The following is a 115,343-nucleotide window of genomic DNA, read 5'->3' on the forward strand; positions in this document are numbered from 1 at the left end:
GCTGGGCGCTACCTCTGAATACCGCTCGGTGATCCAGAATGATTTCACCCAGCTGCATGGCAATAGTCGCGATGGCCTCAAGCTGCGCCAGATAGCCGCTCAGTTCAGCCTGGTGAAGCCCGAACGCCGCATCCGCCACATGGAGAAGCTGATCTCGGCGGTGCATGCCAAAGAGGGCAAGATGGATACCCTCAAGACCATGCTGGCCGCGATCTTCGAAGAGGATGGCGTCGAGCTGCCGGTCACCCGGATTCGCAATACCAAGGCCCGCGACTGGATCGCGCAGATGCGTCAGTCGATGCGCCTGGAGCCCATGCAGCAGTTAGTGGCGCGGCTTGGGGAGGTGGATCGCGACATCGCTGACCTGGAGGCGACGTTATGGCAGCTCAAACCCCAACTGGAGGCTGATCGTCATCGCGCCGAGCGCGGCCTGGCCGATAGCGATGAGCAGCTTGCCGCGCACCAGCGTGACTTCCAGGCCCGTGAGCGTGACTACGGACAGACCCGCGACGCGCTTAACGATCGCCTCAGCGAGCTGAACAGCGAGCTTGAACGTACCCAGCATGAGCTCACCGATCTGCAGCAGCAGTACGAGCGCTACGCCGAGGCGGACATGCCGGCCCTGGAGCGTGATCTGGAAGCCTTGCCCCAGTGGCGTGAGCAGTGCCAACAGCTTCGAGAGCACCTGACCCACATGCAGGAAGCCGTGCAGGCCAGTCAGGCGCAGCTCGATGGACGGCTGCGCGAGCTGGCCGATGTGCTGGCGCGGCAAACAGAGGAAATTCAGGGCCTCGTCGATGCCCTGGGCGATGAGAAAACCGCCAGTCGCGAGCAGCAGTGGGAGGCCGAGCGCAGTATCGAGTCGCGGTATCAGGACGAGCGTGCAGCCCTCGAGGGCAGCTATCAGGCCCGGCTCGAGCAGGGCGTCGAGCGATTGGCCGCACTCAAGGCGCAGCTCGCGTCTACCACCCAGACTGGCGAAGAGGCCCAGGAGGCCGAACTGGCCCAGGCGCGGCTGGACCAGGCGCAGAGCGATCGCAATGCCGCATCTGAGAGCCTGGAAGGCGTGCGCCACGAGCACGAGACCCTAAAGCGCGAACGTGACGCCGCTGAACGTGAGCGCGAAGCGGCCAGGCAGCGGTTGTCTGAGGTTCAGGATCATGGCTATGCGCTGCATCAGCAGCGTGATCCTGCCCAGGGCAGTCTGCGACATTTTCTGCGCTACCACCGGCCCGGCTGGGAGCAGCAGTTGGGCAAGGTGATCGCGCCCGAATTGCTCGAGCGTCGGGATTTGTCGCCGCAGCTTTCTGAGGTGGCACCAGAAGGGGGACAGGGTGACCTGTTCGGTGTGGCCCTCGATCTGGCGGCGATTGACCTGCCTGATTACGCACAGGATGAAGCCAGCCTGATGGCGGCTATCGAGGCGGCCGAGGACGCGCGTCAGCGGTCAGAGGCCGAGCTGCAAGCGGCCGAGAAGCAGCTCAAGTCAGGCCACGACCGCGTGCGGGAGGCCGACGAACGCCTGGGGCAGGCGCGGATTGCGCTCAAGCGAGCCGACGAGGAAGTGAAGTACGCGCTCGAGGCGCGAAGCCAGCAGCAGGAACGCCATGCCCGGCAGCAGAAAGAGCGTCGTCTGGCTGGCGAAGAGGCGCTGGCGGCTCAGGAGGCGACTCAGCAGGCACTGCGTGACGAAAAGCGTGAGCAGCTGAAGGCGATGGCAGAATCTCACCAGGCGCAGCTTTTGGAGCTGAAGGCCGATGGGCAGAGCCGACTGGATAGTCTGGATGAACAGATTCGCCAGCATAAACAGCGGCTCGATGACTTGAAGGATGAACACCGGCGTCAGCGCGAGGAGCTGGAAGCCGCCTATGATCGAGAGCTGCAGGAGCAGGGCGTTGACCCCGTTACGCTGCGAGATACCCGCTCGCGTTTGACAGCGCTCGATGAGCGTATTCGGACCACGGCTCGGCGCCGCGAAGAACTCGACGCCTATACCCGTTTCATGCGCGTTGAATGGGGCGAGCGCAAGCCACAGCTGGTCGACAAGGAAGCGGTGCTGTCGCGTGACCTGCAGGCGGTCAAGCGCGAACTCGAGCAATGCAGGCAGGATTTCCAAGCGGCCAAGTCGGCGCATCAGGATGCGGTCAAGGCACTCAAGACCCAGCGCGACGCGCAGCAGCAGGTGATCGACGCCCTCAAGCCGCTGCTGAGCCAGTTGGCCGGCCTGGGGCTCGGCGCGTCGACTCAGCCGATCAGCGAGGCGCCCGGCGATGTGCATGAACGCATGGAGCGGGCGCGGCAAGCCCTGGCCAGTCGCAGTCATGAACTGGATACCCTGCGCAAGGGCTGCGAGCAGGTGGAAAGCGAGTTGATCAAGGGCGCCACGTCGGGCTTCGTCGAGACCCTCGACGCCGAGCGGGCCAAGCTTGTGGAAGATGACCCCGAGCAGGCTGGCAACCCTCGGCGTCACCTACCGCTATTGCGCGGCATGCTTCAGCTGCTGGAGGATCAGCAGCAGCAGCTGATCCAGGAGGGGCGCAACCTTGGCGATGACCTGGACAAGTTCTTCACCGTCTTTCGCGACCTCAACCGCCGCATCAGTGCCCAGAGTCGTCGCCTCTCCGAAGAGGTCGCCGACGACCTGCGCCTCGAGGGCATCAGCAAGGCCGAAGTGCGTATCCAGTCGACCATCGATGAGCTGGGCTTCTGGGAGCCTCTTAAGCTGTTTGCCGAGCATTTCAGGGCGTGGCGCGGCGACGGCCTGCCCAGCGATGACTATCTCAATGCCCTGGCCGATGTGGTGGACCTGCTGCGCAGCGATCAGCAATACAGCTTCGAGAGCCTGCTGCGCCTCGAGCTTTACTTGAACGAAGGCGGCAACGATCTGGTGATCAAGAACGATCGCCAGCTTCTGGAATCGTCTAGCCACGGTATGGCCTACCTGATCCTGTGCAAGTTCCTGCTTGCTTTCACTCGCTTGCTGCGCGGCCAGGCGGAGATCGCCATCCACTGGCCCATCGACGAGATCGGCACGCTGGCCTATCACAACGTCGAAAAACTTTTCGATGCCTGCGACAGCAACCGCATCCATATCGTCGGCGCCTTTCCCAACCCCGAGTCGGACGTGCTGATGCTGTTCCACAATCGCTATCTGATCGATCGCGACGACAGCCGCCCCAACCGTCGTTGTCTGAAACGCATCGAACCGCGGCTGAGTCGCCTGGCCGAGCGGCTGCAGGCCCGCGCCACCGAGGAGGTCGTAGAATGACTGAACATGGCCCATTGATCGAGCGCTTGCTGGCCGGCGATTTCATCTGTGCGGTGAGCGACGAGAGCGCCTTTCGGCGCCTGCAGGACGAGCAGATCCGCGAGCAGCTCGACACCTACCTGCGCCCGCTCAATCGGCGACTGGCCGCCAACCCGGAGAGCAGCGTCTATTTTCTTGCCTGGCGGCACGTGAACGACGAAGCCCGGGAGCAGCTCTCCCAACAGTTGGGCGAGACGCTTCACAGCCTGTTGCCCCTGCTCGAGTGGCTACGGCTGGTGCAGGAGGCGCTGGGGCGCGATGCCCTGATTGCCCCGGGCGACGTGCTCAAACCGGCCGAATTCAGCGCCAAGTGTGAGGATAACCAGAGCCTTCGCGAGCGGCTGGAACGACTGGCTACCGATAGCTTCTTCGGCTCCCAGAGCGAGCAGCTCGACGCGCAGTTGAAGCAGGTCTTCAAGCGTCTCAAGGAGCATGGCTATCTACTCCAGCCGCATGCCGACCGACAGGTCTACCTGGTAACCGGCAAGGTCGATTACCTGATCGACCTGGTGCGTTTCATTCGCGACGAGGAGAACCTGCCCATCGACGAGGAGGCGCCGGCGACTCAGGAGGCCCTGCTGTGAGTGAGGTTCACGCCCTGGAAAGCCGACTGCTGACCACCGGTACCGAACGGCTGGCGCTGCTTGGCAAGCACGCCGATGCACTGATGCAGGGCTATACCCGCGACGAGGTGCCGCTTGAGGCACTGACCGATGCAGCCTTACGCAAGCTGCTCGCGGCTCGGATTCTGTGGCGGCCCGATGAGCAGAGCGGTGTAAAACTGTCCCCCAAGGTCCGGGATCTGATCGCCGAGATGCTTGCCGACGAGACCCGGCGACACGTCAATGCCGGTGTCGCCGAGACGCTGGAGCTTATCCGCAGCCTGGTGCAGAGCTATCGTGAGGCGCGTAGTCGCGGTGAATACTGGCAGCAGGAGCAGCAGCTCTTGCGCCTGCGTCAGGAGGTGGACGACCTCAACGGTCGCTTCGCCGATGCCATCGACAGCCTCTGGCAGCGCCTCAACAGCGACTTTGGGTTTGTCAGTCGCCTGAACGACAAGATTCGCGAGAACCATCGCGCCCAGAAGCAGATCGAGCGCCTGCTGGACGGCCTGGCGCTGATCGACTTCGACGAGCTGATCGAACTGGTCGGCAGCGATGGCACCCTGCGCAAGTTATTGATCAGCCAATTGCAGCAGCAACTCAGCCAGCACTACACCAGCCTGCGAGAAGTGCAGCGACGCCTGATCGAGCTGATGGCGCGCTTTCGTCAGCAGCAGTCGCGTAGCCGCCTGGTGGCCGGCATGGCAGCTTTCCTGCGCGAGCACCCGGGGTTCGTGCCCGGCAACTATGCCCGTCGTAGCGAGGTCCCGGCCCTGGTTAACCGTGCCACCTCGCTTACTGCGGCGGCGGCGCCCGCGCTGGACCGTCACCGGGATACCGCTGTGCTCAGCGAGCTGGTTCGCCAACTGCCGGCACCGGTGCAACCGCCACAGGCCGTGGAGGCCGCTCAACCCGCCGAGCAGCAGCAGGAATCTCGCGTCGCCGCTCGTCAGCAGGCCCTGAAGCAGGATGTCGAGCGTTTCTACCTGGCGGTGGTCGATGAGGCTGACGCCTCCGGCGTCAGTGCCTTGGGCTATCTACACGCCAGGGATCTGGATTGGCAGGACGAGATTTGGCTGTTCCAGGTGATCGCCGAGTATCAAAGCCTGCCGCGCAGCGAGCAGCGCGCCTTTCGTCTTCATCAGGAAGAGAGCCAGGCCAGCAGCTTCAATCACGTGCGGCTGATCCACGACGTCACGCTGCAGCTGGCGCTTCCCGCATGACGCTCTCTAGCGCCGCCCGTCGTGCCCTCAACGAAGTCGAGCGGCGGCTGCGCGGTCAGCCAACGCTGGAAAAGGCGCGCAGTGCCAAATGGGTCAAGGAAGTTGAGGCGTGGTGTGCTCAGCAGGATATCGATCTGCGCGCACGACAGAACGTGAAAACGCTGCGATTTGATCGTGATCTGCTCTCCAAGATCAATCGCGTGCTGGAGAGTCTTGGGCAGGCGCCACTGGGCGTTAGCCTCAGTGGGCTCACCACGTCTGAACAGGCCTACCTGGGAAGTGAGGAAGCGAAAGGCGTGGGACAACGCCCGCGATTCCGGCGGGTGCTTGTCAACCTGCCGCTCGAGTCCTCTCTGTCTTGGCTTTCCGCCGAGTCTCGCCAATATCGCGACCTGGACTGGCCGTCGATTGACCTGGGGGCCTTCGATGCGCTCATTCAGATAGAGAATCTCGACAGTTTCTATGCCTTTAGCGGCGACACAGAGGCCAACGTCATTCGCTCGACAACTGCTCGTCGCATTTGTCGGCCGCTGGTGGTCTATCGCGGCGACAAGCACTACGGCGGCGGCTTTGCTGCCCTGGCCAGGGCGTGGATGGACACCGGCAAGCCGCATGGCTATCTGGGTGACTTCGATGCCTCCGGCGTGTCGTTTGCGCTGGCGAGCCAGTCAACGCATCTGATCTTGCCACCATTGGAATGGCTTGCCGCCAAAGTGACCGGCGAGCATCTGCCGCCAGAGCAAACGAAGACACAGGCCGTGCTTCGTCAACACCTGAAAAGCCTCCGTCGAGATCATCCGTTGCAGCCTTATCTAGCGCTCATGTTCGGCCAGCAGCGCGGGCTCCGGCAGCAGTGGTTTGGGGCCGATCTCGAGTGGGTGCCGCTGGGCCTTGGGTCGGACTAGACTTTCTGCGTCTGAGCGCTCTGTGTCTCCTATAGCGAGGCCGCTGAGCGAGCCGCCTGGTCATAGAGCCCCGACATGGCACGCAGCAGCCCTGCCATCTGGTGCATGTCTTCGCGGCCGATGCCCAGCGAGGACAGCGACTCGACCAGACAGTCCTCGCGGATCTCGGCATAGCGCTGGCAGGCCGCACGACCCTCATCGGTGGTGCGGAAAAGGGTTTCTTTCCCCTGTTTCTCGCCGGCCACCAGGCCGTGCTTGCCGAGTTTCTTCAGCGCATAGGTGACGGTGTGGGTGTCCTCGACGTTGAGCACCAGGCAGATATCCGCCTGGCGCTTGGCTCGTTCGCGATGGTTGACGCTGTGCAGCACCAGTACATCCAACACCCCGAGTTCCGGGTATCCCGCCGCTGTCATGCAACGCACCATCCAGCGGTTGAAGGCATGCCCCGAAATGATCATGCCAAACTCGAACTCCGACAGCTCCTGTGCGCTGTGGGAGAGGTGTTCCGACGACACGATCGGGCCGCGGCGGGTCGCGGCGGGTGCGACGACGCTGTCCTTGCTCATCAACTGTTCCCCATGGCCTCGGGCAGGTAGGTAACTATCTGTGGAAAGAGAGTGATCAGGATAACACCCAGCAGCATCAGGCCGAAGAAAGGCAGCGCGGCCCTGGCGATATGCAGAATGTTGCGCCCGGTCATGCCCTGCAGCACGAAGAGGTTAAAGCCAACCGGCGGTGTGATCTGTGACATCTCCACCACGATCACCAGGAAGATACCGAACCAGATCAGATCGATGCCGGCGGCCTCGACCATCGGCAGCATGATCGAGGTTGTCAGCACCACCACCGAAATGCCATCGAGGAAGCAGCCCAGCAGGATGAAAAAGACCGTCAGCACGGCCAGCAGCATCAGTGGCGACAGCCCCAGGGTGCCGATCCAGGCGGCCAGGTCGCTTGGCAGGCCGGTGAAGCCCATGGCAGCGGTCAGGAAGGAGGCGCCGGCGAGGATGAAGGCGATCATGGTCGAGGTCTTGACCGCGCCGAGTATCGCCTCGGTGAAGATGCGCCGGCTCATGGCGCCCTGCAGCTTCGCTAGCAACAGCGACAGCACCACGCCGACGGCAGCCGCCTCGGTGGGCGAGGCAATACCGGCATAGATTGAGCCGATCACGCCCACGATCAGCGCGAACAGTGGAATCAGGCGGCGGGATGCCCGCAGCTTGTCCTTGAAGCTCATTCGCGCCTCGGCCGGTGGCACCTTGTCCGGATAGCGCCAGGACCACAGCATCAGGTAGCCGGCGAATAGCGTGATCAGCATCACACCCGGCAGCACACCGGCCATGAACAATCGCGCGATGGACTGGTCGGTGGCTACCGCATAGACGATCAGGATGATCGATGGTGGAATCAGCAGGCCAAGGGTCGCCGAGCCGGCCAGGGTGCCCAGCACCAGGCGCTCATCGTAGCCACGCTTGGTAAGTTCGGGAATCGACATCTTGCCCATGGTGGCGCAGGTGGCAGCCGATGAGCCGGAGACCGCCGCGAACAGGCCGCAGCCGACCACATTGGTATGCAATAGGCGCCCAGGAATGCGTTGGAGCCAGGGCGAGAGGCCGCTGAACATGTCCTCGGCGAGGCGCGAGCGAAACAGGATCTCGCCCATCCAGATGAACATCGGCAGGGCGGTCAGCTCCCAGCTGTAGCTTGCGCTCCAGATATCCGAGGCCATCACGTCGCCGGTGGGAATCGAGCTGAACTGACTGATGGCGATCCAGGCGAGCCCCATCAGGGAAAAGGCCACCCAGACGCCGCTGCCGAGCAGCAGCAGCAGGGCGACCAGCAATACGGTCATCATGACGAGCATGGGAGAACTCCGTGCTTATTCTTGGCCGCTATCGTCGACCTGGAAGGTCGCCGGGCGAGTCAGGGCTATGACCAGGGTATTGACCCAGGCCTCGAGCAGCGCCAGGCAGAACAGCAGCGTGCCGATCAGCATGGCGCTCTGCGGAATCCACAGCGGAATGCGTAAAAGCCCGTAGGAGGTCTCATTGAAGGCGATGCTGTCGGCCAGCAGGCGGTATTCATAGAAGGCCAGATAGCTTGCCAGCAGGAGTGCCAGGCTCAGGCACCATAGCTCGATGAACACCCGGATTTTGGGCGGCAGGTTGCCGATCAGCAGGGTCACGCGGATATGGCCGCCATTGACGAAGGTGTAGGCCAGCCCCAGGAAACTGGCGCCCACCAGCAGGAAGCCGGAGATTTCGGAGAGGCCGGGGATAGTCAGCCCCAGGCTGTCCAGGCCCAACTGTTCTGCGGCCATGTCAGCCAACCGGCCAAGGATCTGGGCGGTGATCAGCGTACAGATCAAACACAGGCAGAGGGCCGCGCCATAGGCACCGAGGTCATACAGCGGGCGGAGTCGGAATTGCATGAGACGTACCTATTGAAGTACCTGTTTGAAGCACTTGCTAGAAGTACTTGTTAGAAGTACCTGTTAAGAAGTACCTCGGCGAGGGAAGGGCAAGGCCCCGGCGACATGGCCGGGACCCTAGCTAATCGCGTGTTGTGCTGGATTTATTCCTTCGCGTCGCGGTAGTTCTGGAGAATCTGCATGCCCTGCGGGCCGGCGCGATCGACCCACTCTTCGGTCATCATGCTGCCGATGTCTTGTAGCGCCTTGGCCAGTTCGGGGCTTGGCTCGCTGACGGTGATGCCGTTCTCCTTGAGGGTTGCCAGGGCATCCTGGGTCTCCTGGCGGCTCATGTCCCAGCCGCGCTGCTCGGCTGTCTTCGCTGCCTCCAGCACGGTCTGCTGAGTCGCCTCATCCAGGCGCGAGAAGGCACGTTCACTGACGATCACCATGTTCTTGGGTAGCCACAGCTGGGCGTGGTTGAAGTGGCTCAGATAGTCCCAGGCCTTGGTGTCGGCGCCGGTGGCCGGCGAGGTCACCATGGCATCGACGCGGCCGGTGCTGAAGGCGGTGGGGATGTCCGGCACCTCGATTTGGGTCGGCACGGCATTGGCCAGGCTCGCCAGGCGCTCGCTTGACGTGTTGTAGGCGCGCATCTTGAGGTTGCGCAGATCCTCGATCTTCTCGATCTTATCCTGGGTGTAGATACCCTGGGGTGGCCAGGGTACGGCGAACAGCAGGCGCAGCCCCTGTTTCTCTAGCTCCTCGCCAATGATCTCGCGAGAGGCCTCCCACAGTGTCCAGGCGTCTTCGTAGTTGGCTGCCAGATAGGGCACCGAGTCGACCTCGAAGACCGGATTCTCGTTGGCCAGACGCGACATGATCAGCTCGCCCGCCGGCACGATGCCGCGACGGACCGAGTTCTTGATCTCGGCATGATCGATCAGCGAGCCGTTGGAGTGCACGGTGATATCGAGCTCGCCGTCGGTGGCTTCGCGTACGTCATCGGCAAATTCGCGAATGTTCACGGTATGGAAAGTGCGATCACCGTAAGGGGTTGGCATGTCCCATTCGGTGGCGGCCTGGGCGCTGGTGGCAAGCGTCAGGCTAGCGGCGGCAACACCGAGGCTGGCGAGACTTGCGCTGGCAAAGGTCTTGGCGGTCATCGAAAAATCCTCATTGTTATTGGCGAGGTTATTGTCGGGGGCATCGGTACATGGCCAAGCATCGCATGGATACGGCGAAACCAATGTACGAGAGGAAGCCTAGGTCGAGATAGTTGCCCGCGTCAACGATGTTTCGACTCTTTGGCAGCGTTTTAACAATAAAATATAGATAAATTATTTTTCTGAATGCGGCGAGAGCGAGAGCGAGAGAGAGGGCGAGGATGTTGCTAAAGGGGGGAAGGCCCCGCCACGCCAGCTTGTGTATCGCGAGAGGCGGGGGGAGCAGAGGTGCATTGGGCGCTGACGCTGGCCCGGTAAGCTGGAGGCAGGGAGTCAGACCAGTCCGCGGGCCTTCATCAGGTCGGTAATGATCGGCACTGGCGTCATGATGTGATCGCGAGTCAGGTCGCCGGCCCGCTTGGCATCGCGGGCGAGTATCGCATCGACGAGGTCGGCATGTTCCTGGCGTTTGGCAGCCAGAGCTCGGTCGGAAAATACCGTCTGGCAGAGCCATAGGTGGCGATAGCGAGCGGCCTGGTCGAATAGGCTTTCTCGGGCCATCAGCAGCTGGCGCGAGCCACAGCCGGCGACCAGGGCGCTGTGGAATGCCTGGTGTCGCCTGTCCCAGACATCGAGCATTTCATCCGGACCATGTACCTCGGCCACCTTGGCCAGCGTGTGGGCCTTGGCCAGTATCTCTGCCTCCCAGGTGTCGTCGCCGCGTTCGATTGAAAGTTGCACCAGCATGGCTTCGAGCTGGGCCCGGGCATCATAGATATCTTCAAGTTCCTCGATCGACATTGGGGCCACGCGATAGCCGCGCTGGCTGATGGCCACCACCATGTGCTCGGATACCAGCTGTGACAGGGCTTCACGCAGGGGGCTGATGCCAAGCGCATATCGCTCCTTCAGGCGGCTCATCAAGAGCTTCTCACCCGGCTGGTAGATCCCACAAATAATGTCCTGCTTGAGCCAGGCATAGGCGCTGATGCCCATGTTCTGACGAGGCCCTTCTTGCCGGGCGCTGCTCTGGCGTGGGGCGTTGTCCTTGGGTGGGGAGTGATCCATTGGCGCTATCCATCGCGAGGTGATGACAATATCTACATGATACCCAATCCGACGGTAACGAGCATATCGTCCCGGGCGCTGTTATTTTTGACGAAATATAAAAACGTCGACATTTTTGTATATTGTGGCTATTATTTGGTTTGTCCATGCATCAAAAGCTCAGGTTAAAAGGCTCGTGCATGCCCTGAGTGGCTTGTGGACCGCTTTTATTATGATGATTTGCTCTGGAGGTTCCGATGACTGTCTTGACCCAGTTCGACGCGACTGCCGTGCCGGCCCCTCAGGCGCTAGAAGGCTTCACCCTCACGCCTTCTGACCAGTCGCCGCGCCTGCTTGAGCTGACGCTGTCTCGCGAGGTGGTCGATGCCTTTGTCAGTGCCGTGGCCGAGTGGCCGGTGCAGGCACTGGAATACAAGTCTTTTCTGCGTTTTCGCATTGCGCGCATTCTCGATGATCTGTGCAGCAACACCCTGCAGCCGTTGCTGATCAACACATTGGCTGATCGCCGAACGGGCGGCCTTTTGGTCACTCCGGAGGGCCTTAACCAGGTCGAGCAGGCCGAGGACATGGTCAAGGTATCCACTGCGGTAGCGCATCTGATGGGGCGTTCCAACTTCGATGCCATGAGCGGTCAGTATTACGCTCGCTTCGTAGTCAAGAACGTGGATGAGTCGGACAGCTACCTGCGGCAGCCGCATCGGGTCATGGAACTGCACAATGACGGTACCTTCGTCGAGCAGGACACGGATTATGTGCTGATGATGAAGCTCGACGAGCAGCACATGGAGGGAGGGAATTCGCTGCTGCTGCATCTCGACGACTGGGAGCACCTGGCGCATTTCTATCATCATCCGCTGGCGCGTCGTGAGATGCGCTGGACGGCGCCACCCAGCAAGCGAGTCGACAAGGACATCTACCATGCGGTATTCGATGTCGACCGCGACGGTCTGCCGGTCATGTCCTACATCGATCAGTTCGTGCAGCCCAAGGACTTCGAGGAAGGCAACTGGCTGGCCGACCTCTCCGATTCGCTTGAGAACAGTGCGCATCGGTTGTCGGTACCCGTGCCGGTTGGTAGCTTTCTGTTAATCAACAACCATTATTGGCTGCATGGCCGTGACCGTTTTACGCCGCATCCTCAACTGCGTCGTGAACTGATGCGCCAGCGGGGGTACTTCACCCATGCCAATACGTTGCGCCAGTCGCGTCAGCGCTAGACTTTGTCTGAACACTATTCGGCGGGCGTCAAAAGCACGACATTCCCAACAGCGAGGAAATGCCGGTGTACGATTTCATCATTCTGGGCGGCGGCATTCTGGGCATGTCCACCGCCATGCAGTTGGCCAAGGCCTATCCTGATTGCCGTCTGTTACTGGTCGAGAAGGAAGCCGGCGCGGCCCAACACCAGACTGGCCACAACAGTGGCGTTATCCATGCCGGTGTCTATTACACGCCGGGCAGCCTGAAGGCGCGCTTCTGTCTCGAAGGCAATCGCGCTACCAAGGATTTTTGCGATGCCCAGGGCATCCGCTATGACGAATGCGGCAAGCTGCTGGTCGCCACCAATGCGCTGGAAATGGAGCGCATGCAGGCGCTGTGGGAGCGCACCGCCGCCAATGGTCTCGAGCGAGAGTGGCTGGATGGCGATGCGCTGCATGAGCGGGAACCCAACATTACCGGTATTGGCGGTATTTTTGTGCCGTCGAGCGGCATCGTCGACTATGGCGCAGTGACGCGGGCAATGGCTGCCGAGTTCGAGCGGTTGGGCGGCGAGATTCGTTATTCCACCGAGGTGAGAGGCATTCAGGAGCGTTCCCGGGAGGTGGTCGTGCAAACCTCCCAGGGAGATATCGCCGGCAAGTTTCTGGTGACCTGCTCGGGGTTGATGGCTGACAGGGTGGTGCGCATGTTGGGCGAGACCCCAGGGTTTACCATCTGCCCCTTCCGTGGCGAATACTATCGTCTGCCCGAGAAGCATAACCACATCGTCAATCACCTGATCTACCCAATCCCCAACCCGGCCATGCCGTTTCTGGGGGTGCACCTGACCCGAATGATCGATGGCAGCGTCACGGTGGGGCCCAACGCGGTGCTGGCGCTCAAGCGCGAGGGGTATCGCAAGAGCGATGTCTCGTTGACTGACATGGCACGGATGTTCACTCACCCCGGCATCCTCAAGGTGCTAAAGGCCAACCTGCGCCCGGGGCTGATCGAAATGAAGAACTCCCTCTATAAGCAGGGCTATCTGGAAGAGGTTCGCAAGTACTGCCCGAGCCTCACGGCGGATGATCTCGAGCCTCACCCGGCCGGTGTGCGGGCGCAGGCGGTATCCCGTGAGGGCAAGCTGATCGACGACTTCCTGTTCGTCGACACGCGGCGCACGGTCAACGTCTGCAACGCGCCTTCGCCGGCGGCCACCTCAGCGCTGCCGATCGGCGAATACATCGTCGATCGGGTCAAGGAACGCCTGGCTGACGTGTGCTGAGCCGAGGTGTGGAGCGGGGCGTTGGCGCTCAGTCCGCGCGCTGACGTAGCTCGCACCAGGCCGCATAGGTACTGAGGAAGACTCGGCCGCTAAGGCTTTCCAGCAGGTCGCTCTGCTTGAGCTTGTCCATCACCGGCCCTTTGACCTCAGCGAGGTGCAGGGTGACCTCGGAATCCTTGAGGCGCTCATTGATGGCATCGAGGCTCTCGAGGGCCGAGGCGTCGATCAGGTTGACCGCCGAGCAAATCAGGACGACATGCTCGACCTCAGGCCGGTTGGCGATCAGGGCGTAGACGGTGTCTTCCAGATAGCGGGCATTGGCGAAGTAGAGGCTCTCATCGATGCGCAGCAGGGCCACATGGCTGTCGCTCTCGACGTCATGACGGGTGATATTGCGGAAATGTTCGGTTCCCGGCACGCGCCCGACCAAGGCACTGTGGGGGCGGCTGGTGCGATACAGGAAAAGGCCGATCGACAGCGCTACCCCGGCGATGATGCCCGCTTCGACGCCTTCGACCAGGGTCAACAGTATGGTGGCTGCCATGGCGGTGAAGTCGCTACGCGAATAGCGCCAGGTCTGGCGGATCATCTTCACGTCGACGAGAGTCAGGATCGATACCGTGATGGTGGCGGCCAGGGTGGCCACCGGCAGGTGGTAGAGCAGCGGCGTCAACGCCACGGTCACCAGGGCAATGCCGATAGCCGCGATGGTGCCGGCAGCAGGGGTCTGAGCGCCGGCATCGAAGTTGATCACGGTGCGAGAGAGCCCACCGGTGACCGGCATGCCCGCTGACACGGCGGCGGCGATATTGGCCGTGCCCAGCCCGATCAGCTCCTGATTGGGCGAAATACGCTGGCGGCGCTTGGCGGCCAGCATCTGGCCCATGGACACCGACTCGACGAATCCGACTACGCTCAGCAGCAGGGCGGGTACCAGCAGTTCGTGCCACAGGGACAGATCGAGGACCGGCAGCGTCAGGGGCGGTAAACCGCGGGGAATGTCGCCGACCACGGCGACGCCCTGGTTGGCGAGATCGAAGCGCCAGGTCACTAGCGTGGTCAATATCACGGCAAACACCGGCCCAGCCTTGGCCAGCAGATCGGCGGCGCCGGCGGGCAGGCCGATCGCGCGCAGGCCCTGGCGGCCGCGGCGGCGCATCAGCACCAGAAAAGCGAGGCTCCCGGATCCGATGGCAAGCGTCGCGGCATGCGTATCGGTCACGCTCGTGATCAGGTTCGGTAACAGCTCGGCGACGGTAAAGCCCGGCGCGGAGATGCCTAGGAGGTTGGCGACCTGGCTGGTTGCGATCAATAACCCCGATGCCGTAAGAAAGCCGGAAATCACCGGGTGGCTGAGGAAATTGGCGAAGAAGCCAAGCTTGAGGGCCCCCATCAGCGTCAGCATCAGACCCGAAAGCAGGGCCAGCACCATGGCCGCCTGCAGATATTCCGCGCTGCCGACTACCGCTACGGGCGCCAGGGCAGCGCCGGTCATCAGGGCAAGAATCGCGACCGGACCCACCGCCAGGGTGCGGCTGGTCCCGAACAGCGTATAGGCCAGTAGCGGCAGTATGCTGGCATAGAGCCCGACCACCGGCGGCAGCCCGGCGATGATGGCATAGGCCAGCGACTGCGGGATGACCATGATGCTCACGATGATGCCGGCCACCAGATCGGCCGCAAACAGGCGGCTCGTGTAATGAGGAAGCCAGGTCAGGATGGGCAGGTAGCGCTTCAGCATGGGGCTCTACTTTTGGCTGGCAGCGGCGGGAGCAGTGCGGGCGCGAGACGACCAGGCCGACCATGAGTATAGCGCAAGGCCCACCCAGATCAGCAGAAAGCTCGCCAGTTGCAGCGGTGCCAGAGGTTCATGGAACACCAGCAGGGCGATGCCAAACTGGATGCTCGGGTTGATGTACATCAGAAAGCCGAGGGTAGCCAGGCGTAGCCGCCGGGCTGCACCGGCAAATGCCAGCAGAGGCAGGGCGGTAATCACCCCGCTGGTGATCAAGAGTGCCGTCTTGGTCGGGGTTTCCAGGAAGTGTCCGCTGCCCTGGACGCCTAGCCAGGCGACGGCGGCCAGGGCCACTGGGAATAGCAACAGCGTCTCGACGAATAGCCCCGACAGGCCATCCAGCGGCACCTGTTTGCGCAGCAGGCCATAGGTGCCAAAGGAAAAGGCCAGCGCCAGGGTGATCCAGGGCAGCTCGCCCAGGCCCACCAGCTGAATAACGATGGCAATGCCGGCGAGGATGACCGCCACACCCTGCAGGCGGTGCATTCGCTCGCGCAGCACCAGCATGCCCAGCGCCACATTGACCAGTGGTGTCAAAAAATAGCCGAGACTTGCCTGCAGTACCTGACGGCTTTCCACGGCATAGATGTAGATGCCCCAGTTTATGGCGATCAACACTGCGCAAGCCAGCACTCGACCGAGGCGTCGGGGCTCTTTTAGAGCGCCGATGACGGGAGACCAGCGCCCCAGCACGCTGACCAGTATCACCAGAAACAGGCATGACCAGAGCACGCGATGGGGCAGAATCTCGAGAGCCGGCACGCCATCGAGGAGTGCAAAGAACAGCGGGAAACAGCCCCACATCACATAGGCGCCCAGGCCCAGCGTGACCCCCTTGGCAGCCTCTGGGTCCCGGGGTGAGGAAGTCGTCGTTTGTCCCATTGCTGCGTCCCTGCCTCGCCTTGGAAAAGCCCTAAGCTAGCATAACGCCTTCATCAGCCCCAGCCGATGTTGATGGAACCGGCCCATTCCGGCCCTGTAATCGGCAGGCGCACGACGACACGAGGCGGCCGAGACCGTTACGATAGGGAGACACAGGCTTGATCAACGGAGGGCATGGCATGAGCGACTTGAGAACCACTCTGGTGCAGTGCGACCTGCGCTGGGAAGATCCCGAGGCCAATTGTGAGATGCTCGAGGAACTGCTCGGCGAGCTGGGCTCGGCCGAGACGGATCTGATCGTGCTACCCGAGATGTTCGCGACCGGCTTCACCATGAACTCCAGGGAAATGGCCGAACCCATGGCCCAGAGCAGAACCGTTGCCTGGCTCAGGCAGCAGGCAAGGTCGCGTGGCTGTGTGGTGACAGGTAGCGTTGCCATCGAAGATGACGGCAGCTGTTACAATCGGCTGATATGGGCGCGGCCTGACGGCAGTATCACCCACTATGACAAGCGTCACCTGTTCCGGATGGCCGGGGAGCATGAACGCTATGGTGCCGGTGATGAGCGAGTGATCGTCGAGCTCAAGGGCTTCCGTCTGCTGCTGTCAGTCTGTTACGACCTGCGCTTCCCGGTGTGGATGCGTCAGCATCCGGACCAAGGCGAGCATTTCGAGTACGACGTGCTGTTGTGCATCGCCAACTGGCCGGCCCCGCGCCGCCAGCCGTGGCGGACCCTGCTGGCAGCCCGAGCGATCGAGAATCTCGCGTTCGTGATCGGCGTCAATCGTGTTGGCGAAGATGCCAAGGGCCTTGCCTATGCTGGCGACTCCATGCTGCTGGACTTCAAGGGCGAGCCGATCGTCGATCGTCCCCGTGATCAGGCCTTCCTCCACACCGTGACTCTCGAGCGACAGCCGCTCGAGGATTTTCGCGACAAGTTTCCCGCCTGGCGGGATGCCGATGATTTTGAGGTTTCTTTTTAATGCGTTTGGACAAGTTTCTCAGCGACACCACCGACCTGACCCGCAGCCTGGCCAAGAAGGCCATGCATCGGGAAGAAGTCATGGTCGATGGTGTTGTCGTCAAGAACCCGGCTACCCAGGTCGGTTCGCACAACAAGGTAAGCTGGCTGGGCCAGACACTGGCGCTGGTTGGGGTGCGCTATGTGATGCTGCACAAGCCCGCCGGCGTCGAGTGCAGTGCCCGTCGCGGCCTTTACCCACTGGCACATGAGCTCATCGAGCTGCCCAAGGCAGAGCGCATGAATACGGTGGGACGCCTGGACGTCGACACCACCGGCCTGGTGCTGATGACTGACGATGGGCAATGGTCGCATCGGATTACTTCGCCTAAGCGGCGCTGCGAGAAGGTCTATGAGGTGACCCTCGCCGAGTCGCTGGAAGGTGAGGAGGCCCAGCGCGCGATCGAGGCATTCCAGGAAGGCGTGCTGCTTAACGGTGAGGAGCAGCCGACCAAGCCGGCTGAGCTGGAGATGCTTGGCTCCCATCAGGCCAGGCTGGTGCTGATCGAAGGCAAGTATCACCAGGTCAAGCGCATGTTCGCCGCCATTGGTCATCATGTGACGGAACTGAACCGTTCTTCGATCGGCCCGATCGAGCTGGATGCAGCGCTGGCTCCCGGTGAGTGGCGCCATCTCAGCGAGGAAGAAATCGCCGCTTTTTAAGGGAATCTACACCGAGCAAGTATACCGTTATCTTACTCGGTATGAAGTCGGTGTAAGAAGCCTTGAGTGAGTAGTCGTGGTTGAGTGGTTCTGGAAAGGTTGTGATTGAGAGCCTGTGCTAGAGAGGCCCCTGGTGGAGAGTTCCTTGATAGAGAGTTCCTTAATAGAGAGGTCCTTAATAGAGAGGTCCATGCAAGGAGGGTGAGCAGAGGATATTGGGAGCAAGACCTGCACATAAAAACCAGGGAGAAGGGGCGCTCTCCGAGAGCGTGGATATCGTTTGGCCCGTCAACTTAGATCAAAACCGGAAAATCAGCGAGGCGGTGGCCATGGTCAGGTGGTCGAGGTCATTGGAGTCGATGACCTCGTATTCCAGTTGGCCTACCAAGGAGCGGTATAACCGCATGTTGGCTCCCATCCCGTAGATAGGAGCAGTACCGCCCATGGACCCTGACGACTCGGGGGAATCGATGCTGCCGCGCCATTCTGCGAGCCCCGATTTGGCAAAGACGCCGACACGCCCCATCTTCACACCGGCCAGCAGGCTGCCGTTCATGCTGATGGTATCGAGAAGGGTGGGAGAGCCATCGAGTGACACCGAGACATTGTTGCTCTCGAGGTAAGCAAGCTCTGCGCCAAATTCCAGGTGCGGAAGGCGAGAAAAGAAATAGCCGGCCATAACACGAAAGCCGGTGGTATCGCCGTTGGCGGTATTCACCTTGCTTCCGCCAATTGTCAGGCCATTGTCCAGAGCAATGCCGCCATCGTCGGTGTCCGCGTAGATCGAGCTGTTGTCAGATCTGGCAGCCAATGCCGTGGAGCTAATGCCCAGTAGACAGAGCAGCGTCAAATGGATCAGACAGCGGCTCAATGCGGGGGGCGTCATGTGATGTTCGCCTTTGCTTGGACTCCGGTGGAGTCAGCCATTCATCGGCTTAAAGCTTAGTGCTCGGCACGAGGTTTATCTACTTTTTGTCATTCAAGGGCTTGGCGCCGTTGCCAGTTTTCCCCCTGAATTTGCTGCGCAGGGTGAACAGCAGCGACTTGAAGGCCTGCGTCAACACGAAGACAACCCAGCCGGCCGTCGCCAGGATATTGACCATCAGCATCTTCTGACTGCCGCTTAGCGGCGTGGTCAGAAGTCCCTCGACCACCACCGCAAAGAACAGCGCCATCAGCAAGGGCAGGGCGAAAAGGTGCATCTGCATTTCAGTGCGCCGACGGCGGACCCGGAAACGGCGCAGGGTGATGCGCATCGGGCGGTGGCCCCAACTGACCACCAGAATGGTCGCGACCAGGGTTAAAGCCGCCACCGTTGGCATCGTCGAGCCATCCCATATCGAGAAACTGACCGACCAGGCCAGGGCCAGCCACATGGCGCCCTCCAGGGCGGCAATGATATCGGCTGACTGGCGAACCCTTGGCATGATGTCTCTCCCTGAATAAAGGCCACCATAATACGTAACCCGACGGGACTTGTCGCAAGCCCTTATCGCAAGCCTTGCTTTCCTGAAGACCAGTCTATCTCGCCAACACCCTGATTCGACGGATCGCTCAGGGGCCACGCAGTGAGGTCGAGACGTTATACTATGCCCCCGCCATCTACCACACAGGATCCGCCGTGAATCAGCTGACCATCACCACTCCCGACGATTGGCACCTTCACCTGCGCGATGGCGAGCCGCTTGAGGCGGTCTTGCCCTACAGTGCCCGCCAGTTTGCTCGGGCGATCATCATGCCCAACCTGACCCCACCGGTCACTACCACCGAGCAGGCCCTGGCCTACCGGGAGCGCATCCTTGCGGCGCTGCCCGACGGGGCGAACTTCGAGCCGCTGATGGTGCTCTACCTCACCGACAACACCCCGGCCGAGGAAATCGAGCGGGCCGCGGCCAGCGGTGTGATCAAGGCAGTCAAGCTGTATCCCGCCGGGGCCACCACCAACTCATCCTCTGGCGTCACCGACATTCGCCACTGTGATGCGGCCATCGGCGCCATGGCGCGCCTGGGCTTGCCGCTGCTGGTGCATGGCGAGGTAACCTCGCCGGAGATCGACATCTTCGATCGCGAGGCGATCTTCATCGAGCGGGTCATGGCGCCGCTGCTCGAGCGTCACCCGACCCTCAAGGTGGTGTTTGAGCACATCACCACGGCGGATGCGGTGAACTTCGTGCGTCAGGCGTCGGATAACGTCGCCGCTACCATCACCGCCCATCACCTGCTGTTCAACCGCAACCATATGCTGGTCGGCGGTATCCGTCCGCACTATTTCTGCCTGCCGGTGCTGAAGCGCGAGACCCATCGCGCAGCGCTGATCGAGGCGGCGACCTCCGGTTCGCCCAAGTTCTTCCTGGGCACGGATAGTGCCCCCCACGCCCGCGGGGCCAAGGAGTCGGCCTGCGGCTGTGCTGGCGCCTTCACCGCGCCCGCCGCTCTTGAACTCTACGCGACGGCTTTTGAGCAGGCAGGGGCATTGGATAAGCTCGAGGGCTTTGCCAGCCACTTCGGCGCGGACTTCTATGGGCTGGCGCGCAATCAGGGCACGGTAACCCTGAATCGCGAGGACTGGCAGCTGCCTGGCGAGCTTGCCTATGTCGGTGATGACGTGATCGTACCGCTGATGGCAGGCGAATCGCTGTCCTGGAAACTGGCTGACGCCTGAAACACGCATGCCCCATGAACGACTGCTCTATGGCGACCGACGTATGATGGCTTTCTCATGACTGACGCGCTCACTCTGCCCATCGAGGCCCGCCTGCCGGCTATCCGTGAAGCACTGGCCGGACACTCCCGAGCCCTGCTGGTCGCCGAGCCCGGCGCCGGCAAGACCACCCGGGTGCCGCTTGCCTTGCTCGACGAGTCCTGGTGCCGTCAAGGCAAGCTGTTGCTGCTCGAACCGCGTCGCGTGGCGGCTAGGCTCGCCGCGCGCTACATGGCCGAGCAGCTCGGTGAGTCGCTTGGTGAGACGGTGGGCTATCGCATGCGCGGCGAGAGCCGTGTGGGACCAAACACCCGGCTAGAGGTCATCACTCAGGGGGTGCTAACACGCCTCTTGCAGGACGACCCACTGCTCGAGGGCGTGTCCGGGATTATCTTCGATGAATTCCACGAGCGCAGCCTGGAGGCGGATCTGGGGCTGGCGCTGACCCTGGATGCACAGCAGGGACTGCGCGATGACCTGCGACTGCTGGTGATGTCGGCGACCCTGGACGTGGACGCGCTCAAGCAAGTGCTGGGCGATGCTGCCCCGCTGATCGACTGTCCCGGCCGTTCCTATCCGGTGACGACTCATCACCGACCGGTGAATGCGCGTGACGATGCTGCCCGTCAGCAGGCGGTGGTCGTGCGCGAGGCGCTGGCTGAGAATGAGGGCGATCTACTGGTGTTCCTGCCCGGTGTCGGCGAGATTCGCCGCCTGGCCCGGGCGCTGTCCAGCCTCCCGGACGATGTCGCGGTGCTCGAGCTGCACGGCCGTTTGCCGCTCACTGAGCAGCAGCGTGCACTTAGCCGGGATGACCAGGGCCGGCGCCGGGTGGTGCTGGCCACCGCCATCGCCGAGTCCAGCGTGACCGTCGATGGCGTGCGAGTGGTGATCGATGGCGGTTTCGAGCGGGTTCCGGTCTTTCAGGCGCGACTGGGGCTGACGCGTCTGGCCACCCAGCGACTCAACCGGGCCAGCGCCGACCAGCGGCGCGGCCGTGCCGCTCGCCAGGGTCCGGGGGTATGTTATCGACTCTGGGCCGATGAACAGCCGTTGCCGGCTCACGGTGATCCCGAGATATTACAGGCCGACCTGGCGCCGCTGGCCTTCGAGCTGGCGCGCTGGGGCATTCAGGATGCCGCGGCGCTCGAATGGGTCACGCCACCGCCCGTGGGCCCATTGGCCGCGGGTCGTGCCTTGCTTGAGCGTCTTGACGTGCTCGATGACGATCACCGGCTGACCTCGCTGGGGCGTGGCTGCATTCGCTGGCCCTGTCATCCGCGCCTGGCGGTGATGCTCGAACGGGCGAGTGAACTCTATGCCATGCCGCTGGCCTGCTGGCTGGCGGCGCTGCTCGAGTCACGCGCTGGCGGCGACGCGCGCGACCTTTCGGTGACGCTCTCGCAGTTGCCCGGTCGCGATGCCCAGGGCGCCGAGGCACAGTGGTTTCGCGATGCCAAGCGTCTGTCCGGCATCGCCCAGTGCGGCCTCAAGGTGGCGTCGCTAGCGCCGTTGGGAGAACTGCTGGCGCTGGCCTATCCCGAGCGGGTGGCGCTCTATCAGTCGCCAGGGCGTTTCAAGCTGGCCGCCGGCAACCTGGCGCTGCTCGAGGCGAACCATCCGCTGGCCCATGCCGAGGCGCTGGTGGCAGCGGAATTGGACGGCCAGGCTCAGGGCGCGAAGATCTATCGCGGCGCGGCATTATCCTTGTCACGACTTGAAGCGCTTTTTCCTCAGACGCGCGAATTTCATCCGCGTCTTGAGTGGAGCGATGAAGAAGGACGACTGATCGGAGAGGAGGTACGCTCGCTGGGTGAACTGGTACTCGAGCGACGGCCCTTGAAGGCCCTGCCCGCCGAGGCGGTCCGCGAGGCGTTGTTGGCGGCAGTTCGCCGACGTGGTCACCTGGCCGTCGATGCGGCGGCCGAGCAGCTGATGGCGCGCGTGGCCTTGCTCCGCCAGACCCTGGGCGACCCTTGGCCTGATTGGTCGCAGAAGGCGTTGCTTGCCGATCTTGAGGTCTGGTTGGCGCCCTATCTGGATGGCGTGCGGCGGCTCGACAAGCTCGACCGCCTGCCACTGGCGTCAATCCTGCTGGATCGGCTCGATTGGCCTCAGCGCCAGACCCTTGATGACCAGGCGCCGACCCATTTGGCGGTGCCCAGTGGCTCCAGGGTCCGGCTCGACTATACCGGCGCCGAGCCGGTGCTGGCGGTCAAACTGCAGGAGCTGTTTGGCCTCGCGGAGACGCCGCGTATCGCCGGCGGGCGAGTGCCGGTGCTTTTACACCTGCTGTCGCCCGCGGGTCGTCCCCTGCAGGTCACTCGAGATCTAGCGAGCTTCTGGGCCAACGGCTACTTTGAGGTGCGCAAGGACATGCGCGGGCGCTATCCGAAGCATCCCTGGCCTGAAGATCCATGGAATGCCCGAGCCACCGCCCGCACCAAGCAACGCTAGCCGTCATTAGGTGTCTAGTCTGTTTGACCCGCTTGCGAGCGTCTTTACGAATGCCGTGATGGCGTGAATGCCGTCGCGGACCTTCTCGAGGCCTGGATGCGCGATCACGGAGCCCGAAGTGGTCAGCAGGGCGGCACCATCGAAATCGACGTAGGCCAGGCGGACCGTTAGCCGTTCGGCGGGGGCGCCGAAGGCGGAGCCGGGCAGCAGGGCCACGCCGCACTCATCCAGCAGGGCTTCGGTCAACTCGCTGCCGGTGGTGATGCCGCGCTGGGCCAGGGCCTCGCGATGGGCTTCGAAATCCGGGTAGAGATAGAAACCACCGTCGGGCGCATGAGTGCGAATGACCGCGTCATCAAGTTCAGCGGCGGCCCACTGGCCGATCTCTGCAAGGATCTCTCGCTGGCGCGTGATGTAGGCGTCCAGTGCCGGTGTGCGCTGGTAGGCCACGCAGGCAGCTTCCTGTATTGGGCTTGCGACGCTCGACCAGGTCTCGGACGCGATGCCAAGCAGCCGTGAGAATAGCGCCTCGCCAAGCGAGGCTGGCACATGCATGGCGCCCAAGCGCCAACCGCCCGCGCCACACCATTTCGACAGACCGGTGGTGGTCACTGTGCCTTCCGGGTAATCCCGTGCGAAGGCGCGATGGCTGCCGTCATGGTCGAGCACTCCGTATATCTCGTCGGATAGCACCAGCAGATCATGCCGCCTGGCGACGTCAGCGAGTTTGGCCTGTTCGGCATGATCAAGCGACAGGCCGGTGGGGTTGCCTGGCTGGTTGAGGATCAGCAGGCGGACTCGGTTGTCCGACTCTGTCTTTTCTCCCCTCATTACTCCTTTTTCGGTTGGGGCGCGATCGGCCAGGGCTGCTTCGAGTGCGGCGGCGTTGACCTGCCAGCGGCTCTCGAAACTGCACGTCAGGCGCCGGGTGGCGAGCTGGCACATCCGCGCCTGGGGCGCATAGGAGACCCAGGCCGGGTCTGGGATCAGCACTTCGGCGTCGGCAGGCAGCGCCTTCATCAGGGCGAACAGCAGAAGCTTCGAGCCCGGGGCCAGCAGCATTTCTCCGGCCTGCCAGTCGACGCCATCTACCTCGCGATGAAAGGCTGCCACCGCTTCACGGGCTGAGGCTAGGCCCTGTACTGGCAGGTAGGCCTTGTCGGCGGCATGGGCGGCCAGGGCCTCGACGGCTGGTGTGAAGACCGGGAAGGGCGACTGCCCGAAACCGAACTTGATCACCCGCTGACCGCCGGCCTCGCGCAATCGTGACTGCTCGTTGATCAGCAGGGTGTCTGAAGCGCGGGGAGCCTCGCCGGCATTGAGCCGTTGAGTCAAAGTCGACGTTCTGGCGGATGCCGAGTCATGGTGGGCGGATGAAGAAGAGGGCATGTCAGCCTCCTGAGGCTTGGGCTCTTGTCGGGTGGTGTCTGTTGGGGGCGGGTGACGTTGGTCGCGGGTCTGAGTTATTCGACGCCAAGGCGTGCAATCAGCGCCTCTCGGCGACGAATCCTCTTGATGGCGTCCGGTCCCAGGCGAGCGGCCAGTCGGGAGAGCAGCATTTCGACTAGCAGGAACAGTGAACTCATCGGATTGAAGAAAAAGGGCCCGCTCGCTGGGGCGACCAGCGTGTAGTCGCTCAACCCCGGGACTTCACCACGAGGATGGTTGGTCAGGCCGAGAATCGGCGTGCCCTGGTCGGCCGCCGCCCGGGCATAGGCCAGGGTGCTACGGCTCTCTGGGCGAAAGGCGATAGCGACGACGCAGTCCCGCTCGTCGAGATCCAGCACGCGTTCGACATCGACACCGGCGGTGGAGGCAATCAGTTGGACGCCATCGCGAAGATAATCGAGGTAGTAGGCCAGGTAGTGAGCGGCGGCAAAGCTCGCGCGTAATCCCACGACGTGCACTCGCCGGGCGCTAATCAGCTGAGAACAGGCAGCTTCCAGGGTGGCGTTATCGAGTGCCTCCAGGCAGGCGGCAACATTGTCGTGCTCGGCCTGACAGAGCAGCTGCTCCGGTGCCATGGCGCTTGAGGAGGTACTCTGTTTGGCATCACCGATCAGGCGCTGGGCACGGCTCGAATAGAAGCTGCTGTCGGCAAGATCCTCGCGGAAAAGCGCCTGAAAGGTCTTGAAGCCCTCGAAGTGCAGGGTCTTGCACAGGCGAGTCAGGGTCGAGGCATTGACGCCATGATCCTGAGCCAGCGTCGAGATGTTGTTCAGACCGACCTGCTGAGGCTGGGCCAGGAAACTTTCCAGCAGCGTCAGCGCCCGGGCCGAAAGCTTGGGGAGCGGCGCGTTTCGCCAGTGCTTATCGCCCCGCCGCGCAGCCTCTACCAGGCGTGCCAGTGTCGCAAGGTCGTGAGGGGGAAGTGCATCTTCAGAGGGCGAGTCTTCGGGCGATGCTTGGGGTAATGGGGGCATCGGGTATCCTCTAGCCAGCACTTGGGTATGACGGTAATGGTAATCTTTGTTTGCATAAACGCAAATATATTTGCGAAATATCGGTTGTGAGGCCTGCCCCGTACGATGAGACATCCCCGGGGCCTTTGGTCGGCGTCGGCGGATGAGAAGACTCTGGCTGCAAGAGCGGGACGCGTTAATTCCGGTTGAATAACATCTTGTGTTCAACTCTGCCGGGGTCGCGTCCACCGTCAAGATGGATCGCCGATGCCAATCCTTTCGCTGTATGAAGATCTAGGAGACATGTTCGCCTCATGCCAGATATCAGCAGTTTATCTCCCTTGATGCTCGGCACGCTTGGCAGCCTGGTGGCCGGCCTGATGACAGCCGTCGGGGCTTTGCCCGTTCTATTCGGCAGGATTCCATCGCCCGCCATGCGTGACCTGTCGCTGGGGTTTGCTGCTGGCGTCATGCTCTCTGCGTCTTTTTTCTCCTTGATCATTCCCGCCCTCGATGCTGCCGGTGGGCGATATGGGGAAGGAATGATCCCGGCGGCCATCGTGTCTGTGGCGATTCTTCTGGGTATTGGAGCGGTGGCACTGCTCAATGAGCTCTTGCCGCATGAACACTTCGAGAGCGGGCCAGAAGGGCCTGCGAGTGTGTCGCTGCGGCGGGTCTGGCTATTCGTCATGGCGATCACGATCCATAACTTTCCGGAAGGCCTGGCCGTGGGCGTCGGTTTCGGATCGGATGGGCTAAGCGGCGGGATGCCGCTTGCCATCGGTATCGGACTACAGAACATGCCGGAAGGCTTGGCAGTTGCCGTGGCACTGATGGGGGAGGGCTATCGGCGCCATCAGGCATGGGGCATTGCGGCTATCACCGGCCTGGTTGAATGCTTCGGCGGTCTATTGGGGGCGGGCATCACCACGCTGTCGTCATTGCTGTTGCCCTGGGGGCTTGCCTTTGCGGCGGGCGCCATGCTCTATGTCATCAGTCATGAAATCATTCCCGAAACGCATCGTAACGGTCACCAGAAAAAGGCGACCGCGGGCCTCTCGATCGGCTTGGTGATGATGCTCTTCCTTGACGTCTGGCTAGGTTGAGCCGGATAGGCGTACACGATGGTTGACCTCGGCGCTCAAAAGCTTCAAGGTGCACACAGTTGGTTAGCAAGCAGTAGAACGTCAGATGTAAGCGATCCCTTTGGTCGTGCTGGTGTATTTCTTTCTTGTTTACCCACTGCTCTATCGGGTAACACCCGGCAATTGTATCAACGCGCTAACAGCGCAAGGATCGTAAAAATGGCAACTGGCACAGTTAAGTGGTTCAACGACGCTAAAGGCTTCGGCTTCATCGCACCGTCCGACGGCGGCGACGATGTCTTTGCTCACTTCTCCGAAGTTAAAATGGAAGGCTTCAAGTCCCTCCAAGACGGTCAGGAAGTGACCTTCGAAGTGACCCAAGGTCAGAAAGGCCTGCAGGCTTCGAACATCCAGCCGGCGTAACGCCGCTGATCCTGGCATCGCCAGGCATTAGAGGCTTCTAGTCTCTGCAAACAAGGCCCGCGCAATGCGGGCCTTGTTGCGTCCAGGCCTTGGAATTGAAGAAGACCAAGGTCTATTACTCTGACAGCGGCTCGGACGCGCTGAGCGAGCTCCTCGGCCTAGACTCGCTTGATCTTGTAAGCCATGGCCGGAGGCACTCCTGTGGCTCACAGGCCTTGTCGATTTTACGACCGGGCCTACTAGGCTTTGATCACCGCCAGCCTGAACCAAGTCATTGATAAATAATTATTTATCTACTTGATCCTGTCATTGGTATCCAAGTAGACCCCCGCCTGCGCGAGCACCGCGATTAGATATCTCACACTCATTCGATGATGAAAATGATGATGTGAAATCCCAATAGTTTTGTAACCTAGTGAAAGCGATCTTCATTTATTGTAACTAAATTCCCTGGATGAAGGTGGCTACCCGACAGGTGGCTTGTGATCCGTTTGGCTGGCCGGGGTGATACAAAAAGATAAGAATATATGGCATTTCGCCAATACTGGAAACTGGTTTCAGTGGCGGTAGCGTGGTTTTATTTCGCAAGGGAGTACGTAATGGAAGAAATATTCCATGCTGGGGAAGTTCATAAAAGGGCCGTTGGAAAGTCTTATATTTCCATCAGTCTTTCTCTGTTGCTGTCAGTTATTATCTTGGCTTCCCAAGGCTGTGCCTTTGCGCCAGGAGGACATATAAGCTATGAGACTGACTCCCCTCCTATAGATGACTTAGTCGATATTAAGGCCATTACGCCTGAGCTCGTGGCGGCCTATCGGAAAGATATCAATGGCGACATTGCTAGCTTGGTTCCACCTGAGATTCAGCAAGAGCTCGATGACTATCAATACCTCGTCGGGCCAGGGGATATTCTGAGTATCATTGTTTATGATCATCCGGAACTTACCATTCCGGCCGGCGCCGAGCGCAGCGCTGCGGAAACCGGGAATACCGTACATCCGAACGGGACAATTTTCTATCCTTATATCGGTAGCGTTCGTGTTGCAGGTAAGTCGTTGGATGAGATTAGGCGGCTTATTACTACCAACCTGTCTAATTACATCAATGATCCACAAGTTGAAGTCAATATCGCCGCCTACCGTTCCAAGAAGGTCTATGTGAGTGGTGCAGTCACTTCGCCAGGAACGTTGCCGATTACCAGCGTGCCCTTGACGGTGCTTGACGCGATGAGTCAAGTCGGTGGCGCCACCGAGAATGCCAACTGGCACAGTGTGATACTCAATCGGAAGGGCGGTAAGCAGGAAATCTCCCTGTATGCCTTGTTGCGGCAGGGCGATCAGGCGCAGAACCTGTTATTGAAGGATGGAGATGTTCTCCATGTGTCGACTCTTGAGAATCAGAATGTCGCCGTGCTCGGTCAGGTACGCACCCCCGGTAATCTAGCCCTCGGCAATGAGCGGATTACATTGACAACGGCCTTGGCAAGAGCTGGCGGTGTCATTGAAACAACCGCAAAGCCCTCCGGAATATTCGTGATACGGGTGCAGCCTCCAGAGAGTGATAAGCTGGCTACCGTTTATCAGTTAGACATCAGCAATGCCGCTGCATTGACTATGGGAACTCACTTCCCGCTACAACCAAAAGATGTAGTTTATGTGACGGCTGCGCCACTGGCTCGCTGGAACAATGTTATCAGTCTGCTGTTGCCCACGGCTGTGCTTCCTATCACTATATCTGATGCCAACAATGGACTCGAAGGCCTGTAGTCATCAGTTAGCCAGTCTGTCTGGATCGTGCTAGTGAACAATCTGTTATTTATTGCTATGGGTTGATGTCTAAACAACATGTTTTATACCGTCGATCGGTTTTCTTTGCAGGTATCTATAAGCGAAGATTAACCAGGCACAAAGGCACCGTTATGACTAAGATGCAGCAGATTCCCAATGTGCCTCATGAAAATACAGATATAGACATTTCCCGCTTGTTAGCCATTATGCTGGATAATAAGTGGTTGATATTGTCTGTTGCATTCTTGTTTTTCCTAGGTGGGGCCGTTTATGCTTTCATGTCGACACCCGTGTATAGGGGAGATGCGCTGGTTCAGATAGAAAAGCGTTCTTCCGTTAACCCTCTCGGGGACCTAAAAACGGTGATGGGAGAAGAAAAGAAAAGTTCATCTGTAGAAGTTGAAATTCTACGCTCCAGGATGGTGTTAGGAAGAGTTGTTGATCAGATGAACCTTGATACTATTGTCGTTCCACATACGCTTCCTCTCGTTGGAAAGTATGTCCAAAGGAAAAATATATCTCGCCCTAGCACTTCCTCAATACCAGCCCTGAACAAGTTTTTAGAGCGCTATAGTGATTATCTCCCTTTTTCCAATGAGATTGAGGCCTCTGTATGGGGTGGTGAGAGCATTAACGTTGGGCTTTTCTCGGTTGAAGATGCGCTACGAGGTCGATCTCTGACATTGAAATCCTTGGGGCAAGATGGCTATCAACTTCTGCTTGGCGATGAACTGCTGGGTAAGGGCGTAGCGGGAGAGAAAGCCAGCTTTATGGAGGGGGCTATAGAACTGCGAGTGGCAGAGATGGTGGCACCAGAGGGAGCTGAATTTACGCTGACCAAAGCACTGCGGTCGGTTGCAATACAGTCTCTGGCTTCCAGGCTCTCCGTCGCTGAAACAGGAAGTGGTTTCGTTGGCAATGCTGGTATGCTCCGCTTGACATTGACGGGTACGGATCGTGAGGAAATACGCCGCTTGCTGGACGCCATCAGTGAAAATTTCTTGATGCAGAATGTTGAGCGGCAGTCGGCACAAGTAGATCAGAGTCTGGCATTTATTGACGAACAGGCACCGGAGCTCCGTACCCAGTTATCCAGTGCCGAAGACAAGTTGAATGAATATCGTGTCAAGATGGATAGCGTAGATCTTGACTCGGAGTCTCAGTCAGTCATTGCTCAATTGATTGATGTGGAGAAAAAGTTGAGCGAAGTGGAGTTTCAAGAAGCAGAGATGGCGCAGCGTTTCACTCGGAATCATCCTGCTTACCAAGCGTTGATTCGGCAAAAAAGCTTCCTGAGGAATGAGCGAGATCGGCTTAATGCGCGTGTTGAGAAGATGCCCGCCGCTCAGCAGGAAGTTGTCAGGCTGACCAGGGATGTGGAAGTCACGCAAGCGATATATGTAAACCTTATAAATCGATACCAGGAGTTGCGTTTGGCAAAGGCCGGTACAATTGGCAATGTCCGTATTATCGATTCTGCTCAGGTTAGCCCAAGCCCGATTACGCCGAAGAAAATGTTAATTATAATGTCCGCCACTTTACTCGGTGCGACCTTGTCCATCGGTGTGGTATTGCTGCGTGCCTTTGTCAATAGAGGGGTAGAGGTTCCCGAGCAGCTAGAAAGTATCGGCCTGCCAGTTTATGCTACCGTGCCCTTATCGGATGATCAGTTGAAGTTGGTGAGAAAAAGCAGAAGCCATTCTCGAAATGGAAATGTGATCAAAGGTATTCTTTCAGCCGAAAGCCCAACGGATATTGCAATCGAGGCGCTCAGAGGACTTCGAACTAGCTTGCACTTTGCCATGATGGAGTCAAAAAATAAATGCATTATGATATGCGGACCAAGCCCTGAAGTTGGCAAGAGTTTTGTGGCGATGAATCTGGCAGCTGTTTGTGCTCAAGCAGGTAATAGGGTCTTGCTTATCGACGCCGACATGCGGAAAGGGAATATTCACAAAGCATTCGGCGGGCATTCGGCAGAGGGGCTTTCAGATTTCCTGTCAGGGAAGGTTGAATGGAAGAAGTTGGTTCGTGATACGAGTATTGAAGGACTTTCTTATGTTTCTCGGGGCTTAGTGCCGCCCAATCCTTCAGAGCTTTTAATGCAGGACAGGTTTGGTAGTTTTCTGGAGGATGCTGGCAAAGATTACGATCTGATTGTCATTGACACGCCACCCGTTCTAGCTGTTACAGATAGTGTGATAGTGGGCAAGAAGACAGGGACTTCCCTCATGGTTGCGCGTTATAGGCATAACTCACCAAAGGAGATAAAGCTGGCGTTGCGTCGATTCGAGACCTCTGGCGTAGAAGTGCGAGGGTTTATTCTTAATGCGCTGGAGGGAAAGGCTAGGATTAACTACGGCTATTATAATTACGCCTATAAATAAAGTGTTTTTAAGGAATCTAATTTCTTGCCGGCTCCAAATGATAGTGTCCTGCATGATCACGTTGGAAAGTTTGGGTGGGGTGTGACGTTTTTTGTATAAGTGTCATACGGTGAATTCCTGGAAGATAGTGATAATTAAAATGAATCTAAAAGGAAAGAAAGTTCTCGTCACAGGTGCGGATGGCTTTATCGGCTCTCATCTTGTAGAAGCTTTGGTAAGTCAGGGATGTTCCGTTCGAGCCTTTGTGATGTATAACTCCTTCAGCTCCTGGGGATGGCTTGACCATTGTGAGCCCGGTGTTCGCAATGACCTGGATATATTTGCTGGAGATATACGAGACCCGAATGGTGTTCGCCAGGCCATGAAAGGGTGTGACGTCGTCTTCCATCTTGCTGCCCTCATCGCCATTCCCTACTCCTACCACTCGCCCGATACTTACATCGATACCAATATAAAGGGCACATTGAACGTTGTGCAGGCAGCGCGGGATTTGGACGTGGCGAAGGTCGTGCATACGTCTACCAGCGAAGTGTATGGAACGGCACGTTACGTACCCATTGACGAAGAGCACCCTCTGCAAGGGCAGTCACCTTATTCCGCGTCGAAGATCGGGGCTGACCAACTTGCGTTGTCGTTCCAGCGTTCGTTCTCTACGCCAGTGGCGCTGATTCGTCCGTTCAATACCTATGGACCACGCCAATCGGCCAGGGCTGTGATTCCCACCATTATCACTCAGCTCGCATCCGGCGCGCGCCGACTGAGCCTCGGTGCATTGCACCCGACCCGAGATTTCAGTTTTGTCTCCGACACTGTGGCCGGCTTCATGCGCGTGGCGGAGTGCGATGCTGCCGTGGGTGAAGTGATTAATGTCGGCAGCGGCTTTGAAATCAGCATCGGGGATACCGCCGGCCTGATTGCCGAGCTGATGGGCTGTGAGATTGACATCGGCATCGATGAGCAGCGGTTGCGTCCTCAAAATAGTGAGGTGGAGCGGCTCTGGGCAAGCACTGAGAAAGCCCACCGATTGCTTGGGCACCAACCCGAGCATGGAGGCTTGGATGGATTGCGTCGTGGACTAGAGAAGACCATCGCCTGGTTCACCGAGAGTGAGAACCTGAGCCATTACAAAGCGCACCTCTATAACATTTAGGCGCTGTCTGGAAACTGCCTGAGCTCGCCGACGTTTCAGACAAGGTTAGCACCGATATCAAGCGCACTGCTGTTGTGCTGTTGAATAGCCAGGAGAGCCAGTGAGTGAATTTTTCGTAGTCGGGGGCGGTGGCCACGCCCGGGTGTTGATTCATGGGCTTCTGAAGTTGGGGCATCAGGTCTATGGCTATACGGCATTGCACGATGAAGGAAGACTGATGGGCGCTCGTTATCTGGGCACCGACTTGTCATTTCATGAAATTGAGACTCATCGATCTGCATCTGCGGTACTTGGGATGGGGAAGGTATCGGTAGAAGGGCCACGGCTCGCAAGCTTCGAGCAATACCGGGCCCGTGGTTTCAGCTTTCCGGCCATTTATATGGTGGGCGCTACTGTGCATGACGATGTTCGTGCCGGAGCCGGGACCGTCGTTCTGGATGGAGCTGTGGTCGTCACCGGTAGTCGCCTGGGTCAGGCCTGTATCGTCAATACCCGTGCCACGGTCGACCACGACTGCGAGCTGGGTAATGACGTTCATGTTGCTCCGGGCGCCACCCTCAGCGGCGGTGTTGTGATCGGTGATCACTGCATGATCGGAGCGGGCGCCACCATCATTCACTCCGTTCGGGTATGTGCGGGGTGTTTGATTGGTGCCGGCGCTACCTTGACTCGCGACATAACCACTCCGGGAACTTATGTCGGCGTTCCAGCCAGGAGAATCTCATGAGCGCTTCACCTTCCACCTTCGTGATCGCTGAGGCCGGGGTGAATCACAATGGCTCCTTGGACATGGCCATCGAACTTGTCGATACCGCCAAGCAGTGTGGGGCCGATGCCGTCAAGTTCCAGACCTTCAAGGCTGATCGCCTGGTGACTCGCAATGCCGCTAAGGCGGCCTATCAGCATCAGGCCGTGCCGGGGTCGAACTCCCAGTATGCGATGCTGAAGGCCTTGGAGTTGACGGATGACGACTTCCGGCATCTTCATTCCCACTGCTTGGACATCGGCATCGAGTTCCTGTCCAGTCCCTTCGACGCCAGCAGTGCCATCTTCCTGGACGCGCTAGGCATGCGTCTGTTCAAGGTTCCCTCTGGGGAGATTACGAACCTGCCTCTCCTGAAGTGCATCGGAGGCTTCGGCAAGCCGGTAATCCTGTCGACCGGCATGTGTTACTTGGCGGAGGTCGAGGTTGCCCTGAACCTCTTGAAAGAGGCCGGGGCGGGGGACATCACGGTACTGCACTGCGTCACCGAATATCCGGCTCCCTATGCTGAGATTAACCTGCTGGCGATGAACACTCTCGCGAGTGCCTTTGGTGTCAGCGTGGGCTACTCCGATCATACGGCAGGTAATGAAATTCCTATCGCTGCCGTGGCCATGGGCGCCCGTGTGATCGAGAAGCACTTCACTCTGGATACCACCTTGTCGGGCCCCGACCATGCAGCTTCCCTGGCACCGGCGGATTTCCGCCAGATGGTTCAAGCCATTCGTCATGTCGAAAGCGCCCGTGGCGACGGCCGCAAGTGTCCGGCCCCTTGCGAGCGTCCCAATCTCGATGTAGTCCGCAAGAGCATCGCGACGGAGTGTCCGATTGCCGAGGGGGAAGTCATCACCCTGGAACACTTGGCATTGAAGCGGCCGGGGAGTGGGCTTGCGCCCAGCCAACTCGAGATGGTCGTGGGGCGCCGTGCGTCTCGCACCATCGCTGCCGATGAACTCCTCGGCTGGGGAGACCTGGTGTGAGCAGTCGACGTATATGGGTCCTATCGACCACTCGTGCCGACTATGGCCTGCTTTATTGGCTGTTACGCGAGATCGACGAGGACCCCGAGCTGGAGCTGATGCTGACGGTCAGCGGGTCCCACCTGTCGACCGAATTTGGTGAGACCGTTCGCGAGATTGAGCGCGATGGTTTCCGTATTCATCGCCGTCTTGAGGTACTGCTGTCTTCTGATAGCCGCACGGCGATGGTCAAAGCGATGGGACTGACCATGCTGTCCTGTGCCGAGTCCTTGGCGGAGGATCGCCCTGATCTGCTGGTGTTATTGGGAGACCGGTTCGAGATCGTACCGGTAGCACTCGCCGCGGTGGCGCACGGTATTCCTCTGGTGCACCTGCACGGTGGCGAAACCAGCCGTGGTGCCCTCGATGAGTACTTCCGTCACGCTGTCACCAAACTTGCCAATATCCATTTTCCTGCGACCGAGGTGTATAGGCGCCGCATCATTCAGATGGGAGAGGACCCGGCATGGGTGTTCAACTACGGTGCGCCGGGCCTGGATCACCTTCATCGCAGTGAGCCGGTTAGCCGCGATGCCTTGGAAGAGGTCCTCGGCATATCGCTGGACCGGCCAACGGCCATCGCGACCTTTCATCCCGCCACCAGCGATATGACGGCCGGCTGCAGGTCACAGGTAGCAAATCTGCTGGAGGCACTCGAGGCGTGTGACAACCTCCAGGTGGTTTTCTCCAAGGCCAATGCCGATATCCAGGGGCGGGATATCAATCTAGCGCTGGCTCGCTGGTGTGCAGATCATCCTGATCGCAGTCGCCTTTTCGACAACCTTGGACCACTGGTTTACCAGGGGTGCCTTCGCCATCTCGACCTGATGTTGGGTAACTCCTCAAGTGGTCTCGTTGAAGCGCCGTCTTTTGGGCTTCCTGTGGTGAATATCGGGTCTCGCCAGGAAGGTCGCTTAGCCGCCGCCAATGTCATATCAGTGGACAATCGAGTCGACGAGATTCGTCGGGGCATTGCCCTTGCCCTGAGCCCCGAATTTCGAGCGCAACTCATCCATCTGCAAAATCCCTATGATCGCTACGGCGATGGTTGGACCTCGCGACGGATAAAAGAAACCTTGAAGGTTGTTCCTCTTGATACCGGGGTGACCAAAAAAGGATTTATCGATGCCGCTATGGCAGCCGGGAACGAATGAGGGGAGGTTATACGATGTTCGACTCACTTTTGATTGATGAGCATCGCAAGGTCCTTGCGGCGTTACACCAACTGGAAGAGACCCGGCGTAAGATTCTCTACGTCACCAATGAGGAAGGCCAGTTGCGTGGGACACTAACAGATGGTGACGTGCGGCGTTGGATTCTGGGTGGTGGAGACCTGGAAGGGCAGGTCGGCGATGTGTGCAATCACATTCCCTATTCTGCGCGTGAAGGCTATCGAATGGCTGATATCGAAAGTGCCATGTCGACGCACAAGATCACATCGGTGCCAGTGCTGGATGACGATAATTGCATCATCGATGTTTTATTCTGGGAAGACCTCTTCCAAAAGGAAGGTAGCATCAAGAAGCAGGAGCCCCTCGCGTTACCGGTTGTCGTCATGGCCGGTGGGAAAGGCTCTCGGCTTGCTCCTTTCACCAGCGTATTGCCCAAGCCGCTGATTCCGGTCGGAGAAAAGACCGCTATCGAGATGATCATCGACTCATTCGTCCAGTGTGGTGTCGATGATTTTTATCTGTCGGTCAATTACAAGTCGAAGTTGATTCAGGCCTATTTCGAGGAACTTGAACCGTCCTATCGCATTAGCTATATCCATGAGGAAAAGCCACTGGGGACGGGGGGTGGCTTGCATGCACTGATTGGTCGCTTTGAAGGCGATCTTATCGTGACCAATTGCGATGTCATTATCAAGGCTGACTACCATGCCCTGATGGCACATCACGGCCAGGAGAATAACGACATCACCATGGTTGTGTCACTGCGCCATTACGATATTCCTTATGGCATCTGTGACATTGTCGATAACGGCCAGCTCTGCGAGATGCGGGAAAAGCCCCATTACAACTTCCTGGTTAACACCGGACTTTATGTGCTCAAGTCCTCGGTTCTCAATCTGATTCCCGAGAATCAGTTTTACCACCTCACCGATTTGATCCAGGACGTCAAAGAGCGGGGTGGACGTGTCGGCGTTTACCCCATTAGCGACAAGGCCTGGTTGGATACCGGTGAATGGCAACAGTACTGCGAAACCATGGCGCAGCTACGCGCTTGATGCCTCTCCGTGACAGCCTCTGCATGTCCTTTGTTTGAAGGTGAACGCAATGATTGAAAGCCAACGCGTCGTGGCCATGATCCCGGCTCGCGGCGGCAGCAAGACCATCCCTGGGAAGAACCTACGTGATCTCAATGGCAGGCCATTGATTGCCTGGACCATTGAGTTGGCCTTGAGCCTCGAGGAAGTGGATCGGGTCATTGTATCCACGGACAGCGAAGAAATTGCCGCCGTTGCACGCCAATATGGCGCTGAGGCCGTTTCTCGCCCTCCCGAGTTGGCAACTGATACCGCCTTGGTCCTGGATGCTGTGCGTGATCTCGCGCATCGCCTTCATCAAGAAGGTGAGGACGCGGCCTATGCACTCCTATTGGAGCCGACGGCACCCCTGCGCCGCGGTATCGATGTGCAGTCCTGCCTGCAACGCTTACATCAAGATGGGTTGGACTCGGTGGCAACGTTCAAGCTTGCCGACCTGAACCCGCACCGGGCTTGGCGCATCCATGACGGGATGCCGGAAACCTTCGTAGAGGGCAGCGTGCCCTGGTTACCGCGGCAGCAATTGCCGGAGGCCTTTCAGCTCAGCGGCGAGGTTTATGCCTTCCGCCTCGACACGCTCGCAAAAGCGACGCGGGGCATGCTGTTCGGGCGGACCGGGGCTGTGATTGTCGATGGAAGGGCATCATTGGACATCGATAACGAACAGGATTTTCTTATCGCGGAATTCATCACCAGGGAGAGCCAGGATGAACAGATCTCTGCATGACTTACTCAATCTTGAGGGACGCACTGCACTAATCAGTGGTGGTGCCGGTCATCTTGGGCTCGCCATGGGTGAGGCGCTTGCCGAGCTAGGGGCCAACGTAGTGATTGCCAGCCGTGATGCCGAACGGTGCAAGGCGATCGCGGCTGGGTGGTGTGATCGTTGGCCAGCCGCGCAGCACCGGGGAATCGCACTCGATGTTACCGACCGGGAGTCGGTAGCCCGCTGCGTAGAGTATTTGCAAGACACTTGCGGCGGTCTGAATATCCTGGTCAACAATGCCTGGTCGGGCCGCAAGAACAGCTGGCAGAGCATTGATGAAGATGACTGGTACTACGATGTGGACATCAGTCTGAATTCAGTATTCCGGATGGTGAAACAGTGCCACCCCCTGCTAAAAGCCAGTGCTGGCAGCATCATCAACATCTCGTCCATGTATGGTCATGTGGCTCCCGACTACCGCCTTTATGAAGGCACTGACCATGCCAACCCGCCCAGCTATGGCGCGGCCAAGGCCGGTGTCCTGCAATTCACTCGCTACCTGGCCAGTTTTCTCTCGCCTGATGCCATACGTGTCAACGCAATCAGTCCGGGGGCCTTCCCGCATGCCATAACCCAGGATAACCAGGCCTTCATGGAGCGCTTGAAGAGCAAGGCCCCCGCAGGTCGCCTAGGAGAGCCAGAGGATCTGAAGGGAGTCGTAGCGCTGCTGGCAAGTGATGCCGGTGCTTACATGACGGGACAGAACCTGTGTGTCGACGGTGGCTGGGCGATCTGGTGAATCGGTGCATCAAGGGTGAGCCACGAGAAGGGAAGGTGGGAGACGCGATGAAAGTATGTCTGGTCAACGATACCTCCGATGACCCGAATTGGGGCGCTCGAGCGACCTCTTTGGCGCTTCGCGAGCTGATTCATGAAGCAGGCGGGCAGGTCGAATCGACGCTGTATCAGTACCGTATTGGCATTGCGCAGACGGAGGATATTGCGTCAGTTCGAGACGCTGAGGTTCTATCAGGGCAGGTGGAAGATGTCGCGCCGAGCCGTTGGCAAGAGTTTGAGTCTAGAGCCCGCGAGGTCATGGATGGCGTCATCTTTCCGGAAATATATACCGCTCTGGCCATTAGTGACGTCGTGCTAGTCAGCGGCGAAGGCTGCATCTATGACTGTACCCGGCAAAGTCGCATGATCTACTTCATCGCCTATCTGGCAAAGCGCTTTTTCGGCAAGCCAACGGCGATAGTAAACCACAGTATTGTGATGAACGACCCGGTATTGAGGGAAATCGCCGACCATGTCTATCCGTTGTTGGATGACATCGTGTTTCGCGAGCCAGACTCGGCGTTGGCCTGTTCCCGCGGGCTGGGTCGCGTAGCGTCTGATGCCGCCTATCTGTACCAACCACAAGGCACAGAATGGTGGTCTCGGCTGGGATCACCTCAGGAATCGTCTCAGGATGAGAACGAAGGCGATATCTTGCGCGGTGGAGCCTTCGATCCGCAGGCTCCTTATGCCTGCATCGGTGGAGGTTCGGTGTATTTTCGTGGACTCAAGCCGGGGTTCGATGCGGTACCGAGCTTCAGCAAACTATGTCGAGCGCTGCAGGCATGTGTCGGGCAGGTCATTCTTACCGCTTCATCGGGCAAGGATCTGCGCATCATGGAGCCCGTTGCTGAACGCCTCGACCTGCCTTTGGCCGGTGTCAATTTGCCTATCCAATCGGCGGTAAATCTGATGGGGAATGCCCAGGTTTACATTGGCGCTCGCTGGCATCCCAGCATCTTTGCACATAGCGGCGGTACACCGGTCATCGCCCTGAATCGGCATACTGTCAAAATGGATGCCTTTCTCAAGCAGGCGGACATGCAGCAGAGCGCCTTCGATCCATTCGCGATCGAGGATCAGTTTGACGATCTGATGGCAGAGGTCAAAGCACACCTGCAGGCGGGAGAAGGGCTCAGAAGACGCTTGCGCAGCAGGGCGCTTCGGCTCGCCGGTATGGCGCGTGAGAACGTGCGTCTCCTGACCTAAGTCCATTCTGTCTATTGAATCTCGTGATACCCAACTCCTGCCCTTAATTTAGAGGCTTACGCTCCATGGTCACGCGTGTCGGCATGCTGGGAATGAGTGATGGTAACGGCCATCCGTTCTCTTTCTCCGCGATTATCAATGGTTACTCAGACAATGGGATGCGTCATTCCGGCTGGCCAGGCATCTATGACTACGTACGTCGCCGCCATGGATCGGAATTCGGCGTGGGCGATCTGCGCGTCACCCATGCCTGGACCCAGGACGCCGAACAGACGGCGGCCCTATGCAGGGCCACAAGCATTTCGCATGCCGTCTCGTCACCCACCGATATGCTCGGTGTAGTAGACGCGGTGATCATCGCTCGGGACGATCATGCCTCCCACCGCCCCCTGGCCATGCCCTTTCTGGAAGCCGGTATACCCGTATTTATCGATAAACCTCTGACACTGGATCTCGACGAGTTGCGCTGGTTCACGCCTTACCTTGAGAGCGGCTTGCTTATGTCCTGCTCGGGAATGCGCTATGCCAAGGAATTGGACGCATGGCGAGCAGGACAGATCGATCATGGCGAGATGAGACTGGTTCGCGGAACCATCGTCAACGATTGGGAGCGCTATGGCGTGCATCTTCTGGACGCCATCCTACCGTTGATGCCATCACGTCCGATATCAGTAAGCGCCCTGCCGGCCGCCCATGACTCCTTGATCGTGGTGATGGGGGACGGTGTGCCGGTCCACATAGATGCACTCGGACAGGTGCCGGCGATGTTTCGCGTAGAACTGATGAGTAGCCACCATATCAGCTGTTTCGATATTACTGACAACTTCTCGATGTTTCGCCGCACGCTCTGGGCTTTCTGGCGGCAGATAGTAGATGGACATCCCGCGATTCCCGCTGTGGAGACAGTCGACGTCATTCGTACATTGATCGCTGGAAAATTAGCGCTTCAGAACCGAAAGGAGGTGTCATTAGGTGGATTCGACAACCTTTTATGACCTGTTTGATCTCAAGGGACGTGTAGCAATCGTGACAGGTGGACTCGGCATTCTGGGGCAGCATTTCTGCCAAGCTCTGGCGGAATTTGGTGCCAATGTGGTGGTGGCCGACCTGGATGGAGAGTCTGCGGAGCGATATGCGGCTGAGCTAGGACGGGATACGGGCGTGCGTTGTATCGGCCTGCCCTGTGATGTCAGCGACGAGGCTTCGGTGGAAGCACTAGTCACTAGCACGTTGGAGCACTTCGGTGCCATCGATATTCTTCACAATAATGCGGCCAGCAAGTCCGATGATCTCGGGGCCTTCTTCACACCGGTAGAAGAATACAGTCTGGCGGAATGGAGAAAGATAATGGCCGTTAATCTGGATGGAGTATTCCTGGTGTCGCGCAGTGTGGGTCGCCGCATGATTGAGCAGGGTAGGGGGGGGAGCATCATCCATACTGGCTCCATCTATGGCCAGTTAGGCAGTGACCCACGCATTTATCAGGGGTCTGAATACCTGGGAATCGCCATTAACACGCCGCCTGTCTATGCCGCTTCAAAGGCAGGAGTGTCTGGGCTGGCGCGGTATCTGGCCACTAATTGGGCGTCACACGGTATCCGGGTCAACACCCTGATTCCTGGTGGAGTGCAAAGCGGTCAGAACGCGGCATTCGTCGATCGCTACTCCCAGCGAGTACCGATGGGGCGGATGGGGCAGCCCGACGATCTAGTGGGAGCCCTCATCTTCCTGGCCTCGGACGCCTCGCGATACGTCACCGGTCAGTGCCTGTATGTCGATGGCGGACTCAGCGCCTGGTAGCTCACAAAAGATATTGATAACAATACATACAGAAGACTAGGTAGCGACGATCATGGCGAATAATCTTACCATCGTGATGTATCACTATGTCCGCCCCTTGAAAGAGTCCCGCTATCCCGATCTCAAGGCTCTTGAATCGGAGAATTTTCGTGGCCAGCTTGATTACATACAGCGTCATTACACAGTAGTGAACATGCAAGACGTCATTGCCGCAACCCGCGGTGAGGCCAGGCTGCCGGAGCAAGCCATCCTGCTTACCTTTGACGATGGCTATCGGGATCACTACGAGCATGTCTTGCCGCTGCTCGTTGAGCGTGGCGTGCAAGGGAGTTTCTTTCCTCCCGCTTGCGCGGTGCGTGAAGGGCGCGTGTTGGACGTCAACAAGATTCACTTCACCCTTGCCAGTAGCACCAATCCACAGCGGCTGATCGCCGAGATATTTGCCGTCATGGATGCTCACCGCAATGAATACGGTTTGCCCGGCAATGCGGAATGCTTTGATGCCTTTTCAAGAGAAAGCCGCTATGACAGTGCCGACGTGACCTTCATCAAGCGCATCCTACAGAAGGGACTGCCGGCGCCGATGCGCGGGCCTCTCATTGATCGCCTGTTTCGTCAATTCGTGACCAATGACGAGCGCGACTTTGCCGCAGAGCTGTACATGGATGATACCCAGCTGCGTGAATTGCTTGACGCCGGCATGTTCATTGGCAGTCACGGTGATCAGCATCTGTGGCTGAATACGCTTAGTGCCGACGAACAGCGGAGTGAAGTTGAGACCAGCCTGGAATTCATGGGTGATATTGGTGTGCCACAACATGATTGGGTCATGTGCTATCCCTACGGCGGCTATAACAATGCCCTACTGGCGCTTTTACGGGAAAAGGGCTGTGCACTGGGGTTGACTGTTGACGTGGGTGTGGCAGATCTAGCTCTAACAGACCCTCTTTGCCTGCCAAGGTTGGACACTAACGACTTACCCAGTTCGCTTGATGTCTATTCCGTTCACAGTGCGCCTGCCAGCGATGGCCATCAACTCGAGGCGTAAACTCATATAAGTCGTCGTAACAGGACTTCCCATGACTGACATGATGAAACTGCTATCCGACCTGACGCCGCTCAATCGCGTGGTTTGCTCCAGCGACTTTGACGATACCATTCGCTACATGCAGGACATTCTGCCATTTCGAGAACATACCTATTCTGCTGATAATAACTATAATGGTTGGGTGATTCCCAATAAATGGGATATCAAAGCCGCTAGAATTGATTATCAGGGAAAAACGATCTACGAGAGCGGACATCCGCTGGCCGTCATGGCTCTCTCCACCTCTTTCAGTGGCACCGTGGATCGCGAGGAACTGCGGCGCCACCTCCATTATGATCACCGTTACCCCGATGCTGTCCCTTTCCACTTCCGTCAGCTCTTTCGTAGTTGGCAGCGAGACTGGGGGTTCTGTGTGCCAAAAACCTTCTACGACGGCCTACAGGAAGGGGAGTACGATGTTCTGATCGAGACTGAAGAGGCGCCGGGAACGCTGCGGGTGATAGATTACACTCTCGAGGGGAAGTCCCCTGAAACTATCATTTTTGCTGCCAACTTGGACCACCCCGGTGTGGCTAACGACGGCCTATCCGGTGTAGCGGTGGGAGTGTCCCTGTTTGAGGCATTACGCCGGCGTCAGGAAAAGACCAACTTCAGCTACCGACTGGTACTGGCACCAGGAATCATCGGCAATGAGTATTATCTTGGCCACCTAGCGAGTGCCGAGAAAGAGCACTTGCTAGAAGGGGTCATGCTGGAAATGCTAGGTTCACCTACCGAGCTTGCCCTTCAGCATTCTCGTCATCGAGAGTCCAATATAGAGTTAGCAGTGGCCGAGTCGCTAGTAGCGAATGACTGTGAACATCATACTGGCGAATTTGAAAGCGAGTTACTTAACGACGAGTACATCTGGGAAGCCTATGGCATTCCCATGGCATCATTATCACGCTTCCCGTATCCCGAATATCATACCGATCGCGATAATCTGGACTTAATGCGACCCGAAAGGTTGGAAGAGGCCGTGAAGGTACTACTGGATGCTGTCGAGACCTTGGAGTCGAGTTCTATCGTGCGCAAGCGTTTCTCAGGAAACATTTGCCTTTCCAACCCCGAGTATGATCTCTACATTGATCCGGGACAGGTCGCCTTTGGCGATATGCCTGACGAACAGCGCCGTCGCATGCGACTATTGATGGACACAATTCCTACCCTGACTAGGCCTACGAGCATCAATATTCTGGCGGAGAGAGTTGGTTTGCCATTAACGATGGTCGAGAATTATCTCGCAAAATGGGTTCGTCATGGACTGCTGGAACTGACCTGATTTTTCTCGCCTTGTCGATAAGTCTTGAGTCTCATCTAAACTATTGATTAGTCACTTGTTTATAGGTGTTTTGCAAGTATCGCTGTATTTTTTAAGTGGCTTTCAATCCTTTATTGGGAATGAGTAAAATGTTCAAAAGTATAAAAGAACTGTATTCCCTGTTGAACAAAGAGCAGCGAGATAAACTCCTTGTCATGCAGGTCATGGTAGTTTTTATGTCCTTCTCTGAGCTGGCAGGTGTCATTTCCGTTGGGCCTTTTATGGCCTTGGTTGGTGACATGAGCAGGCTCGAAGGGGACTCCATATTGGCTGAAATCTACCGTTCCAGCGGGGCTTCTTCCCCTTCTGATTTTATCTTCTGGCTTGGTATTGGTGTATTATTACTTCTTAGTATTACTACGCTGATATCGATAGTTACCACCTGGCAACTCGAAATGTTCGGTCATCGTGTAGGGGCGGAACTTTCGAGTCGTTTGTTTAAACATTACATGTATCAGCCCTGGCTATTTCACGCTAATGGCAGCAGCAGTCAATTGTCCAAACAAATTGCTCAGGAGTGTCAGCGTATTACGGTATCTGTAATAACTCCTTTGATGAATATGAATGCCAAGGCTGTTATGGCAAGCCTGATGGCGACGGCACTGTTCATTTACGATCCGCTAGTAGCGACAGTCGGCTTGCTAATTTTTATGATCGCCTATCTTCTGCTCTACCGTACAGTGCGCCGTCGCTTGATCAACAATGGAACGACAGTATCGGAAACTCAGGCTCTACGATTCAAGTTGATGGCAGAGGGTTTTGGAGGCATCAAGGATGCACTCCTGTTAGGTCGGCAGCGCGTCTTTACCGAACGTTTCGAAAAAGTGAGCCAGCGTTTTGCCAATGCGCAGGGAGCTACTCTGGCGATGAGCCAGGTACCCCGCTTTGCGATGGAGTTAGTCGCCTTCGGTGCGGTGATATTCCTCGTGCTTTACCTTTTGGCTGCTCATCAAGGTAACTTGGGCACCATCCTGCCGGTGCTTTCCGTGTATGCGCTGGCTGGCTTCAAGCTTCTTCCGGCCTTTCAGCAGATCTACTCCAGTGTTTCGCGGGTGCGCGGTAATCTGGCCGCATTCGAGTCGATGCGAGATGACCTGCACGCCAGTGCAGTGAGCAGTGTTGATCAGGAGCGGTCTGATCCCGAGAAAGCTGGCCGCTGGGTGCCTCGGCAATCCATTGAATTCCGCGACGTCCACTTTCAATATCCGGGCAAACAAGCGTCTGCCGTAGATGGGCTGACACTGGAGATTACAGCTAATCAAGTGATCGGCCTTGTCGGAGCCTCCGGCTCTGGGAAGTCGACTGCCATCGACCTGCTTCTAGGGTTGATCGACCCTTCAAGTGGCCAGGTACTCATCGATGGGGAGCCCCTGACCACTAAGAATAAACGCGCATGGCAGAACAGTCTGGGTCTGGTGCCTCAAAGCATTTTCCTTTCTGATACGAGCATTCGCGAGAATATTGCTTTTGGGCTTCCGCCGTCTTCAATCAATGACGTGCGCGTAAGACGTGCGGCTAATTTGGCTAATCTCGATGAACTGATATCGGAGCTCCCCGAGGGACTGGAAACCGATGTGGGCGAACGTGGTGTCCAGCTCTCTGGCGGGCAGCGACAGCGGATCGGCATCGCCCGTGCCTTGTATCATGATGCCGACGTACTGGTGTTGGATGAAGCAACCAGTGCCTTGGATGGCATCACTGAGGAACTGGTTATGGACGCCATTCATGAGTTTTCAGGCACCAAGACGATCGTCATTATTGCTCATCGCCTCGCTACCGTGAAGCAGTGCGACTGTATCTATCTGATGAAGGATGGAAGAGTTATTGATCAGGGGCGATTTCAAGACCTGGTAATTCGTAACGATACTTTTAAGCGGATGGCGGAACGAGCCTGAGTCGTCTCACTACTGTTTCTCCGGCCATTAAATCCTGCCAGTAGGTGGGGTCGGTAATAAATTGCCTGCCAGTGAAAGAATACTAGGCCTTCCATAGCTGAGGAGTTTTTCAGGATGAAAAATATTTTTTTCCTGCTTTCCGTGAGTGAGTCTTTTTTTACTAGCTGTATGGAATTGTTTAAAAAGGATCCTAATAGCAAGAATGTTTACTTGTCTTGCTTTTCATATTGCAACAAAGATGACAGCGATTTATCTGTTTTTGATCATGCTGTGTATTTTAAGGATGCTCTTGAATCCAAAAACAAAATAAGTATGGAAGAATGCCTTCGCCAGGCGAAACGGATGGAAAGCGAGTATCATTTCGTCTTGTCTAGTTTGATCCATGCGGAGCGAAACTTCGATCGCTTTGATAAACAGGATGTATTTCGAATCGCTATTTCAATGGCACTAAAGGTAGAAGAGATACATTCTTTAAAGCCAATTGAAATGGTAGTATCAGAAGGGCTGGATGACTTCTTAAGTATGTTCCTATATTTCTTCTCCAAAAAGAATGATATACCTTTCAGGTATCCCGTCCGGAGCAGGATAGGTACGGGACTGTATCTGTCTGATGGCCCAGACGGCCATGTCGTCACGGCAAGCTTGCGCAACAAAGGGAAGTCTATGCTTGAGGCCGATGCCTATATAGAAGGTTATTTAAAGGAGAAGATTCAGCCATCATATATGGTCGCGAATAGGCGGTTCTTCAAGGTAGCCAGTAAGCAAGATTTCCTCACCTTGGGAAAGATGCTCATTCGAAAAGATAGAAAAACAACCTTTCACGCATACCAGGATCCCTTTAGTGCCGTGAAGAAGAGGGTGGTTAGGATAATCAATGCATCAAGATATGCTTCATGCCTGAGCAAGAACGAAGCTGATATTGAAAAACTTTCAGAGATAGGGTTGAAGTATTTTATTTATCCTCTGCATTTTCACCCAGAAGCATCAACGCTTGTAAAAGGACGTTGGATAAATAACCAGCTGCAGATTATTGAGTTTATCTCAAAGTCATTACCTGCAGATTGCGTTTTGCTTGTAAAAGAACATAAGGTATCTATTGGTAGGAGAGAAAGAAGTTTTTATGACGAAGTTGTCAAGCACCATAATGTGATGCTGATTAGCCACAAGCTGAATCCTCATGATCTGATAAAGCGTTCCTGCGGAGTGGTAACCATATCCTCTAGCATGGGGTTAGAAGCAATATTTCATGATAAAGCCGTTATATGTTTCGGCGATGTTTTTTACAATCAGGTAAACGGAGTGGTAAATGCGAGAAATATCGCCAAAATGAATGAGTATGTGTTGGAAGCCCTGAGTTTCAAAGGGTACTCACAAGGTGATGTTAGATGTCTTATATATGACATAATCACCTCGTCAGTTTTTCCGGAGAAAGATTTTAGTCCACACAAATATGCAGAGGAACACTGTGAAGTCTTCCTGGATTTACTCGCAGCGGATATTGATTTTGTCATCAACGATAAAGCGTTGAGGAAAAATGTAGCATAGCCTTCATCTGTTGGTTTTGGGTTTTTACGGCTTTATTATTGGTAATTATATCTAATAATTTTCCTCAGAATAAATTTCATATCGATTATTTTTCCCGGCGGGAGATTTAAATGTGCGGCATCTTTTTTTGCAAAATACTTGATGATGCGGGTTGCGGCCCTGCCAATCTGGATGTGCTGTTTTCCAGCTCTCTTGAAAAAATGAGGTACCGCGGGGAAGATAACGTCGCTGTAAGAAAAATAAATGGGCTTTACTTTGGTCATTCTCGTCTGGCGATAAATGGTTTGAATCCGGGCTCCAATCAGCCTGTAGTAACTGATGACTACGCTCTGATATTTAATGGTGAATATTATAATTATAAAGAAAATTATGCGCATAAGGGGTCGGATACTCTGGCGCTATTCGATCATTTATTGGAAAAGCCGAATGCCCATTCTTCCGTGAATGGTCCATATGCCTATGCATGGTACGATATAAAAAATGGAAAAGTGGTTTTTCGTAGAGATGTTTTTGGCGAAAAGCCACTTTATTACTATAAAGATGCGAATATTTTTCTGGTGTCATCCACTCTTAAATCCATTTTGTTTTTTGTCAAAGGGATCGGTGGTAGGGTGCAGCTGAATATTGATGCTTTACGCTGTGACTATGTGTTAAATGGTTTTATTAGAGAGCCTGAAACCGTTTGGCAAGGCATATATGAGATCCCACCTAACCATTCACTTGTTTTAAATGGAATAGATATCTCCTTGAAGAAGGAAAGTTTCTCTTTTCCATCCGATTTGGGACCTGTAGTAGCTGAAAGTTATTTGAAATACTCGTTAATCACTAGGGATGTTGATGCTGCGTTATTGCTAAGCTCAGGAGTGGACTCTAGTTACCTTCTGGTCAAGTCGATTGAAGCGGGCGCCGGATTGTCACTGGTAACTTATGGAGGAGGTGATGGGGACGGCGAAGTTAGTGAAGTTGAGAATAACCTATCTTTTATAGACTTAAAAGAAGCTGGTTGTGAGTTCTCACCACTCCAGAAAGTTAGTGAAGGTCATCCAGGCTTTATCAGCGAAGAAATCGCATTTTATGCAGGGGTTATGGAGCAACCCACCTCCGATGGTCTCCAGGTTCACAGGATTTTGCAGCATTTAAAAAGTGAGTTTCCTCACCTTAAGGTAGTATATTCTGGTTTGGGCGGTGACGAGATATTCGGAGGCTATCCTTCTTTCAAAAATTACCAGCTGATAAATATATTAGCCAGTATTCCTAATTCATTTCTCCTTGTTCCAAAGATGAGAAGGTTTTTAGAGGGAAGAAAAATACTGGGTGAGTGGGGAGTCATGGCATACTATTTTCTCTATAGGGCTGATTCCTGTTTCGTAAAAAAAGAGCACAAGGACACATTGAGAGAGTCTTATAGACGATTTAAGAAAGGCGTTTATGAGTCGGTGCCATCAGAGCTTATGGAGCGATACAAGGGCTGCTCTAGTATGCAGCTAAAGTTGCTTGAGACGTTTGATTACTGCAAGAACCAGTTGCTGAGGGATATGGATAATATCTCCATGCATCATGGCGTTGAAGCAAGAGTTCCTCTACTTAATCCGCACCTGATTATGCAGCCTGTAGACAATAAAAAGGGCCTGAAAGAATACGTTGAAGCTAGGGCGAAAATATCTTTTGGAAAGAAAAAAGGATTTTCTATTCTAGATCATGATTGTTTAGAAATATATAAAAATTCTTTGAGTAGCAATCAGGAGGTTCTTAATGCAGTCTTTGGGGAAAAAGTCTGCAATATAAATTGTCTTCTGGATATTGGTGCGATGAGAAAATTCTCCTTTATCGCTGAATGGTTGAAGGTGAATGTTGCAGTTTGTGAGGTTGATGGAGAAACGTTGGTTGCAAGATAAAGTTGAGTGATTTATTTGAAACTAATAAGAAGATTTCTGAAATTTGCTCTAGTGCCTTAAGCTTTTCCTTGAAGTCGGTTTAGGATGGTAGCCATCTCATGTATGGATGCCGTTAACATAAGAGCATGTCGAGAATAAAATTATGTATGATGTGCGCACCCCTCTTGTCAGTTTTTATATGACGGTAAGGAATGGTTTTCCATTTCTTCCTAAAGCCATTGAAAGTATTAAGAATCAGACATATTTAAACTGGGAAGCTGTGATCGTTGATGATGGCTCAAGCGATGACTCTGTGAAATACTTGCGTGAAGTCGAGAGGCAGGATTCACGCTTCAGGATTATTGCAACAGAGGGGGTTGGCCGTGGTAAAGCATTAAATATGGCAATTGAAAATGCGCGCGGCGTATATGTTGCGAACCTGGATGCTGATGACTTGGCACATCCCCAACGTATTGATATCCAGGTTAGCATCCTGATAGCTACAGGAGCCCTATTTTTATATAGTGATGCCGAGTTTGTGTATGATGATGGCTTTGCTGACTGGACGCCCATATCCGGGCCATTTAATAACCATTTGGATGATGTGTCGATGGAGTTGATGAAGAGAAATCCAGTCAGCCATATAAGTGTCATTAGTCAAAGAAAGAGTATTCTGGAAGTAGGTGGTTATAGCCAAACAAGAAAATCGCAACTTGATTATGAGCTTTGGTTTAGGCTTGTAAAGCATGGCATTAAGTTGCAGAAAATGGGGTACGCTCTTGTAGCTAAGAGGATCCATACTGGCCAGTCTTTCGAGAATAAGCGTCGAATGAAATATCTTTTTTCTAGTACAGCTCTCCAAAATAAAATAATCACGGAGATGCAGGGCGGGATACGGTATCGGATATATCCTGCTTTAAGACTTCTGTACGGATTGCTACCTCAGAAGTTGCGGGTTCATATCAGGCAGTAGTGTTAATTCCAATAACTCCCTTTTTGCCTCTCATAGAAATGAAATTTAGGTTCTATCTTTAGGTTCTTTCCAGGGAATGAAGGTTTGTCAGATAGGTAGGTGGAAAAATGATTTGGTTAATTTGGTTCACATTGGTTTTTGCTAGTGTTTTAAGCCCTCTGTATGTTTATCCTAGTGGAAGCGCTCAGCCTACTGACTATGTTTTTTTGGCCCTCGTTTGCTTGGTTTATGTTCATGCTCTAGCCACTTCTAGGGAGCTCCCTCTGGCTAAGATTCCGATTTACTGGGGTCTGCTGGCATTCTGGGTATTTGTACATTGCCTGGTTTCATCTTTAGTTCTCCAGTCCTCCGATTTTTATAGAACAATGGCGTTCTGGGTTTATAATACTGCAGTGGCATCCTGTTTTTTGTATTTGCTTGGGATGGGGCCTAAGAGCAAAATTTATATTGAATGGGGCATTTGCCTGGGTCTAATAACCTCTGGGGTTGGTGTAATCCTTTCACTAGGTGTAGAAGGTCGTGCGGTTGGTTTCTTTAATAATCCCAATCAGCTCGCCTTCTTTTCCTTGTTAGGAATCTCTTCCTTGTTGGTTCTTGCCAGGATGAGATTGCTCGTCAAGCCTCTTGTTATTTTAGCCGTTTTGTCTGGCATTTTAGGTATCTTTGCGGCTGCATCATTAGCAGCAATCGCAGGCTTCTTCTTGGTGGTGGTGGGGTACTTGTTGGCGAATTTACAACCAAAACAGCTTTTCCGTTTTTCGGTTATCCTTTCGCTGCTTTTCATGACCTCGTTGCTGGTTGATGATAAAGCTGTGACTAGAATATCTGAAAATATTTATAGTAGGTCGGTTGTGGCAGAGGGGAAATTTGATTCTATAGGAGAAGAGAGGAATTATGATCGCATTTTGGCTTTTCCAGAATATACTCTTGTAGGAGCAGGTGAAGGCCATCTTGATCGATTTTATCCATATGATAAAAACGAAATACATTCAAGCCTTGGTAATTTGTTGTTTGCATATGGGGTTCCTGGTATCGCGTTATTTATGGCTCTTCTTTATTCCGTTTTGCGTAGTTCTCCACCACCCATCTGGTTCGTCGTATCAGGGCCCATTGTTTACTCATTGACCCATATGGGCCTGAGAACGACATTGTTTTGGATCTTCTTGGCTATAGTTTGGTCAGAATATGGCGCAAAGAAAAGCTATGCTTGAATTCAGGATTTTAAATCGAGTTATTTTTTCATGTGGTAGTCTATGTTGGCTTGTGTCGTAAATTTTTTTATTTATTATCCATAGTTACCTGATCTTGGTTGTTGTTCCTGCTACATGCCCGCCTAGCTTCTGCATACTCGGCATAATTAACTACAATCGCTACGAACAAAGGGCAGGGGGGAAGATGAAACGATTCCTGATGATTGCCAGTTTTCCTGATTCCCTCGTCACTTTCCGTGGCCAACTGCTCGATGCATTGCGCGAAAATGGATATGAGGTGCATGTCGCATGCCCTGACATTCGTACGGGCAGTGCGGTTCGTGAGCATTTGGAGTCCAGGGGGATCATCGTTCATGACATCCCGATGCAACGCACGGGGATAAACCCGTTGGCCGACCTCAAGACACTCGGCAATCTCTACCGCCTGATGCGCAGTATTCAGCCAGATGTTGTCATGGGTTACACCATTAAACCGGTGATCTATGGAACCCTCAGTGCTTGGCTGTGCCAAGTCCCCAGGCGGTTCGTGTTGGTCACTGGGCTGGGCTATGCATTCAGTTCAGGCCAGTCGATAAAAATGATAAGCAAGCGGAAGGGGTTGCTGATGATCGTGCGGTTCCTGTATCGGTTGTCACTGGCTGGGGCCCACAAGGTGTTCTTCCAGAACCACGATGACCAGGAACTCTTCCGCCAACTGAAAATTCTCCCAGTGAAGACACCCTCGCATGTCGTCAACGGCTCGGGAGTCGACTTGGTCCAGTACGCTGTGGCGCCACAGGCAAAGGGGCCGGTGAGATTCCTGCTGATCGCTCGCCTGCTTGGGGACAAGGGTGTACGCGAGTATGTTAAGGCTGCCCGACAGGTACGCCAGGACAATCCAGAGGTGGCTTTCTCCTTGGCCGGTTGGATCGATGACAACCCAGATGCCATATCTCAGCAGGAACTAGATACTTGGATCGCTGACGGCACGGTCGATTATCTTGGGTGTCTCGATGATGTGCGACCCGCTATCGCCGCTTGTCATGTTTATGTATTACCCTCTTATCGCGAAGGTACACCTCGTACGGTACTTGAAGCCATGGCCATGGGCAGAGCCATCATTACCAGCGACGCACCTGGGTGTCGTGACACAGTTACTGATGGGAGTAACGGTCTCCTAGTTGCGGTTCGTAATGCCACTCTGCTAGCCGATGCCATGCAGCAGCTCATCGGTCGTCCTGATCTGATAAATACAATGGGAAGAATATCGCGAGAGATTGCAGAGACAAAGTACGACGTACATAAAGTCAACGAAGATCTTCTTATTCAAATGGGACTTCTCTTACGAACCTGTAACCACCTGGGCGCTGCTGAGGTTGAAAAACTTCAAGGTTTTTATGGTGAGAATAGTCTTTGATGGCATTGCCCTGCCTCTGCTTGAGAAAGTCGACGAAAAAATGATTAATAAGGAAAAATCACACCGGAAGCGAAGTTTTAGGGTGTTGTCCTGTATTTTACGCACGATCTGATATTTAACGCCGTATGGCTGAGTGAAAGCATTTTAAACTTCTCATATGCGAGGTTGCTTCGGTGGTCTCATGTGAACTATATTTCAAATCAACCTCTCTCTCGAAGACTGCTTCATTTTTCATTACACATTACATGTGAGTTAGGACTGTGGCCCTATGACTGTTAAGGAAAGAGGAGACTATTGATCTGCTACTTCAAAGAGCCAACTTTGATGAGGCCTTTCGTTATTGAATGAATCTCCTGAATAAAAGGTGGTAGTATGATTGATAATCAATATGCAATGTTTTTGCAGAGTTCTGGCGAAGAAGTATTTCTTTCCAATAATATTTTTTGGCATAAGTACAATGGTTTTATTGTTCCAGCTTATCTGCCGCATGTCACACCGACGATCGATGAATTCACTGCAAAAAAAGCAATGAAATATTCGAAGTCGCCCTTCGCGAGATGGAATAGCAGTTTTGGTCAAAATGATGAAGCAAGTTGGTGGTATGTTGTGCGTCAGGCACCTTATTCAATGCAACAATGCAGCAAAAAAACACGCAGCAACATTCGCCGGGCTATAAAGAATCTTATTGTTAGGCCGGTTTCTCTAGACGAAATGCAAGAGCAGGGGTATGCAGTCTGTGAAGCTGCTGTGGTACGGTATGGAAATTCAGCCTTCCTTCCTAGTCGCGCTGAATTTTCTCGCAGGCTTACGGCTGCAGGCGCATTTTATGGAACTGTAGAGTATGTTGGTGTCTTCGTAGAAGAGAAAATGATCGCCTTTTCCGAAAACCATATTCAAGATAATGCAGTGTTTTGGGAGAGTATCTGGTATGATCCTGAGTACTTAAGGCTTGGCTCCAGCTATGCGTTAATTAATTTTATGTTAGAATATTATTTAAATACAAGAAATATGAAGCATGTTTCTGATGGTTGTCGTTCGATATACCATGAAACTAATTTCCAAGACTTTCTTATTCGTAGGTTTGGTTTTGAGAAGTTTTATTCAAAGCTTGAGCTGGTTTACTCTCCTTGGTTTTATTTTATCGTCTCTCTTTTATACCCTTTTCGTTGTGTACTTGACGCATTGCGTGCTTGTCGTGCTCCGATTCTCGCCAAGGGGCGTGCTGTTTTATGCCAAGAAGAAATAAGGCGGTCTTTTTTGTAGTTCTTAACTTTTTTGTGTCTTATTTTTGGGTGCATATTCACATGGGTATATCGCAAGAGCACCAAAGGATGTTAAAGCGCTTATTTGATGTAACTCTGTCCTTAGCTGGTTTGCTTTTGTTGAGTGAGCTGATCTTGCTGTTTTATCTTTTCTCGTGCCTGGATACAAGAAGCAATGGCATTTTCAGGCAAAGGAGGATAGGGCGACATGGGAAAATATTTCACTTATACAAGATAAAGACAATGAAAAGAATCTCTGGATTTGACTCTACTGTCACGACAGCCAAAGACCCCCGCATTACACGTTTTGGGAGATGGCTCAGGAAGACAAAGGTTGATGAGCTTCCTCAGTTGTGGAACGTCTTTGTCGGAGACATGAGTTTTGTGGGACCTCGGCCAGATGTTCCAGGGTTCGCCAATACGCTGACTGGGGAAAAGGCAATTATATTGAGCGTTCGTCCCGGTATTACAGGTCCTGCGACGTTGAAATACCGAGACGAAGAATCACTCCTGGCTGACAAGAGTGATCCTGAGCGTTATAATCGTGAAGTAATCTATCCAGATAAAGTCATGATAAATATGGATTATGTCCAAAATTGGACATTTATTTATGACTTGAAGATTATCTTCAGGACCTTATGTGGGTGAGTTACTTAGTGATGTGAAGGTGAAATTATGACTACTCCCTCATTTTCTCCCTGGCCTGCTTTCACTGACGAAGAAGCCGATATCGTCAGGCAGGTGATACTTTCCAACAAGGTGAACTACTGGACCGGTAATGAAGGGCGTTTATTCGAAAGCGAGTTTGCTCGCTTTGCGGGTACCGAATACGCCGTTGCTGTTTCCAACGGCACCACGGCCCTGGACCTGGCGATGAAGGCGCTGGGAATCGGTGTGGGCGATGAAGTGGTGGTCACTTCTCGAACCTTCATGGCGTCGGTGTCCTCCATCGTCACCGCTGGTGCAGTGCCTGTCTTCGCGGATGTCGATCGCGACTCTCAGAACATTACGCCTAACACCGTCGTGCCTTTGATTACGTCGCGCACCAAAGCCATTATCGCGGTGCACTTGGCTGGCTGGCCCTGTGACATGGACGGTCTGATGTCGCTCGCAGAAAGCCGCGGTCTCTATTTGATCGAGGACTGTGCTCAAGCGCATGGGGCTACCTGGCGCGCGCGCAGTGTTGGTGGGATCGGGCATGTCGGCGCCTGGTCCTTCTGTCAGGACAAGATCATGTCTACCGGCGGGGAGGGGGGCATGGTCACCACCAATGACCGGTCTCTGTGGCAACGGATGTGGGCCTACAAGGATCATGGCAAGAGTTGGGAGGCGGTCTACGAGCGGGAGCATCCGCCGGGTTTTCGCTGGCTGCATGAATCCTTCGGCACCAACTGGCGCCTGACCGAGATGCAGGCGGCCATTGGCCGGCTGCAGCTGCGCCGGATGCCGGACTGGACACGGCAGCGTCGTGACAATCTGGAGCGGATTTGGCAGGCGGCGAGAGCCTGTGGCCTGCGGGTGCCTGAGTTGCCAGGGCATGTCGGACACGCCGCTTACAAGGCCTATGTGTTTATTGATCCGCTGTCGCTGCGGCCAGGGTGGGATCGTGATCGGATCATCGACGAAATACAACAGCGGGGAGTTCCGTGTCTGGGGGGGAGTTGTTCCGAGGTGTATCGCGAAAAGGCCTTCGATGACACGGGGTGGCGGCCAGCTCATGCCTTGCCGGTTGCAGCCGAACTGGGGAAGACCAGCATCATGTTTCTGGTCCATCCTACGTTGACCCCGGAGGAGATCGAACGCACTTGCCTGGCGTTACAGGAGGTAATGGCTCTAGCTGCGGGCTGATCTTTGCAGAGCGCAGATATACGAGGCCAGCATATACATGAAACGCCCCCGACCGAGAGATACCTTGGCCGGGGGCGTTGTTTTATGTTCTGGATTCAAGTGTGTCCGGGTTAGAGGCGTAAGTCGGCCTCGCCATTCCCCAGCAGGTACTTCAGATCGAACAGCACGTGGTTGGGTTTGCCCCAGGAGCGTATACGGTCAATGCCATAGTCGCGGAATTCATCGTGGGCGACTGCCAGTATCATCGCATCATAGCTCCCTTCATCCGGCCGCTCGACGGGGCGGATCGCATAGGCACGCTGGGCTTCGTCACGATCGGCATGAGGGTCTAGGACATCAACCATGACATTGAAGTCCCCCAGTTCGCGAATGATATCGGTGACACGTGTATTGCGCAGGTCCGGGCAGTTCTCCTTGAACGTCAGGCCCAGGATCAGCACCCGTGCGCCTTGCACGTGGATCCTTTCCTTAATCATCTGCTTGACCAACTGGCCAGCCACATAGGCGCCCATACCATCATTGATACGTCGGCCTGACAGGATGACTTCCGGGTGATAGCCCACCTGTTGGGCCTTGTGCGTCAGATAATAGGGGTCGACACCGATGCAGTGCCCGCCCACTAACCCTGGCCGGAAGGGAAGAAAATTCCACTTGGTTCCCGCTGCCAGCAGGACTTCTTCGGTATCAATTCCCAAGCGGCTAAAGATCATGGCCAGCTCGTTGATCAGTGCGATGTTCACATCGCGCTGAGTGTTCTCGATGACCTTGGCGGCCTCCGCGACCCTCATTGAACTGGCTTTGAAGGTGCCCGCCACAATGACCGATGCATAGAGGGCGTCGACGAAGGTTGCCGCAACGGGAGTCGAGCCTGAGGTCACCTTCCTGATCGAGGTGACACGATGTTCCTTGTCGCCTGGATTGATGCGCTCTGGGCTATAGCCGGCGAAAAAGTCGCGATTGAAGACCAGCCCCGAGCCTTGTTCGATGACAGGAATGCATTCCTCTTCGGTGGCGCCCGGATAGACGGTCGACTCATAGATGACGACATTGCCTGGCGAAATGACGTGAGCCACCGTCTGGCTGGCCTTGCGCAAGGGCGTCAGATCCGGGCAGTGCTGTGCGTCGATCGGTGTTGGAACCGTGACTATATAGACATTGCATTCCTGCAGTCGCTCGACATCATCACTGAAGTCGAGCTGTTTTGCGCATCTGAGCTCATCGAATGAGACTTCTCGGGTGGTGTCGATGCCATCGGTGAGCTGCAGGATGCGATGGGTATTGATGTCGAAGCCCAGCGTCGGGTAACGCTTGCCGAATTCCACGGCCAGAGGCAAGCCCACATAGCCCAGTCCAATCACGCCAATACGAATAGAGTCCAACTTCAGGGTCAGGTCCATGATCCATTGTCCTTGTGATAATCAGAAGTGGCTGTCCTTGGCCAGGGCCGCGGTCGAGAGGTTGAGTTGAGCTGACAGCACCTTTGGGGCTATTGATGATGGGGTGGCGGCTCTTTGGCTTACTTGATGCCTTTCCCTGTCAACGACTGGAGCCTCATTGGGCTGATGTGTCTTTGCATCCCCGTATTGTTGAAGCCAAAGTAGGTCGGAAATAGGGTGGTTGGGGTGGTAAGCGATGGGGGCTTCCAGCAACAGTTGTCTGATAGCTTCGTGCTGGACCTTGGCTACAGCGTTATGCAAACGACGAAGGTATTCTTCTAGGCGCGGCCATTCCCAGCTGGTTTCCCATGCAGTCATGATGCGTGGATGTGCCGTCGATGTGGTGTTGGTGCCGACCAGCAGCTCCTCATAGAGCTTTTCTCCTGGGCGCAGGCCGCTATAGTGGATAGCGATGTCGCCATCTGCGCTGTCCTCGGTGATCAACTCCAATCCCGAGAGGCGGACCATTTGCTTTGCCAAATCGGCAATTTTGATCGGTTCACCCATGTCCAGAACAAACACATTACCCCCGCTACCCATTGCACCTGCCTGAATCACCAATTGAGCGGCTTCGGGGATGGTCATGAAGTAGCGCGTTATATTGGGGTGGGTCACCGTAATCGGTCCGCCATCGCGTATCTGGCGCCTGAACAAAGGCACAACGGATCCGGATGAGCCCAGGACATTGCCAAATCTGACCATGCAAAAACGCGTCTTGACCTGCTCACTGGACAGGGCCTGGCAGATGAGCTCTGCAAGGCGCTTAGTCGTGCCCATGACATTGGTGGGCCGCACGGCCTTGTCTGTCGAGATCAAAACGAAGGTTTCAACGCCGCAATCGATAGCCGCCTGCGCGGTCTTCAGCGTGCCGAAAACATTATTACGGATGCCTTCGGCCATGTTGTGTTCCACCATCGGCACGTGCTTGTAGGCAGCGGCATGATAGAGCGTCTGCACACCAAAGCTGCGCATGAAAAGCGTGAGACGTGGACGGTGCTGGACGGACACCAGCAGTGCCTTGATGGAAATATCGAGATGATGGCGTTCAGCAAGTGCCTTGATTTCTTGCTCCACCTGGTAAAGGGCATACTCACAGACATCCAGCAGCAGCAGCTGGCGCGGCTGCTGAAGTAGAATCTGCCGGCTCAGCTCGGAACCTATCGAGCCGCCTGCTCCAGTCACCATCACGACCTTGCCCAGGATGTTGGCCTGCATCAGTAACGGCTGCGGTGGCACGGGATCGCGTCCCAGCAGATCCTCGACGGTCACGTTGCGGATGTCGTTGATTCTCGCGCGTCCGGCGACGATGTCGGCCGTACCCGGCACGGTTTGCACGGGGATCATCAGTGGCTCTAGAGCATTCAGGATGGCCCGTCTCCTCGCCCTAGTCGCGCTGGGAATCGCCAATAGGATCTGCTCTACGCCGTAGTCATTGATAAGCTGGCCCACCTGCGCCGGGGAGTACACTTCCAGTCCCTCGACATTTGTGCCATGCATACCTCGCCAGTCATCCACGAAGGCCACCGGGACATGTTGATCGCTATGTTTCAGTGAATTGACCAGGTGGGCCCCGGCGGCTCCGGCGCCGTATATCACGACACGTGTTCGGTTCTTGATGCTTGCCCTTCTGTAGGCTGAGCGAAGCAGGTAACGGATACCGCCAATACTCACGAATGCCAGCAGGAAAAAGACCACGGAAATGGTGATGGGAGATGGCGTCCCCAATGCGAAACTGACGGCGATAAGTGTCAGCGTCGTAGCGACCAGTCCTTGCACGATGGTTTTTAGGGCGCGTTGATTAATATATCGAATGACCGCGCGATAAAACCCTAGTCTGACGAAATAGTAGATACTGATGGGGAGGGTAATAAAGAATGCCAGCCAGGTTTCCCTATCCAGTACCTTGTCCCAATGTTCGAACTTTATCAGCATCGCCAACAAGAAGCTCAGCGTCAGGGAGGTAGAGTCAACCAATACCTGGATGAGTCGCTTGTATACACGAGGCAACCTGAAAATGTAATCAATTGATTTATACATTATTTCACCTTCATCCCTGTGTCTTAATGCGATCATCTTTTTTGCGGGTCGCACTTTTATAATTATGTTGTTAATTATCCGGTAGCAGGCTACACAAAAGACTCCCTCCGGGTGTCTGCTGCTGCATGAGCCTCTCGAGGCGTATTGTTTTGTGTTGCGATGTTAACTTATGTTGTATTATGATAAATGACGTAAGCAATCTTCCCAAGATGGTTTTTCTAGTCTATCGCGGGATGAGAAAGCAGCGATTAGCAGTAGGGTGCTAATGATGTAAGTATTGTAAATTCGGCCGTTGGTGAGCCTCCGCATAATCGTTCGTGGCATGAAAAGGCATTAGAAGATTAATCTTTTTATAATGTTTTCTTTCCGTGACAGCTCATTTCTTGGTTGGCGGGAGGTTCTTTGTCAGGTTGTCTGACCAGTGCCTCAAGTTAGGCTTGGAAGCGCCTGTCATACCACATTATCAGGGTTATAACGGTCCTCATCAGGGGAGTTAAGATGAAACTATTGATCACAGGCATGGCAGGTTTCATTGGCTTTTCGTTAGCTAGGCAGCTTTCCGGGAGGGGGCACACGATCATCGGGATCGATAACCTCAATGATTATTACGATGTGTCACTCAAGCAGGCACGACTGAATGTTCTGGCGGAGTATGAGGATATTCATTTCGTCAGACTGGACCTCTGTGATCGGGAGGGCATGACGGGACTGTTTTCACAGCATAGCTTTGACAGGGTCATCCATCTCGCCGCCCAGGCAGGGGTGCGCTATTCGCTGGACAACCCTCATGCCTATGTCGATGCCAACCTGATGGGGTATCTCAATGTGCTTGAGTGCTGCCGGCATCATGAAGTGGAGCACCTCGTTTATGCCTCATCCAGCTCAGTCTATGGCATGAACGAAACGGTACCGTTTTCTACTCGGGACAGTGTCGACCACCCGGTCAGTCTCTATGCGGCAACCAAAAAGGCCAACGAACTGATGGCACATACCTACTCCCATCTTTATGACCTGCCCACCACGGGCTTACGGTTTTTCACGGTCTATGGGCCATGGGGACGACCGGACATGGCGATGTTCATGTTCACCAAAGCGATCCTGGAAGGGCAGCCGATCGACGTCTACAACCATGGGGATATGTCACGCGACTTCACCTACATCGACGATATCGTCGAGAGCATCATGCGCATTGTCGAGGTTGTGCCACAGCGTGACAGTGACTGGCAACCTTCTCAGGCCGGGCCGGAGAGCAGTAGCGCCCCCTATGCTCTTTACAACATTGGGCATGGAAGCCCCGTCAGATTGATGGACTTTATCCATGCGCTTGAAGGGGCGATCGGCAAGCGAGCCGAATGCAATTTTCTTCCCATGCAGCCTGGTGATGTACCGCATACCTTTGCCGACACCGAGGCGCTCTATCAGGTGATCAGTTATCAGCCACGAGTAGACGTATGGGAAGGGGCCAAGCGGTTCGTCGCTTGGTATCGCGATTATCATCGGGTTTGACGTGTGTCATCCCTTCTTCTGAAGGCAGGTTGGGTCGATGACCACCGAGATGTGGCACCGGCTCAATAGCCGGCTATTGTTTGCTTTTCTGGCGATGTTGATTGTGGTGCCCGGAGGGTATGCGCTGGTGCCACTGCTGTGTCTGATAGCAGCGTTAGCGGGAGCCTTGGCGGCAGGCTGGCGAACCCCACGACTGGACTGGGAAGACGGGTTGTGGTGCCTGGCGCTGCTGGTCTTCGCTGCCAGTTGGCTAGGCGATGTCGTCCGGACCCTTAAATGGCCGGAATCCGCCACGGGGAATGGCATAGGGCTGCCGCTGTGGCCCATTTTGGGCGCTGTTTTGCTGATATGGTTACGCTGTCATGGCCCGGCAGCGCGTCATTGGTGGCTGGGTCTTTCGAGCGGCGCCTTGGCAGCAGGCTTGATTGCGCTGTTTGAAAGACTGGTCCTTTTGTACTCACGTGCCAGCAATGACATGAATGCTATTCCGTTTGGCAATCTGGCCTTGCTGCTTGGCTTTCTCTCCTGGCTGGCAACACTTTGGTGGATGTACCGGCTACCTCAGCCTCGGCGCTTCTACCACCGTTACTGTCTCTGGCTATCTGCGGCTGGCGGCACGGCTGGCCTGTTGGCATCGTTGCTATCCGGCACACGTGGTGGCTGGTTGGCCGTGCCATTACTCGCGTTGATGCTCTATGTGGCCTGGCGCCAGATGCCCATGAAAGAACGCCCACGGCCGGTTGCGCGATATCTAGGATGTGGTGCTCTACTTTTGGTCGTCATGCTGGTGGCTATCCCTGAAACGGGGGTCAGTCACCGCCTGGTCGCAGCCGTCGCCGACGCCCAAGAATACTGGCAGGGCGAAGATCGTGATGGATCTGTCGGCCTTCGTTTAGAGATGTGGCGCGGCGGTTTGCAGCTCTTTGCAGAGCGCCCGTGGATAGGATGGGGGGAGGGACGCCTGGAATCCGAGCGTGATGCCTTGGTGACGCGCCATATCCTGCATCCCGGCGTCAGTTACTATGATCAGTTGCACAGCGACATTATCGATACGGCGGCTAGAAGGGGAATGCTGGGGCTCTTGGGGTTGGCACTTCTTTATGGCGTGCCTCTGTACCTGTTCTCTCTACGGCTTGGTGCCAGCTCTCCAGGGGTGAGGGTCTTGGCCATGGCGGGCTTGATGACGCCTTTGGCGTTCATTGTCTTTGGGCTGTCGCAATCCATGCTGCGAGATGTGCACGGCCTGAGCGGTTACCTTGGCCTCAGTATCGGTTGCTGGGTAATTCTGAAGCGGGAAGAGCAGCGTGCGCTATGCCAGGAAGGTGGCCGTGCCGGCCGGGGTTACGTTGCCGACGCTTTTGTCGGCAAGCCGCGATGAGTGCCATTATCATGGTCCTCGTCATGCTGGCGGTCGGCCACCATACCCATTCTGCCTTTGCATGTGTAACATCCCTGCCCGAAACGGCATGTGCCTGGGCGTAAGCGATTAGGCGCGGGTTGCCAGGGGCTTACAGGTTATTTATTGGCAGGAGTAGCGACATGAAAATCACCATTTTCGGCACAGGATACGTGGGCCTGGTCACCGGAACCTGCCTGGCCGATGTGGGGCATGACGTCATCTGCATGGACGTGGATGCCGACAAGATTGCTCGCCTGCATGAGGGCGAGATTCCGATCTACGAGCCGGGTCTCGAGTCCATGGTGACGGCCAACGTGGCGGCAGGGCGGCTGCGTTTCACCACCGATCCTGCTGCCGCGGTGGCGCATGGCGAGTTGCAGTTCATCGCTGTCGGTACGCCGCCTGACGAAGACGGCAGCGCCGATCTCAAGTACGTGCTGGCGGTGGCCAGGACCATCGGCGAGCACATGGACGAGCACAAGGTCATCGTCGACAAGTCCACCGTGCCGGTAGGCACCGCCGACCGCGTCCGTGGCGCTGTCGCCAGCACGCTTGCCGAGCGTGGCGTGGAAATCGACTTCGATGTCTGCTCCAACCCGGAATTCCTCAAGGAAGGCGCAGCCATCGAGGACTTCAGTGGTGGCGCCCGCATCGTGGTCGGGACCGATTCCGAGCGCGTCAAAGCGCTGATGCGCGAGTGCTACGGGCCCTATAACCGCAACCATGAAAAGATGATGTTCATGGACGTGCGCGCCGCCGAGCTGACCAAGTATGCTGCCAACGCCATGCTGGCGACCAAGATCAGCTTCATGAACGAGATCGCCAACCTGGCCGAGCGGCTGGGCGCCGATGTCGAACAGGTGCGCCAGGGCATCGGCAGCGATCCGCGTATCGGCTATCACTTCATCTATCCGGGCTGCGGTTACGGCGGTTCCTGTTTCCCCAAGGACGTGCAGGCGCTGGCGCGGACCGCCAGCGAGGTCGACTACCCGGCCGAACTGCTCAATGCCGTCGAGAACGTCAATCGTCGCCAGAAGAGCACCCTGTTCGCCAAGCTCAATCAGGCCTTCGACGGTGACCTGGCCGGCAAGACGATCGCCCTGTGGGGACTATCCTTCAAGCCCAACACCGATGACATGCGCGATGCCCCGAGCCGCGACGTCATGGAAGCGCTGTGGGCTGCCGGCGCCAGGGTTCAGGCCTATGACCCGGAGGCCATGAAGGAATGTCGGCGTCTCTATGGGGATCGCGATGACCTGGTGCTGGTGGCCGATCGCATTCAGGCCGTGAAGGGCGCGGATGCGCTGGTGATCTGTACCGAGTGGAAGGAATTCCGCATTCTCGACTTCGACTGGCTCAAGGCTCAGCTCGCCATGCCGGTGGTGGTCGATGGGCGTAACCTTTTCTCGCCGAAGGCCGTCAAGGATGCGGGCCTGATGTACTACGCTGTGGGGCGTGGTGACTCTCTGGCCTCTGCTTCGGCATGAGTGCTGGGAGTTCCAGAGCTCGACGGGCGGCAATCGCGATTCGGCAGGTGGAAAAATCCACGGGTGCCAGTCGCGTTGCCCTGGCACAGGCAAAGCTCCTCAACGACTTGGGGTTCGATGTGTCACTGCTGGTCGAGCGTGGCAATGCTGGGGTCGTGACAGACCATGGAGCTTCAGTCGTCAAGCTGTGGCGCTGGCCATTCAAGGGCGCTTTTCGGCGATTCTGGTTCAATCGACGTGTGCAGTCCTGGTGTCGCCGGAATCGTCCTGACGTCTTGTTGAGCCATGGCGATTGCGAAACGGCGGATACCCTCTATTTGCATAACTGCGTCCACTTGGCCGAGCAATATATCCGCGGGCGCGAGCTTCCCGCGCAACATGAGGTCGCCTCGATACATGACCATGTGCTTGGTGGCGGGAAGTTTCGTCAAGTGGTCGTTAATTCGCGCTTGATGGGCAATGAACTATCGCATCGCTATGGCATCGCTATGGCATCGATCCTGCCAAGATCGAGGTCAGCTATCCGGGATACGATCCTCAGCAGTTCAATGTGCAGCGCGCCCGTGCCGACCGAATGTCTACGCGTGATGCGCTTGGCGTGGCCAAGGATGAAAAGCTGATTGGTCTCGTCACCTCGGGCAATTTTGCTAAGCGAAATGTCATGGGTTTCGTCGAGATGGCAGCTGAACTCCAACGCCGAGCTCCGGGGTGCTACCGTTTCCTGGTGGTTGGAAAAGACAAGGCGGCGGAATACCAGCAGCAAGCCCAGGATGCGGGAGTCGCCGAGCGCATCATTTGGCGTTCGACCATGCCTGACGTCGAGACTGTTTTTGGCGCCTTGGACTTGTTCGTTCTACCAGCCCACATTGAAGAGTTTGGATTGGTGGTGGCGGAGGCCATGGCCTGCGCGACGCCTGTGCTGGTTTCCGATCGTGTTGGGGCATCCGAGCTGCTGGCGGATACGTATCCTGATTTGGTGATGAATCACGAGGCGTCCAGTGCCGAATGGGCGGGCCGGATGGGTATGCTGCTCGATCAAGAAGAGACGGCCATCGGTGGGGAGCTTGCCAATTACGTCCAGCAATACTCCTACATCGCGCAGCGCGAAAAACTCAAGGAGAGTCTGCAACGGCTAGCGATGAAGGTGGTGTGAGCTGCGAAGGCGGTGTGAGCCGCGTGAAACATCAAGCAAGACTTGCGACGCCTCATCTGGCCTTGACGCACGATGTCGCGCAGGACATCAGGCTCACCGACAGGGAAGGCAATGGTGAGCCTGAATAGGGTTATTCGACCACGGTTACCGTGATGGTGCTTGACCAGTCAGGGCCATAAGATTGGTGTTCGCCATCGGCGAATTGAAGCGTCAGGGTGTGTTCGCCCGGAGGCAGGCTGAGTTCGTGGCTGGTTTGACCGCCGCCGAAGTGGATATGGCTGTCATCGGCGGGAATGACCTCGCCCTTGGCCACCGGCCCGGCATCAATGATCAGGTGATGATGGCCGGTGCCTTCCTCCATGGTACCCGCGGGCTTCACCTGCATGCCCATGACCTCCATTTCCACCTGTATCGGGTTTGATACTTCGGCACCGTCCTCCGGCGTCGCAAAACCGACTCCCTCCATGGCGATGGCCGGCATGGCGAGCATCGTCAGCGCTAGCGCAGTTAACCAGCGGCCGGCACTTTGCGTCAGCATCTTCATTTCCGCGTCTCCCAGTTTCGGTCTATGTGACCTGACGTATCACGCCAGGCCAAGCAGCGTTTCTGCCTGCACTCAGCGTAGCCGTTCCATGAGAAAAGGATGAGGTTTCACCGTATTTGCTCAAGAAGATAAACATCCAAGGTTGGAAAGCCGCAGGACGCAGGGCACAGGTGAGAGCTTCGCCAGTGGCCTTTGCCGGGCTATGAAAGCGGCTGGCCAAATGCCGTGGCGGCAGCTTGCGGATCGGGTTGACCGCAGATCGCGGAGATCACCGCCAGCCCATGAGCGCCCGATTGCCGGATGGCCTCGACATGGCTCGCGCTCAAGCCGCCGATGGCGACACTCGGCAGCGGGCTTGATGCCGCTAATTCGGTGAGACCGCCAATGCCGAGCGGCGGCGCATGATCCTGCTTGCTTGCGGTGGCAAACACCGGGCCTATACCAAGATAATCCAGTCCTTGCGGATCGAGAGCGGCGAGCTGGGTGCTGTTTTCCACCGAGAGCCCCAGGATAGCATTGGGCCCCAATTTGCGGCGTGCTTCGGCCACGGCGCCGTCCTCCTGGCCGATGTGCAGGCCGTCGGCCCCGGCGGCAATGGCGACGTCTAGACGGTCATTGATGATCAGCGGGACGCCGGTGCCGTGCAGTGCGGTCATGAGTCGTCGAGCCTGATCGATGAGCTCAGCATCGCTTGCTGTCTTGTCACGCAGCTGAACCATCGTCACGCCGCCGCGCACGGCGGCAAGCACGGTATCGATGAGCCCTTTCTTTGCGCAAAGCGCAGCATCGGTCACCAGGTACAAGGTCAGGTCGAATGCCTTGGATGGGCTGTGGTTACACATGGCGGACCTCCGGGTGGCGATCCTCAAGTGCTGACGCGTCGAGTCCATAGAGAGCGTCGATAAAGGCGACCGAGAAGCTGCCGGGACCTCTGGCTTCCTGGCCGGCCAGTTCGCCGGCCCTGGCATAGCAGGCAAGTGCCGCGACGGTCGCCACAAAGGGATCCTCGGCCTCGGCGATGAAAGCGGCGACGACCCCGGTCAGCGAACAGCCAAGGGTTGTGACCTTGGGCATCAGCGGATGGCCGCCCTCGACCCATACCAGGCGCTGGCCGTCAGTGACGAGATCCTGCTCGCCGGTGACGGCGACCACGGCGCCGGTTTTTCGGGCCAGTTGCAGCGCCGCGTCGTGGGCGCTGTCGGCGGCATCGGTGCTGTCGACGCCTCGGCCGCTCGCGCTTTCGGTCGCCAGGGCAATGATCTCGGAGGCATTGCCGCGTATCACCGTGGGTGACAGGGCAATCAGCTGGCGGGCGGTCTTGCGGCGATAGGCGGTGGCACCTACCGCGACCGGATCCAGCACCCAGGGCGTGCCGGCTGCTCGGGCGGCGCTAGCCGTCTCGAGCATGGCCTCGACCCAGTGCGGTGATAGCGTGCCGATATTGATGGTCAGGGCGCGGGCCAGCCCGGCGAACTCGGCGGCTTCCTCTCGCGCATGCACCATGGCCGGCGACGCGCCGATGGCGAGCAGCACATTGGCCATGGCATTCATGGCGACGAAGTTGGTGATGTTGTGGATCAGCGGCGCCGTCTCGCGGACTCGCGTCAGATGGGCAGTGGGGTCAATCGTGATCATCGTGCCTCCTGAGCGGAGGCGTTCGTGTGGCAGGCGTCGGGCGCGCCCACCACACGACTCCCTCCGCCGGCATTATCCGGGTCAGGTTCGAAGGGTGCCTCTCAGCCGGCGAGTGCCGGCGCCCCTGTCGTCAGTGTGCACACTATCTCTGCCGATCGGCTGGCTGTAAAGCCCAGCCAGCATCAGCCGGTTACCGGCGCTAGGCCGGCGGCGTCGACCAGCGCTCGAGTGTAGGGCGTTTGAGGCACGCCCAGTACCTGCTCGCTTGAGCCTTCCTCGACCACGTCGCCATCCTTCATCACCATGACCCGGTGGGCCATGGCGCGCACCACCGCCAGGTCATGGCTGATGAACAGGTAGCTCAGGCCTCGCCGGGCCTGCAAATCCCTGAGCAGCTCGACCAGTTGTTTCTGCACGGTACGGTCCAGCGCCGATGTAGGTTCATCCAGCACTACCAGCTCCGGCTCGAGAATGATGGCCCGGGCCACGGCAATGCGCTGGCGCTGGCCACCGGAGAACTCATGGGGATAGCGCGAGGCGCAGTCGGCGGGCAGCCCGACCTCGAGCAGCGTCGCCTGGACGCGCCGTTCGACCTCGGCGTCATCGAGCTCGGGATGATGAAAACGCAGCCCTTCGCTGATGATCTTGGCCACCGGCAGGCGCGGCGACAGCGAGCCATAGGGGTCCTGGAAGACGATCTGGAAGCGTCGACGCTGCTGGCGCAGCGCCTTGCCGCTGAGCGTATCCAGCCGCTCCTCGGCGAAGTCGATTTCGCCATCACTGGCCGTCAGGCGCAGCAGCGCCATGGCTAAGGTGGTCTTGCCGGAACCGGACTCTCCGACGATGCCCAGGGTCTCGCCGCGGCGAAGGGTCAGGTCGAGCGGCTGCACCGCCACGAAGGGCGGCGGGTTCCGAGAGAAAAGGCGCTTGGGGCGCGAAAAGGCTACCCGTAAGGCTCGCGCCGCCATCAGCACAGGGGGGCTGCCGATGGGACGTGGCCGGCCCTGTGGCTCGGCATTCAGTAGCGTGCGGGTGTAGTGGCTCTGCGGATCACGAAAGACGCGTTCTACCGGACCGGTTTCCTGCTCGCGGCCGTGATAGAGCACGCAGACCCGATCGGCATGGCGGCGCACCAGGTTCAGGTCATGGGTGATCAGCAGCATGCCCATGCCGTGGCGCTCGCGAAGCTCTCTGAGCAGGGCCAGGATGTCCTGCTGCACGGTGACATCGAGTGCCGTCGTCGGCTCATCGGCGATCAGCAGCTCCGGTTCATTGGCGATCGCCATGGCGATCATCACTCGCTGGCGCTGGCCGCCTGACAGCTGGTGGGGCCAGGCATCCAGCAGTTCGTCCGGCCGTGGCAGCTTGACCTGGATAAGCAACTCCCTGGCCCTGGCGCGGGCGGCCTTACCACTGAGGCCCTGATGCAGGCGCAGGGTCTCGCCGATCTGTTTCTCGACGGTATGCAGCGGGTTCAGCGAGGTCATGGGCTCCTGAAAAACGAAGCCAACTCGACTGCCAAGCAAGCCCTGCCAGTCGCGCCTTTTTAGCGTCGCCAGATCGGTATCACCCAGCTGGCGCTGCCCGGTGACGCTGGCATTGTCAGGCAGCAGGTTCATGGCCCCCAGGGCGCTGACCGACTTGCCTGAGCCGGATTCGCCAACCAGGGCCAGCGCTTCGCCGGCATGGATATGCAGTGACAGCGAATCCACTACCCTCTCGCCGTCGAAGCCGATGGTCAGATCGTCCAGGCGCAGCAGCGGTCGGTTATGAGAGTGCGGGGGCGTTTCAGGCATCGTCCGTGCTCCTGGCGGCGTCATGCGTGGTCGCAGACGTAGTCGAGGCGAGTGCCTTGGGGCTGGTCTGGATATGGCGCGGATCGAACGCATCGCGCAGCCCTTCGCCAATAAATACCAGCAGCGAGAGCATCAGCGACAGGCTCACGAAAGCGGTGATGCCGAGCCATGGCGCCTGCAGGTTGTTCTTGCCCTGGGCTACCAGTTCGCCAAGCGACGGCGAGCCTGGCGGCAGGCCGAAGCCCAGGAAATCCAGAGCGGTCAGGGTGGTGATGGCACCAGTGAACAGGAAGGGGATGAAGGTCAGGGTGGCGACCATGGCATTGGGCAGCACATGACGCCACATGATCAGGTGCGAGGGCAGGCCCATGGCCTTGGCAGCGCGCACATATTCGAGGTTGCGCGCGCGCAGAAATTCGGCGCGCACCACGTCGACCAGGCCCAGCCAGGAGAACAGCAGCATGATGCCGAGCAGCCACCACAGGTTGGGCTGCACCAGACTTGCCAGAATGATCAGCAGGAATAGCACCGGCAGCCCCGACCAGATCTCGATCAGCCGCTGGCCGATCAAATCAACTTTGCCGCCAAAGTAACCCTGTACGCCGCCGATCACCACGCCCATGGTCAGCGAACCAACGGTCAGCACCAGGGCGAAGACCACCGACAGGCGGAAGCCATAGATCACCCGGGCCAGCACATCGCGGCCCTGGTCGTCGGTACCCAGCCAATGACGCCCGTCGGGCGAGGAAGGCGCCGGCCGGCTGAGCTCCATGTCCAGCGTCTGGTAGGAGAAGGGGATCGGTGGCCACAGCATCCAGCCATCGTCCTCGATGGCGTCGCGCACATAGGGGTCACGGTAGTCGGTGGCGGTGGGCAGAAAACCGCCGAACTCGGTCTCTGGGTAGTCGACGAGCAGCGGCACATACCAGTCGCCCTGATACTGCATCACCAGCGGTTTGTCATTGGCGATCAGTTCGGCGCCGAGGCTCAAGATGAACATGAACAGAAACAGCCACAGCGACAGCCGGGCCCGGCGGTTGCCGTGGAAAACGGCCAGGCGACGGCGCGTGATCGGCGATAGGGACTGATAAAAGTGTGTGAAGATGCGCATCAGGCCTCCCTCGTCGCAAAGTCGATGCGCGGGTCGACCCACACGTAGGTCAAGTCGGAGATCAGTTTAAGGACCAGGCCGATCAGGGTGTAAAGGTAGAGAGTGCCGAAGATCACCGGGTAATCACGCTGCATCACCGCCTCGAAGCCGAGCAGCCCGAGGCCGTTGAGCGAGAAGATGACCTCGATCAGCAGTGAGCCGGTGAAGAAGATGCCGATCAGCGCCGAGGGCAGCCCGGCGATGATGATCAGCATGGCGTTGCGGAAGACGTGGCCGTAGAGCACCTGATGATCGCCGGCGCCCTTGGCTCGGGCGGTCAGCACGTACTGCTTGTGAATCTCGTCGAGGAAGCTGTTCTTGGTCAGCATGGTCAGGGTGGCGAAGCTGCCGATGGCCGAGGCCAGCACCGGCAACGAGATATGCCAGAAGTAGTCCTTGATCTTGCCCCAGGCCGAGAGGGTGTCGAAGTCCGGTGACGTCAGGCCGCGCAGCGGGAAGACATCGAAGTAGCTGCCGCCGGCAAAGAGCACGATCAGCAGGATCGCGAACAGGAAGCCGGGAATGGCATAGCCGACGATCACCAGGCCTGACGTCCAGACATCGAAGGGCGAGCCGTGACGCAGGGCCTTGCGCACCCCCAGCGGGATCGAGATCAGATAGACCAGCAGCGTCGTCCATAGCCCCAGCGATATCGACACCGGCAGGCGCTCGACCATCAGGTCGACCACCGGCCGGTCGCGGAAGAAGCTCTCGCCGAAATCGAAGGTGGCGTAGTCGTGGAGCATGTCTAAAAACCGCTCATGAGCGGGTTTGTCGAAGCCGAATTGCTCCTCGAGCTGGGCGATGAAGCGCTCCTCGACGCCCCGCGAGCCGCGGGACTCGCCCTTGACGCTATCGCCACCGCCGCCATCGAGGCGGGTGCTGGCCGAACTGTCCAGGCCCTGGCTGCGTGCCAGCATCTGGTCGATGGGGCCGCCAGGGGCAGCCTGCACAATGATGAAGTTGAGCAGCAGGATCCCCAGCAGGGTAGGGATCATCAGCAGCAGGCGGCGAAGGACATAGGAAGCCACGAAGAGTCCTTTTCAGCGTTCCAGCAATAATGTCTGTGAAGCGACCCTGATCGCGTATGACCGGCCTTTATCGCCGGTCTTGTTTGATCAGACCGCGGAAATGGGGACGACGGGCCATATCAATGCAACGTCTTCAGCCCGCACCAGAAGCTAAGCATCAGGGGCTAAGCATCAGGGCCTAAGCAACAGAGCTTAAGTCAGAGAACCTAGGTACCAGCATGTAAGCTCCCGTCTTTATTTACGCACTCATCTTCAGGCACAAACTGTCCGGCCTGGCCCAGGGGGCAGTCTAGGTCAGCGGCTGCGCTGTCGCTTGCGGATTTCGGCCTCCCGTTCCGGGTCGACCCACCAGGCAGACAGGTCCAGATTGTACTCTGGAAACGGCTGGGGATAGTCGAACATATCCCACAGCGCGATGCGCGTCTTGTCGAGATACCACTGAGGCACCACATAGAATCCATGGCGCAGTACGCGGTCCAGGGCGCGGGCGGCGGTATTCAGCTCTTCGCGGCTGTCGGCGCGAATCAGTGTCTCGACCAGCGAATCAATGGCCGGGTTTTCCAGGCCGATGAGGTTGCGACTCTGGGGCTTGTTGGCATAGGCACTGGTCCAGTATTCACGCTGCTCGTTGCCGGGATTGTTCGACTGCGGGAAGCTGCCGACAATCATGTCGTAATCGAAGTTACGCAGGCGGTTCAGGTACTGGTTGACGTCGACGATGCGGATGTCGCCTTGCACTCCTAGCCGGGCCAGGTTGCGCAGCAGTGGTTGGACGACCCGCTCGAACTGGGTGTCGTAGAGGAGCACGTCTAGGCTCAGCGGCTCGCCGGTTTCCACCTGCGTCATCACCCCTTCACGCACTACATAGCCGGCCTCGTTGAGCAGCTCCAGGGCCTTGGCCAGACGCGGGCGCAGCTTTTCAGGTTCTTCAAGCGGCAGCGGGGTCTCGAAAACTGATGCGGGCAGTTGATCCCTGAGGGGCTCAAGAAGCGCGAGCTCGTCCTCGGAGGGCAGACCGCTGGCCGCCATGGGCGAGTTCTCGAAGAAGCTTTCGGTGCGCTCATAGGCACCATAGAACAGATTGTCGTTGAGCCAGGAGAAGTCGAAGGCCAGATTGATGGCCTCTCGGACCCGGGGATCCTTGAAGGTTTCACGGCGCAGGTTCATCACATAGGCCTGCATGCCCGAGGGTTGGCCATCGTATATGTTCAGCTGCTTGACGAGGCCGTTCTCGGCAGCCGGGAAGTCATAGGCGGTGGCCCACTGGCGAGCACTGGACTCGATGCGCATGTCCAGGTTGCCGGCCTTGAAGGCCTCTAGGGCAACGGTCTGATCCCGATAATAGTCATAGACCAGCTCGTCGATATTGTGACGACCCTGGTTCACAGACAGGTCCTTGCCCCAATAGTCCTCGACTCGCTCATAGACAATGCGTCGGCCCGGCTGTACCTCGCTGATTCGATATGGCCCCGAGCCCAGCAGCGGGTCCAGCGTGGTGGCGGTGAAGTCGCGATCGGCCCAGTAATGTTCGGGCAGGATCGGCAGTTGACCAATGATCAACGGCAGTTCGCGGGAATTATTGGGCGCGAACTCGAAGCGCACGGTGTCGCCATCCAGCGCTCGCACCTTGGTCACGTCTTCGTAGTAGCCCGCATAGAAGGGCTGGCCCTTCTCAGTCAGCGTCTCGAAACTGAACACCACGTCGCTGGCCTCGACCGGCTCGCCGTCATGAAAGCGCGCTTCGGGGCGCAGGTCGAACTCGATCCAGCGGCGCTGTGGGTCAAGACGGATGCCCTCGGCCAGCAGCCCATAGCTCGAGAAGGTCTCGTTGGGGTTGCTCTCGAGCAGGGTGTCATAGATCTGGTTCAGGCCGGCGGCGGGCGTTCCTCGCACGATGAAGGGATTGGTGGAGTCGAAGCTGCCGCCGATCGCGGCCCGCAACAGGCTGCCCCCCTTGGGTGCCTCGGGATTGACGTAGGAAAAATGGCTGAAATCCGCGGGCAGGGCGGGCTCCCCATAAAGCGCCAGGCCATGCACGGTAGCTACCTTGGGCGATGCCAGTGCGACGGCGGGAAGGACCAGGCCAGCCATGGCGATCCAGGGGGCCGTGAAGCGGCAGCGAGATGATCGGGTGCGAGGGGGAAGAGCAGCAGTGGTCATCGGTGACGTCCTTGAATCCGGTCAGGCGGCTCACCTCTAATGACGTGAGCCCAGCCGCTAAAGTGTCAGCCGGCGCGCTACTTGTAAACTCTATTGAGCCCCACCACGCCCCTTGCCCCAGGGGGCGAGGGGCCGGTCAGCCAAAGAGGCTTTTCCGGTGTGGCCTCATCAGCACTCAGGCCGTGTCTAGCTGGGGATCAGCCAACGCCTAGTTGGAGGCAAGAATCGTCTGATTGGGAATGTAAAGCGTCTGACCGGCGCGGATCATGTCACCATTGAGGCCGTTGCGTTGGCGAAGGGACGCCAGGCTGACGTTGTGCTGGTCGGCGATGACCGAAAGATTGTCGCCACGGCGAACCACATAGCGGACGGTGCCGGTGGAAACGCCATCCAGGTTGGCCAGCAGGGTATCCTTGGCGTCAGCAGGTACTACCAGCTCTGGCGTGTAAGCTGGATCAACGAAGCCATCCAGGTGGCCCGGGTTGAGCGATTTCAGGCGGCGCACGCTGACGTCGGCCATCTTCGCGAGGCGCTCGAGACTCAGCGGCACGTCGACCTCGACCGCGGCGACGGTAGGCGTATTGTTGATGGTCGGCAGAGACAGCGCATAGCGATCGGGATCATTGATGATCGCCGAGATCGCCAGCAGTTTGGGCACATAGTTCATGGTTTCGCCCGGCAGGCGCAGGTGCCAATAGTCGGTCGGCTCGCCCCGGCTCGCTGCGTCACGGCGGGCTCGATTGACCGTGCCGGCACCCGCATTGTAAGCCGCCAACGAGAGCTCCATATCGCCCTCATACCACTGTGCGGCCTGCCCTTCGAGGTAGTCCAGCGCCGCTTCGGTGGCGGCGATCACGTCCAGGCGGCCGTCATAGCCGCGGGTGCGGGTCAGCCCGAGGGCGTCACCAGTACGCGGCATGAACTGCCAAAGGCCGGATGCACCCCGATGGCTGCGTGCCTTGGGATCGTAGGCACTCTCGATGAAGGGCAGGAGCGCGATCTCGCCGGGCAGACCACGAGCTTCCACGCGACTGGTGATCCAGTGCATCCACGGCCGCGAGCGTTCGATGATGTCGGCGATGCTCTCGGGATGTTCCTGATAATGATCGATCCACTCCTGTACGCGGGGGTGATCGATCTGATCCTGCCAGGCAAAGCGCTGGCGCAGGACGTCCCAGAATCCCGGTGGCTCGAGGACCAGGGCATCCCAGAAGGTCGAGTGCGGCTGGTCGAGAGCTTGAAGGCCCTGGCGTTCTCCGCTGGCTGCCTGGCCTGGGTGAAAAGTGCTGGCTTTGGCGGTGACGGCAGCCAGCGTCATGCTGCTGATGAAAAGCGTACCGGCCAGGCAAATGGCCCGGCGCCGTGCAGTGATATAGGTTGACATAGAAGTAGGGGTCCTCGAGGGCGCTAGAGTGCTGCGTCCAGGGGCAATGGAATCAGGATCGGGATGACTTAAAAGGCATCCTTCCAGGCGCGCAACGTGGTAAAGGTGGCGAGGGGGGTGTCGGCATCACCTTGTGAGCCGGCAGCCCGCTGAACGCCGGGCTGGTCGCTGCGCAGGAAGGGGTTGACCTGCAGTTCGCGGGCCATGTTGCTGGGAAGCGTCGGGCGCTCCAGCTCACGGGCGCGTTGACAGTCGCGCTGATAGGCATCCAGCAGCGTATTGTCTGGATCGGCCGCCTTGGCAAAACGCAGGTTGGCCAGCGTGTATTCGTGAGCAGCGAACACCAAGGTGTCGCCGGGCAGGGCGGCAAGGCGTGACAGCGAGGCATGCATCTGCTCTGCCGTGCCCTCGAACAGTCGGCCACAGCCCCCTGAGAACAGCGTGTCACCACAGAACAGCAGCGGTGGCACACCGGCTGCGAAGAAGGCGATATGATCAAGGGTGTGGCCAGGTACCGCTATCACTTCGAAGCGGCGGCCCATCACCAAGCATTCGTCGCCGTCGCCCAAGCGCTCGTCGATGCCGTCGATGCGCGGGTTGTCCGGGCCGATCACGCGGGGGTGATAGCGCTCGATCAGCTCGGGAAGTCCGCCGGTGTGGTCATGGTGATGATGGGTAATCAGGATTGAGGCAAGCGTCAAACCCTCGCGCTCAAGGATCTCGATGACCGGCGCAGCATCGCCCGGGTCGACAACCGTCACCTTGTCGCTGGTGTCCTGGCGAAGGAGCCAGATGTAGTTGTCGTTGAAGGCCGGGATCGGTGTCACGCTCAGCATGGGGTAGTGTCCTCGGTTATGGCTGCGTCATGTCGGGCGGCGCCTGCTGCTATATTGCTTTCAGCAGTTGCGAACGGGTGGCCAGACGAGCATGGTGACGCTAGGTGACGTCTTTATGCATTAGCTGTCCCTGCAGTACTATCTCAGTACCATCTGCTCGCGCCATCATCCTGATTGAGCCATGACGCTGTCGGCATGGCGATTCTGCCTTGAATCCTGACAGTACCCAGTACGTTAGAGAGCGATGTCTGGTGGCGGCGGCAATCGAACCGGTTCTTGGTGTCAAAAGGACCCTGCGCAATACAGAGGCCGTTCGAGACAGACAGTACGTTCAAAAGGAACGAACTTGCCAGTCTGCCGCCACTCCATGGCAGGCCACTCTGGATAAAGGCTAGGTGGCCGACGTCAAAAATAGTCGCTACTTTGGAGGCTTCGGCATAGCGTGTCAAATTCACCAGATCCGATATTGCTGGCACAAATGGTGCGAGATGCCCGCCGTTACTGGTCCACTGAGGATGGCCGCGCGCACTGGGCCGCCGAGCGCGCCTGCCTGGGACCGGTGTGCGAGAGGCTATTTGGTGCCCATAGCCTCGAGCTTGGCATGGCGCCACGTCTTACCGACATGTGCCCGATCAATCATGCCATGCAGTGGTCGCCGACCCGTGAATTGGCCGAACACCCCTCTACGCTGGTTTGCACGCCCAACCAGCTTCCCCTGCCGGATGAATCCCTGTCGCTGGTGGTGATTCACCATCTGCTTGAAGTGGTCGATGAGCCCCATCATGTCCTGCAGGAAGCGGCCAGGGTCACGGCGGATGATGGCCGGTTGCTCATCTTTGGCTGGAGCCCTCAGGGCGTCTCTGGTTGGAGTCGTCTACTGCCGAAAAGACGCCGGCGGTTGCCGTGGTGCGGACACTGGCGCACCACGGGCCGGCTCAAGGACTGGCTGGCATTTGTCGATTTCGAGATCGAGCGGGTAGACTACTGCGGTTTTCACTGGCCTGGCGGTGCACCCCGCAATGCCGGTCTCGAGGCCCTGGGGCGGCGCTACAATCTGCCGCTCGGGGATACGTTCATGATACGTGCCCGGCGGCGTTCGCAGCAGGCAACTGTTCAGCGGCCACGCCTAACACTCGGCTCTTCGCTGGGAGCCGCCGGCATGGGGCGCGCCACTGGCCTGGCACGACAACCCGATAGGATGACCGAGGGTGACTGACACCGCACTGCCCCGCGTAACGATTTATACCGATGGAGCCTGTCGTGGCAATCCTGGCCCGGGAGGGTGGGGGGCTCTCATGAAAAGCGGTGATCACGAGAAACGCCTCAAGGGGTTCGAAGCCAGAACCACCAATAACCGCATGGAGCTGATGGCGGCTATCATGGCGCTGCGCGAGCTCAAGCGAGAATGCCGGGTGGAGCTGTGGACCGACTCACAATACCTGCGCAAAGGCATCACCGAGTGGATTCACGGCTGGCAAAAGAAGGGCTGGAAAACGGCCTCTCGTCAGCCGGTGAAAAACGCCGAACTATGGAAAGAACTGTTGGCCGAGACTCACCGCCATCGCATCGAGTGGCACTGGGTCAAGGGGCATAGCGGCCACCCTGGCAATGAAGCGGCCGATGCCCTGGCCAATGAAGCCATTGACGAACACCAGGCGTCGCGCGCCTGAAGTCCGTTCTCCCTCATGCGGCGGCTGCAACGCCTTTGGCCTCCATCGCTCTTCAGCACCGTTCAGCATTAGCGTCGTTCAGCAGTCTTTAGAACCGACTGCGCTTCATGCCGGCGCGGTTGTCAGCGTCCGCCGCGACCCAGAAAGCCCGTTCCTAGAAAGAGAGACACCATGCGTCAGATCATTCTTGATACCGAGACCACTGGCATCGACCCTCGTGATGGACATCGCCTGATCGAGATCGGGGGGGTGGAGATGATCAACCGGCGCCTGACCGGGCGGACCTATCATCAGTTCATCAACCCGCAGCGGGCGATAGAAGAAGAAGCGATCGGGATTCACGGCATCACCAATGAGCGGGTAGCCGACGAACCGGTCTTTGCGGCCATCGCCGATGAATTCTGGGCTTTCATCGAAGGTGCCGAACTGGTCATTCACAATGCGCCCTTCGATGTTGGCTTCATTGATAATGAGCTTTCGTTGCTCAACGCCAAGCGCAGCGTGACCCTCGGGCCCGTCGCCGAGCATTGCCGGATCCTCGACACCCTGGTCATGGCGCGCAAGATGCACCCGGGGCAGCGCAATAGCCTCGATGCCTTGTGCAAGCGCTATCAGATCGAAAACGGCCACCGGGTGCTGCACGGCGCCTTGCTGGACGCTGAGATCCTGGCCGATGTCTATCTGCACATGACCGGTGGGCAAACGGCGCTGACCCTCGATGCGCAGTCCAGCAATGAGCAAGAAAACTCTCAGCAAAGCAGCGGAATCCGGCGCCTGGATGAACAGCGGCCTCGCCTTGCGGTCTTAGCGCCCAACGACGCCGAGTTGGCAGCGCATCATGCCAAGCTGGCGGGCATTCGCGAGGCATCAGGAGAGTGTGCCTGGGACAGTTTGCCCGGATGGTTGCCGGCACCTGGCTCTGCCGAAGGCGAGGCGCACTGATGTTTCAACGTATTCTCCCCAAGGGCGCAACGTCCGGATGGACGCTTCACCTACATCGCGGCCGAATTGCCCCCGGGGTTGATGGCGCCCCCCTTCAGGGTCCTGGCCCCTGGTCCTCCGAGGCCTTGCCTCTGGGCTACTGGAGCGATGAGCCGGTCGCGCTGGTATTCGATGATGACAATCCTCAGGCCGCCGAAGACTGGCCTGATGGCCGTGCCTGGCTGGCGAACATGCCTCACGCCTATTTTCCGCTGCTGTCGACCGCGCTGCAGGTCGCCAGCTGGTGGCAGAATCACCGCTTCTGTGGCCGCTGTGGGAGCCGTGCGCGGCATGTTGCCTGGGAGTTTGCGATGCATTGTGATGCCTGCGGGCACCGCAACTATCCCCGCATCTCCCCCTGCATCATCACGCTGGTGACCCATGGTGACGCCATGTTGCTGGGACGCAGTCCGCGTTTCCCGGTGGGGCGTTATTCAACCCTTGCGGGGTTTATCGAACCGGGGGAGTCGGCAGAAGAGGCCGTGCGGCGCGAGGTCTTTGAAGAGGTGGGGGTCTCGGTCGGGCGCACGAGTTATTTCCGCAGCCAGGCCTGGCCGTTCCCGCACTCGCTGATGCTAGGGTACTTCGCCGAAGCGGCGAGTCGTGACATTCGTATCGATGATCGGGAAATCGCCGATGCTGCATGGTTCTTGCCGGAGGAACTGCCTGAATTGCCGCCCACATTTTCCATCTCACGGCAGTTGATCGACACGCATCTCAAATCTGTCTCTGCCCGCGGTCAATGAGACAGGCAGGGTAGGATAGTATTTTGCAGATACACGTTTGCTCAGAGTGCGTCGCAGGCAGGGCTTTTGCGGATAGAGCTGTGTGAGTAAGGCTGTGTGAGTAGCTCGTCGACAATCCTACGGACGTTGCCATCGGCCCAGGCTGGTGGATGGCAACCCGCTTCACCGGCTTAGCGGCTGGGGAATAGGCTATTCAGACGCGTTGCCAGCATGATGTTGCCGGTGGCTTTGAGCTGGCCGCTCATGAAGGCGCTCATGCCACTAATATCACCGCTCATCACGCCCTTTAGTGTGTCGCTGGACATCATCAACGTCACTGACGGGTCTTCATGCTCGCCTTCCTGGATATCCAGGCTGCCACCCTTGACCACCAGGTAGTAGTTGCCCTTGTCGCTGAAATGGAACTGGAATACATCGTCCATGCCTTGTGCCGCCTGAGGGTCGAAGCGTGTCTGGAGTTTCTCGAGTACATTGTCGGTCATGACGAATCCTATTTATGACGAGTTCAGCGACGAAAACGGTATGGGCACGGACGGCTACTATAGTGGTTGAGGCTATTTAAAACGAGCGTTCTGATCAAGACTTTATATGTCAACCTAATGAAAAGCTTTCCCGTGTGCCGGCAGAATGATGGAATCAACTGACTGATAAGACGCGTACTCAAGGAGATCGCAGTGAACGAATGGATACAGGACTACGCCCTGTTCTTTGCTCAGGTCCTGACATTGCTGGCGATGCTGGCGGCTATCATGGTCCTGGTAAGTAAAGGTCGTGGTCAGGGGGATGCGGGCTCACAGCTGCGCGTCGAGGAGCTCAACCTTCGTCAGCGCAAGCGGGCACGGCGCCTGAAAATGGCGGTGACCGAGCCACAGGGCCGCAAGCGGCTGCTCAAGGGCTTTCGTCGCGACGATAAGCATGCGCGCAAGAAAAACGGCGAAGAATCCCCCCGCGGCAATGTCTGGGTACTCGACTTCCACGGTGATCTGAAGGCCTCGGGGACGGCGCGTCTTGCCGAGGAAATCTCCGCCTTGCTGGACGTCGTTGCTGAGGGCGATGAAGTGGTGTTGCGCCTCGAGTCTGCGGGAGGCCTGGTGCATGCCTATGGTCTCGCTGCCGCGCAGCTGGATCGTTTGCGTGAAGCGGGCGTCCTGACTCGGATCTGCGTCGACAAGGTGGCCGCTAGCGGCGGCTACATGATGGCCTGCTGCGCAGACCGGTTGCAGGTCGCCCCCTTCGCGGTGCTGGGCTCGATTGGGGTAGTGGCGCAGGTACCCAATGTGCATCGTCTGCTCAAACGCCATGATGTCGATGTCGAAGTGCTGACCGCCGGCCGCTACAAGCGCACGCTGACGGTGCTGGGCGAGAATACCGAAGAGGGTCGAGACAAGTTTCTTGCCGATATCGAACATACCCATGAGCTGTTCAAGCGCCATATCGCCGAACGGCGTCCGTCAATGGATATCGAGCAGCTGGCGACCGGTGAGATATGGTATGGCCGAGAGGCCGTCGACAAAGGGTTGGCCGATGAGGTCATGACCAGCGATGCGTACCTGCTGGCTCGTATGCAGGACGCACGGGTACTTTCGGTGCGACTGGAAGCGCAGAAGAGGCTTCCCGAGCGCCTGGGGCTGTCACTCTCGGCGGGCGTGGAGCGCGGTGTCACAAGGCTGCTGGAGGCCGTTGACGCCAGCCGATGGCTCAAGCGCTAGGGCGATGACCTGGGACAGGTGAGCTTGGGCTGGCCTCTCGCACGCACTGGCCAAGTAGCCGCGCCGAGCATATGACCGATGCTGCAAAAGAAAACGCCTCGAAGCTTGGCTCGGGGCGTTTTGCGTTCAACGACAGCTGTGCTTGGTGCTTCAGGCAGGGTTGCCCAGGTAAAGCCGACTGATGGCGTCGATGATGACCCTCGCCTGGTTGCCCTTTAACGAGTAATAGATGGTCTGTGACGCGCGTCTCGTGGTGACCATGCCTTCGCGGCGAAGAATCGCCAGATGCTGAGAAAGCGCCGATTGACTGAGGCTCAAGCGGGCGTTGAGCTCGGAAACAGAGAGCTCGGCCCCGTCGAGCAGGCAGAGAATGCGAAGCCGGTTCTCGTTTGCCATGGCCTTGAGCAACGAAGTCGCCGCGCTCAAGACGGTGTCGCCGGCTTCGAGCAGTTGAATGGCGGGTTGTCGCGAGCTCATGAAGTGACCTCCTGGCTGTGCGGTCCGTGCGCCTGACGGATCGTCAGCGGCGCATGCAGAACACGCAGGTTAGGGTAATGCCGAAAGATCACCTTCCCTGGCTGTTGGACGGCACCAAGCGTGTCGTTCATCACGATGCTCGTCGGTCAATAACGATGCTGCCTACTGGGCAATCGGACGGATTTTGTCGCTTCATTAAGCGAATCATCAATATGGGTTTAGTAAAGTTTTATTAACACTGCAAGCATGAATCCCTTAAGGCCAACGCAGTATCAACGTCTACAAGCGGGGCGGCATGCACCAATGACAGCCACCGATACCTTGACCGTTGTCAACAATTTTGGCGTAAAGGCGAATGGTTAGCCCATTGTCGCAGAGAAAATCGTGGCAAAACCTCTAGAGTGTCAACAATCGGTTCGCACAGAGGCCGCATGTGGCTACTTCTCTGTGTACACCCAGGATGCTCATTTCCATTTAAGGTACTGCCATGAGCCGCTATCAAGACACCTATCGTCATGCCATCGATCGCCCCGAGTCTTTCTGGGCAGAACAGTCCCATCGCATTCCCTGGATCACCCCGCCCAAGACGATTCTCGACTATGACGAGCATGGCCATGCGCGCTGGTTCGTGGATGGCGAGATGAACACGTGCCATGCCGCCCTGGATTATCATGTCGAGCAGGGCCGTGGGCAGCAGGCTGCTGTGCTGTGGGATTCTCCCGTCACCGGGCAGCGTAGACGTCTTAGCTATCGTGAAATGCGTGATGAGGTGGCAGTGTTTGCCGGTGCGCTGGCCGGGTTAGGAGTCAGCAAAGGCGATCGTGTGGTGATTTACATGCCCATGGTCCCCGAAGCCCTCGTAGCCATGTATGCCTGCGCTCGGCTGGGGGCCATCCATTCGGTGGTGTTTGGCGGTTTCGCCCCTCACGAACTTGCCCTGCGCATCGACGATGCTGAGCCCAAGGTGGTAATAGCCGCCTCCTGCGGCATTGAGATCGACCGGGTCATTCCCTATAAGCCAATGCTTGATGAAGCGCTGGCGCAGAGCCAGCACCAGCCTGAGGCCTGCGTGATTCTGCAGCGCGATCAGGCCATTGCAAAGCTGGGGGCTCGAGACCATGACTGGGCGTCTCTGGTTGCTCAGGCAGAGCCGGCTCCTTGCGTGCCGGTCAAGGCGACCGACCCGTTGTATATACTTTACACATCTGGCACTACCGGCAAGCCCAAAGGCGTGGTGCGTGATAATGGCGGCCACGCCGTGGCCCTTCACTATTCAATGGACGTCATCTACGACATGGCGCCTGGTGAAGTGTTCTTTTCGGCCTCTGACGTTGGCTGGGTGGTGGGGCATTCCTACATCGTCTATGCGCCACTGCTGCGTGGCTGCACCACCCTTGTCTATGAAGGCAAGCCGGTGCGAACGCCCGATGCCGGCGCCTTTTGGCGCTTGATCGCCGAATACGGCGTGAAGACGTTCTTTACCGCACCTACGGCCTTTCGTGCCATCAAGAAAGAAGACCCGGACGGCAAGTGGCTAGAGAAATACGACATTTCCTGCCTCAAGTCGCTGTTCCTGGCCGGTGAGCGGCTCGACCCGCCGACGTACTATTGGCTGAATGATCTGTTGAAGATTCCCGTGATCGACCACTGGTGGCAGACCGAGACCGGCTGGCCGATTGTCGCCAATCTTCAGGGGCTGGCCCCCATGCCTAGCAAGGCAGGCTCGGCGACCTTCCCTGTACCCGGCTTCAATGTGCAGGTGCTGGGGCGCGATGGCGACCCGGTCGCGGCGGGACAAGAAGGCAGCGTGGTGATTCGTGAGCCAATGCCGCCCGGCTGCCTGGTGGGCATATGGGGCGACCCGGTGCGCTTTCAGCATGCCTATATGTCGGCCTTCCCGGGCGCTTATCTGACCGGTGATGGCGGCCACTTCGACGATGAAGGGTACCTGTTCATCATGGGGCGCACCGATGACGTCATTAACGTGGCCGGGCATAGGCTTTCCACCGGCGAGATGGAAGAAGTGCTTGGGGGTCACCCGGCGGTGGCCGAGTGCGCGGTGATCGGCATTCACGATGCGCTCAAGGGGCAGGTGCCGGTAGGCCTCGTCATTCCCAAGGACGGTTTCGACGGCGATGAGCCGGCCCTCGAGGAGGCGTTGATTGCGCTGGTGCGCGAGCGAATCGGCGCCATTGCCAGCCTCAAGCAGGTGTTGGTGGTCAATCGTCTGCCCAAGACCCGTTCGGGCAAGATCCTGCGCAAGCTGCTGCGCACCATCGCCGATGGTAAGGAATTCTCGATTCCCTCTACCATCGATGATCCGACCAGCCTGCAGGAAGTGCATGACTTGATGTGCGACCGTGACCTGGGGCTGGCCGCGCAGGCCAAGCCACGGGACTAATAGCCTTGGAAGACACCGGGTCTCAAGCGAGCCATGGGTGCATGGCGCTGCCTAATCGCCAGTAGGGGCGGTGAGCGCCGCCACGCACCCAAGGCCTGCAAAGCAAAAAGGCCGCCCTCTAGAGAGGGCGGCCTTTTTTATGGCATGTCGGCAGATGGGGTGGCTTTTAAATATCCAACAGGCTTGTGTCAGGCCGTCGCCTCGCTCTGTCGGCTATTCAGTTGGCGCTGGTGTTGCCAGGCCACGGCAAGTGAAAGGGTAGCCAGTGTCACGATCAGGGCCAGGAGGTTTGTGCCGCCAAGGCCAAGCGTCAGATAGCCGGCGAGGGTGGATAACGCCCCCAGGCCGGCATAGGGCAGCTGGGTGAGTACATGATCGATGTGATGGCAGGCAGCGCCGGTGGAGGACAGGATGGTGGTGTCGGAAATCGGTGAGCAGTGATCGCCGAAAACGGCGCCGGCCAGCACTGCCCCCATCATCGGCAGCAGCATGGCGAGATCCGTGGCGGCGGCCATGTCGCCGGCGATGGGCAGCATGATGCCAAAGGTGCCCCAACTGGTGCCGGTGGCGAACGCCATGATGCCAGCGAGCACGAACAGCAGCATTGGCAACCATTGGGCGGCAAGGACACCTTCGACGAGGCTTGCCAGGTAAGCGCCCGTGCCCAGATCCGAGATGATGCCGGTCAACAGCCAGGCCAGTACCAGGGTGTACACCGCCGGCAACATGCTGTGAATGCCGTGCAGCAGGGCCAATCCCGTGCGACGGCGCACCGACGAGCGAGGCCACAACATGGCGAGGGTGGCGAGCAGCGCCACGGCGCCGCCGACCAGCAGCGATCGAGCGACGTCGGTCTGCTCGAAGGCGCCAAGCAGGCTGAAGGTGAGGCCATCGGCATCGAGTGCCGCCGCCCCGGTGTAGAAGATCATCGCCACGGTGGCCGCTACCAGAATCAGGATCGGCAGCAGCAGGTCACGGGTGCGGCCGCCTTGCGCCTCTTCGATGGTCAGGTTGCCGGGCGGCTCGCCGCGCGAGGCGTCGAACACCTGGCCTTGGCGGGCCATGTCGGAATGGCGGCGCATGGCGCCGATATCCAGATCCAGCCAGGCGCTGAGCAGGACCAGCACCAAGGCGCTGATGGCATAGAAATTCAGCGCTGATATTTCCAGAAAGGCCTGCAGCGCCGTGATATCGGTGACTGCATGGGCGGTGAGTACACCGCCGACCAGGCTGATGATGTAGGCGCCCCAGCTGGAGATCGGGGTGATCACGCAAACCGGCGCAGCAGTGGAATCGATCAGGTAGGCCAGCTTGGCGCGGGAGATACCCTGGCGGTCGGTCAGCGGGCGACTGATGTTGCCCACTGCCAGGCTATTGAAGTAGTCATCAATGAAAATGACCGCTCCCAGCACGACCGTGGTGACCTGAGCGCCACGGCGAGTTCTGACGTGTTCACGTGCCCATTCACCGAAGGCTCTGGTGCCGCCGGACAGGGTGACCAGTGCCACCATGGCGCCCAGCAGCAGCAGGAAAGCAAGGATGGAAAGGTTCCAGATGTTGGCGTTACCTAGGCCGGTGGCATCGCTCTCGGGCAATGTCCAGAACACGCCGATCAGCCGTCTGGCAAGGCTTTCAAGGGTCGCCAGCGGCTGGAAGTCATTGAGCAGCAGGGCGCCGACCAGGCTGCCCATCGTCAGCGAGAGCAGTACGCGACGGGTGATCACTGCCATGCCGATGGCGACCAGCGGTGCCAGCAAGGACAGATACGAGGTGGCGTGTGAGGTCAGTTCCATGATGATTGATATCGTGTCGGGCGCAGGGCGCGATTTTTTATAGAAGAGAATGATACAGCGGCACTGGGGCGCGGATTATGCCCGAGTGGCGGGGTGGGAGAAAGACACGAAAGGTAGCCACAGTAAAAAATAGGGCGGATACGTGAAAGCCTGGCGGATGGGCGACAAGAAACCTCGTTTCATGGAGATACTTGCGCATAAATCCATTCTATGAAGAATGGCGGGCACCAACACGACACAGGGTGCCCAGCGTTACCATGGATGTTTCATTCTCTGATCTCTTTACCCAACTGGTCAGCGCCGGCAACGGCCTGATCTGGGGCAGCGTGCTGATCTATCTACTGATCGGTGCCGGTCTGCTGTTCACCATCATGACCGGCGGCGTTCAGTTCCGTTATTTCGGTCACATGTTCAAGCTGCTCAGGCGCTCTCGTGAAGGCGGCGAAGGCATCTCTTCCTTCCAGGCCCTGTCGACCAGCCTGGCTGCGCGGGTGGGTACTGGCAACCTGGCCGGTGTGGCGGTCGCGATCTACTTCGGTGGTCCCGGCGCTGTCTTCTGGATGTGGATGACGGCCATCGTCGGCATGTCGACCAGTTTCGTCGAGTCGACCCTGGCACAGGCCTATAAGGTCAATCACGGTGACCAGACGTTTCGCGGTGGTCCGGCCTACTATATTGAGCGTGGGCTCGGCTCCCGCTGGCTGGCTACGGCATTCTCGGTGTGCCTGATCATCGCTTTCGGCCTTGCCTTCAACAGTGTGCAGGCCAACTCCATTGCACTTGCCATGGAGCAGGCCTTTGAAGTGCCGACCTGGATTGTGGGTGTGGCCCTGGTGGTGGTCGTCACGCCGATCATTTTCGGTGGACTGAAATCGATCGCCAAGGTTGCCGAGCTGATCGTGCCGCTGATGGCGGTGCTGTATCTCGCTCTGGCCCTGGTCGTGGTGGCAATGAATGCGTCCGAACTGCCGGGTGCGATCATGACCATCCTGCGCAGTGCCTTTGGCATCGAGCAAGCCGCTGGTGGCGCGGTGGGCTATGCCGTGGCACAGGCCATGATGCAGGGCATCAAGCGCGGCCTGTTCTCCAACGAAGCCGGTATGGGCTCGGCGCCCAATGCCGCTGCGACCGCCAGCACGACACCGAACCATCCGGCGGCCCAGGGCTTCATCCAGATGCTTGGGGTCTTCCTCGACACTCTGGTGATCTGCACCGCGACGGCGGCGATCATCATCATCTCCGGCCCGATGATGGACAGCGGTGATTCACCCAACGGCATTCAGCTCACTCAGATGGCGCTGTCTTCTCACGTGGGCGATTGGGGGGGCATGTTCATCGCTGTGGCCATCCTGCTGTTCGCCTTCACCTCGGTGATTGCCAATTACTCCTATGGCGAGAGCAATATCGAGTATCTGGCCGGTCCGCGCCGCGCACGTACTGCGGTATTTATTTACCGCCTGGCGGTGTTGGCAATGGTGATGATCGGCTCGGTGAGTAGCCTGAAGGCCATCTGGGGCTTCGCCGACCTGTCGATGGGCATGATGGCGCTGATCAACCTGGTGGCGATTCTGCTGTTGTCGCCGCTGGCCGTGGCGCTGTTCAAGGATTACGACCGCCAGATGCGCGCCGGCGTGGAGCCGGTCTTTGATCCGCGCCGCTTCCCCAAGCTTGCCGGCAAGGTTGATCCCAAGGCTTGGCCCGAGCGCGATGCCTCGGCCACATCCGAGAGCAACCAGCCCGCTCAGGCGCGCTAAGCGCGTTTCACCCCTTCGGGTGAGCGGGTATACTGATCTGCACGAAGGGCGCCACGGCTTATGCCGTGGCGCCCTGTGTTTCGAGGGTTCCCTCACCCCTCCGTTTTCCAAAAAGGTGACTGATGTTCACGTTGACCCCCGCCCAAGCCAGCCGCTGCATGGCCATTCTGGTGGCATTTCATATTACGGTGATTGCCGCCAGCAACTATCTCGTTCAACTGCCTTTCACGCTGTTTGGTTTCCATACCACCTGGGGCGCGTTCAGCTTCCCGTTCATTTTTCTTGCCACTGATCTGACGGTGCGACTCTTTGGCAAGGGGCCGGCGCGAATGATCATTGCCCGGGTGATGCTACCGGCGCTGCTGGTGTCTTACGGCGTGTCGGTGATCTTCCCTCAGGGCAGTTTTGCTGGATTCGGGGCTCTGACGGAGTGGAACCTGTTCGTGGGGCGCATTGCCCTGGCGAGTTTCATGGCCTATGTGTTGGGCCAGTTGATGGATATTCAGGTCTTCGACCGGTTGCGGCGCCTGCGTGCCTGGTGGGTCGCACCGGCGGTGTCGACGCTGTTTGGCAATCTGGCGGATACCTTCGCCTTTTTCTCGATCGCCTTCCACGAAAGCCCGGATGCCTTCATGGCCGAAAACTGGCCGGAAATTGCCTGGGTCGATTACAGCATCAAGCTCGGCATCAGCCTGCTGTTGTTCCTGCCGCTTTACGGTCTGCTGCTTGGCTGGCTGAGTCGCCGTCTGGTGGCCTGGACGGGGCAACGCGATCGCGATCCGGCAATGGCCAGGTGACGCCTGGGACGGTTACCGGCTTTGCTTTATGTCTTTCACGGGCTTTCACTGACGTTCACCGTCCCTCATCGATAGAGGAGATCTCATGACAGCGGAATTGCATACCCTCGACAGCGGCGGAGAAGGCACGCCGCTGGTGGTCATTCATGGCCTGCTGGGCAGCGCCGACAACTGGCGTTCTCACGTCAAACAGTGGGAGCGTCGCCACCGAGTGGTGGCGCTGGACCTGCGAAATCACGGACGATCGCCGCATCTGGAAGGCATGGCCTACCAGGCCATGGCCGAGGATGTGCTGGCGGCGCTGGACCGCCTGGAGATCGCACGCTGTCATCTGTTGGGGCACTCGATGGGTGGCAAGGTTGCCATGAGCCTGGCGCGCCTGGCGCCTGAGCGCGTTGCCTCGCTGATCATCGCCGACATCGCCCCGGTCACCTACGACCACGGTCACGATGAGATCTTCAAGGCATTGCGCCATGTCGAGGCAAGCGACCCGGCCAACCGCCGTGAGGTCGACGCCTTGATGGCCGAGTACATCGACGAAAAAGCGATTCGCATGTTTCTGGCGACCAACCTGGAGCGTGACGAGGCGGGCGGCATGCGCTGGCGGATCGGGCTCGATCAGATCGAGGCGGGGTATGAAGACATTCGTGGCGAGCCGGCCGGGCAGGGCGCCTTCGAAGGCCCGAGCCTGCTGCTGCGCGGCGGACGTTCGAATTACGTGACCGATGACCTGGTGCCGGCGGTTAAAGAGGTATTGCCGTCAGCGCAGATTGCGACCCTGGATGCCGGTCACTGGCTGCATGCCGAGCAACCCACGGCCTTCCAGCGGTCCGTGAGCGAGTTTATCGATTCGCTCGATTAGTCCTCTCGCGGCTGAGGGGCATCGTCGCTGTCCAGCCGGTGAATCGTCAGCGATGCACCGGCTTTGTCCCCATCCCTGTGTTTATCCAGGGCGCGGCTGAGGATCTTGTAGGTGTCGATATCGAAGGCAACCGGCTGGTCGTCGAGTGCTGCAAGAGACGCTTCATCCAGGGTCTCGACGCTGCCCAGATAGCACCAATGATCGACCAGGTGCCAAGCCAGCGTGCCCTCGGCATTGGCAGCGGTACCCTCGCCGATGGCGACTCGGCCGGGCCAGGGCCAGTGCTGCACCCGTAGCCTTTCCAGGGCCTCCCGAGCGCGAGCGTCGTGGACGTCTCTGGGTTCTTCGCCGTGGCAGGCGCCACGACAGCGCCCCAGTTGGCTCGAGAAGCAGCGCCCGCGTCCCTTTTCCAATCCCAACAGGCGCGGGCAGAGCCCATGGTGCTCGGCGATTTGCTTGAGTGCCTGCCGTGCCTCTTTGGCGGCGCGAAATAGGCCGTACAACGGTACCTGCGGGTGCGTCGTGATTTCCTCAGCCGCCACCAGCCTCGGCGCCTTCTCGCCTTGCGGCCATTGCCAACCCATCAGCCGGCCTTGGCGACGCAGCCGACGATTCATGATAGGAAGCTGGGTCTTGATCAACCGTGCTTCGAGAAGCTGGGCCCCCAGATCGCCCGCCGTCTCGTGCCACTCCAGATCCTGAATCTGCTGGGTGAGCCGCATCTTGCGGTCCTGACTCAGGTCGTCATGAAAGTGCGACAACACCCGGGCACGCAGATTGACGCTCTTGCCGATATAGAGCGGCAAGCGATTGTGCCCATAGAACAGATAGACCCCGGGGCGTTCAGGGATCTCCTGCAGTAAACCGGGATCGAGCTGGTTTGGCAGGCTCGGCATACGTCGCTGACCAGCGATCAGGGAGGCGAAGTGATCGCCATCCACCTGGTGTTGCCAGTGCTGCCAAAGTGCGAGCAACGCCTCGGCATCGCCTTCGGCTCGATGACGCTGATGGCCGGTAAGTCCGTGACGTTCGATCAAGGCATCCAGGTTGTGGTGTGGGTGCTCGGGCGCCAGGCGCCGGGACAGCTTGAGGGTGCAGAGCGTCGAGGCACGAAACGCGATATCAGCGCGAGCGAACTCGTTGCGCAGAAAGCCGTAGTCGAAGCGTATGTTATGCGCGACGAGTTCGGCGTCACCGAGAAAGTCGCGCAAGGCGTCGGCCAGGTCAGCAAAGCGTGGGGCATCTGCCACCATCGCATCCGAAATGCCGGTCAGGCGCTGGATCTGCGCGGGAATCGGTTGGCCCGGGTTGACCAGCTGCACGAACCGCTCCACCACGCTGTCTTCTTCAACCTTCAGGGCGGCGATCTCGGTGATTCTATCCCGAGTGGTGCGTGTCCCGGTGGTTTCCAGATCCAGAAAAACCTTGGTCATGTGGCCCTGCCTGATGGTGAACGGTAATGCTTACGACGAGCCAGGGTTCACGGCGAGGCGTTTTAACGAAGTGATCTCGTCGATGAATGCCTTTTTCTTCAGGAAGTGTTCAAAACTGGCGTAGCGACTGTCATTCAGCATGGCTGGGCTTGGCGACATGCGCCTAAGGCTTGCCTCCCAGGCTTGCTGATTGGCGTCGCTCTCAAGGCTTGGCTCCTGATTGACGAGCAGGGCCCAAGCCTCATCCGGGTGGTTGATCATCCAATTGGTGGCCTCCTCGAGAGCGCCAAGCAAATGGTCGATGTCATCGCGCTTGGCATTCAGGTGGTCCCGGTTGGCGATCAGTACCAGGCCGTCATGCAGCGGCAGGCCGTGCTCCTCGGGGAGGAAGCGGCGGGTGGGAACGCCTTCCTGGCCGAGCAGCGCCGGTATTACGTTGCGAGGTGCGCCAATTAATGCGTCGACGCTCTTCTCGGCAAGTGCGCGCACCATGGCAAAGTCGATTTTCTCGAGCGTTACGTCGTTTAACGTCATGCCGTGATGATTCAGCATCGTCGCAAGTACGGGGTTGATGCTGTCCTGAAAGGCATAGCCTAGGGTCTTGCCCGCCAGGTCAGTGATGTCGGTGATGTCGCTGTCTTCACGGACGATCAGGGAAGAAAGCGGGGTGTCGATCAGGGTGGCGACACGCACCAGCGGTAGTCCCTTGTCGATCAGCATGTGCAGTTGCGGCTCGCGTCCTACCGCCAGATCGGCACGTCCGGCTGCCACCAGTTTCGCCGGCACGCTGGGGTCAGCCGGGGTGGTGATGGTCAGCGACACTCCACGACGCTTGAGTTCACCATGCGCCTTTGCAATCAGCAGAGCGGCGTGCTGGGGCGATGGGTACCAGTCGAGCACCAAGCGCAATTCGCGTGTCGGCGGCGGCTCTATGGGTTCTGGAGACCCCTGCACCACCGAGGGAACTTCGATGACTGTCTCCGTTGTCTTGGGCTCACTGCCGGAGGCGGCATCTTGTTTGGATGCACTCGGTGAGTCGCCGCTTGCGGCCTCGCCAGGCAAGGATTGCGGAGAGGGTTGCGGCGACGCTTCTGTCGAGGCTTCGTCTGAAGCCGACGGCGCTTGAGTCTGCGTCTTGTCGTCGGCCGACTGGGCCCAGGCGGGAGCGATCGCCAATGTCGCCGCCAGCAGCATGGCTAGCATCAGCCTCGTGAGTCGGGCGGTGCGCCTGAATGGCAGCATCGAACACGTTGTCATCAACTGAGGACTCCCAAGGCAAAGGGTTTGTCGGGCCCATCGGCCAATTCGGTAGTAGTTTATCCCTCTTGAGCATGTATGAGCCACCCGCTGCCGCGTGAGTACGTCGCTGGCTTCACGTGGCTGTGACATAATACATGCTGGTTTGGCTTGACCACGGATGATCATGGACAGCATCAACACCCTCTTTCTGCTCAGTGGTTTTTTGATTGCCTTGAGCATCCTCGCAAGCCGCCTGTCCACCCTGTTTGGGCTTCCTCTGCTGGTTATCTTTCTCGGCCTTGGCATGCTTGCCGGCGAGGAAGGGGTACTGGGCATCAAGTTCGATGACTACTCCCTGGCCTTTCTGATCGGCCACCTGGCGCTCGCCATGATCCTGCTCGATGGTGGCCTGCGCACCCGTTTGAAAACCTTCCGCGTGGGCTTCAAGCCTGCATTGTCGCTTGCCACCCTGGGTGTTTTCATCACCAGTGGCGTGGTGGGGCTGATTGCCATGTGGGTCTTCGACCTTACCCTGATCCAGGGCTTGCTGGTCGGGGCCATTGTCGGCTCTACCGATGCCGCGGCCGTGTTTTCGATGCTTGGCGGTCAGGGCATCAACCTGAACGAGAGGGTGGGGGCCACGCTCGAAATCGAATCCGGCACCAACGACCCAATGGCGATTTTCCTGACGCTGACACTGGTCGAACTGCTGGTCGGTGATCTGGGGGGCGTGACCGGCACCCTGATGTTCCTGCTGTCCCAGTTTGGCCTGGGCCTGGCGATCGGCCTGGGGGCCGGCTGGTGCATCGCGCGCCTGCTGCGCTGGTTGGACCTGGCACCGGGGCTTTATTCGCTGCTGGCGCTGGCACTCGGTTTCTTTGTGTTCGGCGCCACCAGTTGGCTGGGCGGTAGCGGCTTCCTCGCCATCTATTTAACGGGGCTGATGATTGGCAATCAGCCAGGGCGCCATCTTGATTTCATCCTGCCAGTCCACGACGGCCTGGCATGGCTCAGCCAGATCGGGCTGTTCCTGGTGCTGGGGCTTCTGGTTAACCCAAGTGAGGTATTCGAGTTCGCGCTACCGTCGCTGATGGTCGCGCTCGCGCTGATTTTCGTGGCGCGTCCGCTGGCGGTACTGATCGCGATCAAGCCTTTCTTCAAGTTTCGCTGGCGGGAAGTCGGTTTCATTTCCTGGGTGGGGCTGCGTGGTGCTGTGCCGATCGTGCTGGCCATCTTCCCGGTTATCGGCGGCGTCGAGAACGCTTCGCTGTATTTCAATGTCGCTTTTGCGGTGGTGCTGCTGTCGCTGCTGATTCAGGGCGGCTCATTGCCCTTCATGGCACGATGGATGAAGGTCGAGGTCCCCGCCACGATCACGCCGAACCGCCGCGGACCGCTCGGCGTCTTGCCGGAGAACGACTATGAAATGTTCGTCTATAAGGTCGAGGATCAGGCCCTGAACGATGTGCCGATTCGTCTGCTGCGTTTTCCTTCGGGGGCGCTGATCTCGGCCATGTTTCGTCAGCATGTGATGCTGCACCCCAAGGGCAGCACTCGGCTGCGTGAGGGTGATGTGGTCTGCGTCATCGGCCGCAGTGATGATCTTCCAGCCCTGAATCGCCTCTTCAATGGCGATGCAAAACTGGAGCGTGCCCGTGCCTTCTTTGGCACTTTCACCCTGCAGGGGGATGCCTTGATGTCGGACGTGGCCGAAGCCTACGGCCTGACGTTAAGCCCCGGCGAACAGGAGATGACGCTGGGTGAATACGTGTCACTGCGCGTCGGCGGGCATCCGGTAGTGGGCGATGACGTGGACTGGCACGGCTTCCACTGGGTCGTCAGCGAAATGCGCGGTAATCAGATCACTCGGGTCGGTTTACGCCTCTATTATTAGGGACCGGTATTCGAGACAGGCCGTCCGGACATTGCGTCGTAACGCATTGATCGCAAACTGCCTCTTGACGAATCAAGCGAAGCTGGTAGTATATGCATCCGTAAGCCGGAGGGATGGCAGAGCGGTTTAATGCACCGGTCTTGAAAACCGGCGTAGGCTAATACCTACCCAGGGTTCGAATCCCTGTCCCTCCGCCACCAAACAAAGATAAGCCGCTGATTTCAGCGGCTTTTTTTATGTCTAAATTCTATCAGCCCATACTCTAGCCCATACTTTGTACCTGGCTCCTACAAGATGTAGTTGGACTAGCACGGACAATTTCTCCTGTTAGGTCTCCGGCTCATCACTGCCACCCGAGCTTACGGTTCTGTGCCACGAACTGCGCACTGAGTATCCTTGGTAGGGTTTCACCCGTGCCGAATTGGGTGGTGTAAAGGGTAAGATGTCTCAGGAAGGCAGCATTTAGCCTATGGTGGCAAGGGCCGGGAACCAGTCCACCAGCATGCTGGAGAGCCTGGTTAGCGTCCCTGAGACGATCAGAAGCCCCATCAGAATCAGGATCACGCCTGCGATCGGACGGGCATAGGCACTCCACTTGCCCAGACTGCCCCGATAGCGGCTGAACTTGTTGAGCAGCAGTGTGCTGGCCAGGAAGGGTAGGGCCAATCCCATCGAGTACGTCGCAAGATAGAGCATGCCGGCCTGGGCATTGGCGGTGGTCGAGGTGGCCATCAGGATGGCGCCCAGGATCGGGCCGATGCAGGGCGTCCAGCCGATGGCGAAGGAAACGCCGAAGAAGGTTGCTGCCATGGGGGAGCCCCCTCGCAACTCGGGCGACCACTGAAAGCTGCGCTGTAGGGCGGGCAGTCGGAACACGCCGGTCATGAACAGGCCGAGCACGATGACAATGCTGCCGGTGATCCAGTTGAGCTCCTGACGATAGCCGCGCAGAAGCTGGCCGATGCTGGTCACACCCAGGCCCATCAGGATGAAGACCACGCTGAATCCGAAGACGAAGAAGGTGCTCAGCAGCAACGCCTCGAAGCGCCGATCCGCCTTGCCGGCACTGCCGCCGGTGACTACCGACAGATAGGCGGGCAGCAGTGGCAGGGTGCAGGGCGAGAAAAACGACAGCAGCCCGCCGACGAGGGCGCCGATCAGTCCAATGGACGAGAGCGTTTCCACGAGTCACTTTCCTTCAGTGCGACGTAGCAAATGGGATCACCATCAGTACCGCTCCACCGATACCCGCATTGACGATGATGGCGCGCTGTGGCCTCAGCAAGATACACGCTTACAGGTCTCTGGCGCGATTGGCCTGTTGGGAAAGTCGCATCGCCTCGTGTTCCTCCATCTTCAGCAGCTGCTGGATCAAGGTGCGTGCCTCGGGGATCTCGGCGCGGCCTTCTAGATATTGATACAGCTCGACGACCTGATCATGGAAGGCGAATACCTCACGACAGATCTCATCAAAACTCATGTTGGCGTAGGGCAGGTCACACTCCTGATGGGGCGAGATGGGCGGATGGGGCAAGTAGTCATAGACCCAGGTATGCAGGGCCTTGGGATCGGCCTGCTGCTCGAAGCTCGCCACGGTACTTTCCAGGTTCGCTTCATGAGTGGCAAGGTACTCAAGCAGCGCTTTGGCCCGGGGTTCATCTTGCTGTACAGAGCAGTGCTGCAGGCACTTGGCCAGGAAGCCATGGAGCTCCCGGGTCCAGTCGATGAGATCCTGAAAGGTTTCGACTTGCATGTTGACGCCCTCTTGTGTTATAGGATGCTTGGTCGGCGATAGGCCTGCACCAAAGCGGTGGTTCTCGCAGGATACCCTTGCCGGATGCCTTGGCCCATGACTCGCATCAAGTACGGCTGGCGCAGGGTGTGAATGACCTCGATCTATCCATTGGCCCCTGTAGGGCCGCGACTCATCGGGCTGGGCGACGGCCATAGAGCCCCTTGAACACCATCTCGAAGACGCTGTCGCGACTCGTGCCGGCAAGCGTCAGCGTCGAGGTGATCGCCTCGCTCATCAAGGTCTCCCATTGCCGATAGGGATTGTTGCTATCGACCGGCGTTGGCATGGTCTCCACTATCTCGGCCAGCCACTTCACGCTGCCCATCCAGGGCGCGAACCGCTCCGAGAATATCAGCCGGCTGGTCCGCGCCGGATGCAGTTGACGCAGTGCCTCGGCGGACCAAGGTGTAACGAACAATCGTACCCAGGGCCCGACGAAGGTCTCGTAGAGGGCCACATTGTGCGTGGAAAGTGCTTTTACCTGCTCGAACGCCGGTTCCTGCTCGGGGTAGTCCAGCTCCTCCACGCGGCGCTCCTCGAAGTGCACCTGAAACTGCGGCTTGTGGCAGTCGGGATCGCCGGTGGGGTTGTCGATCTTCATCTCGTAGAGCCCCGGCGCGAGGTCATTCAGCTCGCCGACGCTCTCGAGGATCGCCCGGTGCTCCAGCCGTGCGACCTTGGCGGAAACGAAGATCCCCAGATGGCCGACATGCGGATTGAGCAGATAGATGATGCGCTGGCCAGCGGCCTTGAGTGCCTGGTGGGGCGGGGTGATGTTGTCGCCGCTGGAGGCGAAGATCACCAGCGGGTTGCGGATGTGCTTGAGGTCGACGGTACACCCCGGGCAGATCTGCAGTTCACCACGCTCGAGCTTGTTGCCGATGAACAGGTTTTCGACGATGGCGGTGATCTCCTCCTTGCTTAGCGTATAGAAACCCGCCCACCAGCGCTCGAACGCCAGGAACCGCTCGCGCTGGCCGTCGATGTCGGCAAACAGCTGGTAGTCTTTCTGCCACAAGGTATTCGCCGGCTTGAGGCTCTCGAAGTTGGCGGCCAGATGGGCGCCGTCGAAGCGCCCGTCTCCTAGGTCTGCTATCAGGTGGGTCAGCCAGGCCCCTCCCAGCAGCCCGCCGGCCAGGCGCATGGGATTGACCCCGGATTCGCCGGACCAGTAGGACAACGGCGAGCCGTTGAGAACTGCCGGCCCGACCAGGCCCTCACAGTCTGCGGAGAGCAGGACGATGGCCCAGACCGCCTGGCAGTTGCCGTAGAGCACCGGCGGCTTGCCGGGGTGACGCTCCCCCAGGGTCTCGACGAAGCGTCGCAGGACATGCTGCACATCCTCCAGAGTCTGCCCGGCAACGGGCTCGGGGAAGAAGATCACGAAGTAGACCGGGTGCCCCAAGTGGAGCGCCATGCCCACCTCGGAGTCGCGCTTGAAGCCACCGATGCCGGGCCCATGACCCGCGCGGGGATCGATGATCATGACCGGCGGCTTGCTCTCGTCGAGACAGTCCTCCAGGCAGTCGTCGCCGACCCGGGTGATGCGCAGCAGGGCATAGTTGGCAGGCCGCGCCAGTTGCCGACCATCGAGGATCATCTCGTAGTCGAAGTCGAGCAGTGGCGGCTTACCCGCCTGCTCATGTTCGAGCATTTTATCGGCGCGCTCACGCAGGGTATCCAGGTAGCGCAGACCGCGCCGCCACAGGTCGCCCTGATAGGCGAGCAGTTCCGTTGCTGCGTTGCTTGGGACAGTAACCTCATCTGGACCGGGTGCGGCCATCTGCTCGGGCAGCTCTTGTGATGCTGCCGGTTGGCGCTTGCGCTTGGCCCGGCGGACCGTTGGTGCCTTGTCTGTCGCTGTGTTGGCGGTCATGGTGACTTGCCTCTCGGTATTAGGCTGTCATTGATTGGGGGTCGACGCCGATCTTGACTCGAGCCTCGGACAGGAAACGGTAAGGCGGAACCTCCAGATTGATCGGTGTTGGTTCCGTCGTGAATGTCGCCCCTATGCAACCTCCTACCTTCGACGCGCCGATGAGAAAGCGTCGTTGTTTCATGATCGCCTCCTGGAATCGAGAGCCGTCACCACTCTGAGGGCGGCACGCAGAGATGCTCGATGAGACACCTCTTACTGTCTTTTTTTAGTGTAGAGGGCGAAGCTGAAACCAGGCTGAGTCCAGTTAGCTAGGCCTAATCGTGCGGTGTTCGATCACTTGCTTTGGCACCCGCCGCCCCTGACTGCACTGACTCACAGATAAGCCTCGACAGGCCGCGCGGTCACAGGCCGCTTACGGTGACCGCAGAAGAATGGGTGCCTCCGATCGCTAGATAGGGACGGGAGAGTGATACTCGCCGGGAGTCGAAGATCAGCATTCAGCATCGATTCAGCTTGGCGGGATACGCTTTCTAGGGATAAGAATCGCATCGCAGTACGTGACATCTCGTTCTGCTTGCCTCTTGGGTTGCCCATAGGCCTCAGACTGGCATCGAGCTCGCTGGCGTCCAGCGGTGAGGCGTTGATGATAAAGGAGAAGGGCGATGAACGAACTGGTGTATTTCATGCTCTGGGCAGGACTCATCTTCCTGATGATGCGCTTCGGCTGCGGTGCTCACGTGATGGGGCATGGCCGTGACAAGGGCAAGCATGGCGAGGTGGCGTCAGAGAGCCGGGCGGCCTCCGAAGGCCCGCGCTGGATTCCGCCAGCCGAAGACGTGGATCCTGTCTGCGGCAAGACCGTTAGCACCGAGAAGGCCAAGCCGAGCGTCCACGACGGTTCCGTCTATTACTTCTGTTCGCGTGACTGTCGGGAACGCTTCGAGGCAGCGCCCGAGCAATATGTCAGCCCGGATACCGAAAGTCGGCCAGCCCAACTGGAGAACCAAGATGCCTGACGTCGATCCAGCTCCGATGGCCAAGCCCAGGTCGCGTCATGGCACGCCCTTGCCGGGTCAAGCCGCGCCGCGGATTCCCGTGATCGCACTGGGGATGAGCCTGGGGCTATTTCTGGCAGTGACCTTCATCCTATGTGTCGGCTTCGACTTGCTGTTTCCCGACCAGGCGATGTACGAAAGCTGGTTGCGATTCCTGCCTGGCTTCACCTGGTTGAGTTGGCCAAGTTTTTTCCTGGGCCTGGCTGAAAGCTTCGGCTACGGCTGGTACGTGGCCCTGGTCTTCGGCCCGCTCTACAACTTCTTTGTCACACGCCTCCACCGGCACAGCGGAGCCTAGGCTATGAACGAATCCATCAATCATACCGGGGCCTGGGGCCTCGCGCTGATCGTCATCGTCTTGGTGTCCTGGTTCTTCTATCGCTATTTCGCACCGAAGAACTGGCGCGAATGGGCCGGTGCCGGCGCGGTGCAGGCCTTCATCATCGCGCTCTACGCCGAGATGTATGGCTTTCCACTCACTATCTATCTGCTGGTGCGTTTCTTCGGCCTGGATAGCGAGTATGTTAGCGCCAGTCTCTGGTCGACGCTGGTGGGGCTGGGAGAAACCGGCATGCTTGTCTCCATGCTGCTCGGTTATGGACTGGCGTTTACCGGTATCGGGATCTTTATCCAAGGCTGGCGGCAAGTCTACAAGGCACGGCGCGAGGACCGCCTGGTTACCGGAGGACTGTATGCCCTCGTACGGCATCCGCAATACACGGGTTTGTTCATCGCCTTGTTCGGTGAGGGGGTGGTGCATTGGCCAACGCTATTCTCGGTTGGTTTGTTTCCGTTGATCGTAATCACCTATGCCTGGCTGGCCCATCGCGAGGAACAGCAGATGCTGGCCCATTTCGGTGACGCCTATCGCGCCTATCAGCGGAGGGTGCCGATGTTCATTCCTCGCTGGGGGCAGTGGCGAACGCTAGCCGATGGATCACGTATTTCTCATGATGAGCAGGCAGGGCGGCACTAAGAGCTCTTGCCAGAATCCCGGAGTGGCGGCCACTTAAGGCCGAAATGCCATGATCCAGGCCGAACGTTGACCGAAGTCGAGAGCTGCATGCGTTCGCCTCTTCAGCTTGACCCTTGGGCAACACACAGGTCTTAGCCTGACATCAGAGTGCCTCATGACGAAAGGAGATCCGACCATGTGGGGCGATATGATGGGGTATATGGGCAACGATGGCTGGGGGCATGTGCTCTTCGGCGGGTTCATGATGGTGCTGTTCTGGGGCGCCGTTATCGCCTTGGCCGTTTTCTTGGTACGTCGCCTGAGCCGGGGGCGGGGCGACGCCATGGACCCGCCGCGGCCAACGGCACTGGACCTTCTTCAAGAACGCTATGCCCGGGGAGAGATCGACCGTGAGGAATACGAGCAACGCAGGAACGATCTGCGTCATTGATGGATCTGCATGAGCACCATGGCGACAAATCGATCACGGAACAGGCGATCCTGAGATTCCATCTGCCAATGAAGGCGACGGAGACGATTCCATGAAACAAGATCAGCACGACCATTGTCACGGGCATGCATCGCATGATGTATCAGCACGAGGCAGTGGCGAGACGGACCACGTCTCTGCCGGCTGCCAGGGAGACCACCAGAGTGTCGACCAGTACATCTGTCCGATGCACCCGGAGGTGGTGGCCAACCAGCCGGGTGACTGCCCGAAATGCGGCATGCACCTCGTGCCCGTGGTAAGCGATGACCCAAAGGCCCTCGCCGGCCATGACGATACTGTCCACGACCAGTGTCACGAGCACGAGGCGGACCATAATGCCAACCATGAGGCTAGTACGCCGGTGCGTGGCGGCAAGTACGACAAGGTGCCGGCCGGGCATGCCGGCGCCGTCTACACTTGCCCGATGCACCCCGAGGTGCGCCAGACCGCCCCCGGCGCTTGCCCGTTGTGCGGCATGGGGCTGGAGCTGGAATCGTCGGCGGTCGGCGATGAGGGGCCGAATCCCGAGCTGATCGACTTCACCCGGCGCTTCTGGGTCGCGGCCATCTTCACGGTCCCGTTGCTGGTGCTGACGATGTCTCCCTTCCTGGGCCTCACGGCGATCCGCGACGTTTTCGGCGAGCGCACCACGCTGTGGATCGAATTCGTCCTGGCGACGCCGGTGATCCTGTGGTCGGGCTGGCCGTTCTTCGTCCGCGGTGTCAACTCTTTTCGGACGATGAATCTTAACATGTTCAGCCTGATCGCCATGGGAGTCGGCTCGGCCTATCTGTTCAGCATCGTCGCGCTGCTGGCGCCGGGCATCTTTCCCGAGGGCTTTCGCGACGAGAGCGGCAATGTCGGCGTCTATTTCGAGGCCGCTGCGGTGATCGTCGCGCTGGTCCTGCTGGGTCAGGTGATGGAGTTGCGCGCCCGTGAAGGCACCGGCAAAGCGATTCGCGCGCTGCTGGACATGGCTGCCAAGACCGCGCGGGTGATCCGGCCCGATGGCAGCGAAGAAGAGGTCGCGCTGGATGACGTGCAGGTGGGTGATCACCTGCGGGTGCGGCCGGGTGACAAGGTGCCGGTGGACGGCGTGGTGGTCGAAGGCCGCTCCTCGATCGACGAGTCGATGATCACGGGCGAGCCGGTGCCTGTGGAAAAGGTCGACGGCGACAAGGTCACCGGGGCCACGATCAATGGCACCGGCAGTCTGGTCATGGAAGCCACCCGTGTCGGCGCCGATACCATGCTCAGCCAGATCGTCGAGATGGTGGCAAATGCCCAGCGCTCCCGCGCGCCGATCCAGAAGTTCGCCGACAAGGTGGCGGGCACGTTCGTCCCTGCGGTGATCGGCGTCGCCATTCTCTCCTTCATCGCCTGGGCGATCTGGGGGCCGGCGCCGGCGCTGTCCTATGCGCTGGTCTCGGCGGTGGCGGTACTGATCATCGCCTGTCCCTGTGCGCTGGGCTTGGCCACGCCGATGTCGATCATGACGGCCACCGGGCGCGGCGCCCAGCTGGGAGTGCTGATCAAGAATGCCGAGGCGTTGGAGCGTTTTGCCAAGGTCGATACGTTGATGGTCGACAAGACCGGCACCCTGACCGAGGGCAAACCGAAGCTGGTGGCGGTGTTGCCGGAAGAGGGGCATGACGAGGCCGAGGTGCTACGCCTGGCGGCCAGTCTGGAGCGCGGCTCCGAACACCCGCTGGCCGAGGCGATTGTAGGCGGCGCCGAGGAACGTGGGGTGACACTCGCCGATGCCAGCGATTTCGAGGCCGTGACCGGCATGGGCGTCAAGGGTGTGGTCGACGGCAAGCCGGTGGCGCTGGGTAATGCCAAGCTGATGGCCGAACTGGGCCTCGACGGCGGCAAGCTGTCGGACACCGCCAATGACCGCCGTGACCAGGGCGAGACGGTGATGTTCGTCGTACTCGACGGCGCCATCGCGGGTCTGGTCAGTGTCGCCGACCCGGTGAAGGAGACAACGCCCGAGGCACTGAAGGCGCTGCACCAACTGGGCTTCCGCATCATCATGGCGACGGGCGACAACGAGCGGACGGCGAAAGCGGTGGCTGGGCGACTGGGCATCGACGAGATCCGCGCTGATGTGATGCCTGAAGACAAGGCCCGCATCATCCGTGAACTGCAGGAACAAGGCCGCAAGGTGGCGATGGCGGGCGACGGGGTCAATGATGCCCCCGCCCTGGCTCAGGCCGATGTCGGCATCGCCATGGGCACCGGCGCCGACGTGGCGATCGAAAGCGCAAGCTTCACCCTGGTCAAGGGCAATCTCGACGGCATCGTGCGGGCCCGCAAGTTGTCGCTGGCCACGATGCGCAACATCAAGCAGAACCTGTTCTTCGCGCTGATCTACAACGGGGCCGGCGTGCCTGTCGCGGCCGGGGTCCTGTTTCCGTTCCTCGGTATCCTTATCTCGCCGATGTTCGCCGCCTTTGCGATGAGCGCGTCGTCCTTGTCGGTGGTCACGAATTCGCTGCGGCTGCGTCGGGTGAAGATCTGACCATGGTCGAGGACAAGCGCTAGGACTTCTTCTCGGGACCCAACAACTAAGTGCTGTGTGGGCATCGCCCCTATGGGGCCTACGTCCCGCGGCGTATCCAGCAAAGAGGTGCCAGCATGGAACGCAAATCAACGAAGCAATGGCTCAACGCAATCGTGGCAGGGGTCATGCTGGGCGCATCGATGGCCGCGATGGCAGCCGGTAGTCGCGCCTTCGTGCCGATGGGCTCGGCAGATGCCATTGGCGTCATTGACCTGGAGAGCTACCAGGTGATGCCCTCCATTCCGAATACCCTCAATACGCACGGTTCTGCACTAACGCCGGACGGTCGCTACCTGATCGCCGGCAGCCTCACACCACGCGATACGAAGGAAAACGTCAGCCCCCCGGAGGGCGTGACGGAAGACGAACATGCGGCCCATCACGGTGGCGGAGAAAAGTCAGCGGCCAATCAGCAGAACACCGGCGTGCTGTATATGATGGATACGACCACCAATGCCATTGTGCGAAAGCTGGAAGTTCCCGGCCCGGTTCATCATGTGCTGGTGACGGCCGATGGTCGCTATGCCGTCTCGACTCATCCCATGGGGGGCAGCATCAGCGTCGTGTCGCTGGATTCCGGAAAGCATATCGAGACGGTGGCAACGGGTCCGAATCCGAACTACGTCGTCGAAAGCGAAGACGGTCAGTCGCTGCTGGTCAGCAACGCGGGTAACGGGACGGTCAGCGAAATCGACACTCAGCACTGGTTCGTTGAGCGAAACCTGCGTGTCGGCGGCAGCCCGGAGCATATGGTGCTCTCACGCGACAATCAGCGGCTCTATGTCAATGATGACTCGGCCGGACGCGTCGTCGTGATCGATCTGCCTGCCGGCAGCGTGACGGGCGAATATGAGGTCGGCGATGCCCCCCATGGTGTCGGTCTGAGCCCAGATGGGCAAATCCTCTACGCGACCAGCCAGGGCGATGATCGGTTAGTCCGGATTACGCTCGACGACGGGACTCGGCAGAGTATCACCCTGTCCACGGCCCCTTACCATCTGGCGGTGGTACCGGATGATGGCCGGCTGCTTGTCACCAGTCGTGAGGAAAGCAAGCTCTGGGTGCTCGACCCGGCTTCTCTCGAGGTTCTATACACCATTTCGCTCGATGGAATAGGTCACCAGATCTCACTGGACACGCGATAGAATTATTTCTTCTTACGATCGAGAAGGATTCATGGCAGCTAGCGCACATCAGGGGGGCATGGCCAGGCCGGTTATATGCCATCGATTGGGTGTGGCATGAATCGTCGCATGGCTGACTGGCATCTACTGCGTGATCGAGAAGGGGATCGGCCTGTACTAGATCGGCACGGGAACCAAGCATCGATGAGACGCAAGGTGAACTGCTAGGAGAAAGATAATGGAGCCAATGGATAGAACGCCACAATATAAAAAAGATAGCCTGTCTCTGGTCGGCGCGATTGCTTTAGGGACCGGGGTCATGATTGGAGCTGGCATATTTGCCTTGACAGGACAGATGGCCGAGATGACGGGAGCGCTTTTCCCTCTTGCCTTCTTGTCATCGGCACTAATCGTCTCCTTCAGTGCCTACTCCTATGTGAAGATGTCTAATGCCTATCCTTCGGCAGGTGGGATCGGCATGTATCTGCAGAAAGCTTATGGATCGACGCTACCTACCGCTTTTCATGCGCTCTTGATGTATTTCTCCATGGTGATCGCTCAGAGTTTCCTGGCGAGAACCTTCGGGTCCTACACACTTGAACTCTTCGATCTAGGAGATAGGTCTCTGTATGTGCCTCTACTGGGTGTGGCGCTGCTTATTTCTGCATTCTTAATCAACCTCACCGCCAACAAGTTGATCCAGGGCGTTGCATCAGTAATCGGGTTCATAAAAATTGGTGGGATTCTATTGTTTGGCGTCGTCGGTGTCATATTCGCCGACTCCGTCGGTATGGAAACCTCGGCATCGGCTCCTGAGGGGTCTTTTACAGGCTTTCTGGGTGCGACTGCGTTGGGTATTCTGGCCTTCAAGGGGTTCACGACGATTACCAACAGTGGCTCAGAGATAAAAGATCCCCATCGCAATGTCGGCAGGGCGATCATGATATCGATCGGTTTTTGCGTCGTTATCTATGCGTTGGTGGGGTTTGCAGTAGCGAGTAACTTGTCCCTGACGGAAATCATCGAAACTAAAGACTATTCACTTGCGGCTGCTGCGCGGCCGGCTTTTGGAGAGGCCGCCGTTTGGTTTACCGTCATTCTTGCCATGCTGGCCACCGCGGGTGGCATCATTGCCAGTATATTTGCAGTCTCACGCATGTTGGCAATGCTGACGGAAATGGAACTGGTGCCGCATCGTCACTTTCATATGCCAGGAAGTATCCAGAAGCATACCCTGGTCTATACCGTCGTGCTTGGTTTGGTTCTGACGGCATTTTTTGACCTTAGCCGTATCGCCGCACTTGGTATCATCTTTTACTTGATCATGGATATCGCTATTCATTGGGGGGTGTTGCGTCATCTTCGCAAGGAAGTCGGTGCCAACCCAATCGTGCTGGTTATTGCGATACTGCTGGATGTCGTCGTGCTGGCAGGCTTCCTTTGGGTAAAAGCGACGACAGATCCCCTGGTGCTGATAGTAGCATCGGTTGTCATGGCGGCTATCTTGGTTGGCGAACGTCTCTTTCTGTCTCGTAAAGAATCATCAAATCACAGCGACAACATGCATTCCCACTGATTTCAGAGGAGCAGGATCATGGAGGTAAAAACGTTTGGTGATCTGGTCGACTGGACACGCCAGCTTCATGAGAATCTGGCACGCTGTCTTTCTCATTGTGCCGATCATAATGAAGAAGAGCGTGCCAGGATGCTGCTTACTTATCTGGCGGATCATGAGAATGAGATGGAATTTGTTGTCAGAGAGTTCAAGCGTCGAGCCGCCCCCAAAGCATTGAATACCTATATATATGATCATCTGGAACACAAGCCCGATCCGTACGCATCGAACCTGTGATGCACCCTATGCTGCGCTGGGTTTCAATGAGATCTGCCGGGAAATCTTCGATTTCCATGATCAGGTGACGGACCTTTATCGCAACCTCATAGGTAAGGCAGAAATTCCTGAAGCAAAGGAATTACTCGAATCCCTTCTTGAGCTGGAGCAACACGAAGCAATGCGCCTTGTTCGTCAGACGGGGAGGATGGATGATCTGTGAAATTGCCGGGTTATAACTACATAGACCCGTGAGCCCGACCTCCGAAATACTGCTAACCTGCTGATGCGCCTATAAGGAGAGGCGCAGCTATAAGAAGTTTATTGTCCTGAGTCCAGGTGTCAAAGCCTAAAGAACGATACCTAGATGCTCCGCCAGTCCGTGAGTCTATGGTCTCGGACGTTTTGATAGCGAGTCCGATCACGTCGCCAGTCCCGCTAGGAAAATCTGAGCGGCCAGTCCGATGATCAGTGTGGCGGCAAACGTGATCATGACCACGATGCCGGGCCATGTGCCCGGTGAAATGGTTGTCTTTTCCGCCGTCCGGTACATTGGCACTACGATGCGTAGATACACCGCGAGCGAGAGCACGCTGTTGACGATCGCTATGATTGCCAGCCAGGTGAACTGGACGTCGATGGCAGCAGCAAAGAGCATGAATTTGCCGACGAAGCCGGCCAGCGGCGGAATGCCGACCAGCGACAGCAGGAAGATCACCATTGCAATACCCATAATCGGCCGTGCACGTCCCAGCCCGTCAAAATCGTTCAGAGTGCGCCCGGTTGCGGCGGCAACCGCGAAAGCACCCAGGTTCATGGCCGCATAGGCGGCGGCAAACAGAATGATCGATGGTAGTGCAAGCTCACTTGAGCCCACCGCCACAATGCCCAGAAGAAAATAACCGGACTGGGCAATCGACGAATAGGCCAGCAGCCGGATGACGTTGTCCTGCACCAGTGCAGCGAGATAGCCATAGGTCATGCTGAGAACCGCGAGGCCCGCAATGACGGCAGTCCAACCGGTTTCCGGGGGCAGGTCACGAACCACCTGCGTTAGCGCAAACAGGGCGCCAACCTTGGGCACTACAGACAGATAAGCTGCAATCGAGAGGGGCCCGCCCTCGTAGGCATCTGGCGCCCAGAAATGAAACGGAACCAGCGATGCCTTGTAGCCCAGACCAACAACAACAGCCACGAACCCGAGAATGACAGCCATCGGCATCGTATCCATCCCCGGCAGATCGGCAATCAGTGTGGAGCCCGAAGCGCCGAACCAGTAACTCAGGCCGAAAATCATGATCGATGTGGTGACCGAAGCGAATACAAAGAATTTCATCGCAGCTTCGGTCGCCGGATCAGTATCCGGATAGGCAACCAGGGCAAAGGTGGCCAGGCCGGTCAGCAGTGTACCCAGTACCAGGAACATGGTATCCCCTGCCCCTGCCAGAACCAGGGCGCCGAGGGTGGCAAAGATCAGCAGGCTATAGACCGTACCTTCGCGGGCGCTCCCCCGAACATCCACCCGCGCCAACAGCATCGAAAGCACTGTAGCAGGCAGCAAAATAAGCTTGGCCCAGATGCTCAGAGCATCGATTCGAAAGCTGCCTCCAAACACCGTTGTGTCTGTGCCCAGCAGGCGCAGGGTCAGCCCCGTGGCAACGAGCAAGCCGATGACGGCGACAGCCAGCGAAATTCGGGGTCGGCGCAGCATTTCCGCGATCAGCGCACCGACAGCCGTCAACAGGACGGCAATTTCCGGGATTAATAATGCGAGATCTCGACCCATTACAGCACCAGTACCGATGTGGTCCGGTGAATGATGTCCAGCACCCAGGACGGCGCAACACCTGTGGCGACAGTGAGCACTAGCAGGGGCGCCACAGCGAGAATTTCGCGCGGGCTCAGATCCGGCATTTTATTCCAGCGCTCCCGGGGCTCACCCAGAAAGGTTTCACGCAGTGCCTTGAGAAAGGTTCCGGCGATAATGGCAATGCCCAGAATCACGATAACGGCAATGGGAGTGGTACCGAGAGTCGCGAGGAATATCTGGAACTCAGCCGGGAAGTGCGCGAGGCCCGGGAGACCCAGAGACGCGAAAGCTGCCAGCACAAAGAGCCAGCCAAGCAGCGGAACTGTTTTGAGCAGGCCACCAAACTCGCTCATTTCGCGGGTCTGGGCACGCTCCTGGATCATGCCCACCAGGAAAAACAGGGCACCGGTGACCAGACCGTGACTGAACATCTGCAGCACGGCACCGTCCAGAGCGGTGGCACGCACGGCAGGATCCAGTGTTAGCGCAGCCGCGGCGACGCCGACGATCACGTAGCCCATGTGGTTGACTGAGGTATAGGCCACCAGGCGCTTGAGATCCGTCTGTGCCAGGGCGGCAAAGGCGCCGTAAATCGCGCTGACGACACCGAAGAACAGAACAACGATTCCGGCTTCGCGGAAAGCGTCAGGGGTCATTTGCAGGGCGAAGCGCACAAGCCCGTAAGTCCCGAATTTCAACATGATGCCAGCCAGGATGACGCTACCAACGGTCGACGCCTGAACATGGGCTGCCGGCAGCCAGGTATGCAACGGTACGGCGGGAATCTTGACCGCAAAGGTAATCAGCATGGCGATCAGCGCCCACATGGCCGCCGCCCCCTCCAGCGGAGGATGGGCAATCCAGGCCCGCATATCGAAGGTAGGATCAGGGCTGCCGAGGTAAAGCCCCAGAATAGCAAGCAACAATGGCAGGCTGCCCAGCAGGGTGTAGATAAAGAACATCAGCGCTGCACGTTGCCTGTCTTCGTGTCCCCACCCTGCGATCATGAAATACATCGACACCAGGGAAACTTCAAAGAACACATAGAACAGAATCCCGTCCAGGGCGGTAAAGGTACCGATCGCCGTGGTCTCAAGAAGCAGGACCAGGGCCACGTAGGCCCGCGGGCGATCGCGAAGCGACGAGGCGTAGATGAGTGCAACCAGGAAAAGCACGGCACTCAGTAGCACCAGCGGCAGGCTTATGCCATCAACCCCGACCCGATAAGCGGCGCCGATGGCCGGCATCCATTCCAGCTCTTCAACCTGGGAAAAGCCCTCACCACTCACCCCCTGCAGCCACATGGCCAGAGCGCCGACCAGAGTCAGGGCGGCACTGACGATCGCTATGCCATGCACTGTCCGCGCCGTCGGCTTCGGCAAACACAGAATCAGCACGGCGCCGGCGAGAGGCAAAAACAAGGTCAGAGATACGAGTGGTAGCATGAATACAGGGTTCCTTTAGAAACTCAGTGAAGCTGAAAACAGGATGACAAGGAGCACAGCGGTGGCTACGGCGCTGATCGCCAGGCTGTGATGGATCAGGCCGCTTTGCAGGGTTCTCGCCCGCGCGCCCAGGGCCCGCACACCGGCCACCAGGGCGAAGATCAGACCGTCGATACCACGCTCATCCCCGCCCCGAACCCAGCGACCCACCGCCAGATTGGCGCGACCGACGCCAAGCGCGGCCGCATAAAGGTGGCCTTCCAGACGGTCACACCGCCGGGCAACAGCCATTACGGGCCGACCTACCCAGGCGGTGAGCCCGCCCGCAACCACTAGCCCCGATGCTGCCCATTGATGGGCAGGCCCAAGCAGACGCTTGACCGGCACTAGCCAGCCCAGCGCCAGACCACCCAAGGCGGCGACGAGTCCGGACAATATGGCGCCGATACCTGTGGTTTCCGGCACCGGCAGATCAAGCATTGTTTCGAGTGGACCAAAGGCCAGACCCAGGCCTGCGGCGGGGATCGCCAGACCCCAGATGCCAGCGCGCATCCAGCCAGTACCGGCGACCGGCCGGGTATCGCCGGAGCTCTGCCAGAGCAAGCGTAAAGCCCGGGCCATATAGGCGCCGGTCAGCAGAGTGCCTGCCAGGGCCAGAGGGCCGAGCCAGACGGCGCCCTGTGCAGACAGAGCGGCGGTGATAACCGCATCCTTGGAGAAGAACCCGCTCAGCGGTGGAATGCCAGCCAGTGCCAGCGCCGCCAGAGCAAAGCCAGCGAAGGCCCAGGGTCTGGAGCGGCCAACGCCCTTCAGCCGATCGAAAGTGGTATCGCCACGCGCATGCTGGAAATCACCGGCAGCCAGGAACAGGCTGCTCTTGATGGCAGCATGGGCGAGCAAGTGCAACAGGGCGGCCAGCGGAACCCCGGCGCTCACTGCGATCAGCATCAGGCCGTACTGACTGGCCGTAGAAGCCGCGAGCAGGCGTTTGAGATCACGCTCGGCCAGCGCAATCACCCCGGCTGCCACCGTGGTAACGCCACCAACAAGCCCAATGGCGAAAAGCGCTTCAGGAGTCAGCAGCGGGGCCGAGCGGATCAGCAGGATCGCGCCCGCCGCCACCAGCGTGGCCGAGTGCAACAACGCCGAGACCGGTGTCGGGCCCGCCATGGCGCGCATCAGCCAGTCCTGCAGGGGAACCTGGGCCGACTTGCCCATGGCGGCCAGCAGTAACAGAAGCCCGGCCGCGGTCGAGGCACTACCACCAGCGGTCAGGGAGACGGCAATCTCACTGGTACCTGCCGACCCGATAAGTATGAATACCGCAACGTAAAGCCCGAGATCTGCGCTGCGGGTATAGAGGAAAGCGCGGCTGGCTGCGTTCGCGGCTTCGGGCCGCTGGAACCAGAAGCCGATCAGCAGGTAACTGCAGAGGCCGATCAGTTCCCAGGCCGCCAGCAGCAGAACCCAGTCGCCGGCCAGCACCAGCGCCTGCATGGCGGCCAGGAACAGGGACATTACGGCGTAGAAGCGCGCCTGACCAGACCCTCGCTTCATGTAACCGACGGCATGGATCAGCACGAATGTACCCACCGTGGCCACCGTCACGGCCAATAACGCCGTAAGCGGCACGCCGACCAGTCGCAGTGGCATGTCCGGCAGACCGGGCATAAGTAGGGTTTCGGTCTGACCACTAGCCACCCGGGCCAGAAGCCAGAGGCTTCCCGCCAGGCTGAGCGTTGCGCCAGCCAGGGCCAGTGCAGGCGGCCACCGGCGCAGTATCAACACGGCCAGGGCGGCGATCAGCGGCGGTAATATCGGCAGGACCACTGCATTCATCCTTTAAGGTCCTGCGCTTCTTCCATCTCTACCGAGCCCTTGGCCCGGAAGCGGGCGATGGCAATGCCAAAGCCGACCGCCATCTCCAGCGCCATAACCGTCATCACCACCAGCACAAACATCTGGCCGGAATAGGCTTCTGGGTGCAGAAAGCGCCAGAAAGCGACCAGGTTCACCATCGCGCCCGCCAGCATTAGCTCCACGCCCATCATGATCATCACCAGATTGGTCTGGGACAGTGCGCCATAGATACCGATACCGAAGAGTATTGCGCCGATCAGAAGCGCTACTATCAGAACTGCGGTCATTCCGATGACTCCTTGTCGTTTTTACTCGCCAGGTTCTGCACCGGAATTGCCACCGCCGTGGCCGCAATCATCGCGGTCAGGATGGTGATGCCAGCGGTTTCGAAGATCATCATCGAGCGCCCGAGCAGCTCCATGCCCAGCGCCCGTGTCTGCGCCTCCGCGTCCGGCACCTGGTCCGCCAAGGGACCCCAGTCGGACAGCAGTGCAATGGCGATGGCAACAACGGCGGCACTGACCCCGGCACCGATCGAGAAGCGCTTCTGGTGGCTCATATCCATACCGCCAAGCCCACCGGGATCCATCATGAACATCACCATGAAGATGGCCATGATGCTCATCTCCGTGGCCATCATCATGATCTGCAGTACACCCAGAAATTCGGTCTGCATCGCCAGAAACATGCAGCCGACGGCGGTCTGCGAAAACAACAGCGCCAGTGCGGAACGGACCATGGACGATGTGCGAAACACCACCAGGCCGAAGCCGATTGCGGCCAGCCCGAACACAGCGACAAAAAAAGCCTGTGCGTACATTAGGGAACCACCAGGATCAGTAAACCGACAATAATGATATTAACCAGTGCCAGGGGGATGCCCATAATCCAGCACCACCGCATCAGATCCGCCTCGCGAATGCGTGGCAGGTAGCGACCGACGAGCAGCATCGACACGGCTACGGCCAGGGTCTTGATCAGGCTCCAGGCCCAGGGCGGCAGCAGCGGGCCATGCCAGCCGCCGAGGTAAAACACCGTGGTCGCCGAAGCCAGAGTAACCACCAGCGTCAGTCGGGCCAGGCGCAGCACTGCCAGGCGCACCCCGGTGTACTCGGCGTCCACACCTCCGCCAAGCTCCCCTTCTGCGGTGGGCAGATCGAAGGGGGCACGGAACGCCAGCGCCATGGCGGCAATGAAAAACAGCACGAAGCCCAGAGGCTGGTAGACGATGTTCCACAAGCTGCTCTGGGAACCAACGATCGCGGTGTTCACCAGGGACTCTGCACGCATGGCCACGGCCGTGATCGGCATGACAATAAGCATGGAATAGGCAATAAGCTGGCCCAGAAAACGCCAGCCGCCGATCATCGCGTAGGCGCCATCCGGCCCCCAGCCAGCCATGATCACCGCGACCAGCACATAGGCCAGGGCCGCGTTGATGAAGAGCGCGCCGGTGCCCAGGTCCGCGATGATCAGATCCGGCGCCAGCGGCAGGACCGCCATGCCAAGCACTGCTACGACCAATAGCAGCACCGGCGCCGCCTCGAAAAAGACCCGGTCCGGCGAGCGCGGCACAATAGATTCACGTCCGAGGTGAGCCAGGCCGTTGAACAGCGGCGCCGCCGGACTCAGACGCCCAGTGGCCATCCAGCCCTCAATCACAGCCAGCAGCCAGGCGCTGCCAAGCAGCGCGAGCAAAACGATGGCGACAGTCACGAAGTCACCTCCCAGGGCGAAAGGTCCAGTGACCCGACTGCCAGCAGCGCATCGCCCAGTTCCTGGCCCTCGACAAGCTTCGGGACCAGGCCGATATGGTGACTGCAGGCGGTGTCCAGCTCGTATGACTTAACATGGCCGCGCTCCAGTTTCAGACTTAGCCGGGCCTCGCCGCGCGGAGTGTCAACGGTTGCCTCACCGGTTCCTGACACATCGCCAACGTCGCGCAGAACCGGCAGCTCCGGTTCTGCGCCCGACTTTATAAGGTCAAGGCTGGCCGAAATTTCGGCCAGGCGCTGCCACAGGCGCGCCCAGGCATCTCCGCCTTCGTTGGCAGCACTCGCTACGGGGCCGCGCAAACCAGAAGATTCCGTTGGCAGTATACCGACTCCCATCAGCCGCGATTTAAGCAAAGGCGTTCGTTCAAGGCGGGTACCCAATGTACGCAGCGCTGGCTCCAGGGCAGCAAGACTGTCCCGGTTAGCCTCTCTGACTTGCAGTTGCAGAGTTGAAGCCCGTTGCGTCAGCCAGGCGAAGCCGAGCTGGCGCCCTAACTGAGCCAGCCAGCCAAGATGACTGGCGATGCGCTCACGCTCAAGGGCGCCAGTGCGGGCACCGGCGTTTGCCGAATCGTCCTCCAGTCCTGCCGCTTGCTCTATTGCCAGACAAGCCAAAAGACGGTAGCTCACCGGCGCGAGCGGAATTGCAGCTGACAGATACGCAATGAAGGTCTCGGCATCCATCTCTTCACTTTCTTCAACATTGTCACCTTTGCTGGTCACCCCCACCAGGGAGATCGCCTGCCCCTCCGTTACGCCGTCACCATCAAGGGTCAGCGTCAACTTCAGTCCGCCGGGCAAGCCAGGGAAGACCGGACCGAACGGCACCTCAAGCCAGTCCATCTGCAGGCCGTCGGCGCTGCGCGGCAGGTCTTTGGTGACTTCAATCATGGACATGAATCCCGAGGAACCATGATCATGTCCTTCATGATCATGTCCTTCATGATCATGCCCACCGTGATCGTGTTCACCGTGATCGTGTTCACCGTGATCATGGCCGGAATGTTCATGTTCTGAGTGGTCGTCAGATTCACGGACTACCAGATCCATGCCGCACTTCGGGCAGCTGCCCGGTTCGTCCCGAACAATTTCGGGGTGCATGGGGCAGGTATATTCGGTCCCAGCATTTTCGGGAGCGTGTTCCGGTTGGTGTTCGTTATTGTGGTCGTGGTCGTGGTCGTGGCCGTGGTCCTGATCATGGCCATCATGATGCTCATGATGCCCATGGTGGCTCTGGTGCTCATGGTGGCTCTGGTGCTCATGGTGGCTCTGGTGCTCCTGGTCATGGCAATGCTCGTGTTCGTGGCCATGGTGTTCGTGATCTTCGTGATGTTCATGATCGCTGCCGCCGTCAGGGGTTGACTCCCCGGCTTCGCGGGCTACCAGGTCCATGCCACATTTGGGGCAGCTACCCGGCTCATCCTCCACAACTTCGGGATGCATGGGGCAGACATACTCGATCCTGGCGTGCATTACAGAGGCGTCGAAATCCTCCGGCGAGTCTGTAAAGGCACCGTCAGCCAATGCCCGCTTTAGCTGACCTACGGCTTCGGTCAGATCTTCTTGCGAGAGGTCTGAGGAGATATCGTCACCCGATAAAGTCGACGGTGTCTGCCCGCCTACCATGAGAATCGCGCGCGGCCGGGGCATCTGCGCGTAGAGCACTGCCACGGCATCCCCCATTTTCCCGGGCAGATCTCCGACAATCAGAAGCACGCTGGCATCGCGTGGCGTGGTTGCAATGCGCAAGCCTGCTGCAGTCACGTCCAGACCATGCGCCAGGGCCACTTCCGGGCCCGGAACGATCAGACAGCTCAGGTTACGCGCCAGGGCCCGGGAAACCAGCTTCTGCAGCACTGAGTAACGTTTCTGCCGTGCGCCCGTTAGGTTTATTGCTGGATCAGAACTCATTGCCGCCTGAAAGCCCCCTGACTCCACCCGTAGAGCAGACCGAGAAAAAGAATGGCAAGAAACACGCCCATATCAAGCAAGGCAACCATTCCTACTTCCTTGTACACAACGGCCCACGGGTACATGAATGCCATCTCCATATCGAAAGCCAGAAACAGCAACGCGTATCCATAGTAACGAGCGTGATACCGCCCCCATACCGGATCCCGCGACAGGACTCCGGAACTCGCCGGCACATCCTTGCCCGGCTCCCCGCGTGTCGGGCCTATGGCGCGGGACAAGCTGTAAAGGGAAAGCACCATACCCACGGTACCCAGCGCCAGGCCAAGTAGCAGAACGTATTGCTGCGTAGCGTTCATTATTCCTCCAGAGTAGCCAGTTACACGTCGGTGAAATCTATGATCCGGTGGGCGTTGCTTGGCCCATCGCCCGAACGCTTGACGCACGTTCAATGCTGGAACTAATCAGGGTACAAACCACGCTGCCGGTAGTATTCGGCCAGCTCGGCGTCACTCAGCGCGGCCATTTCACGCACGGCATGGAATTTGTCACATCAGCTCTAGCCTTCGGGATCATCCGCCTGGTCGGGCAGCAGACGACCCGCTTTCCGGGCCTTATTCCGCCAGTTGTACAACGTGGTCGCCGAGATACCTTCTTCCTCAGCTACCTCCGCGACCGTGCGGTTATGGGGCGGGAATAGCTTCTTGAGGATAGCTTCCCGGCGCTCGTCGGATTACTTCATCGGAGCCTCGTCTCGCCCCTCCAGGGTTCAGAGTCTATCAGCCGCTGAGGCTCCAACTAGCTTGACAGTGGGGGATCTTCGTCTGACGTAAATACGGGGCACTCCGCACCATCGATGCCGCGTGGAACGACCTGGCGTCGGTGACGACGGGAGCCGTCAATGACAGCTCCAGGGCTCCTTGTTGGCATTGTCCTTGATGTTCTGGTCGACGAACCGGTAGTGGTCTTCCTTGAAGCGGTTCCACCAGCCGTGACTGATCTCAATGGCGTGCCGGGCGAGGATCGCTTCGATATGGTCGATGCACAGCCGCGACCCGTCATAGGCCATGATGAGCTTGCACTTGTCGGTGTCGTAGGTGACGCGTTGCAGTCCGAATAGCTCGTCTATCTGTGCGATGGCCAGACGTAACGCATCGGCATCGCAGGGCTCGAGCTTCAACTTACGCGTCACTAGATGGATCTCATTCACGCCTAGACGGAGTTCATTCTTGGACATGTGGAGCACTCCTTCTTGTCTGTGTCGTCATGACCTCGCTAGCGTCATTTCCCTGCAGGGGGGCGATTTTCTGATCGTTCCGGACGGGGCTCGCAGAACGGAGCAGCCCGGATGATGCAGGCGGAGCCTCCACTTATCATGTGTGAGTATCCTACAACCCTTGTGTTACCCAATGGTCAAATTGTGGTGTGCCGCTAGAGGGTGGGCAGCACCAGTCCTGGATCACGGTTATGCAATTCTCACTCCTACGTCGCACGCCATCAGCCTGGGCGACAAAGCTGAACCAAGGCTGAATGGGAGCTACTGTTGTGGATGTCATGGATACGTCAGCGAGAAATGTCCGGGGTGCAAGTCATAGCCGGCCTCAGCGGGTGTTTGGTGAGACGCTGACCGGCTACCTCAGATGCAGCAAGCGCTTGAGGGCGGATCGGTAGCGTGTCGGCGCCGCCTTCCAGGCCAGCGGCAGCAGAGTGAGGGTGCCGAGCGCGAGCACCGTTAGGCCCGCACGGCGCAGATCGTCGGAGGCGAGTTCGTTGCCGAAATGCGCCAGCAGGAAACTCGCCGGCATGACGCCGAGCAGCGTCGCGATGGCGAAGCGCCAGGCCTTGAGGGGCGAGAGGCCGGCCGCATAGCTGACGACGTCGAAGGAAAGGAACGGCATCAGCCGGGTCACGAAAACGGCGGCCATCAGGGCGTTCTGGGAGGTGATGAAACGATGAAGAAGACCGCTGGAGGGACGCATGCCCAACCAGGCTCTCATCGCGTCATATCCTAGCAGGCGGGAAATGGCGAAGGCGATGAGCGCGCCGGCCTCGGAGCCGATGGCCACGTAAAGTGTGCCCCAGACATGACCATAGGCCGCGCCGGCAGCGAGCGCGATCGGGGCACTTGGGATCGGGCTCATGACGATGGCGATCATCATTAGGCCAACGACCAGTGCTGGACCGAATGGGCCAAGCCGTATCACTGCCTGTTCGAGGGTGTCGCCGGCCAGCAAGGCATCCAGCATGCCGGTTCGCCACAGCACCAGAGCGGTGGCGAGAAAAACGGTAAGTACCGCCATGCCCAACATGATGCGTCGCCATGAAGCACGGGAAAGGCGTTTCGGGGCGCCAGTATCGATCTTGTGCGGGCTAACCATGTCTCCCTTTCTCTGACCTAGAGCGCATCGCAGGGTCAGGACCGAGAGATCCTGATTCTTCGCATATTTTATGAGGCCTCAGCGCGAACCATTATGACGTTAGGGCTGGATAAGAGCCACATCTTCACGCCGGTGACGACGCCAGTATCCCCGGTGGCATCCCACGAGGCACGAGCCAAGTCAGCCATGTCGGCATAAGATTTCCCAGTAATCGCCGACATAGGGGGC

100 protein-coding genes, 1 tRNA gene and 1 riboswitch (1 of these 102 running past the window's edge) are annotated in these 115,343 nt (G+C 58.2%); of the genes, 59 read left to right on the forward strand and 42 right to left on the reverse strand.

Going from position 1 to position 115,343, the window contains the following annotated elements:
- The 4 genes in view from Q2K57_RS14620 to Q2K57_RS14635 are tightly spaced (each overlapping or abutting the next) and all read left to right on the forward strand, a layout consistent with a single transcriptional unit that may run on beyond the window.
- A protein-coding gene (locus tag Q2K57_RS14620) for an ATP-binding protein (protein ID WP_304525528.1) crosses the window boundary here: on the forward strand, positions 1 to 3,268 show its 3' portion. 425 nt of this gene lie to the left of the window's left edge; 3,268 of the gene's 3,693 nt are visible here — the last part of the coding sequence; its start codon lies off the left edge, out of view; it ends in the stop codon at positions 3,266 to 3,268.
- A complete protein-coding gene (locus Q2K57_RS14625) occupies positions 3,265 to 3,891 on the forward strand; it encodes a hypothetical protein (protein ID WP_304525529.1) in 627 nt (208 codons plus the stop codon). The genes Q2K57_RS14620 and Q2K57_RS14625 overlap by 4 nt, the downstream gene beginning before the upstream one ends.
- Positions 3,888 to 5,132, forward strand: coding sequence for a hypothetical protein (locus Q2K57_RS14630; RefSeq protein WP_304525530.1), 1,245 nt, complete (start codon positions 3,888 to 3,890; stop codon positions 5,130 to 5,132). Before Q2K57_RS14625 ends, Q2K57_RS14630 begins: the two co-directional genes overlap by 4 nt.
- A complete protein-coding gene (locus Q2K57_RS14635) occupies positions 5,129 to 6,037 on the forward strand; it encodes a hypothetical protein (protein WP_304525531.1) in 909 nt (302 codons plus the stop codon). Before Q2K57_RS14630 ends, Q2K57_RS14635 begins: the two co-directional genes overlap by 4 nt.
- 29 nt (positions 6,038 to 6,066) lie before the next feature.
- Here the strand turns inward: Q2K57_RS14635 and Q2K57_RS14640 are convergent, their stop codons facing one another.
- From Q2K57_RS14640 to csiR, 5 genes are all read right to left on the reverse strand, one after another.
- On the reverse strand, positions 6,067 to 6,603 hold the full coding sequence (locus tag Q2K57_RS14640) for a winged helix DNA-binding protein (RefSeq protein WP_112055834.1): 537 nt from the start codon (positions 6,601 to 6,603) through the stop codon (positions 6,067 to 6,069).
- Entirely contained in the window at positions 6,603 to 7,901 is a 1,299-nt protein-coding gene (locus tag Q2K57_RS14645) for a TRAP transporter large permease (RefSeq protein ID WP_112055835.1), read from the reverse strand. Before Q2K57_RS14645 ends, Q2K57_RS14640 begins: the two co-directional genes overlap by 1 nt.
- Positions 7,902 to 7,916: 15 nt before the next feature.
- Complete coding sequence (locus Q2K57_RS14650) at positions 7,917 to 8,468, reverse strand: TRAP transporter small permease (RefSeq protein WP_112055836.1); 552 nt, start codon at positions 8,466 to 8,468, stop codon at positions 7,917 to 7,919.
- 143 nt (positions 8,469 to 8,611) lie between these two features.
- Positions 8,612 to 9,613, reverse strand: a complete 1,002-nt coding sequence (locus Q2K57_RS14655) for a TRAP transporter substrate-binding protein (RefSeq protein ID WP_304525532.1) — start codon at positions 9,611 to 9,613, stop codon at positions 8,612 to 8,614.
- Between the two features lie 333 nt (positions 9,614 to 9,946).
- Positions 9,947 to 10,681 carry a DNA-binding transcriptional regulator CsiR gene (gene csiR / locus Q2K57_RS14660; protein ID WP_304525533.1) on the reverse strand — a complete coding sequence of 245 codons (735 nt, stop codon included), beginning with the start codon at positions 10,679 to 10,681 and terminating at the stop codon, positions 9,947 to 9,949.
- Positions 10,682 to 10,917: 236 nt separating this feature from the next.
- On the opposite strand from csiR, the gene glaH reads away from it, so the two are divergent.
- Both glaH and lhgO read left to right on the forward strand, forming a co-directional pair.
- Positions 10,918 to 11,898, forward strand: coding sequence for a glutarate dioxygenase GlaH (gene glaH / locus Q2K57_RS14665; RefSeq protein WP_304525534.1), 981 nt, complete (start codon positions 10,918 to 10,920; stop codon positions 11,896 to 11,898).
- A gap of 65 nt (positions 11,899 to 11,963) precedes the next feature.
- Complete coding sequence (gene lhgO, locus Q2K57_RS14670; protein WP_304525535.1) at positions 11,964 to 13,166, forward strand: L-2-hydroxyglutarate oxidase; 1,203 nt, start codon at positions 11,964 to 11,966, stop codon at positions 13,164 to 13,166.
- A gap of 28 nt (positions 13,167 to 13,194) precedes the next feature.
- On the opposite strand, the gene Q2K57_RS14675 is transcribed toward lhgO, so the two are convergent.
- Both Q2K57_RS14675 and rarD read right to left on the reverse strand, forming a co-directional pair.
- A complete protein-coding gene (locus Q2K57_RS14675; protein WP_304525536.1) occupies positions 13,195 to 14,907 on the reverse strand; it encodes a SulP family inorganic anion transporter in 1,713 nt (570 codons plus the stop codon).
- A 6-nt stretch (positions 14,908 to 14,913) separates the two neighbouring features.
- On the reverse strand, positions 14,914 to 15,843 hold the full coding sequence (gene rarD, locus Q2K57_RS14680; protein ID WP_304525537.1) for an EamA family transporter RarD: 930 nt from the start codon (positions 15,841 to 15,843) through the stop codon (positions 14,914 to 14,916).
- Positions 15,844 to 16,022: 179 nt separating this feature from the next.
- Here rarD and Q2K57_RS14685 point away from each other — a divergent pair, with 179 nt between their 5' ends.
- Complete coding sequence (locus Q2K57_RS14685; protein ID WP_304525538.1) at positions 16,023 to 16,826, forward strand: amidohydrolase; 804 nt, start codon at positions 16,023 to 16,025, stop codon at positions 16,824 to 16,826.
- Entirely contained in the window at positions 16,826 to 17,527 is a 702-nt protein-coding gene (locus Q2K57_RS14690) for a pseudouridine synthase (RefSeq protein WP_304525539.1), read from the forward strand. Before Q2K57_RS14685 ends, Q2K57_RS14690 begins: the two co-directional genes overlap by 1 nt.
- A 298-nt stretch (positions 17,528 to 17,825) precedes the next feature.
- Here the strand turns inward: Q2K57_RS14690 and Q2K57_RS14695 are convergent, their stop codons facing one another.
- Positions 17,826 to 18,413, reverse strand: coding sequence for an outer membrane beta-barrel protein (locus tag Q2K57_RS14695; RefSeq protein WP_112055845.1), 588 nt, complete (start codon positions 18,411 to 18,413; stop codon positions 17,826 to 17,828).
- A 79-nt stretch (positions 18,414 to 18,492) separates the two neighbouring features.
- A complete protein-coding gene (locus Q2K57_RS14700) occupies positions 18,493 to 18,954 on the reverse strand; it encodes a hypothetical protein (protein WP_181463103.1) in 462 nt (153 codons plus the stop codon).
- Positions 18,955 to 19,148: 194 nt separating this feature from the next.
- Between Q2K57_RS14700 and pyrC the strand changes: the two genes are divergently transcribed.
- Together pyrC and hrpB are read left to right on the forward strand one after the other, a co-directional pair.
- Complete coding sequence (gene pyrC / locus Q2K57_RS14705; RefSeq protein ID WP_304525540.1) at positions 19,149 to 20,189, forward strand: dihydroorotase; 1,041 nt, start codon at positions 19,149 to 19,151, stop codon at positions 20,187 to 20,189.
- A gap of 57 nt (positions 20,190 to 20,246) precedes the next feature.
- Positions 20,247 to 22,685: an ATP-dependent helicase HrpB gene (gene hrpB / locus Q2K57_RS14710; protein ID WP_304525541.1), complete on the forward strand. Its 2,439-nt coding sequence runs from the start codon at positions 20,247 to 20,249 to the stop codon at positions 22,683 to 22,685.
- 6 nt (positions 22,686 to 22,691) lie between these two features.
- Here hrpB and Q2K57_RS14715 read toward each other — a convergent pair whose 3' ends face one another.
- A complete protein-coding gene (locus Q2K57_RS14715; protein ID WP_304525542.1) occupies positions 22,692 to 24,074 on the reverse strand; it encodes a pyridoxal phosphate-dependent aminotransferase in 1,383 nt (460 codons plus the stop codon).
- A gap of 74 nt (positions 24,075 to 24,148) precedes the next feature.
- Positions 24,149 to 25,108 (reverse strand): MurR/RpiR family transcriptional regulator, encoded by a 960-nt coding sequence (locus Q2K57_RS14720; protein WP_304525543.1) that lies wholly within the window; start codon positions 25,106 to 25,108, stop codon positions 24,149 to 24,151.
- Between the two features lie 293 nt (positions 25,109 to 25,401).
- Here Q2K57_RS14720 and Q2K57_RS14725 point away from each other — a divergent pair, with 293 nt between their 5' ends.
- From Q2K57_RS14725 to Q2K57_RS14845, 25 genes are all read left to right on the forward strand, one after another.
- A complete protein-coding gene (locus Q2K57_RS14725) occupies positions 25,402 to 26,193 on the forward strand; it encodes a ZIP family metal transporter (RefSeq protein ID WP_220086287.1) in 792 nt (263 codons plus the stop codon).
- A 198-nt stretch (positions 26,194 to 26,391) separates the two neighbouring features.
- Positions 26,392 to 26,595, forward strand: a complete 204-nt coding sequence (locus tag Q2K57_RS14730) for a cold-shock protein (RefSeq protein ID WP_112055850.1) — start codon at positions 26,392 to 26,394, stop codon at positions 26,593 to 26,595.
- A 527-nt stretch (positions 26,596 to 27,122) separates the two neighbouring features.
- Entirely contained in the window at positions 27,123 to 28,361 is a 1,239-nt protein-coding gene (locus tag Q2K57_RS14735) for a polysaccharide export protein (RefSeq protein ID WP_258396568.1), read from the forward strand.
- Between the two features lie 152 nt (positions 28,362 to 28,513).
- The gene (locus Q2K57_RS14740) at positions 28,514 to 30,769 is read left to right on the forward strand and encodes a polysaccharide biosynthesis tyrosine autokinase (protein ID WP_304525544.1); all 2,256 of its coding nucleotides are present in this window, start codon (positions 28,514 to 28,516) and stop codon (positions 30,767 to 30,769) included.
- 109 nt (positions 30,770 to 30,878) lie between these two features.
- Positions 30,879 to 31,919, forward strand: a complete 1,041-nt coding sequence (locus Q2K57_RS14745) for an NAD-dependent 4,6-dehydratase LegB (protein WP_304525545.1) — start codon at positions 30,879 to 30,881, stop codon at positions 31,917 to 31,919.
- Positions 31,920 to 32,019: 100 nt separating this feature from the next.
- Complete coding sequence (locus tag Q2K57_RS14750; RefSeq protein ID WP_112055853.1) at positions 32,020 to 32,646, forward strand: NeuD/PglB/VioB family sugar acetyltransferase; 627 nt, start codon at positions 32,020 to 32,022, stop codon at positions 32,644 to 32,646.
- Positions 32,643 to 33,662 carry an N-acetylneuraminate synthase gene (gene neuB, locus Q2K57_RS14755; RefSeq protein ID WP_112055854.1) on the forward strand — a complete coding sequence of 340 codons (1,020 nt, stop codon included), beginning with the start codon at positions 32,643 to 32,645 and terminating at the stop codon, positions 33,660 to 33,662. Before Q2K57_RS14750 ends, neuB begins: the two co-directional genes overlap by 4 nt.
- Positions 33,659 to 34,855 (forward strand): UDP-N-acetylglucosamine 2-epimerase, encoded by a 1,197-nt coding sequence (gene neuC / locus Q2K57_RS14760; RefSeq protein WP_181463105.1) that lies wholly within the window; start codon positions 33,659 to 33,661, stop codon positions 34,853 to 34,855. The genes neuB and neuC overlap by 4 nt, the downstream gene beginning before the upstream one ends.
- Positions 34,856 to 34,869: 14 nt before the next feature.
- On the forward strand, positions 34,870 to 35,928 hold the full coding sequence (locus Q2K57_RS14765; RefSeq protein ID WP_181463106.1) for a sugar phosphate nucleotidyltransferase: 1,059 nt from the start codon (positions 34,870 to 34,872) through the stop codon (positions 35,926 to 35,928).
- A 49-nt stretch (positions 35,929 to 35,977) separates the two neighbouring features.
- Entirely contained in the window at positions 35,978 to 36,694 is a 717-nt protein-coding gene (locus Q2K57_RS14770; protein WP_304525546.1) for a cytidylyltransferase domain-containing protein, read from the forward strand.
- The gene (locus Q2K57_RS14775) at positions 36,675 to 37,472 is read left to right on the forward strand and encodes an SDR family oxidoreductase (RefSeq protein WP_304525547.1); all 798 of its coding nucleotides are present in this window, start codon (positions 36,675 to 36,677) and stop codon (positions 37,470 to 37,472) included. Before Q2K57_RS14770 ends, Q2K57_RS14775 begins: the two co-directional genes overlap by 20 nt.
- 47 nt (positions 37,473 to 37,519) lie before the next feature.
- Positions 37,520 to 38,719, forward strand: coding sequence for a polysaccharide pyruvyl transferase family protein (locus tag Q2K57_RS14780; RefSeq protein ID WP_304525548.1), 1,200 nt, complete (start codon positions 37,520 to 37,522; stop codon positions 38,717 to 38,719).
- A 65-nt stretch (positions 38,720 to 38,784) separates the two neighbouring features.
- Positions 38,785 to 39,714, forward strand: a complete 930-nt coding sequence (locus tag Q2K57_RS14785; protein ID WP_304525549.1) for a Gfo/Idh/MocA family oxidoreductase — start codon at positions 38,785 to 38,787, stop codon at positions 39,712 to 39,714.
- Positions 39,692 to 40,519, forward strand: coding sequence for an SDR family NAD(P)-dependent oxidoreductase (locus tag Q2K57_RS14790; RefSeq protein ID WP_112055861.1), 828 nt, complete (start codon positions 39,692 to 39,694; stop codon positions 40,517 to 40,519). The genes Q2K57_RS14785 and Q2K57_RS14790 overlap by 23 nt, the downstream gene beginning before the upstream one ends.
- A gap of 52 nt (positions 40,520 to 40,571) precedes the next feature.
- Positions 40,572 to 41,567: a polysaccharide deacetylase family protein gene (locus tag Q2K57_RS14795; protein ID WP_304525550.1), complete on the forward strand. Its 996-nt coding sequence runs from the start codon at positions 40,572 to 40,574 to the stop codon at positions 41,565 to 41,567.
- A 31-nt stretch (positions 41,568 to 41,598) separates the two neighbouring features.
- Positions 41,599 to 42,888, forward strand: a complete 1,290-nt coding sequence (locus tag Q2K57_RS14800) for a DUF4910 domain-containing protein (protein ID WP_304525551.1) — start codon at positions 41,599 to 41,601, stop codon at positions 42,886 to 42,888.
- Positions 42,889 to 43,016: 128 nt separating this feature from the next.
- Positions 43,017 to 44,822: an ABC transporter ATP-binding protein gene (locus Q2K57_RS14805; RefSeq protein ID WP_304525552.1), complete on the forward strand. Its 1,806-nt coding sequence runs from the start codon at positions 43,017 to 43,019 to the stop codon at positions 44,820 to 44,822.
- 114 nt (positions 44,823 to 44,936) lie between these two features.
- Complete coding sequence (locus Q2K57_RS14810) at positions 44,937 to 46,367, forward strand: hypothetical protein (RefSeq protein ID WP_304525553.1); 1,431 nt, start codon at positions 44,937 to 44,939, stop codon at positions 46,365 to 46,367.
- 110 nt (positions 46,368 to 46,477) lie between these two features.
- Positions 46,478 to 48,262, forward strand: a complete 1,785-nt coding sequence (locus Q2K57_RS14815; RefSeq protein ID WP_304525554.1) for an asparagine synthase-related protein — start codon at positions 46,478 to 46,480, stop codon at positions 48,260 to 48,262.
- Positions 48,263 to 48,404: 142 nt separating this feature from the next.
- Positions 48,405 to 49,214, forward strand: coding sequence for a glycosyltransferase (locus Q2K57_RS14820; RefSeq protein ID WP_304525555.1), 810 nt, complete (start codon positions 48,405 to 48,407; stop codon positions 49,212 to 49,214).
- Between the two features lie 107 nt (positions 49,215 to 49,321).
- Entirely contained in the window at positions 49,322 to 50,425 is a 1,104-nt protein-coding gene (locus Q2K57_RS14825) for a hypothetical protein (protein WP_304525556.1), read from the forward strand.
- A 184-nt stretch (positions 50,426 to 50,609) separates the two neighbouring features.
- The gene (locus tag Q2K57_RS14830) at positions 50,610 to 51,821 is read left to right on the forward strand and encodes a glycosyltransferase family 4 protein (RefSeq protein ID WP_304525557.1); all 1,212 of its coding nucleotides are present in this window, start codon (positions 50,610 to 50,612) and stop codon (positions 51,819 to 51,821) included.
- Positions 51,822 to 52,193: 372 nt separating this feature from the next.
- Positions 52,194 to 53,084, forward strand: a complete 891-nt coding sequence (locus Q2K57_RS14835) for a hypothetical protein (RefSeq protein ID WP_304525558.1) — start codon at positions 52,194 to 52,196, stop codon at positions 53,082 to 53,084.
- 68 nt (positions 53,085 to 53,152) lie between these two features.
- Positions 53,153 to 53,731 (forward strand): sugar transferase, encoded by a 579-nt coding sequence (locus tag Q2K57_RS14840; RefSeq protein ID WP_258396576.1) that lies wholly within the window; start codon positions 53,153 to 53,155, stop codon positions 53,729 to 53,731.
- Positions 53,732 to 53,758: 27 nt separating this feature from the next.
- On the forward strand, positions 53,759 to 54,931 hold the full coding sequence (locus Q2K57_RS14845; protein ID WP_304525559.1) for a DegT/DnrJ/EryC1/StrS aminotransferase family protein: 1,173 nt from the start codon (positions 53,759 to 53,761) through the stop codon (positions 54,929 to 54,931).
- Positions 54,932 to 55,041: 110 nt separating this feature from the next.
- On the opposite strand, the gene tviB is transcribed toward Q2K57_RS14845, so the two are convergent.
- Together tviB and Q2K57_RS14855 are read right to left on the reverse strand one after the other, a co-directional pair.
- A complete protein-coding gene (gene tviB, locus Q2K57_RS14850; protein WP_304525560.1) occupies positions 55,042 to 56,328 on the reverse strand; it encodes a Vi polysaccharide biosynthesis UDP-N-acetylglucosamine C-6 dehydrogenase TviB in 1,287 nt (428 codons plus the stop codon).
- Positions 56,329 to 56,349: 21 nt separating this feature from the next.
- Complete coding sequence (locus Q2K57_RS14855) at positions 56,350 to 58,404, reverse strand: nucleoside-diphosphate sugar epimerase/dehydratase (protein ID WP_304525561.1); 2,055 nt, start codon at positions 58,402 to 58,404, stop codon at positions 56,350 to 56,352.
- Positions 58,405 to 58,902: 498 nt separating this feature from the next.
- On the opposite strand from Q2K57_RS14855, the gene Q2K57_RS14860 reads away from it, so the two are divergent.
- The 5 genes from Q2K57_RS14860 (at position 58,903) to Q2K57_RS14880 (ending at position 63,949) form a co-directional block, all read left to right on the forward strand.
- Entirely contained in the window at positions 58,903 to 59,910 is a 1,008-nt protein-coding gene (locus Q2K57_RS14860; protein ID WP_304525562.1) for an NAD-dependent epimerase, read from the forward strand.
- Positions 59,911 to 59,947: 37 nt separating this feature from the next.
- The gene (locus Q2K57_RS14865) at positions 59,948 to 61,288 is read left to right on the forward strand and encodes an O-antigen ligase (protein ID WP_304525563.1); all 1,341 of its coding nucleotides are present in this window, start codon (positions 59,948 to 59,950) and stop codon (positions 61,286 to 61,288) included.
- A gap of 161 nt (positions 61,289 to 61,449) precedes the next feature.
- The gene (locus Q2K57_RS14870; RefSeq protein ID WP_304525564.1) at positions 61,450 to 62,796 is read left to right on the forward strand and encodes a UDP-glucose/GDP-mannose dehydrogenase family protein; all 1,347 of its coding nucleotides are present in this window, start codon (positions 61,450 to 61,452) and stop codon (positions 62,794 to 62,796) included.
- Positions 62,793 to 63,416, forward strand: coding sequence for a glycosyltransferase (locus Q2K57_RS14875; protein ID WP_304525565.1), 624 nt, complete (start codon positions 62,793 to 62,795; stop codon positions 63,414 to 63,416). The genes Q2K57_RS14870 and Q2K57_RS14875 overlap by 4 nt, the downstream gene beginning before the upstream one ends.
- Positions 63,371 to 63,949 (forward strand): glycosyltransferase family 4 protein, encoded by a 579-nt coding sequence (locus Q2K57_RS14880; protein WP_304525566.1) that lies wholly within the window; start codon positions 63,371 to 63,373, stop codon positions 63,947 to 63,949. The genes Q2K57_RS14875 and Q2K57_RS14880 overlap by 46 nt, the downstream gene beginning before the upstream one ends.
- 130 nt (positions 63,950 to 64,079) lie before the next feature.
- Here the strand turns inward: Q2K57_RS14880 and Q2K57_RS14885 are convergent, their stop codons facing one another.
- The 9 genes from Q2K57_RS14885 to gloB all read right to left on the reverse strand — a co-directional run bounded on the left by Q2K57_RS14885 (position 64,080) and on the right by gloB (position 74,485).
- Positions 64,080 to 64,493, reverse strand: coding sequence for a DUF4399 domain-containing protein (locus Q2K57_RS14885; protein WP_304525567.1), 414 nt, complete (start codon positions 64,491 to 64,493; stop codon positions 64,080 to 64,082).
- A gap of 200 nt (positions 64,494 to 64,693) precedes the next feature.
- A complete protein-coding gene (thiE, locus tag Q2K57_RS14890; protein WP_304525568.1) occupies positions 64,694 to 65,335 on the reverse strand; it encodes a thiamine phosphate synthase in 642 nt (213 codons plus the stop codon).
- On the reverse strand, positions 65,328 to 66,128 hold the full coding sequence (thiM, locus tag Q2K57_RS14895; RefSeq protein WP_304525569.1) for a hydroxyethylthiazole kinase: 801 nt from the start codon (positions 66,126 to 66,128) through the stop codon (positions 65,328 to 65,330). Before thiM ends, thiE begins: the two co-directional genes overlap by 8 nt.
- Positions 66,129 to 66,169: 41 nt before the next feature.
- A riboswitch (TPP riboswitch) is annotated at positions 66,170 to 66,264 on the reverse strand.
- Between the two features lie 46 nt (positions 66,265 to 66,310).
- A complete protein-coding gene (locus tag Q2K57_RS14900; RefSeq protein ID WP_304525570.1) occupies positions 66,311 to 67,924 on the reverse strand; it encodes an ABC transporter ATP-binding protein in 1,614 nt (537 codons plus the stop codon).
- Positions 67,917 to 69,035 (reverse strand): ABC transporter permease, encoded by a 1,119-nt coding sequence (locus Q2K57_RS14905; RefSeq protein WP_304525571.1) that lies wholly within the window; start codon positions 69,033 to 69,035, stop codon positions 67,917 to 67,919. The genes Q2K57_RS14900 and Q2K57_RS14905 overlap by 8 nt, the downstream gene beginning before the upstream one ends.
- A complete protein-coding gene (locus Q2K57_RS14910) occupies positions 69,035 to 70,105 on the reverse strand; it encodes a microcin C ABC transporter permease YejB (protein WP_304525572.1) in 1,071 nt (356 codons plus the stop codon). Before Q2K57_RS14910 ends, Q2K57_RS14905 begins: the two co-directional genes overlap by 1 nt.
- Positions 70,106 to 70,399: 294 nt before the next feature.
- Positions 70,400 to 72,196, reverse strand: coding sequence for an extracellular solute-binding protein (locus Q2K57_RS14915; protein WP_304526714.1), 1,797 nt, complete (start codon positions 72,194 to 72,196; stop codon positions 70,400 to 70,402).
- Between the two features lie 277 nt (positions 72,197 to 72,473).
- The gene (locus Q2K57_RS14920; RefSeq protein WP_304525573.1) at positions 72,474 to 73,649 is read right to left on the reverse strand and encodes a transglycosylase SLT domain-containing protein; all 1,176 of its coding nucleotides are present in this window, start codon (positions 73,647 to 73,649) and stop codon (positions 72,474 to 72,476) included.
- Positions 73,650 to 73,717: 68 nt separating this feature from the next.
- Positions 73,718 to 74,485, reverse strand: a complete 768-nt coding sequence (gene gloB / locus Q2K57_RS14925; RefSeq protein ID WP_304525574.1) for a hydroxyacylglutathione hydrolase — start codon at positions 74,483 to 74,485, stop codon at positions 73,718 to 73,720.
- Between the two features lie 442 nt (positions 74,486 to 74,927).
- On the opposite strand from gloB, the gene Q2K57_RS14930 reads away from it, so the two are divergent.
- From Q2K57_RS14930 to nudC, 4 genes are all read left to right on the forward strand, one after another.
- Entirely contained in the window at positions 74,928 to 75,701 is a 774-nt protein-coding gene (locus Q2K57_RS14930; RefSeq protein ID WP_304525575.1) for a class I SAM-dependent methyltransferase, read from the forward strand.
- Positions 75,694 to 76,155, forward strand: coding sequence for a ribonuclease HI (gene rnhA, locus Q2K57_RS14935; RefSeq protein WP_304525576.1), 462 nt, complete (start codon positions 75,694 to 75,696; stop codon positions 76,153 to 76,155). Before Q2K57_RS14930 ends, rnhA begins: the two co-directional genes overlap by 8 nt.
- Positions 76,156 to 76,326: 171 nt before the next feature.
- Positions 76,327 to 77,097 carry a DNA polymerase III subunit epsilon gene (gene dnaQ, locus Q2K57_RS14940; protein ID WP_304525577.1) on the forward strand — a complete coding sequence of 257 codons (771 nt, stop codon included), beginning with the start codon at positions 76,327 to 76,329 and terminating at the stop codon, positions 77,095 to 77,097.
- Complete coding sequence (gene nudC, locus Q2K57_RS14945; RefSeq protein WP_304525578.1) at positions 77,097 to 77,882, forward strand: NAD(+) diphosphatase; 786 nt, start codon at positions 77,097 to 77,099, stop codon at positions 77,880 to 77,882. The genes dnaQ and nudC overlap by 1 nt, the downstream gene beginning before the upstream one ends.
- A gap of 170 nt (positions 77,883 to 78,052) precedes the next feature.
- On the opposite strand, the gene Q2K57_RS14950 is transcribed toward nudC, so the two are convergent.
- The gene (locus Q2K57_RS14950) at positions 78,053 to 78,364 is read right to left on the reverse strand and encodes an SCP2 sterol-binding domain-containing protein (RefSeq protein ID WP_304525579.1); all 312 of its coding nucleotides are present in this window, start codon (positions 78,362 to 78,364) and stop codon (positions 78,053 to 78,055) included.
- Between the two features lie 192 nt (positions 78,365 to 78,556).
- On the opposite strand from Q2K57_RS14950, the gene sohB reads away from it, so the two are divergent.
- Positions 78,557 to 79,591: a protease SohB gene (gene sohB / locus Q2K57_RS14955; RefSeq protein WP_304525580.1), complete on the forward strand. Its 1,035-nt coding sequence runs from the start codon at positions 78,557 to 78,559 to the stop codon at positions 79,589 to 79,591.
- Positions 79,592 to 79,741: 150 nt separating this feature from the next.
- Here the strand turns inward: sohB and Q2K57_RS14960 are convergent, their stop codons facing one another.
- On the reverse strand, positions 79,742 to 80,068 hold the full coding sequence (locus Q2K57_RS14960; protein ID WP_112056335.1) for a metalloregulator ArsR/SmtB family transcription factor: 327 nt from the start codon (positions 80,066 to 80,068) through the stop codon (positions 79,742 to 79,744).
- Between the two features lie 487 nt (positions 80,069 to 80,555).
- Between Q2K57_RS14960 and Q2K57_RS14965 the strand changes: the two genes are divergently transcribed.
- Positions 80,556 to 82,469, forward strand: coding sequence for a propionyl-CoA synthetase (locus Q2K57_RS14965; protein WP_112056333.1), 1,914 nt, complete (start codon positions 80,556 to 80,558; stop codon positions 82,467 to 82,469).
- A 188-nt stretch (positions 82,470 to 82,657) separates the two neighbouring features.
- On the opposite strand, the gene Q2K57_RS14970 is transcribed toward Q2K57_RS14965, so the two are convergent.
- Positions 82,658 to 84,262 carry a Na+/H+ antiporter NhaC family protein gene (locus Q2K57_RS14970; protein WP_304525581.1) on the reverse strand — a complete coding sequence of 535 codons (1,605 nt, stop codon included), beginning with the start codon at positions 84,260 to 84,262 and terminating at the stop codon, positions 82,658 to 82,660.
- A 257-nt stretch (positions 84,263 to 84,519) separates the two neighbouring features.
- Here Q2K57_RS14970 and Q2K57_RS14975 point away from each other — a divergent pair, with 257 nt between their 5' ends.
- The 3 genes from Q2K57_RS14975 to Q2K57_RS14985 all read left to right on the forward strand — a co-directional run bounded on the left by Q2K57_RS14975 (position 84,520) and on the right by Q2K57_RS14985 (position 87,675).
- The gene (locus tag Q2K57_RS14975) at positions 84,520 to 86,016 is read left to right on the forward strand and encodes a sodium:alanine symporter family protein (RefSeq protein WP_112056332.1); all 1,497 of its coding nucleotides are present in this window, start codon (positions 84,520 to 84,522) and stop codon (positions 86,014 to 86,016) included.
- Positions 86,017 to 86,138: 122 nt separating this feature from the next.
- Positions 86,139 to 86,813 carry a 7-cyano-7-deazaguanine/7-aminomethyl-7-deazaguanine transporter gene (locus Q2K57_RS14980; RefSeq protein WP_304525582.1) on the forward strand — a complete coding sequence of 225 codons (675 nt, stop codon included), beginning with the start codon at positions 86,139 to 86,141 and terminating at the stop codon, positions 86,811 to 86,813.
- A gap of 85 nt (positions 86,814 to 86,898) precedes the next feature.
- Positions 86,899 to 87,675, forward strand: a complete 777-nt coding sequence (locus tag Q2K57_RS14985; protein ID WP_304525583.1) for an alpha/beta fold hydrolase — start codon at positions 86,899 to 86,901, stop codon at positions 87,673 to 87,675.
- On the opposite strand, the gene Q2K57_RS14990 is transcribed toward Q2K57_RS14985, so the two are convergent.
- Together Q2K57_RS14990 and Q2K57_RS14995 are read right to left on the reverse strand one after the other, a co-directional pair.
- Positions 87,672 to 89,108: a 3'-5' exonuclease family protein gene (locus Q2K57_RS14990; protein WP_304525584.1), complete on the reverse strand. Its 1,437-nt coding sequence runs from the start codon at positions 89,106 to 89,108 to the stop codon at positions 87,672 to 87,674. The two genes, Q2K57_RS14985 and Q2K57_RS14990, sit on opposite strands and share 4 nt — an antisense overlap.
- Before the next feature lie 30 nt (positions 89,109 to 89,138).
- Positions 89,139 to 90,311 (reverse strand): ABC transporter substrate-binding protein, encoded by a 1,173-nt coding sequence (locus tag Q2K57_RS14995; RefSeq protein WP_304525585.1) that lies wholly within the window; start codon positions 90,309 to 90,311, stop codon positions 89,139 to 89,141.
- Positions 90,312 to 90,531: 220 nt separating this feature from the next.
- On the opposite strand from Q2K57_RS14995, the gene Q2K57_RS15000 reads away from it, so the two are divergent.
- On the forward strand, positions 90,532 to 92,241 hold the full coding sequence (locus tag Q2K57_RS15000; RefSeq protein WP_304525586.1) for a potassium/proton antiporter: 1,710 nt from the start codon (positions 90,532 to 90,534) through the stop codon (positions 92,239 to 92,241).
- 107 nt (positions 92,242 to 92,348) lie between these two features.
- Positions 92,349 to 92,438: transfer RNA gene (locus Q2K57_RS15005), tRNA-Ser, on the forward strand.
- Positions 92,439 to 92,703: 265 nt separating this feature from the next.
- On the opposite strand, the gene Q2K57_RS15010 is transcribed toward Q2K57_RS15005, so the two are convergent.
- From Q2K57_RS15010 to Q2K57_RS15025, 4 genes are all read right to left on the reverse strand, one after another.
- A complete protein-coding gene (locus Q2K57_RS15010) occupies positions 92,704 to 93,426 on the reverse strand; it encodes a cytochrome c biogenesis CcdA family protein (protein WP_112056323.1) in 723 nt (240 codons plus the stop codon).
- 109 nt (positions 93,427 to 93,535) lie between these two features.
- Positions 93,536 to 93,994 carry an ATPase gene (locus tag Q2K57_RS15015; RefSeq protein ID WP_112056322.1) on the reverse strand — a complete coding sequence of 153 codons (459 nt, stop codon included), beginning with the start codon at positions 93,992 to 93,994 and terminating at the stop codon, positions 93,536 to 93,538.
- Between the two features lie 172 nt (positions 93,995 to 94,166).
- Entirely contained in the window at positions 94,167 to 95,912 is a 1,746-nt protein-coding gene (locus tag Q2K57_RS15020) for a DUF3141 domain-containing protein (protein ID WP_168709141.1), read from the reverse strand.
- A 19-nt stretch (positions 95,913 to 95,931) separates the two neighbouring features.
- On the reverse strand, positions 95,932 to 96,096 hold the full coding sequence (locus tag Q2K57_RS15025; RefSeq protein ID WP_168709072.1) for a hypothetical protein: 165 nt from the start codon (positions 96,094 to 96,096) through the stop codon (positions 95,932 to 95,934).
- A gap of 481 nt (positions 96,097 to 96,577) precedes the next feature.
- Between Q2K57_RS15025 and Q2K57_RS15030 the strand changes: the two genes are divergently transcribed.
- From Q2K57_RS15030 to Q2K57_RS15065, 8 genes are all read left to right on the forward strand, one after another.
- The gene (locus Q2K57_RS15030) at positions 96,578 to 96,931 is read left to right on the forward strand and encodes a YHS domain-containing protein (RefSeq protein WP_112056319.1); all 354 of its coding nucleotides are present in this window, start codon (positions 96,578 to 96,580) and stop codon (positions 96,929 to 96,931) included.
- Positions 96,924 to 97,268 carry a DUF5676 family membrane protein gene (locus Q2K57_RS15035; protein WP_205742485.1) on the forward strand — a complete coding sequence of 115 codons (345 nt, stop codon included), beginning with the start codon at positions 96,924 to 96,926 and terminating at the stop codon, positions 97,266 to 97,268. Before Q2K57_RS15030 ends, Q2K57_RS15035 begins: the two co-directional genes overlap by 8 nt.
- 3 nt (positions 97,269 to 97,271) lie before the next feature.
- Positions 97,272 to 97,946: an isoprenylcysteine carboxylmethyltransferase family protein gene (locus Q2K57_RS15040; protein ID WP_112056318.1), complete on the forward strand. Its 675-nt coding sequence runs from the start codon at positions 97,272 to 97,274 to the stop codon at positions 97,944 to 97,946.
- Between the two features lie 175 nt (positions 97,947 to 98,121).
- Entirely contained in the window at positions 98,122 to 98,376 is a 255-nt protein-coding gene (locus tag Q2K57_RS15045) for an SHOCT domain-containing protein (RefSeq protein WP_205742484.1), read from the forward strand.
- 91 nt (positions 98,377 to 98,467) lie between these two features.
- The gene (locus Q2K57_RS15050) at positions 98,468 to 100,939 is read left to right on the forward strand and encodes a copper-translocating P-type ATPase (protein WP_175070158.1); all 2,472 of its coding nucleotides are present in this window, start codon (positions 98,468 to 98,470) and stop codon (positions 100,937 to 100,939) included.
- 116 nt (positions 100,940 to 101,055) lie between these two features.
- Entirely contained in the window at positions 101,056 to 102,126 is a 1,071-nt protein-coding gene (locus Q2K57_RS15055) for a YncE family protein (RefSeq protein ID WP_112056316.1), read from the forward strand.
- A gap of 226 nt (positions 102,127 to 102,352) precedes the next feature.
- On the forward strand, positions 102,353 to 103,681 hold the full coding sequence (locus tag Q2K57_RS15060) for an APC family permease (protein WP_240724537.1): 1,329 nt from the start codon (positions 102,353 to 102,355) through the stop codon (positions 103,679 to 103,681).
- An 18-nt stretch (positions 103,682 to 103,699) separates the two neighbouring features.
- The gene (locus tag Q2K57_RS15065; RefSeq protein WP_240724529.1) at positions 103,700 to 103,957 is read left to right on the forward strand and encodes a hypothetical protein; all 258 of its coding nucleotides are present in this window, start codon (positions 103,700 to 103,702) and stop codon (positions 103,955 to 103,957) included.
- 400 nt (positions 103,958 to 104,357) lie between these two features.
- Here Q2K57_RS15065 and Q2K57_RS15070 read toward each other — a convergent pair whose 3' ends face one another.
- From Q2K57_RS15070 to Q2K57_RS15120, 11 genes are all read right to left on the reverse strand, one after another.
- Positions 104,358 to 105,722, reverse strand: a complete 1,365-nt coding sequence (locus Q2K57_RS15070; RefSeq protein WP_112056311.1) for an NADH-quinone oxidoreductase subunit N — start codon at positions 105,720 to 105,722, stop codon at positions 104,358 to 104,360.
- Positions 105,722 to 107,191, reverse strand: coding sequence for a NuoM family protein (locus Q2K57_RS15075; protein WP_112056309.1), 1,470 nt, complete (start codon positions 107,189 to 107,191; stop codon positions 105,722 to 105,724). Before Q2K57_RS15075 ends, Q2K57_RS15070 begins: the two co-directional genes overlap by 1 nt.
- Before the next feature lie 15 nt (positions 107,192 to 107,206).
- The gene (locus tag Q2K57_RS15080; protein WP_112056307.1) at positions 107,207 to 109,030 is read right to left on the reverse strand and encodes an NADH-quinone oxidoreductase subunit L; all 1,824 of its coding nucleotides are present in this window, start codon (positions 109,028 to 109,030) and stop codon (positions 107,207 to 107,209) included.
- Complete coding sequence (nuoK, locus tag Q2K57_RS15085) at positions 109,027 to 109,338, reverse strand: NADH-quinone oxidoreductase subunit NuoK (protein WP_112056305.1); 312 nt, start codon at positions 109,336 to 109,338, stop codon at positions 109,027 to 109,029. Before nuoK ends, Q2K57_RS15080 begins: the two co-directional genes overlap by 4 nt.
- Positions 109,335 to 109,871 carry an NADH-quinone oxidoreductase subunit J gene (locus tag Q2K57_RS15090; RefSeq protein ID WP_112056303.1) on the reverse strand — a complete coding sequence of 179 codons (537 nt, stop codon included), beginning with the start codon at positions 109,869 to 109,871 and terminating at the stop codon, positions 109,335 to 109,337. Before Q2K57_RS15090 ends, nuoK begins: the two co-directional genes overlap by 4 nt.
- Positions 109,871 to 110,767: a complex I subunit 1 family protein gene (locus Q2K57_RS15095; protein ID WP_112056301.1), complete on the reverse strand. Its 897-nt coding sequence runs from the start codon at positions 110,765 to 110,767 to the stop codon at positions 109,871 to 109,873. Before Q2K57_RS15095 ends, Q2K57_RS15090 begins: the two co-directional genes overlap by 1 nt.
- Positions 110,764 to 112,683 carry a heavy metal-binding domain-containing protein gene (locus Q2K57_RS15100; RefSeq protein WP_304525587.1) on the reverse strand — a complete coding sequence of 640 codons (1,920 nt, stop codon included), beginning with the start codon at positions 112,681 to 112,683 and terminating at the stop codon, positions 110,764 to 110,766. Before Q2K57_RS15100 ends, Q2K57_RS15095 begins: the two co-directional genes overlap by 4 nt.
- A gap of 50 nt (positions 112,684 to 112,733) precedes the next feature.
- Positions 112,734 to 113,096: an NADH-quinone oxidoreductase subunit A gene (locus Q2K57_RS15105; RefSeq protein ID WP_112056293.1), complete on the reverse strand. Its 363-nt coding sequence runs from the start codon at positions 113,094 to 113,096 to the stop codon at positions 112,734 to 112,736.
- A gap of 200 nt (positions 113,097 to 113,296) precedes the next feature.
- Complete coding sequence (locus Q2K57_RS18380) at positions 113,297 to 113,449, reverse strand: transposase (RefSeq protein ID WP_112056372.1); 153 nt, start codon at positions 113,447 to 113,449, stop codon at positions 113,297 to 113,299.
- 186 nt (positions 113,450 to 113,635) lie between these two features.
- On the reverse strand, positions 113,636 to 113,974 hold the full coding sequence (locus tag Q2K57_RS15115; protein WP_112056292.1) for a cation transporter: 339 nt from the start codon (positions 113,972 to 113,974) through the stop codon (positions 113,636 to 113,638).
- A 394-nt stretch (positions 113,975 to 114,368) separates the two neighbouring features.
- Positions 114,369 to 115,115: a TVP38/TMEM64 family protein gene (locus Q2K57_RS15120; protein WP_205742751.1), complete on the reverse strand. Its 747-nt coding sequence runs from the start codon at positions 115,113 to 115,115 to the stop codon at positions 114,369 to 114,371.
- Positions 115,116 to 115,343 lie beyond the last annotated feature (228 nt).

Origin of the sequence: Halomonas sp. I5-271120 (assembly GCF_030553075.1) — a bacterium.
GTDB classification, from domain to species: domain Bacteria; phylum Pseudomonadota; class Gammaproteobacteria; order Pseudomonadales; family Halomonadaceae; genus Onishia; species Onishia taeanensis_A.

Excerpts from the sequence above, each read along its gene's own strand:
- thiM (WP_304525569.1), bottom strand. The coding sequence starts at position 66,128 with ATGATCACGATTGACCCCACTGCCCATCTGACGCGAGTCCGCGAGACG.
- Q2K57_RS14765 (WP_181463106.1), top strand. The coding sequence starts at position 34,870 with ATGTTCGACTCACTTTTGATTGATGAGCATCGCAAGGTCCTTGCGGCG.
- nudC (WP_304525578.1), top strand. The coding sequence starts at position 77,097 with ATGTTTCAACGTATTCTCCCCAAGGGCGCAACGTCCGGATGGACGCTT.
- dnaQ (WP_304525577.1), top strand. The coding sequence starts at position 76,327 with ATGCGTCAGATCATTCTTGATACCGAGACCACTGGCATCGACCCTCGT.
- Q2K57_RS14970 (WP_304525581.1), bottom strand. The coding sequence starts at position 84,262 with ATGGAACTGACCTCACACGCCACCTCGTATCTGTCCTTGCTGGCACCG.
- Q2K57_RS15030 (WP_112056319.1), top strand. The coding sequence starts at position 96,578 with ATGAACGAACTGGTGTATTTCATGCTCTGGGCAGGACTCATCTTCCTG.
- Q2K57_RS14870 (WP_304525564.1), top strand. The coding sequence starts at position 61,450 with ATGAAAATCACCATTTTCGGCACAGGATACGTGGGCCTGGTCACCGGA.
- Q2K57_RS15120 (WP_205742751.1), bottom strand. The coding sequence starts at position 115,115 with ATGGTTAGCCCGCACAAGATCGATACTGGCGCCCCGAAACGCCTTTCC.
- thiE (WP_304525568.1), bottom strand. The coding sequence starts at position 65,335 with ATGTGTAACCACAGCCCATCCAAGGCATTCGACCTGACCTTGTACCTG.
- Q2K57_RS15075 (WP_112056309.1), bottom strand. The coding sequence starts at position 107,191 with ATGCTACCACTCGTATCTCTGACCTTGTTTTTGCCTCTCGCCGGCGCC.
- Q2K57_RS15050 (WP_175070158.1), top strand. The coding sequence starts at position 98,468 with ATGAAACAAGATCAGCACGACCATTGTCACGGGCATGCATCGCATGAT.
- csiR (WP_304525533.1), bottom strand. The coding sequence starts at position 10,681 with ATGGATCACTCCCCACCCAAGGACAACGCCCCACGCCAGAGCAGCGCC.
- Q2K57_RS15105 (WP_112056293.1), bottom strand. The coding sequence starts at position 113,096 with ATGAACGCTACGCAGCAATACGTTCTGCTACTTGGCCTGGCGCTGGGT.
- Q2K57_RS14920 (WP_304525573.1), bottom strand. The coding sequence starts at position 73,649 with ATGTCAACCTATATCACTGCACGGCGCCGGGCCATTTGCCTGGCCGGT.
- Q2K57_RS14960 (WP_112056335.1), bottom strand. The coding sequence starts at position 80,068 with ATGAGCTCGCGACAACCCGCCATTCAACTGCTCGAAGCCGGCGACACC.
- Q2K57_RS14975 (WP_112056332.1), top strand. The coding sequence starts at position 84,520 with ATGGATGTTTCATTCTCTGATCTCTTTACCCAACTGGTCAGCGCCGGC.
- Q2K57_RS15090 (WP_112056303.1), bottom strand. The coding sequence starts at position 109,871 with ATGTACGCACAGGCTTTTTTTGTCGCTGTGTTCGGGCTGGCCGCAATC.
- Q2K57_RS14815 (WP_304525554.1), top strand. The coding sequence starts at position 46,478 with ATGTGCGGCATCTTTTTTTGCAAAATACTTGATGATGCGGGTTGCGGC.
- Q2K57_RS14900 (WP_304525570.1), bottom strand. The coding sequence starts at position 67,924 with ATGCCTGAAACGCCCCCGCACTCTCATAACCGACCGCTGCTGCGCCTG.
- Q2K57_RS14825 (WP_304525556.1), top strand. The coding sequence starts at position 49,322 with ATGATTTGGTTAATTTGGTTCACATTGGTTTTTGCTAGTGTTTTAAGC.
- Q2K57_RS14855 (WP_304525561.1), bottom strand. The coding sequence starts at position 58,404 with ATGTATAAATCAATTGATTACATTTTCAGGTTGCCTCGTGTATACAAG.
- Q2K57_RS14640 (WP_112055834.1), bottom strand. The coding sequence starts at position 6,603 with ATGAGCAAGGACAGCGTCGTCGCACCCGCCGCGACCCGCCGCGGCCCG.
- Q2K57_RS14735 (WP_258396568.1), top strand. The coding sequence starts at position 27,123 with ATGGCATTTCGCCAATACTGGAAACTGGTTTCAGTGGCGGTAGCGTGG.
- Q2K57_RS15000 (WP_304525586.1), top strand. The coding sequence starts at position 90,532 with ATGGACAGCATCAACACCCTCTTTCTGCTCAGTGGTTTTTTGATTGCC.
- Q2K57_RS14695 (WP_112055845.1), bottom strand. The coding sequence starts at position 18,413 with ATGACGCCCCCCGCATTGAGCCGCTGTCTGATCCATTTGACGCTGCTC.
- Q2K57_RS14785 (WP_304525549.1), top strand. The coding sequence starts at position 38,785 with ATGGTCACGCGTGTCGGCATGCTGGGAATGAGTGATGGTAACGGCCAT.
- hrpB (WP_304525541.1), top strand. The coding sequence starts at position 20,247 with ATGACTGACGCGCTCACTCTGCCCATCGAGGCCCGCCTGCCGGCTATC.
- Q2K57_RS14655 (WP_304525532.1), bottom strand. The coding sequence starts at position 9,613 with ATGACCGCCAAGACCTTTGCCAGCGCAAGTCTCGCCAGCCTCGGTGTT.
- Q2K57_RS14860 (WP_304525562.1), top strand. The coding sequence starts at position 58,903 with ATGAAACTATTGATCACAGGCATGGCAGGTTTCATTGGCTTTTCGTTA.
- Q2K57_RS15070 (WP_112056311.1), bottom strand. The coding sequence starts at position 105,722 with ATGGGTCGAGATCTCGCATTATTAATCCCGGAAATTGCCGTCCTGTTG.
- Q2K57_RS14915 (WP_304526714.1), bottom strand. The coding sequence starts at position 72,196 with ATGGCTGGCCTGGTCCTTCCCGCCGTCGCACTGGCATCGCCCAAGGTA.
- Q2K57_RS15025 (WP_168709072.1), bottom strand. The coding sequence starts at position 96,096 with ATGAAACAACGACGCTTTCTCATCGGCGCGTCGAAGGTAGGAGGTTGC.
- Q2K57_RS14780 (WP_304525548.1), top strand. The coding sequence starts at position 37,520 with ATGAAAGTATGTCTGGTCAACGATACCTCCGATGACCCGAATTGGGGC.
- rarD (WP_304525537.1), bottom strand. The coding sequence starts at position 15,843 with ATGGGACAAACGACGACTTCCTCACCCCGGGACCCAGAGGCTGCCAAG.
- Q2K57_RS14950 (WP_304525579.1), bottom strand. The coding sequence starts at position 78,364 with ATGACCGACAATGTACTCGAGAAACTCCAGACACGCTTCGACCCTCAG.
- Q2K57_RS15065 (WP_240724529.1), top strand. The coding sequence starts at position 103,700 with ATGGAGGTAAAAACGTTTGGTGATCTGGTCGACTGGACACGCCAGCTT.
- Q2K57_RS14965 (WP_112056333.1), top strand. The coding sequence starts at position 80,556 with ATGAGCCGCTATCAAGACACCTATCGTCATGCCATCGATCGCCCCGAG.
- Q2K57_RS14645 (WP_112055835.1), bottom strand. The coding sequence starts at position 7,901 with ATGCTCGTCATGATGACCGTATTGCTGGTCGCCCTGCTGCTGCTGCTC.
- Q2K57_RS14805 (WP_304525552.1), top strand. The coding sequence starts at position 43,017 with ATGTTCAAAAGTATAAAAGAACTGTATTCCCTGTTGAACAAAGAGCAG.
- Q2K57_RS14725 (WP_220086287.1), top strand. The coding sequence starts at position 25,402 with ATGCCAGATATCAGCAGTTTATCTCCCTTGATGCTCGGCACGCTTGGC.
- Q2K57_RS14875 (WP_304525565.1), top strand. The coding sequence starts at position 62,793 with ATGAGTGCTGGGAGTTCCAGAGCTCGACGGGCGGCAATCGCGATTCGG.
- Q2K57_RS15015 (WP_112056322.1), bottom strand. The coding sequence starts at position 93,994 with ATGCAAGTCGAAACCTTTCAGGATCTCATCGACTGGACCCGGGAGCTC.
- Q2K57_RS15020 (WP_168709141.1), bottom strand. The coding sequence starts at position 95,912 with ATGACCGCCAACACAGCGACAGACAAGGCACCAACGGTCCGCCGGGCC.
- Q2K57_RS14635 (WP_304525531.1), top strand. The coding sequence starts at position 5,129 with ATGACGCTCTCTAGCGCCGCCCGTCGTGCCCTCAACGAAGTCGAGCGG.
- neuB (WP_112055854.1), top strand. The coding sequence starts at position 32,643 with ATGAGCGCTTCACCTTCCACCTTCGTGATCGCTGAGGCCGGGGTGAAT.
- Q2K57_RS14770 (WP_304525546.1), top strand. The coding sequence starts at position 35,978 with ATGATTGAAAGCCAACGCGTCGTGGCCATGATCCCGGCTCGCGGCGGC.
- Q2K57_RS14830 (WP_304525557.1), top strand. The coding sequence starts at position 50,610 with ATGAAACGATTCCTGATGATTGCCAGTTTTCCTGATTCCCTCGTCACT.
- Q2K57_RS14835 (WP_304525558.1), top strand. The coding sequence starts at position 52,194 with ATGATTGATAATCAATATGCAATGTTTTTGCAGAGTTCTGGCGAAGAA.
- Q2K57_RS14980 (WP_304525582.1), top strand. The coding sequence starts at position 86,139 with ATGTTCACGTTGACCCCCGCCCAAGCCAGCCGCTGCATGGCCATTCTG.
- Q2K57_RS14625 (WP_304525529.1), top strand. The coding sequence starts at position 3,265 with ATGACTGAACATGGCCCATTGATCGAGCGCTTGCTGGCCGGCGATTTC.
- Q2K57_RS14690 (WP_304525539.1), top strand. The coding sequence starts at position 16,826 with ATGCGTTTGGACAAGTTTCTCAGCGACACCACCGACCTGACCCGCAGC.
- Q2K57_RS15080 (WP_112056307.1), bottom strand. The coding sequence starts at position 109,030 with ATGAATGCAGTGGTCCTGCCGATATTACCGCCGCTGATCGCCGCCCTG.
- Q2K57_RS14685 (WP_304525538.1), top strand. The coding sequence starts at position 16,023 with ATGAGCGACTTGAGAACCACTCTGGTGCAGTGCGACCTGCGCTGGGAA.
- Q2K57_RS15060 (WP_240724537.1), top strand. The coding sequence starts at position 102,353 with ATGGATAGAACGCCACAATATAAAAAAGATAGCCTGTCTCTGGTCGGC.
- tviB (WP_304525560.1), bottom strand. The coding sequence starts at position 56,328 with ATGGACCTGACCCTGAAGTTGGACTCTATTCGTATTGGCGTGATTGGA.
- glaH (WP_304525534.1), top strand. The coding sequence starts at position 10,918 with ATGACTGTCTTGACCCAGTTCGACGCGACTGCCGTGCCGGCCCCTCAG.
- Q2K57_RS14800 (WP_304525551.1), top strand. The coding sequence starts at position 41,599 with ATGACTGACATGATGAAACTGCTATCCGACCTGACGCCGCTCAATCGC.
- Q2K57_RS14820 (WP_304525555.1), top strand. The coding sequence starts at position 48,405 with ATGTATGATGTGCGCACCCCTCTTGTCAGTTTTTATATGACGGTAAGG.
- Q2K57_RS15040 (WP_112056318.1), top strand. The coding sequence starts at position 97,272 with ATGAACGAATCCATCAATCATACCGGGGCCTGGGGCCTCGCGCTGATC.
- Q2K57_RS14740 (WP_304525544.1), top strand. The coding sequence starts at position 28,514 with ATGACTAAGATGCAGCAGATTCCCAATGTGCCTCATGAAAATACAGAT.
- Q2K57_RS15045 (WP_205742484.1), top strand. The coding sequence starts at position 98,122 with ATGTGGGGCGATATGATGGGGTATATGGGCAACGATGGCTGGGGGCAT.
- Q2K57_RS14700 (WP_181463103.1), bottom strand. The coding sequence starts at position 18,954 with ATGCCAAGGGTTCGCCAGTCAGCCGATATCATTGCCGCCCTGGAGGGC.
- Q2K57_RS14985 (WP_304525583.1), top strand. The coding sequence starts at position 86,899 with ATGACAGCGGAATTGCATACCCTCGACAGCGGCGGAGAAGGCACGCCG.
- Q2K57_RS15055 (WP_112056316.1), top strand. The coding sequence starts at position 101,056 with ATGGAACGCAAATCAACGAAGCAATGGCTCAACGCAATCGTGGCAGGG.
- Q2K57_RS14675 (WP_304525536.1), bottom strand. The coding sequence starts at position 14,907 with ATGCTGAAGCGCTACCTGCCCATCCTGACCTGGCTTCCTCATTACACG.
- Q2K57_RS14845 (WP_304525559.1), top strand. The coding sequence starts at position 53,759 with ATGACTACTCCCTCATTTTCTCCCTGGCCTGCTTTCACTGACGAAGAA.
- Q2K57_RS14885 (WP_304525567.1), bottom strand. The coding sequence starts at position 64,493 with ATGAAGATGCTGACGCAAAGTGCCGGCCGCTGGTTAACTGCGCTAGCG.
- Q2K57_RS14720 (WP_304525543.1), bottom strand. The coding sequence starts at position 25,108 with ATGCCCCCATTACCCCAAGCATCGCCCGAAGACTCGCCCTCTGAAGAT.
- Q2K57_RS14715 (WP_304525542.1), bottom strand. The coding sequence starts at position 24,074 with ATGCCCTCTTCTTCATCCGCCCACCATGACTCGGCATCCGCCAGAACG.
- nuoK (WP_112056305.1), bottom strand. The coding sequence starts at position 109,338 with ATGACCGCAGTTCTGATAGTAGCGCTTCTGATCGGCGCAATACTCTTC.
- Q2K57_RS14865 (WP_304525563.1), top strand. The coding sequence starts at position 59,948 with ATGACCACCGAGATGTGGCACCGGCTCAATAGCCGGCTATTGTTTGCT.
- Q2K57_RS14775 (WP_304525547.1), top strand. The coding sequence starts at position 36,675 with ATGAACAGATCTCTGCATGACTTACTCAATCTTGAGGGACGCACTGCA.
- Q2K57_RS14650 (WP_112055836.1), bottom strand. The coding sequence starts at position 8,468 with ATGCAATTCCGACTCCGCCCGCTGTATGACCTCGGTGCCTATGGCGCG.
- Q2K57_RS14810 (WP_304525553.1), top strand. The coding sequence starts at position 44,937 with ATGAAAAATATTTTTTTCCTGCTTTCCGTGAGTGAGTCTTTTTTTACT.
- Q2K57_RS14995 (WP_304525585.1), bottom strand. The coding sequence starts at position 90,311 with ATGCTAGCCATGCTGCTGGCGGCGACATTGGCGATCGCTCCCGCCTGG.
- Q2K57_RS14795 (WP_304525550.1), top strand. The coding sequence starts at position 40,572 with ATGGCGAATAATCTTACCATCGTGATGTATCACTATGTCCGCCCCTTG.
- Q2K57_RS14730 (WP_112055850.1), top strand. The coding sequence starts at position 26,392 with ATGGCAACTGGCACAGTTAAGTGGTTCAACGACGCTAAAGGCTTCGGC.
- Q2K57_RS14990 (WP_304525584.1), bottom strand. The coding sequence starts at position 89,108 with ATGACCAAGGTTTTTCTGGATCTGGAAACCACCGGGACACGCACCACT.
- Q2K57_RS14840 (WP_258396576.1), top strand. The coding sequence starts at position 53,153 with ATGTTAAAGCGCTTATTTGATGTAACTCTGTCCTTAGCTGGTTTGCTT.
- Q2K57_RS14880 (WP_304525566.1), top strand. The coding sequence starts at position 63,371 with ATGTCTACGCGTGATGCGCTTGGCGTGGCCAAGGATGAAAAGCTGATT.
- gloB (WP_304525574.1), bottom strand. The coding sequence starts at position 74,485 with ATGCTGAGCGTGACACCGATCCCGGCCTTCAACGACAACTACATCTGG.
- Q2K57_RS15115 (WP_112056292.1), bottom strand. The coding sequence starts at position 113,974 with ATGTCCAAGAATGAACTCCGTCTAGGCGTGAATGAGATCCATCTAGTG.
- Q2K57_RS14905 (WP_304525571.1), bottom strand. The coding sequence starts at position 69,035 with ATGCGCATCTTCACACACTTTTATCAGTCCCTATCGCCGATCACGCGC.
- Q2K57_RS15035 (WP_205742485.1), top strand. The coding sequence starts at position 96,924 with ATGCCTGACGTCGATCCAGCTCCGATGGCCAAGCCCAGGTCGCGTCAT.